Origin of the sequence: Undibacterium sp. Ji42W, from assembly GCF_049340405.1 — a bacterium.
Classification (GTDB): Bacteria; Pseudomonadota; Gammaproteobacteria; order Burkholderiales; family Burkholderiaceae_D; genus Undibacterium.
This window is the reverse complement of record NZ_JBMPOV010000008.1, coordinates 1-115,343: the sequence shown is the minus strand read 5'-3', so window position 1 is coordinate 115,343 and position 115,343 is coordinate 1. Positions and strand designations below refer to the sequence as shown.

98 protein-coding genes and 1 pseudogene (1 of these 99 running past the window's edge) are annotated in these 115,343 nt (G+C 50.5%); 52 read left to right on the top strand and 47 right to left on the bottom strand.

Annotation, left to right across the window (positions count from 1 at the left end; all coding sequences use genetic code 11):
* The 6 genes from ACO0LG_RS18305 to ACO0LG_RS18280 all read left to right on the top strand — a co-directional run.
* Positions 1-218, top strand: partial view of a TlpA family protein disulfide reductase gene (locus ACO0LG_RS18305; protein WP_423028942.1) — the 3' end only. 295 nt of this gene lie to the left of the window's left edge; 218 of the gene's 513 nt are visible here — the last part of the coding sequence; the start codon falls outside the window, past its left edge; it ends in the stop codon at positions 216-218.
* Positions 215-454 carry a DUF4266 domain-containing protein gene (locus ACO0LG_RS18300; RefSeq protein WP_423028940.1) on the top strand — a complete coding sequence of 80 codons (240 nt, stop codon included), beginning with the start codon at positions 215-217 and terminating at the stop codon, positions 452-454. Before ACO0LG_RS18305 ends, ACO0LG_RS18300 begins: the two co-directional genes overlap by 4 nt.
* 15 nt (positions 455-469) lie before the next feature.
* Positions 470-1,666 (top strand): DUF3570 domain-containing protein, encoded by a 1,197-nt coding sequence (locus tag ACO0LG_RS18295; RefSeq protein ID WP_423028938.1) that lies wholly within the window; start codon positions 470-472, stop codon positions 1,664-1,666.
* 37 nt (positions 1,667-1,703) lie between these two features.
* Positions 1,704-3,608: a protein-disulfide reductase DsbD gene (gene dsbD, locus ACO0LG_RS18290; RefSeq protein ID WP_423028936.1), complete on the top strand. Its 1,905-nt coding sequence runs from the start codon at positions 1,704-1,706 to the stop codon at positions 3,606-3,608.
* A gap of 45 nt (positions 3,609-3,653) precedes the next feature.
* Complete coding sequence (trxB, locus tag ACO0LG_RS18285) at positions 3,654-4,598, top strand: thioredoxin-disulfide reductase (RefSeq protein WP_423028934.1); 945 nt, start codon at positions 3,654-3,656, stop codon at positions 4,596-4,598.
* A 161-nt stretch (positions 4,599-4,759) separates the two neighbouring features.
* Positions 4,760-5,158: a nucleotide pyrophosphohydrolase gene (locus ACO0LG_RS18280; protein ID WP_423028932.1), complete on the top strand. Its 399-nt coding sequence runs from the start codon at positions 4,760-4,762 to the stop codon at positions 5,156-5,158.
* Here ACO0LG_RS18280 and ACO0LG_RS18275 read toward each other — a convergent pair.
* The 7 genes from ACO0LG_RS18275 to ACO0LG_RS18245 form a co-directional block, all read right to left on the bottom strand.
* Entirely contained in the window at positions 5,155-6,345 is a 1,191-nt protein-coding gene (locus ACO0LG_RS18275) for an MFS transporter (protein WP_423028930.1), read from the bottom strand. The genes ACO0LG_RS18280 and ACO0LG_RS18275 overlap by 4 nt on opposite strands.
* 73 nt (positions 6,346-6,418) lie before the next feature.
* The gene (locus ACO0LG_RS18270; RefSeq protein ID WP_423028928.1) at positions 6,419-6,970 is read right to left on the bottom strand and encodes a hypothetical protein; all 552 of its coding nucleotides are present in this window, start codon (positions 6,968-6,970) and stop codon (positions 6,419-6,421) included.
* 55 nt (positions 6,971-7,025) lie between these two features.
* Positions 7,026-7,937, bottom strand: a complete 912-nt coding sequence (locus ACO0LG_RS18265; protein ID WP_423028926.1) for a hypothetical protein — start codon at positions 7,935-7,937, stop codon at positions 7,026-7,028.
* A 66-nt stretch (positions 7,938-8,003) separates the two neighbouring features.
* Entirely contained in the window at positions 8,004-8,537 is a 534-nt protein-coding gene (locus tag ACO0LG_RS18260; protein ID WP_423028924.1) for an EVE domain-containing protein, read from the bottom strand.
* A 2-nt stretch (positions 8,538-8,539) separates the two neighbouring features.
* A complete protein-coding gene (locus ACO0LG_RS18255) occupies positions 8,540-8,902 on the bottom strand; it encodes a VOC family protein (RefSeq protein ID WP_423028922.1) in 363 nt (120 codons plus the stop codon).
* Between the two features lie 146 nt (positions 8,903-9,048).
* Positions 9,049-10,302, bottom strand: coding sequence for an MFS transporter (locus tag ACO0LG_RS18250; RefSeq protein WP_423028920.1), 1,254 nt, complete (start codon positions 10,300-10,302; stop codon positions 9,049-9,051).
* A gap of 248 nt (positions 10,303-10,550) precedes the next feature.
* Complete coding sequence (locus tag ACO0LG_RS18245; protein ID WP_423028918.1) at positions 10,551-11,258, bottom strand: hypothetical protein; 708 nt, start codon at positions 11,256-11,258, stop codon at positions 10,551-10,553.
* A gap of 416 nt (positions 11,259-11,674) precedes the next feature.
* On the opposite strand from ACO0LG_RS18245, the gene ACO0LG_RS18240 reads away from it, so the two are divergent.
* Complete coding sequence (locus ACO0LG_RS18240) at positions 11,675-12,247, top strand: outer membrane beta-barrel protein (protein ID WP_423028916.1); 573 nt, start codon at positions 11,675-11,677, stop codon at positions 12,245-12,247.
* An 87-nt stretch (positions 12,248-12,334) separates the two neighbouring features.
* Here ACO0LG_RS18240 and ACO0LG_RS18235 read toward each other — a convergent pair whose 3' ends face one another.
* The 5 genes from ACO0LG_RS18235 to ACO0LG_RS18215 form a co-directional block, all read right to left on the bottom strand.
* Positions 12,335-12,682 carry a TfoX/Sxy family protein gene (locus tag ACO0LG_RS18235; RefSeq protein ID WP_423028914.1) on the bottom strand — a complete coding sequence of 116 codons (348 nt, stop codon included), beginning with the start codon at positions 12,680-12,682 and terminating at the stop codon, positions 12,335-12,337.
* Between the two features lie 23 nt (positions 12,683-12,705).
* Positions 12,706-13,218: a hypothetical protein gene (locus tag ACO0LG_RS18230; RefSeq protein WP_423028912.1), complete on the bottom strand. Its 513-nt coding sequence runs from the start codon at positions 13,216-13,218 to the stop codon at positions 12,706-12,708.
* Positions 13,219-13,259: 41 nt separating this feature from the next.
* Positions 13,260-13,619, bottom strand: a complete 360-nt coding sequence (locus ACO0LG_RS18225) for a YkgJ family cysteine cluster protein (protein WP_423029205.1) — start codon at positions 13,617-13,619, stop codon at positions 13,260-13,262.
* Positions 13,620-13,718: 99 nt separating this feature from the next.
* Positions 13,719-14,594: a DMT family transporter gene (locus ACO0LG_RS18220; RefSeq protein WP_423028910.1), complete on the bottom strand. Its 876-nt coding sequence runs from the start codon at positions 14,592-14,594 to the stop codon at positions 13,719-13,721.
* A gap of 28 nt (positions 14,595-14,622) precedes the next feature.
* Positions 14,623-15,420, bottom strand: a complete 798-nt coding sequence (locus ACO0LG_RS18215) for a putative hydro-lyase (protein ID WP_423028908.1) — start codon at positions 15,418-15,420, stop codon at positions 14,623-14,625.
* Between the two features lie 169 nt (positions 15,421-15,589).
* Here ACO0LG_RS18215 and ACO0LG_RS18210 point away from each other — a divergent pair, with 169 nt between their 5' ends.
* From ACO0LG_RS18210 to ACO0LG_RS18200, 3 genes are all read left to right on the top strand, one after another.
* On the top strand, positions 15,590-16,513 hold the full coding sequence (locus tag ACO0LG_RS18210; RefSeq protein ID WP_423028906.1) for a LysR family transcriptional regulator: 924 nt from the start codon (positions 15,590-15,592) through the stop codon (positions 16,511-16,513).
* A 280-nt stretch (positions 16,514-16,793) separates the two neighbouring features.
* The gene (locus tag ACO0LG_RS18205) at positions 16,794-17,891 is read left to right on the top strand and encodes a serine hydrolase domain-containing protein (protein WP_423028904.1); all 1,098 of its coding nucleotides are present in this window, start codon (positions 16,794-16,796) and stop codon (positions 17,889-17,891) included.
* 62 nt (positions 17,892-17,953) lie between these two features.
* On the top strand, positions 17,954-18,763 hold the full coding sequence (locus ACO0LG_RS18200; RefSeq protein ID WP_423028902.1) for a hypothetical protein: 810 nt from the start codon (positions 17,954-17,956) through the stop codon (positions 18,761-18,763).
* A 286-nt stretch (positions 18,764-19,049) separates the two neighbouring features.
* Here ACO0LG_RS18200 and ACO0LG_RS18195 read toward each other — a convergent pair whose 3' ends face one another.
* From ACO0LG_RS18195 to ACO0LG_RS18175, 5 genes are all read right to left on the bottom strand, one after another.
* Positions 19,050-21,356 carry a tetratricopeptide repeat protein gene (locus tag ACO0LG_RS18195; protein ID WP_423028900.1) on the bottom strand — a complete coding sequence of 769 codons (2,307 nt, stop codon included), beginning with the start codon at positions 21,354-21,356 and terminating at the stop codon, positions 19,050-19,052.
* Between the two features lie 388 nt (positions 21,357-21,744).
* Entirely contained in the window at positions 21,745-23,484 is a 1,740-nt protein-coding gene (locus ACO0LG_RS18190) for a glutamine--tRNA ligase/YqeY domain fusion protein (RefSeq protein ID WP_423028898.1), read from the bottom strand.
* 179 nt (positions 23,485-23,663) lie between these two features.
* On the bottom strand, positions 23,664-24,992 hold the full coding sequence (locus tag ACO0LG_RS18185) for a diguanylate cyclase (protein WP_423028896.1): 1,329 nt from the start codon (positions 24,990-24,992) through the stop codon (positions 23,664-23,666).
* Entirely contained in the window at positions 24,989-25,960 is a 972-nt protein-coding gene (locus ACO0LG_RS18180; RefSeq protein WP_423028894.1) for an ABC transporter substrate-binding protein, read from the bottom strand. Before ACO0LG_RS18180 ends, ACO0LG_RS18185 begins: the two co-directional genes overlap by 4 nt.
* A 2-nt stretch (positions 25,961-25,962) precedes the next feature.
* Positions 25,963-27,990, bottom strand: coding sequence for a TonB-dependent receptor plug domain-containing protein (locus ACO0LG_RS18175; RefSeq protein WP_423028892.1), 2,028 nt, complete (start codon positions 27,988-27,990; stop codon positions 25,963-25,965).
* Between the two features lie 320 nt (positions 27,991-28,310).
* Here ACO0LG_RS18175 and dnaE point away from each other — a divergent pair, with 320 nt between their 5' ends.
* From dnaE to waaF, 5 genes are all read left to right on the top strand, one after another.
* A complete protein-coding gene (gene dnaE, locus ACO0LG_RS18170) occupies positions 28,311-31,829 on the top strand; it encodes a DNA polymerase III subunit alpha (RefSeq protein ID WP_423028890.1) in 3,519 nt (1,172 codons plus the stop codon).
* Positions 31,830-31,833: 4 nt separating this feature from the next.
* Positions 31,834-33,183: an O-antigen ligase family protein gene (locus ACO0LG_RS18165; protein WP_423028888.1), complete on the top strand. Its 1,350-nt coding sequence runs from the start codon at positions 31,834-31,836 to the stop codon at positions 33,181-33,183.
* Between the two features lie 117 nt (positions 33,184-33,300).
* Positions 33,301-35,046: a lipid A export permease/ATP-binding protein MsbA gene (gene msbA / locus ACO0LG_RS18160; protein WP_423028886.1), complete on the top strand. Its 1,746-nt coding sequence runs from the start codon at positions 33,301-33,303 to the stop codon at positions 35,044-35,046.
* Positions 35,047-35,082: 36 nt separating this feature from the next.
* Positions 35,083-35,661, top strand: coding sequence for a peroxidase-related enzyme (locus ACO0LG_RS18155; protein WP_423028884.1), 579 nt, complete (start codon positions 35,083-35,085; stop codon positions 35,659-35,661).
* An 8-nt stretch (positions 35,662-35,669) separates the two neighbouring features.
* Positions 35,670-36,710 (top strand): lipopolysaccharide heptosyltransferase II, encoded by a 1,041-nt coding sequence (gene waaF / locus ACO0LG_RS18150; protein WP_423028882.1) that lies wholly within the window; start codon positions 35,670-35,672, stop codon positions 36,708-36,710.
* Position 36,711: 1 nt separating this feature from the next.
* On the opposite strand, the gene ACO0LG_RS18145 is transcribed toward waaF, so the two are convergent.
* The gene (locus ACO0LG_RS18145) at positions 36,712-37,455 is read right to left on the bottom strand and encodes a substrate-binding periplasmic protein (RefSeq protein WP_423028880.1); all 744 of its coding nucleotides are present in this window, start codon (positions 37,453-37,455) and stop codon (positions 36,712-36,714) included.
* A gap of 155 nt (positions 37,456-37,610) precedes the next feature.
* Positions 37,611-39,455, bottom strand: coding sequence for a PHA/PHB synthase family protein (locus ACO0LG_RS18140; protein ID WP_423028878.1), 1,845 nt, complete (start codon positions 39,453-39,455; stop codon positions 37,611-37,613).
* Positions 39,456-39,736: 281 nt separating this feature from the next.
* Here ACO0LG_RS18140 and fabI point away from each other — a divergent pair, with 281 nt between their 5' ends.
* Genes fabI through ACO0LG_RS18125 form a run of 3 tightly spaced genes read left to right on the top strand, consistent with a single transcriptional unit; the run spans position 39,737 to position 43,178 of the window.
* Positions 39,737-40,516, top strand: a complete 780-nt coding sequence (gene fabI, locus ACO0LG_RS18135) for an enoyl-ACP reductase FabI (protein WP_423028876.1) — start codon at positions 39,737-39,739, stop codon at positions 40,514-40,516.
* A gap of 17 nt (positions 40,517-40,533) precedes the next feature.
* Positions 40,534-41,955: a bifunctional enoyl-CoA hydratase/phosphate acetyltransferase gene (locus ACO0LG_RS18130; RefSeq protein ID WP_423028874.1), complete on the top strand. Its 1,422-nt coding sequence runs from the start codon at positions 40,534-40,536 to the stop codon at positions 41,953-41,955.
* Entirely contained in the window at positions 41,952-43,178 is a 1,227-nt protein-coding gene (locus ACO0LG_RS18125) for an acetate/propionate family kinase (RefSeq protein ID WP_423028872.1), read from the top strand. The genes ACO0LG_RS18130 and ACO0LG_RS18125 overlap by 4 nt, the downstream gene beginning before the upstream one ends.
* Positions 43,179-43,724: 546 nt before the next feature.
* Here ACO0LG_RS18125 and ACO0LG_RS18120 read toward each other — a convergent pair.
* The 15 genes from ACO0LG_RS18120 to ACO0LG_RS18050 all read right to left on the bottom strand — a co-directional run bounded on the left by ACO0LG_RS18120 (position 43,725) and on the right by ACO0LG_RS18050 (position 57,182).
* On the bottom strand, positions 43,725-44,030 hold the full coding sequence (locus tag ACO0LG_RS18120; protein ID WP_423028870.1) for a hypothetical protein: 306 nt from the start codon (positions 44,028-44,030) through the stop codon (positions 43,725-43,727).
* 61 nt (positions 44,031-44,091) lie between these two features.
* On the bottom strand, positions 44,092-44,784 hold the full coding sequence (locus tag ACO0LG_RS18115; RefSeq protein WP_423028868.1) for a TylF/MycF/NovP-related O-methyltransferase: 693 nt from the start codon (positions 44,782-44,784) through the stop codon (positions 44,092-44,094).
* Positions 44,785-45,798: 1,014 nt separating this feature from the next.
* A complete protein-coding gene (locus ACO0LG_RS18110) occupies positions 45,799-46,434 on the bottom strand; it encodes a hypothetical protein (RefSeq protein ID WP_423028866.1) in 636 nt (211 codons plus the stop codon).
* Positions 46,435-47,385: 951 nt separating this feature from the next.
* A complete protein-coding gene (locus tag ACO0LG_RS18105) occupies positions 47,386-47,745 on the bottom strand; it encodes a hypothetical protein (RefSeq protein WP_422950630.1) in 360 nt (119 codons plus the stop codon).
* A gap of 179 nt (positions 47,746-47,924) precedes the next feature.
* Positions 47,925-48,308 carry a hypothetical protein gene (locus tag ACO0LG_RS18100; protein ID WP_423028864.1) on the bottom strand — a complete coding sequence of 128 codons (384 nt, stop codon included), beginning with the start codon at positions 48,306-48,308 and terminating at the stop codon, positions 47,925-47,927.
* A complete protein-coding gene (locus ACO0LG_RS18095) occupies positions 48,298-48,843 on the bottom strand; it encodes a GTP-binding protein (RefSeq protein WP_423028862.1) in 546 nt (181 codons plus the stop codon). The genes ACO0LG_RS18100 and ACO0LG_RS18095 overlap by 11 nt, the downstream gene beginning before the upstream one ends.
* A 2-nt stretch (positions 48,844-48,845) precedes the next feature.
* A complete protein-coding gene (locus ACO0LG_RS18090; protein ID WP_423028860.1) occupies positions 48,846-49,505 on the bottom strand; it encodes a hypothetical protein in 660 nt (219 codons plus the stop codon).
* A gap of 540 nt (positions 49,506-50,045) precedes the next feature.
* Positions 50,046-51,518, bottom strand: a complete 1,473-nt coding sequence (gene rng, locus ACO0LG_RS18085) for a ribonuclease G (protein ID WP_423028858.1) — start codon at positions 51,516-51,518, stop codon at positions 50,046-50,048.
* A 21-nt stretch (positions 51,519-51,539) separates the two neighbouring features.
* Positions 51,540-52,157: a Maf family protein gene (locus tag ACO0LG_RS18080; RefSeq protein WP_423028856.1), complete on the bottom strand. Its 618-nt coding sequence runs from the start codon at positions 52,155-52,157 to the stop codon at positions 51,540-51,542.
* 20 nt (positions 52,158-52,177) lie between these two features.
* On the bottom strand, positions 52,178-52,648 hold the full coding sequence (gene rlmH / locus ACO0LG_RS18075) for a 23S rRNA (pseudouridine(1915)-N(3))-methyltransferase RlmH (protein ID WP_423028854.1): 471 nt from the start codon (positions 52,646-52,648) through the stop codon (positions 52,178-52,180).
* A gap of 97 nt (positions 52,649-52,745) precedes the next feature.
* The gene (gene rsfS, locus ACO0LG_RS18070) at positions 52,746-53,495 is read right to left on the bottom strand and encodes a ribosome silencing factor (RefSeq protein WP_423028852.1); all 750 of its coding nucleotides are present in this window, start codon (positions 53,493-53,495) and stop codon (positions 52,746-52,748) included.
* 4 nt (positions 53,496-53,499) lie between these two features.
* Entirely contained in the window at positions 53,500-54,174 is a 675-nt protein-coding gene (gene nadD, locus ACO0LG_RS18065) for a nicotinate (nicotinamide) nucleotide adenylyltransferase (protein WP_423028850.1), read from the bottom strand.
* A complete protein-coding gene (gene hemF, locus ACO0LG_RS18060; protein WP_423028848.1) occupies positions 54,165-55,064 on the bottom strand; it encodes an oxygen-dependent coproporphyrinogen oxidase in 900 nt (299 codons plus the stop codon). Before hemF ends, nadD begins: the two co-directional genes overlap by 10 nt.
* Before the next feature lie 116 nt (positions 55,065-55,180).
* Positions 55,181-56,455, bottom strand: coding sequence for a phosphoribosylamine--glycine ligase (gene purD / locus ACO0LG_RS18055; protein ID WP_423028846.1), 1,275 nt, complete (start codon positions 56,453-56,455; stop codon positions 55,181-55,183).
* A 1-nt stretch (position 56,456) separates the two neighbouring features.
* The gene (locus ACO0LG_RS18050; RefSeq protein WP_423028844.1) at positions 56,457-57,182 is read right to left on the bottom strand and encodes a YebC/PmpR family DNA-binding transcriptional regulator; all 726 of its coding nucleotides are present in this window, start codon (positions 57,180-57,182) and stop codon (positions 56,457-56,459) included.
* A 130-nt stretch (positions 57,183-57,312) separates the two neighbouring features.
* Between ACO0LG_RS18050 and ACO0LG_RS18045 the strand changes: the two genes are divergently transcribed.
* From ACO0LG_RS18045 to ACO0LG_RS18025, 5 genes are all read left to right on the top strand, one after another.
* On the top strand, positions 57,313-58,956 hold the full coding sequence (locus ACO0LG_RS18045; RefSeq protein ID WP_423028842.1) for a helicase HerA-like C-terminal domain-containing protein: 1,644 nt from the start codon (positions 57,313-57,315) through the stop codon (positions 58,954-58,956).
* 507 nt (positions 58,957-59,463) lie between these two features.
* Positions 59,464-60,375 carry a DMT family transporter gene (locus ACO0LG_RS18040; RefSeq protein ID WP_423028840.1) on the top strand — a complete coding sequence of 304 codons (912 nt, stop codon included), beginning with the start codon at positions 59,464-59,466 and terminating at the stop codon, positions 60,373-60,375.
* 28 nt (positions 60,376-60,403) lie between these two features.
* Complete coding sequence (locus ACO0LG_RS18035; RefSeq protein ID WP_423028838.1) at positions 60,404-61,378, top strand: quinone oxidoreductase family protein; 975 nt, start codon at positions 60,404-60,406, stop codon at positions 61,376-61,378.
* Between the two features lie 11 nt (positions 61,379-61,389).
* Positions 61,390-61,536: a hypothetical protein gene (locus tag ACO0LG_RS18030; protein ID WP_423028836.1), complete on the top strand. Its 147-nt coding sequence runs from the start codon at positions 61,390-61,392 to the stop codon at positions 61,534-61,536.
* 168 nt (positions 61,537-61,704) lie between these two features.
* Positions 61,705-63,948, top strand: a complete 2,244-nt coding sequence (locus ACO0LG_RS18025) for a DUF1631 family protein (protein ID WP_423028834.1) — start codon at positions 61,705-61,707, stop codon at positions 63,946-63,948.
* Positions 63,949-64,125: 177 nt separating this feature from the next.
* On the opposite strand, the gene ACO0LG_RS18020 is transcribed toward ACO0LG_RS18025, so the two are convergent.
* On the bottom strand, positions 64,126-64,761 hold the full coding sequence (locus ACO0LG_RS18020) for a DUF4136 domain-containing protein (protein ID WP_423028832.1): 636 nt from the start codon (positions 64,759-64,761) through the stop codon (positions 64,126-64,128).
* Positions 64,762-65,120: 359 nt separating this feature from the next.
* Here ACO0LG_RS18020 and pepN point away from each other — a divergent pair, with 359 nt between their 5' ends.
* From pepN to ribA, 5 genes are all read left to right on the top strand, one after another.
* Positions 65,121-67,799, top strand: a complete 2,679-nt coding sequence (pepN, locus tag ACO0LG_RS18015; RefSeq protein WP_423028830.1) for an aminopeptidase N — start codon at positions 65,121-65,123, stop codon at positions 67,797-67,799.
* A gap of 43 nt (positions 67,800-67,842) precedes the next feature.
* Complete coding sequence (locus ACO0LG_RS18010) at positions 67,843-68,844, top strand: class 1 fructose-bisphosphatase (RefSeq protein ID WP_423028827.1); 1,002 nt, start codon at positions 67,843-67,845, stop codon at positions 68,842-68,844.
* Between the two features lie 18 nt (positions 68,845-68,862).
* Complete coding sequence (locus ACO0LG_RS18005) at positions 68,863-69,174, top strand: hypothetical protein (protein WP_423028825.1); 312 nt, start codon at positions 68,863-68,865, stop codon at positions 69,172-69,174.
* Between the two features lie 404 nt (positions 69,175-69,578).
* Entirely contained in the window at positions 69,579-71,456 is a 1,878-nt protein-coding gene (gene ilvD / locus ACO0LG_RS18000; RefSeq protein ID WP_423028823.1) for a dihydroxy-acid dehydratase, read from the top strand.
* A gap of 299 nt (positions 71,457-71,755) precedes the next feature.
* Positions 71,756-72,388, top strand: coding sequence for a GTP cyclohydrolase II (gene ribA, locus ACO0LG_RS17995; RefSeq protein WP_423028821.1), 633 nt, complete (start codon positions 71,756-71,758; stop codon positions 72,386-72,388).
* Positions 72,389-72,428: 40 nt separating this feature from the next.
* Here the strand turns inward: ribA and ACO0LG_RS17990 are convergent, their stop codons facing one another.
* On the bottom strand, positions 72,429-73,271 hold the full coding sequence (locus tag ACO0LG_RS17990; protein ID WP_423028819.1) for an HDOD domain-containing protein: 843 nt from the start codon (positions 73,269-73,271) through the stop codon (positions 72,429-72,431).
* 351 nt (positions 73,272-73,622) lie between these two features.
* Here ACO0LG_RS17990 and ACO0LG_RS17985 point away from each other — a divergent pair, with 351 nt between their 5' ends.
* Together ACO0LG_RS17985 and ACO0LG_RS17980 are read left to right on the top strand one after the other, a co-directional pair.
* Positions 73,623-75,806 (top strand): TonB-dependent siderophore receptor, encoded by a 2,184-nt coding sequence (locus ACO0LG_RS17985; RefSeq protein WP_423028817.1) that lies wholly within the window; start codon positions 73,623-73,625, stop codon positions 75,804-75,806.
* A gap of 15 nt (positions 75,807-75,821) precedes the next feature.
* Entirely contained in the window at positions 75,822-77,042 is a 1,221-nt protein-coding gene (locus tag ACO0LG_RS17980) for a PepSY-associated TM helix domain-containing protein (protein ID WP_423029204.1), read from the top strand.
* Positions 77,043-77,059: 17 nt separating this feature from the next.
* Here the strand turns inward: ACO0LG_RS17980 and ACO0LG_RS17975 are convergent, their stop codons facing one another.
* The 3 genes from ACO0LG_RS17975 to zwf are packed head-to-tail and all read right to left on the bottom strand — an operon-like array spanning position 77,060 to position 80,111.
* On the bottom strand, positions 77,060-77,977 hold the full coding sequence (locus ACO0LG_RS17975) for a MurR/RpiR family transcriptional regulator (protein WP_423028815.1): 918 nt from the start codon (positions 77,975-77,977) through the stop codon (positions 77,060-77,062).
* Positions 77,968-78,636, bottom strand: a complete 669-nt coding sequence (locus tag ACO0LG_RS17970; RefSeq protein ID WP_423028813.1) for a 6-phosphogluconolactonase — start codon at positions 78,634-78,636, stop codon at positions 77,968-77,970. Before ACO0LG_RS17970 ends, ACO0LG_RS17975 begins: the two co-directional genes overlap by 10 nt.
* Before the next feature lie 14 nt (positions 78,637-78,650).
* Complete coding sequence (gene zwf / locus ACO0LG_RS17965) at positions 78,651-80,111, bottom strand: glucose-6-phosphate dehydrogenase (RefSeq protein WP_423028811.1); 1,461 nt, start codon at positions 80,109-80,111, stop codon at positions 78,651-78,653.
* 404 nt (positions 80,112-80,515) lie between these two features.
* Here zwf and edd point away from each other — a divergent pair, with 404 nt between their 5' ends.
* The 4 genes from edd to ppc all read left to right on the top strand — a co-directional run bounded on the left by edd (position 80,516) and on the right by ppc (position 87,753).
* Complete coding sequence (gene edd, locus ACO0LG_RS17960; RefSeq protein WP_423028809.1) at positions 80,516-82,357, top strand: phosphogluconate dehydratase; 1,842 nt, start codon at positions 80,516-80,518, stop codon at positions 82,355-82,357.
* 22 nt (positions 82,358-82,379) lie between these two features.
* Positions 82,380-83,033 carry a bifunctional 4-hydroxy-2-oxoglutarate aldolase/2-dehydro-3-deoxy-phosphogluconate aldolase gene (gene eda, locus ACO0LG_RS17955; protein WP_423028807.1) on the top strand — a complete coding sequence of 218 codons (654 nt, stop codon included), beginning with the start codon at positions 82,380-82,382 and terminating at the stop codon, positions 83,031-83,033.
* A gap of 76 nt (positions 83,034-83,109) precedes the next feature.
* Complete coding sequence (gene pgi / locus ACO0LG_RS17950) at positions 83,110-84,744, top strand: glucose-6-phosphate isomerase (protein ID WP_423028805.1); 1,635 nt, start codon at positions 83,110-83,112, stop codon at positions 84,742-84,744.
* A 252-nt stretch (positions 84,745-84,996) separates the two neighbouring features.
* Complete coding sequence (ppc, locus tag ACO0LG_RS17945; protein ID WP_423028803.1) at positions 84,997-87,753, top strand: phosphoenolpyruvate carboxylase; 2,757 nt, start codon at positions 84,997-84,999, stop codon at positions 87,751-87,753.
* A gap of 137 nt (positions 87,754-87,890) precedes the next feature.
* Here ppc and ACO0LG_RS17940 read toward each other — a convergent pair whose 3' ends face one another.
* Together ACO0LG_RS17940 and ACO0LG_RS17935 are read right to left on the bottom strand one after the other, a co-directional pair.
* Positions 87,891-88,451: a porin family protein gene (locus ACO0LG_RS17940; protein ID WP_423028801.1), complete on the bottom strand. Its 561-nt coding sequence runs from the start codon at positions 88,449-88,451 to the stop codon at positions 87,891-87,893.
* A 195-nt stretch (positions 88,452-88,646) separates the two neighbouring features.
* Positions 88,647-89,771, bottom strand: a complete 1,125-nt coding sequence (locus ACO0LG_RS17935) for an ABC transporter substrate-binding protein (RefSeq protein WP_423028799.1) — start codon at positions 89,769-89,771, stop codon at positions 88,647-88,649.
* A gap of 131 nt (positions 89,772-89,902) precedes the next feature.
* Here ACO0LG_RS17935 and mobB point away from each other — a divergent pair, with 131 nt between their 5' ends.
* The 3 genes from mobB to ACO0LG_RS17920 all read left to right on the top strand — a co-directional run bounded on the left by mobB (position 89,903) and on the right by ACO0LG_RS17920 (position 91,358).
* On the top strand, positions 89,903-90,460 hold the full coding sequence (gene mobB, locus ACO0LG_RS17930) for a molybdopterin-guanine dinucleotide biosynthesis protein B (protein ID WP_423028797.1): 558 nt from the start codon (positions 89,903-89,905) through the stop codon (positions 90,458-90,460).
* A 63-nt stretch (positions 90,461-90,523) separates the two neighbouring features.
* Positions 90,524-90,724 carry a YjfB family protein gene (locus ACO0LG_RS17925; RefSeq protein WP_423028795.1) on the top strand — a complete coding sequence of 67 codons (201 nt, stop codon included), beginning with the start codon at positions 90,524-90,526 and terminating at the stop codon, positions 90,722-90,724.
* Between the two features lie 190 nt (positions 90,725-90,914).
* The gene (locus tag ACO0LG_RS17920; RefSeq protein WP_423028793.1) at positions 90,915-91,358 is read left to right on the top strand and encodes a hemerythrin domain-containing protein; all 444 of its coding nucleotides are present in this window, start codon (positions 90,915-90,917) and stop codon (positions 91,356-91,358) included.
* Here ACO0LG_RS17920 and ACO0LG_RS17915 read toward each other — a convergent pair.
* Together ACO0LG_RS17915 and ACO0LG_RS17910 are read right to left on the bottom strand one after the other, a co-directional pair.
* Positions 91,346-91,564, bottom strand: coding sequence for an RNA-binding S4 domain-containing protein (locus tag ACO0LG_RS17915; protein WP_422950582.1), 219 nt, complete (start codon positions 91,562-91,564; stop codon positions 91,346-91,348). The genes ACO0LG_RS17920 and ACO0LG_RS17915 overlap by 13 nt on opposite strands.
* A gap of 36 nt (positions 91,565-91,600) precedes the next feature.
* Positions 91,601-91,912 carry a hypothetical protein gene (locus tag ACO0LG_RS17910; protein WP_423028791.1) on the bottom strand — a complete coding sequence of 104 codons (312 nt, stop codon included), beginning with the start codon at positions 91,910-91,912 and terminating at the stop codon, positions 91,601-91,603.
* Between the two features lie 204 nt (positions 91,913-92,116).
* Here ACO0LG_RS17910 and ACO0LG_RS17905 point away from each other — a divergent pair, with 204 nt between their 5' ends.
* From ACO0LG_RS17905 to ACO0LG_RS17855, 11 genes are all read left to right on the top strand, one after another.
* Entirely contained in the window at positions 92,117-92,371 is a 255-nt protein-coding gene (locus tag ACO0LG_RS17905) for a DUF2282 domain-containing protein (RefSeq protein WP_423028789.1), read from the top strand.
* A 56-nt stretch (positions 92,372-92,427) separates the two neighbouring features.
* Positions 92,428-93,351, top strand: a complete 924-nt coding sequence (locus ACO0LG_RS17900; RefSeq protein WP_423028787.1) for a DUF692 domain-containing protein — start codon at positions 92,428-92,430, stop codon at positions 93,349-93,351.
* On the top strand, positions 93,351-94,172 hold the full coding sequence (locus tag ACO0LG_RS17895; RefSeq protein WP_423028785.1) for a putative DNA-binding domain-containing protein: 822 nt from the start codon (positions 93,351-93,353) through the stop codon (positions 94,170-94,172). Before ACO0LG_RS17900 ends, ACO0LG_RS17895 begins: the two co-directional genes overlap by 1 nt.
* Before the next feature lie 52 nt (positions 94,173-94,224).
* A complete protein-coding gene (locus ACO0LG_RS17890) occupies positions 94,225-94,704 on the top strand; it encodes a DoxX family protein (protein ID WP_423028783.1) in 480 nt (159 codons plus the stop codon).
* 189 nt (positions 94,705-94,893) lie between these two features.
* Positions 94,894-96,075: an efflux RND transporter periplasmic adaptor subunit gene (locus ACO0LG_RS17885; RefSeq protein ID WP_423028781.1), complete on the top strand. Its 1,182-nt coding sequence runs from the start codon at positions 94,894-94,896 to the stop codon at positions 96,073-96,075.
* 3 nt (positions 96,076-96,078) lie between these two features.
* A complete protein-coding gene (locus ACO0LG_RS17880; protein ID WP_423028779.1) occupies positions 96,079-99,207 on the top strand; it encodes an efflux RND transporter permease subunit in 3,129 nt (1,042 codons plus the stop codon).
* Positions 99,208-99,530: 323 nt separating this feature from the next.
* Positions 99,531-101,057, top strand: a complete 1,527-nt coding sequence (locus ACO0LG_RS17875; RefSeq protein ID WP_423028777.1) for an alpha/beta hydrolase — start codon at positions 99,531-99,533, stop codon at positions 101,055-101,057.
* 14 nt (positions 101,058-101,071) lie between these two features.
* Positions 101,072-101,746 carry an OmpW/AlkL family protein gene (locus tag ACO0LG_RS17870; RefSeq protein WP_423028775.1) on the top strand — a complete coding sequence of 225 codons (675 nt, stop codon included), beginning with the start codon at positions 101,072-101,074 and terminating at the stop codon, positions 101,744-101,746.
* 243 nt (positions 101,747-101,989) lie between these two features.
* Complete coding sequence (locus ACO0LG_RS17865; protein ID WP_423028773.1) at positions 101,990-102,598, top strand: TetR/AcrR family transcriptional regulator; 609 nt, start codon at positions 101,990-101,992, stop codon at positions 102,596-102,598.
* Positions 102,599-102,717: 119 nt separating this feature from the next.
* Positions 102,718-103,521, top strand: a complete 804-nt coding sequence (locus ACO0LG_RS17860; protein ID WP_423028771.1) for an oxidoreductase — start codon at positions 102,718-102,720, stop codon at positions 103,519-103,521.
* A 126-nt stretch (positions 103,522-103,647) separates the two neighbouring features.
* Entirely contained in the window at positions 103,648-104,649 is a 1,002-nt protein-coding gene (locus ACO0LG_RS17855) for an NADP-dependent oxidoreductase (RefSeq protein WP_423029203.1), read from the top strand.
* Positions 104,650-104,841: 192 nt separating this feature from the next.
* Here ACO0LG_RS17855 and ACO0LG_RS17850 read toward each other — a convergent pair whose 3' ends face one another.
* A complete protein-coding gene (locus tag ACO0LG_RS17850) occupies positions 104,842-106,398 on the bottom strand; it encodes a transglycosylase SLT domain-containing protein (protein ID WP_423028769.1) in 1,557 nt (518 codons plus the stop codon).
* 355 nt (positions 106,399-106,753) lie between these two features.
* On the opposite strand from ACO0LG_RS17850, the gene ACO0LG_RS17845 reads away from it, so the two are divergent.
* Positions 106,754-108,415 (top strand): amidohydrolase, encoded by a 1,662-nt coding sequence (locus ACO0LG_RS17845; protein ID WP_423028767.1) that lies wholly within the window; start codon positions 106,754-106,756, stop codon positions 108,413-108,415.
* Between the two features lie 30 nt (positions 108,416-108,445).
* Here ACO0LG_RS17845 and ACO0LG_RS17840 read toward each other — a convergent pair whose 3' ends face one another.
* Entirely contained in the window at positions 108,446-109,678 is a 1,233-nt protein-coding gene (locus ACO0LG_RS17840) for an MFS transporter (RefSeq protein WP_423028765.1), read from the bottom strand.
* Between the two features lie 99 nt (positions 109,679-109,777).
* Here ACO0LG_RS17840 and ACO0LG_RS17835 point away from each other — a divergent pair, with 99 nt between their 5' ends.
* Positions 109,778-110,353 carry a TetR/AcrR family transcriptional regulator gene (locus ACO0LG_RS17835; protein WP_423028763.1) on the top strand — a complete coding sequence of 192 codons (576 nt, stop codon included), beginning with the start codon at positions 109,778-109,780 and terminating at the stop codon, positions 110,351-110,353.
* Positions 110,354-110,406: 53 nt separating this feature from the next.
* Here ACO0LG_RS17835 and ACO0LG_RS17830 read toward each other — a convergent pair whose 3' ends face one another.
* Positions 110,407-112,242: an ABC transporter transmembrane domain-containing protein gene (locus ACO0LG_RS17830; RefSeq protein ID WP_423028761.1), complete on the bottom strand. Its 1,836-nt coding sequence runs from the start codon at positions 112,240-112,242 to the stop codon at positions 110,407-110,409.
* Between the two features lie 201 nt (positions 112,243-112,443).
* Here ACO0LG_RS17830 and ACO0LG_RS17825 point away from each other — a divergent pair.
* Positions 112,444-114,849, top strand: a pseudogene (locus ACO0LG_RS17825) (penicillin acylase family protein).
* A gap of 78 nt (positions 114,850-114,927) precedes the next feature.
* Here ACO0LG_RS17825 and ACO0LG_RS17820 read toward each other — a convergent pair.
* On the bottom strand, positions 114,928-115,146 hold the full coding sequence (locus ACO0LG_RS17820; RefSeq protein ID WP_423028759.1) for a hypothetical protein: 219 nt from the start codon (positions 115,144-115,146) through the stop codon (positions 114,928-114,930).
* Between the two features lie 95 nt (positions 115,147-115,241).
* On the opposite strand from ACO0LG_RS17820, the gene ACO0LG_RS17815 reads away from it, so the two are divergent.
* Positions 115,242-115,343, top strand: a 102-nt coding sequence (locus ACO0LG_RS17815; RefSeq protein WP_423029202.1) for a transposase DNA-binding-containing protein, incomplete at its 3' end; no start/stop codon positions are given.

The following is a 115,343-nucleotide window of genomic DNA, read 5'->3' as shown; positions in this document are numbered from 1 at the left end:
AAGATGCCCGTCAGTTCCTGGTAACCACGCCAGCCCGCTTTGTTGTGGCTTTTGACCCCGCTGGCGCTACTCCTCGCAACTATGGCGTGAAAGGTATGCCCAGCAGCGTACTGATAGGTCCAGATGGAAAAATCATCTTTGAGCATGCTGGTTTCAAGGAAGCGGACAGGGCTGCGCTGGAAGAGAAAATAAAATCCGCATTGGGAGCAATCAAATGAAGGTCATCGTAAAGAACACCTCACCCCTGTTACTGATAGCCAGTGCTGCATTTGCGCTATCTGGTTGCAGCACGATCAAAACCGTGCAGCCCTGGGAAAAAGGCAATCTGGCGAAAACCGCCATGACTTTTGAAAACGACAGGCTCGAATCCCGCTATGGCGAACACATTTACACCAGCCGCGAATCAGCTTCTGGCGGTGCAGGTGTAGGCGGTGGCGGTTGTGGTTGCAACTAATCTGAGAATTTCGACATGACTAAAATTATTGCTCCCCATACTGCTCCTCTTATTGCTTCGACGGTATCCGAAACCTTGCCAGCTTCACCTGACATGCAAACCATAGGTGCAGCATTGCTGACTGCTGCCTTACTATTACCCGGTGTGGTCAAGGCCGAAACACCGCCTGAACATGCCAGCCTCAGTCTCAAATATTTGAACTATGAAGAAAAACAGGCAGGCCTGAAACGCATTACTGCAAACTCACCTTCGCTCTCACTGATTACTCCCCTGGGTGCAGACTGGTCGCTGGATGCTACCCTGACTTCAGATGACGTATCCGGTGCTTCGCCACGTTACCATACTGCCATTTCAGGCGCATCACGCATGAATGACCAGCGTACTGCCGGTGATGTCGCGTTTACCCGCTACTTCCCCCGTGCCAGCCTGACAGTCGGCACTGCATATTCAACCGAGCATGATTACGAGTCACGCGCCTTGTCAGCAACCGGGAATTTTTCTTCAGAAGATAAAAACACCACCTGGACTGTTGGCCTGGGTGGTAGCCATGACCGCATCAATCCTACCAACCTGATCGTCAAGAACGAGACCAAAAAAACTATCAGCATCATGGCAGGTGTCACGCAGATACTCACTGCTGAAGACATCGCTCAATTGACGCTCAGTCATAGCAGGGGAGAAGGATATTTCTCTGATCCTTACAAGGCGCTTGACCGCAGACCAAGGGAACGCAACCAGACTACCCTGTTAGCCCGCTGGAATCACCACTTCCTGGGCACGGATGGTACAGGCCGCTTCAGCTATCGCTATTATAGCGACAGCTACGATGTCAAGGCGCATACCGTGACGGCAGAATATGTACAGCCGCTGGCACAAGGCTGGACAGTCACACCTTCATTGCGTGTATATACCCAAAGTGCGGCGAGTTTCTATTTTGATCCAGTCTATGATGCGCAACTCAGTGCACCATTCCCGCCAGGTTATCAGTTTGCGTCTACCCAGCCCACCTCTGCTGACCAGCGTCTGTCAGGTTTTGGCGCATTGACCTTTGGCTTCAAAGTGAGCAAGCAATTGACCAGTGACTGGACCGTAGATATCAAGCTGGAAAACTATGAGCAGCGCGGAAACTGGAGACTATTCCACAAGGGTAGCCCAGGCCTGGCAGCACTGAAGGCGCAGAGCATACAGTTGGGTATCAGCAAACAGTGGTAGGAACATTGATTTGCCGCTCAAAAATTCAGGAGTTAAAATGAAGCATCATATTTTTTATAAGTGGTTCTCTGCATGGCGGCTGCTGTCGCTATTGCCGGTATTGTTGATAGCGAGCTTATTGCATCCGCTTGCCCAGGCAGATGATTTTTTGGAGCCGGAACGCGCATTCCAGCTGCAGGCAGAGTTGCGCGATGTCAGTGGAACCAAAACCCTGGTGCTCTCGTGGACCATCGCCAAGGATTATCATCTCTACAAAGAGCGCCTAAGTTTCAATGCAGTGGAGCAGGGTATCGTTCTTGCCGAGCCTCGCTTGCCGGACGGCATACGCAAATTTGATACTACCTTCAATAAGGAAGTTGAAACCTATAACGATAAACTGGTGGTGGAGTTACCTGTCACCAAAGCGGACAAGGCCTTCACTTTGAAGGTAGGTTATCAGGGCTGTGCCGATGCAGGGCTGTGTTATCCGCCCGCAGAGCAACACTACAAGGTGGATACTTCTGTACCCGGCAAGTTGAGTATCGTGTCCGCAGATCAAGTCTCGCAAGTCCTGGCCGCCACGGCAACCATGGCAACTACTGCCGCTGCGCCTGTCGCTGCCAAAGATGCTGCACATACTGAAGATGACAGTTCGCTAGCACAGCGCACCTTACAAAGTGGTAGCTTATGGCGGATAGGCCTGGCCTTCGTGGTATTTGGTTTATTGTTGTCTTTTACTCCTTGCGTATTGCCGATGGTGCCTATCCTGTCATCCATCATCGTGGGTGAGGGCAATGTATCGCGTGGCCGTGGCTTCATGCTGGCGTTGTCATATTGCCTGGGCATGGCAATGGTGTATACCTTGCTGGGTGTGGCCGCAGGCCTGGCCGGTGAAGGCTTGGCCGGAGCCTTGCAAAAGCCCTGGGTATTACTGACTTTTGGTGCCCTGCTGGTTGGTTTGGCTTTGTCCATGTTTGATGTCTATCAATTGCAATTGCCTGGTGGTTTGCAAAGCCGCCTGAGTCAAACCAGTGGCAGTTTCAGTGGTGGCAAATTCCTGGGTGTGTTTGTCATGGGGGCTTTGTCTGCATTGATCGTTGGTCCCTGTGTGGCCGGGCCACTGGCGGGTGCCTTGCTCTACATCAGCCAGACACGTAATGTCATGATCGGTGCCTGGGCGCTGTTTTCCATGGCAGCAGGCATGAGTGTACCTTTGCTGTTGACGGGTATTTCTGCTGGCAGCCTGTTGCCGCGTGCCGGAGCATGGATGAATCATGTCAAGAAATTGTTTGGCCTGCTGCTGATTGCGGTTGCCATTTGGATGGTATCGCCCGTGTTTCCGGTCAAGGTCATAATGGCTGTCTGGGGTGCGTTTGCCATACTGTGTGCTGTGTTTTTACATGTGTTTGATCAAATGCCGACGGGAGCCAAATTGCGCCTTTACTTTGCCAGGGCACTAGGCATTACCTTCCTGCTGGTGGGTATGTTCGAGTTGATCGGTGCTGCCAGTAATGGCAAGGATGCCTTGCAACCTTTGGCGCATCTGCGTGCGACAGAAAATGCTGCGCAATTTGCGGGTAGCAGCGATACAGAAAAACATGGTGAGAGTAAATTCACACGCATACAAAGCGTGGAAGAGCTTGAAGCCGCTCTGGCCAAGGCAGATGCTCCGGTGTTGCTTGATTTTTATGCAGACTGGTGCGTATCCTGCAAGGAGATGGAGAGGTTTACTTTCTCTGAACCCAAGGTCAGCGCACAACTCAAGCAACTGCGCTTGTTGCAAGTGGATGTGACCGCCAACAGCGATATGCAAAAAGCCCTGATGAAGCGCTTCTCTCTGTTCGGGCCACCGAGCATCATCCTGTTTGATCGTAACGGCAAGGAAGTGCCAAACAGCCGCATCATTGGTTATCTTGAACCTGAACGTTTTATCCAGCATCTGTCGCGTCATTTTGCGCTCTAATTTTGCGTTCTGATCCAGTATAGTCATAATATTCTATTCATTACTATGTCCACATCCAAACATGCCCGCGTATTAATTCTTGGCTCTGGCCCCGCAGGTTATTCTGCGGCGGTGTACGCTGCCCGCGCCAATCTGAACCCTGTATTGATCACTGGTGTAGAACAAGGCGGCCAGTTGATGACCACCACCGATGTAGAGAACTGGCCTGCCGACCCTATGGGGGTGCAAGGCCCGGAACTGATGCAGCGCTTTTTGCAGCATGCAGAACGCTTTAATACTGAAATCATTTTTGATTACATCCACACCGCCAAGCTTGATGAAAAACCGATACGCCTGATCGGCGACCAGGCACAATATACCTGTGATTCATTGATCATTGCCACTGGCGCATCTGCCCAATACCTGGGGCTACCATCTGAACAGGCCTTTATGGGCAAAGGCGTGTCTGCATGTGCGACTTGCGATGGTTTCTTTTATCGCGGCAGGGAAGTGGCCGTCGTTGGTGGTGGCAATACGGCAGTGGAAGAAGCCCTGTATTTGTCGAATATCGCCAGCAAGGTCACGGTTATTCACCGTCGCGACAAGTTCCGTGCAGAGGCGATTTTGATTGACCGCCTGATGGCCAAGGTGGCTGAAGGCAAGATCGAAGTCAAATGGAATCATACGCTCGATGAAGTCATTGGGGACGAATCCGGTGTGACCGGCATCAATGTCAAAGATGCGGATGGCACAGTTACCCCTATCACTGTACACGGCGTCTTTATTGCAATTGGCCATAAACCAAATACCAGTATTTTTGATGGCCAGCTCGACATGAAGAATGGCTACATCAAGACCCGTACCGGTACTGAAGGTATGGCAACAGCCACCAATGTACCTGGTGTGTTTGCTGCTGGTGACGTGCAGGATCATATTTATCGTCAGGCCATTACCAGTGCTGGCACAGGTTGTATGGCTGCGCTGGATGCGCAGCGGTTTTTGGAAAACTGATCTTAAGAAGAAATGGCTTGAGGATGCGTCGAAGACAATCATCAAGCAAGCGTTTGCCTGTAGTTACCTGCAGTTTGCCTATGCGTGGCCATATAGCCATGTACAATACCGTCCGCGGCCAAGGACCGGTCATTTTTTGCAGATTCTTTTTCTTATTTATCATGTCCCAGACAATTACTGCACCTGAAGTGCAATACGCAGATATTCGTGATCGTTTGCGCCAGTTTGTTGCTGAGCGCGATTGGGCGCAATTTCATACACCCAAAAACCTGGCCAGTGCGCTGACCGTCGAAGCAGCAGAATTGCTGGAGATTTTTCAATGGCTGCCAACTGGTAAGGCAGATGAACTGGATGAGCAGGCTAAAACAGCCATCCGTCATGAAATGGCCGATGTCTTGAATTACCTGGTCATGCTGGCCGATGCATTGCACGTCGATTTGTTTGCCGCCAGCATGGAAAAAATCGTCCTGAACGCCATCAAATATCCCGTGGAACAAGTGAAGGGTGATGCCAGAAAATACACTGCCTACGGCACTGATTCCAAAATAGATACGCCTTAATGTTGCGCACTACGCAGGGCTGCAAAATAAAACGTCAGCGACGCCATTGAGAATAGTAATAAGCACGCCAGGATAGGGTAGGGCGATGTGGTGTGATGGACCAGGCTGGCGATCAGCAAAGGCCCGGCTGCTTTTGAAAACAGCGCGGGGCCGGACATGGCACCAGAGATCGCGCCATAGTTTTCTGTGCCAAACAGGATTTGCGGTATCGTGCCGCGTACGATGGTCAATATGCCATTGCTGAGGCCGTAGAGTACGCAAAACAGCGCAACTGCCCAGGCATGTGTGCCAATGAAGATGAGGACCAGCAGGGCGGCGGGCAAAGCAGCAAAGGTGAATTTACCCACGGTTTGCGGCATGGCATTTCTGGCAACCGTCATTTCACCTACCCGGCCCAGCACTTGCATGGGGCCGATCATGGCGGCCATCAACACTGCTAATGTGGCTGGATGATGCATTTCTTTGAGAACGGGGATCAAGTGTACTGACAAGGCAGAAAAAACAAAACTGTTTGCTGCAAAAGCAAATGCCAGCTTCCAGAACGTAGGGTGGCGCACTGCCTCTTGCAGGCTGAAACTTTTCTTTTGTGTTACTGCTGATGTAACGCTGTTTTGTGTTTTGATTGTTTTTTGCAGTAGCAAATGCAAAGGCAGGCATAAAAAGATTTGCGCCAGACCATAGGCCAGATAAGTATGCCGCCAACCCATGACCGTATTCAATTGCTGGGTCAGCGGCCAGAATACCGTGCTGGCAAAACCGCCAAACAGGGTGAGAGTAGAAATAGCCTGACGGCTGTGTTCCTTGAATTGTCGGGTCAGGGTAGCAAAAGCGGCTTCATATAAAGTCATCGCCATGGCCATGCCCAGGATGCTCCAGGCAAAATAATACATGGCCAGATTTTGCGCCTGACTGAGAGTGATCAGACCCGTTCCGCAAATCAGTGAACCCATACCCATCACGACCTTGCCACCGTGACGGTCGAGCAAAATACCAATGTAGGTAGCGATCATGCCAGCCACCAGCAGGCTCCATGAAAAAGCCGCGATGACCAGTTCGGCACGCCAGTTCATCTCACGCTGGATTTCCGGGGCCAGGATGGCGATGGCGTAATACAAGGAACCCCAGGACAGGATTTGCGTGACAGCCAGTATGGCAATAGTCTGGTAAGCGTGCTGCGTATTCTTCATTTGCTTTTACTGCATTGCCTGAACCGGCGCATGGAGCCAATATTTTTTGATGGTGGAAATTGTAAGTTGTTGATCAGTCTGATTGAATGTCAGATAATGTATCTGATGCTTTAACAGCATCTTCCCCCGGCTTTTTACCGCTGCCTTCCAGCTTGTAAAACAGCAGACACATCAGCGGTGCAAAAATCAGCCACAAGAATACCGTCCACATCTGTGACTGTTGTTCACCAGAGGTGGGCAAGGCCAGGTAGGCTTTATTTGGATCAGTTGAAGATACATAGACCTTGAGCTGTACACCGGGGACCAGTTCTGCCGGTTTCAAGCCTGTCATTCTCAGCACATGCTTGGCTTCGCAGCGGGTGCAGATAGGGGAGATGGTATCGGTAGTTTTTTCTACACCATTCAGGTTGTAGCTGTAGGTGAGTTGCAATAACTGTTTGTTGAAACTGCCATTGACGACATAGCCGGGATTATTATCGACATCATGCACCATCAGCACAAGATTGCCATCGACCTGTTCAAACTCACTGACAGGAACCCGCATGGTCTGGAGCTTTTGCAGATTGTCTATGCCAAAATAAATCGAGATGATGGCGCAAATGACGACTAGGGTTCTGACTATCATAGGCTGCAAACATGGATGCGTGTAAGGAAACGACAGGAGTAGTTTAACATCAAGCTTATCTGGCTGGCGGCGTGGACGGTTTCTTTTCGCTGGCATCCTGGATAGGGGGCTTGGCTGGCAGCCAGCCAGGGTAGGATGTCTCCAGTTTTTTCCAGATGGCAGCATGCTTGCCCAGTTCACCAAAGCGCAGTGACTTGCTTAATTTTTTGCGGGTGATGGTTGCCCAGGTTGGCAAGTCGTCGCACTTGCTTTTTGTATCCATGAGATTCAAGGTAAAGCTCAGGCTTTTTTCTTTGCCTGGTGCGATAAGGCGGCAATAGGTATTGTCTTTGCCTATTTCCAACACATAGGCTTGCTGCTGCTCATCGTAATACGCCACGTTCTTTTGGGTGATCAGGTCATCCCATTCATTGGCCGCCATGCTGGTGGTTTGCAGCAGTTTGCCGTGAAAATCGACACGCTTGACGATCAATTTGTTGGTCTTGCTGATTTCCACGCAATCTGCAAAATCACTGTTCGCTGGCGCGTTGATCAATTCTGCTGATGGGCAGAGAGAGATTTCAGCACCACCATGGACGTTCAGGAGCCTGACCTGTGTGTCGGCAGACTTGCCGTCTTTTGCTGCCTGGGTCTTCGCATACTTGCTGCTCCTGGCGACGAGGATATTCTTGTCATCGATGACGTTGACCATATCGTAGTCCAGATATGGCCAGTCATCGTAGGCAATGAACCAGAATCGTTGAGGCTTGCGTATCGCATATTGCAGCGATGGCGCAAGCGATGTACCCGCAGCCTGGGTTTCAACCACTGTCTTGCTTACCCGGAGCCAGTCTGTCAGTGGCAGGGCTCTACTGCCCTCCTTGCTGTCACAGCCTGGCATGCAGGCAACTGTGAGCAAGAGCAGCATGGCTGCTGCCCACGGGCGCATCGGGTGATCAAGGGGAGTGGACTGTAATTGTGCTGGCACACTGTTTCTCTATGTTATGGTCAGGCGCCATTGTAACGCCTGACTCATGCAGCTTCATAGACAGTATCAGCTTAAGCCCAGCTTGAGTTGTAAATTTGTTTCTACATTTGTTTCCACATCCGTTCCTGCATATGATCCGGCACCATCATTACCAGTATCAAACAAGTCTCTGCTTACTCCCATTGCTGCAGCAATCACCTGCATGTCATGGTCGCTGACGGCAAACAGGCCGAAGCGGAATTGATAACCCCAATTCTTCATTCCCGCAGAAAATTCCAGTGTCTGCAACAAGGGCAGGATGCTGGCGTGCCGTGCTGGTGTCCACACTACATCACGCCGGTAGGGGTGAAAATCATCTCCCATGTCGGCCTGATAGGCATCCCTTGGCTTGACCCTGCCTATGGCAGTGAAATCCTGCAATCTGATCTTGCTGCCAAAGACCTGGCTGGGTGAGTAATACGCGACCCTGTCACCCGCTTGAAGGCGTCGCAAAGGTGCTGCCTTGCCATGGCAGACTTGCATGTAGCCATCTGCCTGACCACGCAGCACATGGTCGGCAGAGGCAACAGCGATCCAGTTACGGCACTGTTGGGCAGCCATGATCAGGCTGGCGCAAATACGCGCAGGCGGTGACCATCAAGGTCTTGTGCGACGAAGGTATAACCAAAATCCATGCTGCAAGGGTTTTGAACTATCGTCGTGCCACGCGTGGCCCAGTTGTCATGGGTGCTATCTACTGTGGCATTGTCAGCTACTGCAAAAGCCAGCTCACTGCCGCCAGCCAGGGTAGCGACCGGTTCTACCGTGTGTTTTGACCACAAACCCAGCTTGTGGCCAGAGTCCAGTATGAATAAATAAAAAGTAGGGGATGCTTCTACTGGTGTCAGGCCCAGTATCTTGCTATAAAAGCCTGCGCTGGCTTCTGGACTGTCGACATATAAAAGGACATAGCTTGGGGTCATCATGGTATCTGCTCCTAAAGGTGATGTTGTTTGCATTGATATGTTGTTCAAGGCAAAGACATCTTAGGATGTGCTAGTGTCAGTTTCTGTCAGCAGTGATGGCATGATGAAAAAAGCCTGCACTTGCAGGCTTTCGGTAAAGGACAGACTTAGCTGGTACCGGGAACCCTTTGACCAGCGTCGTAATAAAGCGCTGGGATTTTTTTCTGGCTGAGCATCATCATGGCAAGGCTGGCCAATGCCAGCATGAACCAGTTGACCCCTGGCATTTTCACGAACTGGGCAAAATCAAACAAGGCGCCACCCGCCAGGCTGCCGACCATGGTGCCCATGCTTTGGTAAAACATTTGCTGCGACATCAGCCTGCCGGTATCCGCTGCCGATTTGTTGGCAAAGCGTGCAACCAGCACATCCAGCGAAGGCCCATAAAACACCTGGCCAAAAGACAGCAGGATCGCAGACACAATGACGGCAGCAGCACTATGGGTAAACACCACCATGATGGCAAAGCTGACAAACAGGCAGGCATAACCTATTTTCAGGAAGCGGAAATGATCCAGCGTGCGCACTGCGCGTTTGGAAATCGGTATCTGGAAAAAGATGATCACCAGCGCCGCCAGCCAGAAAGGCGTGGATACTGGTATCTCAGGTGTAAACTTGGGAATATGCAAGCTGAAACCTATCATGGGCTGCACCGCAAAACACCAAAATACTGAATTCGACAGGTAAAACATCAGCGGCAATTCTACCGGTTTGTCTGAGTCAGTACCTGCTATTACAGTTGTACTGGATGCTTCATCTGCCAATGCTTTTTGTTCCAGCGCCAAGCTTTCTTGTTCATGCGCACTAATGGCACGCATGGCAATCAACATGAACAAACCATAGACAATAAAGGTGATCAGCACGATCAGGAATACCAGTTTCAACTGATCATGTGGCACAAAACTGGCAGTCAGGTAACCACCAACCAGGCCCATACGGATGGCGAAAGCCAGTTTGCTGAAGATGGCAGTCTGGTCCAGACCCTTGAGCTTCAATAAATAATTTTTCAAACCTGGGAAAGACAGGCCACTACCCAGGCCAGCCAGCAAGGCAAACAGTGCCAGCGCCCAGGCCTGATTCAGGTAAGCCATGAAATACAGGGCAATGCCTTCGAGCAGGATATTGCCTGAGATCGCCAGCGGGTGGTTCGCCATGCGGGAAAACCTGGCGCCCATATACGAGCCCAACACACGGCCCAGGTTCAAGCCGAACAAAATCGATGCTGCCCAGAATCCCGAGAAAGCCTTGCCCGTTTCAGAGACGATGATAGGTGTGTATAAGGCAACACCGCCAGATGCGATGGCGACACCAATATAAATCAGATAGGAATTGAAGACAGGATTGAATTTCTTGGTTTGCATAGGTCAGGGCGTCAGCGCCTGGGCAGCGCTAAAAATACTTAAAGCGAGAATGGTAAGAAGTGCAGATCGTCAAGGCCGAACTTCATGTTGTGATGCTGCACAACAGAAAAAGTTCATCGATATAAGCAAATCAAATAAGCTTTAAATTGTACGCCTAATTTTAACAACCTGTTGCCGGGTCGCAAGTTTCGACGAACCCGGCCTGAATCGGGATTAAATCGGGCCAGTGAGGTGATCCCTGACAAACCCTAGAACCAGATTTTTCCCAGATACAACCAGCTCCAACCCGCCATCAGACAGACGCTGAGCACTAGCAAACCAGTCGCCCCATTTGGCCGCAAGATACCGAGATAGCCTATGGCTACCGTTGCCACACCTTTCTTGACGCGCTTCATGCTGCGCCAGCGTTGTATGAATTTCAGCATGGACAGGACAAAAGTAAACGTCGCACAAGACAGCAAGGTCACCCTGAATACATTCAAGAGATTGAGCTCACCCATTGATATTTTTTTATACGCCAGACCAACCAGCGCCATCAAAACGGCTGCGCCTATGGAGATGGCCACATTCGCATACATGGTCTTGCGGCTATTAACGGCAGCGTCTTCGAGCTCGCACTTGAGCAAATCCACTTTTTCATTGATCAGTGTGGAGGTTTCATGTTTGATAGCCAGTATGCGCTGGTCTATGGCCGCGCCTATCTGCGCCGTGGAATAATCAATCAGCTCCCTGATGTCATCCTTGGTCATGTTGCGCTGACTATGGATTTCATCAGACAGCAGGGCGATATTCCTGTCCACTTGCTCACCGGCCTGGCGTATGACTTCAGATAATTCATTACTGACCTGGTAAATGGACCTGTCCACCAATGGTGCTACCCGTTCATCAATGACACGGTTCAGACTCTGTTCAAAGGCAGACGACGCCTGTTTCAGATTCAATGGGTCAAACGCCATCTTTTCTCCGGTGAATAGCTTCGTATTTAAGTATTTGATGTTGCTGCTGGAAATTTCAAGACCAGCACCCTGATTGAGGCTAAAACTCTTTGTTCAATGCGCATAGTCAGAGTCTAGTCAGGTGATACCAGTAAGTCATTAAAGCGGTACTTAGGCATTTTTGATTTAAATTTTGCAAGCTTTCGTCTAAGCTTAAATTGCATCTAGGGCAACGAAAATGCGAAATAGAACTTAGGCAAAATTGTTCCAGAAAGGCGTAGCGACGAAGATAGCACTTTAGTACGGCTAGGAGCTGGAACATAGTTGGTGCGGTTTTGTATAAGTCCTACTCAATACCTGTTTAGCGATGTGCTTAAATGCTTCAGCCAGCTATCTAAGCCAGCTCAGATACACAATCAAGTGAACAAAGGATACATATGTTGATCAAAAAAATTACTCTCATCGCGTGTGCGGCGGTGGGCATGTTTGCCAGTTCTTTCGCTACTGCCCAGACTTATCTGGGTGCCTCTGTAGGCCAGAGCGATAACAGCAACTACTGCAACTACAGCACGACTTGCGACTCCAAGGCCACCAGCTACAAGCTGTTTGGCGGCTATAACTTCAGCAAGAATTTTGCAGTGGAAAGCAGTTATTTTTCTGGTGGCAAGACCTCAATCAATTCGGGCGTGGCGCTAGGCCATAGCGAACAAAAGAAAACCGGCTTCAGTCTGGCTGGCGTGTATAACTATGAGTTCAATGAGGCTTTCGCCGGGTTTGCCAAACTCGGGATTGCGCGTGTAAAAGCAGAAACGACTTACGACACTTCAGGCCTGCCATCCTACTCAGCTTCGAATACGGGCAATCAGGCTCTGCTTGGTGTGGGCGTATCTTACAAGATCAATCCTAATCTCGCTGTCCGGGCAGAATTCGAGAAATTCAATGCTCACACTTTCTCCAATAGTGGTACATCAGGCAGCAATCTGTCGGCTGGTTTGCAATACAATTTTTAATTGACTGTCGCTGGTGGTGTTGATGGAGATATTCCATCAACACCATCGGTATTTGATGATGAGCCTTGCCTGTGGGGCAGTTCAGTCTCAGGCAAGGCTTTTCTTAGCGACTTTGCTGGTCTTTTTGGCTGGTACAGGCAAAGCATTGGCAGTGGCACGCGCCAGTTTGCTCAAACCATCCCGGTCTTCCAGTAAGTCACTATCGATGAGGTACCATGGTTTGGCCTGTGGGTAAGGCAGTGCTTCAGTAACCCTGGCTAACAATTGCCGCCCCGCTGCTGTTGGCTTGATGAAGAGCTGATCATCGCAGATCAGCGCAAACATCTTCCCCGACATATACAGTGCATATTCGCCAAACATTTTTTTCGCAACCACGTCTTCGCAACTACTTAGCTGGTCGAGAATAAATTCTACAAAGCTGGCTTGTGATCCCATGATTTTATTCTGAAAATTTAAGCTCAGTCGGGACGGCGAAAATCATCGGCAATCCATGCCCTGGCATTTTGCTGATTCAGTTTATAGTTGGGTGCGACCCTGACTCTCGCCAGCTCGGTATTACCTGCATCCTGTGCGCTGAGCCATGCATACGGGTCATCTTCATCAGGTACGATGTCGAGCATGATCTTGAAGTCCGCCTCATCTGTCGCCACCATCAGGCTCTTGTGCAATGTCGCATGCAGTTGCTGTTCATGGCGGCGTATTACCTCGGATGCAGTTTTCACCAGTGTGCCAAAGGCATTCGCATCCAGCGGTTTGGGATTTTTTTTATCGCGTCCCATGGTCCATGGGCCAACCAATGCCGGTTCAGGCTCACCATCCTTGATCATGGCAACGGCCCAGCCTTCATCGTCGTCATTCTTAATGACCTGGGCTGTCCAGCCCTTGTCGCGCCACAGGCGTGGCTCGCGGATTTTGTTGTCCTCTTCCTGAGGTGCGTTATCTGCTGGTGTGTATTCGTTATCGTTAGTCAAAGCTTTTCCTGGTTTATTTCTTCAGGCTGTACATGCTACACTCAAGCGACCAGTTTGTCTGAATCCTTCTTGATTGGCACTGTCCCCAGAACCTGCAGGGAGACTAAACCGTGTTTTGCGCGGGCATTCTGGCATTTGTCATCACCAGGCTGCACTTCCTGGCAGGGAGACGGCCTTTGCTCATACATGCTGCACTTCACGACTTTACCCACTTCACCTAGCAGAGCCTGGCAATGCGGTTTGGATTGATTGGTGCCGCTTAAGCAAGAATATACGGGTGTCAATGCCTGAACCATGGTATCGGCAATGCCATATATATCTGCCTCGGCGGAATAAAATGAAACCCGGTAACTGGCGCAGCAGGCGCCGCAATCAAGACAGGGCTCATTTTTGTTAGTAATTTGTCGGTCAGCGATTTGCCTTTCTATAAAAACAGTATGAATGTCGATTCGACTACCTCTAAGGATGCTGCGTTATGCAGGGATTTAAAATCCTGGTTTTCACTTGCCAACTGGCGTCAGTGACAAAAACAATCCTCCCGATATTAACACTGCGCCAAGTAACACGGATGAAGTCAGCGTCTCACCCAGTAAGACGATGGCCATTGACACCCCCACGATAGGCATCAGGGCTGTGAACATCGATGCCTTGGCTCCCAGTTGTTTTACCGCGAGGTTGAACAGCAGGACAGATATCACACTGACCAGGAGGCCCTGATAAACCGCCTGTACCGCAATTGCGTTGGCGTCAAGCTGGAACAGGCTGGTGCCGGCAAAATAAAAATACACAGGCACATAGAGCAAGCCACCTACCTGTATCACGCTGACTACCGACAGCGGATTGGTATTCCAGCGCCGCATCAGCACCGTATAAAACGACCACATCAGGGCAGCCAGCATGAACAGCAAGTCACCGCGCCAGGCTCCGGCATAAGCGGCTGACTGCGGTTGCAGGATACTGCCAGCTTTGACGACAATGACACCAAGCAGCAGCAGACTCAGACCTAGCATCGGGATACCGTCACGCTTATCCAGCATCAGCTTTGCCAATAAAGACGTAAACAGCGGCGTAAATGCCGGATAGATCAACGAGCTATGCGAAGCCGGTGCCCAGTGCAGGCCGCCGACCAATACCATGTTGTATAAGGGACCAGCCAGTAACAACAGGATTAACGCTTTTGACCAACCTATGCCAGCAGCATTCCGTACGCCTGCTTTGATAAAGAAAGGCAGCATCACCAGACCGCTGACAGCAAAACGCAATACGGTCAGGTCAAAGATATCCAGAGATGCGCGGTAACCAAAGCTGGCTACCACAGGCTGAGCACCCCAGATCAATGCCACCAGAAAACCGTAAGTTAAACCCATTAGGCCCATTGCGCTTATCCTTTATTGGCGGAAATTTTCAAAGCACCGAGTAATCGTTATTACGCAAATCCGTCAACAGCATGTGACCAGGCGCATGAGTAATGCAGAGTTCCGGTTTTGCGTGCATCAGTGCTGCTTGCGGCGTGACACCACAAGCCCAGAACACGGGCAGCTCTCCGTCATTAATGCTCACTGCGTCACCATAATCTGGCTGCGCAAGATCCTTGATGCCTATCAGCGCCGGGTCACCTATATGTACTGGCGCACCATGCACGCCAGGGAAGCGTGAAGTGATCTGTATCGCCCGTATCGCATCTGCTGCTTTCATCGGGCGCATGGTGACCACCAAAGGACCCTGAAAGGCGCCAGCAGGCGAGGTCGTTATGCTAGTGCGGTACATGGGCACATTGCGCCCCTGTTCTATGTGTCGTATGCCTATGCCATTTTCTATCAGCGAATGCTCAAAGGTGAAAGAGCAACCGAGGGCGAAGCTCACCAGGTCATCACGCCAGACATCGCTGATGTCATCAGGTTCAGTCACAAGCTCGCCATTGAGGAACACGCGGTAACGCGGTACATCGCTGCGGATATCAAGATCAGCTCCAAGGAAAGACACAAACGGGTCACCCACCTCTGAGACTGCAATCAAGGGACAGGGCTTGGGGTTCTTTTGACAAAAGCGATGAAAGTCGGTTGCATCTTTGGCTGGCAGTATCACCAGATTAACCTGTACATAACCCGGAGCCAGACCCGAAGTTTCTTTACGCCACAAACCCTGGCGTATGGCCAGGCGTAATTCTGAAGGGGACTGGGAGATTACGGATGAGGGCGACATGGGGCGGCTCCATAGCATGGGAATAGTGATTACTTGTCAATGAATTATGAAAAATCAGCACAATTCAGGACAACAAAGGACAACTCAGGACTGATAGAGCCAGTATAAAATGTAGCCTTGATAGAAGATAATTGAAGTTATTGCTAATAGTTGATAAAGTTTATCTATCATGCGACCTTCACTCCAACAGCTTGAAACCTTTTACTGGATAGCCCGTCTGGGCGGTTTTCATGCGGCGGCCAAACATCTGCACCTGACCCAGCCGACGATCAGCGCCAGAATCCAGGAGCTCGAAGAGATACTTGGCCTCAAGCTGTTTGAACGTGGTGGTCACCGTGCCATCATTACGCCGGTAGGGCGTGACGTACTGGTGCAGGCAGAAAAAATGCTGCGCCTTTCTGATGACCTAGAACAAATCAGCAAGCGACGCAATCCCATGCGTGGCCTGTTGCGCCTGGGGGCGAATGAATCGACCGCCATGTCTGGGCTGATCGAATTGCTGGGGCGGCTAAAAGCCCAGTACCCCGATGTACGCATAGAGCTCACCATCGATGTGGGGGCCAACCTCAGCCGCAAACTCAATGCCCGTGAGCTAGACATCGCCATTCTCAGTGACCCCGTCTCTGCACCGCACGTCGTTGATGTAGCGATAGGCCAGGTCGATCTGGCGTGGGTGGCATCTACCCAAACTGTACTCCATGAGCAAGCTTTGCACCCGGCAGGCATGGCGGCCTTGCCTGTCGTTGCCATGCCTTCACCAACAACGATTTGCAATGTCGTCATGGAATGGTTCAGGCTGGCAGGCCATGAGCCAGAAAACCTCAGCATCTGCAATTCCATGGCGATGATGATCAAGCTAGTCGCAGCAGGTCACGCCATTGCCGTGCTGCCACGTTCCGTGGTTGATGCAGAAATCAAGAGTGGAATCATCCGCACACTGACAGTCAAACCACCACTCAATCCACTGATGTATTACGTTTCCTATTTACGGCAAGAGCAGGGGCTGGCGGATGGCAACCTCGTCACCATGGCCCGCGAAGTATTGCAGCAAAGCGGATTGTTGTTACCTCTGACATTGCCCCTGCCACGTTAAAACCACCAGCCCGCTGCGGCATCAATTGCGCACAGATGCGCGCAGTATCCACGAACGCTTCGTGCATTTGGTTCCTCAAAATTCCACATTCAATCCCTTAATTTGCGCTTCTGTCTCAATCTGCCAACTTGCAAATCAGGTATTGCCTATATTGCGCCATGTGCTTGCAATCAAGCGGCACCGGCGAGGCAATACACCTGCCTTGCACAGTTTACCAGTTTGCAGATCTCTCCATGAGTGGGTCTGGGTTTCTTAATCCTGAATCAGAAAGCACAACGACATGAAAAAAACTTACCACCTTCTCCCTGCGAAATTACTGATGGCAACGCTGGCACTCGTTGCAATTCAGGCGCATGCAGCAACATCCATGTCAGATGCAGATATTCTGAACCTTCTCAAACAACGTGTTGAGACAGAAAAAAAAGGTGTAGGCCTCGTGGTCGGCATCGTCGATGAAAAAGGCAGCCGCGTGATCAGCTATGGCTATGCCAACCTTGCTGAGCGCCGTCCTGTCGATGCGGATACCATGTTTGAAATTGGTTCTATCACCAGCGCATTCACCGGCGTGGCCATGATGGACATGGCAGAGAAAAATGAAATCAGATTAAAAGAACCTATCGAGACTTATCTGCCTGACGGTATCAAGATACCCTACTATGAAGACAGAAAAATCACGCTCTCTGACCTGTCCTCACATCGCTCCGGCTTGCCTGCTGTGCCTGGCACCCCAGGCATAGGTACCGACAATCCCTATGCAGGTTTTACCACCAGTAAAGCCTATGAATTTCTGGCCAGTTACCAGATGAGATACGATGTCGGCAGCCGTTATCTCTATTCCAGTTTTGGTAATGGCCTGCTGGGTCAGGTATTAAGCCAGCGCGCAGGTACCGACTATGACACTCTGATCAAAAACCGCGTGACCATACCACTGGGCATGACCGCGACCAGTGTTAACCTCAATGCAGACCTGCAAAAACGCATGGCAACAGGTTATAGCAGCAAGGCACAATTTGCCGTAGCACCTGCCTGGAGCTTCAGCGCTTTTGAAGGCGCGGGTGGATTGCACTCATCTGCCAATGACATGCTCAAGTTCCTCGCTGCCAATATGGATCAGGCCAAGACACCCTTGAACGGCACCATGCGCAAGTTGCAGATGCCCTTTGAAATAGGCAACCGCCTCTTGCTGGTCTGGGGGGGCTACAACAATAAATTTGATAGCGCCATCCTCGGCCTCGAAGGCAAGACAGGTGGCTATAGTAGCTATATCGCCTTTGATAAAAAAGCAGGTAAGGGCGTCGTGATATTGTCGAATGCCGATATCAGCGTGGCAGATATCGGCAACAAGATTATCAATACAGATTTTCCGCTAGCGCAGTAAACTCAAGGCTGCAGGCAGAAGTGTCTGCAGCCTTGAGAAAAAAAGTGGCGATGAAAAGTTGAATGACCTCACTACCTCAAACACGACAATTCAGTAGTCATATCCGCATGCGACCTTTGGTCGTCATCCTGGTAATGCACGTCCTGTTCTTTCTGGCTTTATCACGCAGTTACTCTCCCCAGTCAGACAAAGCTGAATTTGCAACAGCAGTGACTTTCCTGATGCCTGTTACGCCGAAAACAGATCCATTGCTACCAAAAAATGCGTATCTAAAAGAAGAACATCAAAACGTAGAGCATCAAAAAGCAGCTTACCAAAAGCTGCCACCTGCAACCAAAAAAGAATCTGTGCAAGCACCAAGGACGGCAGTGATTCCAGCACCCAACGAGAAATTGCCTACGCCTCCGGCAGCAGCAAAATCATTTGCCGATATAACAGCAGGTACCGAAGCAGAAGTGCACGACAAAACCGGTTTTCTTCTTGGCCAGCTTCGTTCTCAGGCAACATCGCTAGCCAGGGAGTCTGCACGAAGTGAGGGCAGTGAATCTGGCGATATGAGTACTCTTGGTGATTACTACGGCAGCTATAACGGTGCCGATGCAGGTACGTTTTATATTCATGTCGATCACACTGGCAATATCTTTGGCTCTGCCGATTCAGGTACAGTCCATAGCAGCTTCACAATCACCGGTAAAGTATCGACAGATGGTGTGGTACAAATGACAGGAAAAGGCTTGGCAGGTTCAGCCAGTTTCGATGGCAAAATCAATCTCAAGACAGGTGGCGTGTCTGGTCACTGGAATTTGACCGGTTTTGGAAGAGGGCAGTTCACAGGGCAACGCGCTAAAGCTGTCAGTGGCAGAGCTAATTGAAAAATAATCGGGATATTTAAGCGATATAAACCCGCGAGAGTAGGGGGGGGATGCACTTGAAGTCGGACTATTTTCTCCTCAAATCTGTCAAAGTCATCATTTGGTTAAACACCGGTTTTCCAGCCACTGAATCCGCGGGGTCAGCCACAAAATAACCATGACTGCACCACACTTGCGGGCGCACATCGTTACGCGGCCGGACAGCGTGCCACCAGCAGTTGCAGGTACTCCACATTGGCAGGATGCGACATGGGGGGCTTTACTTTAAAAAATAGGCTGCCACGTCCTAGCGTTTATCATGATGAGCAGACTGTAATTGAAGCAATGCAGACTCCAGCCCACGGGCAAAGAGAGGGCCATCGAATAGTGAGCTGGCAGCTACTTGTTCGCGCAAGTTGCCACGCAGGGTTGCCAGTTCATCAGGTTTGCTTGCATAGGCAACAGCGAGATCAACAAATTCATCGCTATCTTTAGCGATCCAGTCTGGCAGTCCGGCATAGGTCAGCAGGCTTAGGCCCTGGCGCGAAGCCATGGTTTGTCCGGCCAGACTCAATGTAGGTACACCCATCCATAAGGCTTCACAGGTCGTGGTGCCGCCAGAGTAAGGGAAACTGTCGAGTATCATGTCGACTTCTGCATGCGCAGCCAAATAGGCTTCGCGACTCGACGGCCCATGGAGCTTAAGCTGTTGTTCTGTAATACCCAGCTCAGCGAAACGTTTCAACAGATGCTGGCGAAAACTGGCGGACTGCAATTGTCTGTTCTGTAGCCTTAGCTTTGCTTGTGGCAGGCGCTTCAGTACATCAGCCCATAGTGCGAGTGTGAAATCATTGAACTTACCTGCTGACTGAAAACTACCAAAAGTCAGATGGCCCCTATTTAGTGCAGGTAATGGCGATACCTGCACATGACCACCAACTGGTGGGGCGAAACACAGGCGAGTGTGTGGAAGGTGACAGATTTTTTCAGTAAAGTATTCTGTCGTATTTTCTGGAACTGAAATCCTGTCAGCCAATACATAGTCCATGCCTGGTACTCCGGTACTGCCAAAATAACCAAGCCAGCTCGCCTGTATTGGAGCTGGCTTGCAGGCAAATAACGGCAGGCGATTGTCAGCCGTATGTCCCGACAGGTCCAGCAGGACATCAATTGCATCAGCATGGATCATTTCAGCAGCTACCTGGTCGTCCATACCTGCAATGGACTTCCATTGAGAAAAATAAGGCTTGAGTCTGTCTGTCAATGCATCCTGGTGCGCGCTGCTGGCATAGGCAAACAACTCTATGGTTTGCTGGCTGATATGCGGGATAACATTTTCGAGAAAATAACCAACCGGGTGCAAGCGTAAATCGCCCGATACCAGACCAACCCGCAGACGTGACCCACTCGCGGTTGGTCGTGGTAGCCAGCTTGTATAGGATTTGCGGCGGGCAGCCAGTTTATCGCGATAGAAATTGATTTCGGCACGGTATTCGTCCGGGCTACAATAAGTGCCAAAACCAAGATTAAAAAGCAAACTGCAATGGGCATCCAGATAATCGGCATCGGTAGCAAATGCTGTCCGGTATGCATCAAGAGCCTGCTCCATATATCCCTTGTCGCGCAAGACATCGCCTAACCCAGAATAGGCCCAGCCCTGCGCGCCAGATTTGATGGTGGTGGCCTTGCGAAAACTAGCTTCGGCCTCGTCTGGCCGGGCTGCATCACGATAGGCATTGCCAAGATTGTGATAAATCTCCCCTGCATCAGGTTTGATGGCAAGTGCTTGCAAGTAACTGGCTGCGGCTTCGTCAAACCTGCCCAGGGCTAGTAATACGATGCCCAGGTTAAAGTGTGCTTCATAACGGTCAGGTTCAAGTTCAATCAGTTTTTTATACCTGGTTTCTGCCATCTTATAATTGCCTTGGCGCTGCAAGATCATGGCAATATTGCCTTGCGCCTCGGCCAGTTTTGGATTGATCGCTGCAGCCTTGTCATAAGCAGACAGGGCAAGTGCATCATTACCATTCTGCCTGTCGATATTGCCGACAAAAATATGCAGAGCGGCCTCTTGTGGATGATGCACCAGAGCCTTTACCGCAACATTACGTGCTGCAGTAGCATCGCCAAGTGTGAGATAGATATGGGAAAGATCATAACTCGCATCAAGCTGGGCAGCGTCAAGTTCCAGAACTTTCTGGAACTGCGCAATCGCCAGATCTTTCATGCCCTGTTCCCGTCTAGTGACACCAAGATTGTAAAGCACATAAACATCTGCCGGACTGATCTGCCTTGCCTGCTCAAGACTATCGACCGCATCATCAAACCTGCTTTGCAGACGCAAAGAAATACTCAGATTGATATAGGCATCACCAAATTGTGGGTTGCTGGCAATAGCAGCCCGGTAGCATTGCTCTGCGTGTGCGAAATTACCTGATCTGAGCAATTTATCTCCCTCATCTTTTACCATTGCTGCAACGTTGTTCCTGTGATTGGATGGCGTTGCCGTCTGGTTTGAAGTAGGCGGTGCTGTTTCAGGTTGAGCGGACGTACTTTCTTGTTGCGGGGTGCTTATCTCTTTACCGCCAAAAAGTTTTTTTAGTTTGTTAAGCATGCTAGGTAGGAAGAAGAAAAATCATATTTTATACGGTTGCCTGATGAGTCTTTCCGATCGAAGTGTCAAGCACTCTCCAGTTGCGCTTGAAATTGAGGCGAGTAAGGCGAGAGGGGAATACGACAACGGCACATTCAACCTGACCCCGCCCAGAAACGCTTAGGAAATAGCATGCAGGAAATAAAAATAGACTGAATCAGCCACGCCATGTCGACAAAATTGTAGTAACCGCGTACAGCATGGCATGCCATGCTGTACTTGGATGTGCTTATCACATCGTTACCATTTTTTCTTTTTAACGGTATGCTATGTTCTCATGCAATGACAACCCCTATTTTTGATATTCCTCAACATAAGGGATACATGTCATCTGCCTCAAAATAGATACTTATTTTCCCCAGGAGTCCTTCAAAGTCGTCACCCGGTTAAACACCGGCTTCCCAACAACTGAATCCACGCGATCAGCCACAAAATAACCATGGCGTTCAAACTGCAAACGTGTATCTGGTGTGATCGTTGCCAGGCCCGGTTCTACATAAGCACGTACTACTTCAAGCGCATGCGGGTTCAGCAAGGCCATGAAGTCTTTGCCGCCGGCATCGGGGTTGGCGTCCGTGAACAGACGGTCGTAAAGACGGACTTCGGCTTCCAGCGCATCAGCAGCGTTAACCCAGTGCAGGTTGCCTTTGACTTTATAGTTGGCGCTGCCTTCGGTGCCGGATTTGCTGTCGGCGAAGTAGTTGCAATGAACGGCGATGATAGTGCCGTTTTCATCCTTGTCGCAGCCTGTGCATTCAACGACATAGCCATAACGCAGGCGTACCTTGTTGCCGGGGAAGAGGCGGAAGTAACCTTTGACGGGCTCTTCCATGAAGTCTTCCCGTTCTATCCATAGCTCTTTGCCTATCGTGAATTCGCGGTTGCCCAGTTCAGGGTGGTGCGGATGGATAGGTGCGGTGCAGGCGATGTTTTCGCCTTCAGGGAAGTTGTCGATGATGAGTTTTAACGGGCGCAGCACTGCTGTGGCGCGTGGTGCTTTAGGGTCGAGATCTTCGCGCAGGCAGCCTTCCAGCGTGCTGTAATCGATCCAGCCGTCAGAGCGGGTGACGCCTATGCGTTCGCAGAACAATTGCAGGGATTCTGGCGTATAACCGCGGCGGCGTATGCCAACGATGGTAGGCATGCGCGGGTCGTCCCAGCCGTTGACGATGTTTTGTTCTACCAACTGACGCAGCTTGCGTTTGCTGGTGACGACATAGGTCAAGTTCAGGCGGGCGAATTCATATTGTTGCGGCACTGGTTTTTTGAAGAAACCACCTTCTGCCGCCTTTTCTATGATCCAGTCATAGAAGGGGCGGTGGTCCTGGAATTCCAGTGTGCAAATCGAATGAGTGATGTTTTCTATCGCATCAGACAGCGGATGCGTGTAGTCATACATGGGGTAAATGCACCAGTTGTCACCCGTGCGGTGATGGTGGGCATGGCGTATGCGGTAGATGGCCGGGTCGCGCAAATTCATGTTGGGTGACGCCATGTCTATCTTGGCGCGCAGGATGTGTTCACCATCCTTGAATTCACCTGCCTTCATGCGACGCAACAGGTCCAGTGACTCTGCTGGCGCACGGTCGCGGAAAGGTGAGTTCACACCGGGTCTGGAAAAATCACCGCGGTTGGTCGCCATGTCATTTGCGCTTTGACTGTCGACATAGGCCAGCCCTGCACCGATCAGGTATTCGGCGATTTCATACAGGCGTTCGAAATAGTCGCTGGCATAGTGCAGGTGTTCTTCGCCCTTATTGTTCCAGTCAAAGCCCAGCCATTTGACACTGTCCATGATGGTATCGACATATTCCTGGTCTTCTTTCTCAGGATTGGTGTCATCAAAGCGCAGATGGCAACGGCCAGCATAATCGCGCGCGAGGCCAAAGTTCAGGCAGATGGATTTGGCGTGACCGATGTGCAGGTAACCATTCGGTTCAGGCGGAAAGCGGGTGATGACTGTCGGCAGGCCATCACGCGCATATTTGCCAGCAGCCTGGTCATTGTCAATGATGGCGCGCAGGAAGTTGGAAATTGGTGCTGGCGCTGCAGATGCTGCATTGCTGTTATTTTTAATATCTTTGCTCATGGTGAATAAACTTTGTGGGCCTGGTAAGGCCCTCTAAATAGGGAGATGACAAGTATTTTACCGTAGCGCAGCATGGATGGCGCGAAGTTTGGCAAGTCTATTGTCTGGAATGCCAGTTCACTAGAGGGTATCAGAGGGAGCCTGTTCTGAAAAGTGATTAATAAAGCAATAATGAAATATTACATTTCGCTCGATTCAACACGGTTGCGCCCGCAGTTTTTAGCATGATACAGCGCATTGTCAGCCCGTTTCATCATTTCATTGATATTGTCAGGGTGGTAATAGCTGGTGACGCCAAAGCTGGCGGTTTTTTTGCCTGCCACTTCAAATTCGTGATTGGCAATGGCACAACGCAGTTTTTCAGCGGTGGCGATGGCGGCGTGGATGGTGGTCTCGCGGAAAATGACCAGGAATTCTTCACCGCCCCAGCGGCCAACTGCATCCATGCTGCGTACGTGGTCTTGCAAGAGGCGCGCGATATTGATGAGGACCTGGTCACCAGTCTGATGACCGTGCGTGTCATTGACTTGCTTGAACAAGTCGATATCGACGATGGCGATGGAAAAACTGGTGCCATAGCGCTGGCTGCGCTGGTGTTCCTCATCCAGTATCTGTTCCAGTTTGAGGCGGTTATACAGGCCGGTGAGCCTGTCGGTGCTGGACAAGAGTTCGAGGTCATGGTTGCGCAATTCCAGTTCGCGGGTGCGGGCCACGACCAGGTTTTCCAGGTTGGCGTTGACTTCCATCATGGAGTTATGGCTGCCTTCGAGCTTTTCTGCCATCTGGTTAAAGCCTGCTTCCAGTTCCTGTAATTCGCCACCAGAATTTGCGGTGATACGAGTATCGAGCTCACCTTTTTCCATGCGGTGCACGCCATCGAGCAAGCGTGATAATGGCCGTGTCAGGTCCCGGCTCATGCGCATGGCGAGTATGGATGCGCACACCGTACCCACCAGGCCTATCAGCACGCTGAGGGCGACAAAGACATTCTTGGATTGGTGGCTGGCATGGGTACTGAGTTCCAGATACACCCGCCCCAGCAGCTTTTGCTTGGCGGTCTTGTCATTCGCGATACGGTCAAACAGGTCGAAGCCATCGGCTTCCGATTTGCCCTGGTAAATCGGGGCGGCAAAGATCAGTGACTCGTGGTCGCCGCGTAATATCTTGCCATTGTCGGCAGCTTTTGCATGTTCCGGCCCCAGCTTGCTGGGTTTGCCACTGACGGCCAGTACTTTGTTGTCGGCATCGGTGATCACCACGGCTTTGGCGTCATCTTCTTTCATGACTGACTGTGTCAGTGCCTGCAAGACTTCGCGGTTACCGGAGAACGCGCCATATTCACTGGCTGGTGCCAACTGGCGGGTGATGACGGTGCCGCGTGCCTTGATAGCACCATCAATTTCAGTAATGCCAACGATGACAACCAGCAGTACCAGCAGGGCAGAGATGATCCAGACTGGGGCCAGTGCCAGGAACAAGATACGATGGGCTAGTGGCCAGTTCTTCATGGTGCACGCTCCGCGAGTGATTTCAATTTGCGGGTCAGGCTGACTTCATCCTCCATCTCCAGGCTCAGCGAACGGCTGACCTGGGCATTCACATTCACGCTGAAGTAGCGCGGATATTGGGGCAGCGGCAAGTAGCCATTATTCGGCAATGACGCAATGATCTCTGCTACCTGCTGGGCAATCTGGGTGGCAGAGCTATATACGCCAGCCAGCGCACCGGCCTTGACGTAGGCCGCAGAAAATCCAAACAGCGGCACTTTCTGCCGGTAACTGGTCAGCAAGATACTGGGGATATTATTGCGGTTGTAAATGGCGGCATCCGGCAGGGCCAGCAGGCTGTCGCTATTGCTCAGCAAGCGACGCAGGGCGGGTAGCAAGTCAGAATCATCCGTGACGGTTTCAACGTTGATTTGCATCTCCATTTCTTTGGCAATGGCTGGCAAACCGATCAGCATGTCGTTTGAATCTTTGCTGAGCAATAATCCTATGCGGTTGCGTCCTGGCATGCTGGTACGGATCAGGCCCAGTTGCCGGTACCATGGCTGATCAAAAAAAATCGCCGAAAAGTGATGTGGGTCTTGATGGCGGCCATATTGCCTGGTTATTTTCTGAAAGGTATAGCGTGGCACCATCACATTCAGCACCGCCATTGCGGGTGTCTTTTGTGCCATGGCGGTCATGGCGGGTGTGCCTACCGCAATCAGCAGGTGGTTATTGGTATTACGCGGCACATCTTCTGCCTTGTAGGTGCTCAGGTTCAAGACCTTGATGGTATTTTTTGCGTTGCCTTGTGCCTGCGCCAACAGATTGCTTAACTGGCTGGAAAATTCAGTATAAGCAGAGCCTTCTTCACTCAACAAAATGGTGATGGTATCCAACGCTAGCACGGCTTGCGCATACAGCAAGCCCAGGATCAGCCCTGTCAGATTTACTATGTGCCGCAGATGCCGGGTTGACTGCCAATGCATGTTCAAAGGTCCAGTCTGAGATGCAGCCTCAGCGCTCGGCCTGGCAATTCATTGTCGTGCCGGTATTCAAAATACCGCGCATCGGTCAGGTTTTGGGCAATCAGCGAGCACTCGGCAGACTTGCCACCCAGCTTGAACTGATAATTTAGCCTGGCATCTACACGCTTGTTGCCATCAATGAAATAACCACGGTTTTCGCGTGGGTTATAGTCGGTGGCATTGAATTTGGTTTGTGCCATCTGGTAAGCCACCAGGCTGCCACTCCATTGCTCATTGACTTTATGGCTGAGCATGATGTTATGGTTGTATTTAGGTAGCGAATCGCTATACACCACGCCATTCACATTATCACTTTTTACACCACCACCAGAGAGGCCATAAATCAGCCGTGTTTTGTCTGTCAGTTGCGCCTTCAATTGCAATTCATAACCGCGCATGATGGCAGTGCCCTCATTCAGATTGCCACTCGCAGCAGAGCGCTTGTTCCTGACATCAATCAACTGGCTGTAGTCATCATAGAACAGGCGAAAATCCACATCAAGATTGCCGTATTTGCCGATGTAACCTATCTCGCTTGATTTGACCCGCTCTGTCTGCATCTCCGGTAAAGTCGGGTACAAATCTGCACTGCGCCAGTAATTGTCATAGGTTTTTTCATAGACAGAAGGCGAGCGCGTTGCGCGTGAATGACTCAGGCGCAGAGTATGGCCAGGTTGCACATGCCAGTTGACAGCAACCCTGGGCGTAGTGTCAGTGCCGGTATAGGTATTGTTTTCTATCATGCCGCCGACATTGAAGACCAGGTCAGGGCGGGCGCGCCATTCAAGATTGCCAAAAAAACGGCGCAGGTGATAGGGGAAATCGCCATACAGATACTGGTTGTCACCTACCCCAAGATAGTATGGCGCATAAGTCTGGTCATAGCGTATGCTGCCACCCCAGACCAGGCGGGCGTTTGTGAATGGTGAAAAAGTATGCTGCACTTCCAGGTCATAGCGCCGTAATATGGCGTCGCCATCACTGATGCCGTCGGAATCCTTGAGGCGGGCATACACTCTTTCTACCGTGTGAAAGGCTTGCACAGACAATTCGCCACCACCTTCAAGGGCGCGGCGCCAGTGCAGCATTTCAAAATGGTTTTCTGCCCGCCGGCTGATGGCGGATACATTATTGTATTCGCCGACTTCACGCGGCCCGCCGTTATAACCGAACTGGAATTCCAGGGTGTCGTCAGAGGTGAGCTGGTAATCTGCACGCAGGTTCAGATTCTGGATAGTTTTGTTGTCGTATTTGTTCAGGTTCCAGAAAGTGAACGCCGATGTTGGCCGCTGTATGCGGTCATCTTCACCCTTATCTTCCCGCAGACTTGCTGTCAGCCGGTAACTCAGCGCACCACTCTTGTCGCCATAGCGGAAGGTGCCTTCCTTGCGGCCATTGCCAAACGCCATGGAAACAGTTGTACCCTGGGTCTCTGCCGGGTGGCGCGTGATGATATTGATGATGCCGGAATATGAATTGGCACCGTAACTGGCAGAGTCTGGCCCGCGTATGACTTCTATGCGCTCTATGTCATCAAGTACGATGGGCAGGTCGCTCCAGTTGACACCACCAAACAGGCTGGCATACACAGAGCGGCCATCGATCAGGACCTGCATGCGGTCAGATGTGGTGGTGGTGACCATGCCATGATAAGCAACGGTGCTGTCCGCAGAATAATAAGGGTCGGCATGGTAAGCCACATACATGCCTGGCACCAGACGAAAAATCTCGGACAAGTCCCAGGCACCAGAGTCCTTGATCATCTGCCTGTCTATGATGGTGACGGCGACTGGTGCTTCATTGATGGGTTGTGACAGGCGTGAGGCGGACAGCACCACAGGCATATCATCCAGAAAAATCGATTCTTCACCGCCACCGGCGATTGCCACCTGATGCAGCAAGGAAAAAAGCAGGGCAGCGCAACCGGCACGCCTGTATAGGCGCTTGCCAGAATAGTTGCTATGGATGCGAAGTTTTTTTTCTGCTAACAAGTTATGCCCCAGAGCCAGAAAATGCATTGATTTAGAGTAACACAGCACAAGCTGGCGAATGTAGCTTAAATGCAAAGACGAGAGTCACAAGACCTCTTTACGTCGCTGAATTTGTTGTTTTTAGAGCTCAGATATTTGAACATGGGGCATTATTTGGAATTTGCATAATAGGCAAATTAAACGCTGATTTATTGACGCCCTGATGAATTAGCTGGCGCAACTGCCCGCAAAATTAAAATTAAATTAATATAAATTGCATATTTGAAAACTTCAACAAGGCAAAGCTTCTGAACAGCTTGGGCAACAGGTAGAATAGCGGTATGACTACAGAATTAATTACCTCCCCTGAAGCGACCACCGAAGTTGTCGTCAGCAAGCCCTACGAGCCTGCCTTTGTCCACCTGCGCATCCATTCTGAATATTCGATCGTTGATGGCCTGGTGCGTATTGATGATGTCATCAAGGCAGCAGTAAAAGACAAACAGCCAGCAATGGCCATTACTGACCTGGCGAACTTGTTCGCCATGGTGAAGTTTTATAAAGCCGCGCGCAGCAAAGGCATGAAGCCCATCGCTGGTTGTGATGTCTGGGTCAGCAATGATGTCGATCGCGACAAGCCATCCAGGTTGCTGTTGCTGGTTAAAAACAGGCTCGGCTATTTGCAGTTATGCGAATTGCTGGCACAGGCATGGCTGACGAACCAGCATAAGGGCCGGGCAGAAATCCGTTATGAGTGGTTGCAGAGTATTTTTGAAGAAGGCAAGGGCGGTGGCCTGATCGCTATCTCTGGCGCGCACTTTGGTGATGTCGGCGTTGCTATTGATAATGGCAATCTTGAGCTGGCAGAGCAGAACGCCAGGCGCTGGGCCAGCATTTTCCCTGACCATTTTTACATAGAAATACAAAGGGCAGGCCAGGCGAACATGGACAACCATGTGCGCGCTGCCGTGGCCCTGGCAGGCAGGCTCAAATTGCCAGTCGTCGCAACACATCCTGTGCAATTCATTAGCAAGGATGACTATACCGCCCATGAAGCGCGCGTCTGTATTGCAGAAGGCGATATGCTGGCCAATGGCCGCCGTGTGCGTCGTTTTAATGAACAACAATGCTTCAAGACCCAGGCAGAGATGGCAGAATTGTTTGCCGACCTGCCAGCGGCTTTGCGCAACTCTGTCGAAATAGCCAAGCGCTGCAACCTGATGCTGGAACTGGGCAAGCCCAAGTTGCCAGATTTTCCTACGCCTGAAGGCATGACCATCAATGACTTCCTGGTGCATGAATCCCAGCGTGGTCTTGAGTTCCGTTTGAACCATCTGTTCCCGAATGTAGAGAAACGCGAGAAAGAGCGCGCCCGTTATGAGGCGCGCCTGAAGTTTGAAACCGACACCATTATCAAGATGGGTTTTCCGGGCTATTTCCTCATCGTTGCTGACTTTATCCAATGGGCAAAAAATAATGGCGTGCCGGTAGGGCCTGGTCGTGGTTCTGGTGCTGGTTCTCTGGTTGCGTATTCTCTGCTGATTACCGATCTTGATCCCTTGCAGTACAACCTCCTGTTCGAGCGCTTCCTGAACCCAGAGCGGGTATCCATGCCCGACTTTGATATTGACTTTTGCCAGGAAGGCCGTGATCGCGTAATTCAATACGTGAAAGATCGTTACGGCAAAGAAGCGGTGTCCCAGATCGCCACCTTCGGTACCATGGCTGCCAAGGGCGCGATACGCGACGTCGGTCGCGTGCTGGATTTCGGTTATATGTTTTGCGATGGCGTCTCCAAACTGATTCCGTTCAAACCAGGCAAGCAAGTCACGATTGCCGAGGCGATTGTTGAAGAACCCTTGCTGGCTGAGCGCCAGGAAAACGAAGAGGAAGTCAAGACCCTGCTCGACCTGGCGCAACAGGTCGAAGGTATTACCCGCAATATCGGTATGCATGCCGGTGGTGTATTGATTGCACCAGGCAAGCTGACGGATTTTTGCCCGCTGTATACTCAAGGCGGTGATTCTGGCGTGGTCTCGCAATACGATAAGGACGACGTCGAGGCCGTGGGCCTGGTCAAGTTCGACTTTTTGGGTTTGACCACCTTGACCATCCTAGACAGGGCAGTGCGCTATATCAAGATGATGGACCCGGCCATGGCAGATTTTGATCTGGCCAAATTGCCGCTGGATGACAGGCCATCTTATGAATTGCTGACCAAGGCCAAGACCGTGGCCGTGTTCCAGCTGGAAAGCCGCGGCATGCAAGGCATGCTGAAAGATGCGCGTCCTGATCGTTTTGAAGACATTATCGCGCTGGTGGCTTTGTACCGTCCGGGTCCTATGGACCTGATCCCGGATTTCTGCAAACGTAAACATGGTGAGCGTTTCGATTATCCTGATCCCCGTACCGAAGGCATTTTGTCTGAAACCTACGGCATCATGGTGTATCAGGAACAGGTGATGCAGATGGCCCAGGTGGTCGGTGGCTACTCACTCGGCGGTGCGGATTTGTTGCGTCGTGCCATGGGTAAGAAAAAAGCAGAAGAGATGGCAGAGCATCGCCAGATTTTCCGCGATGGTGCAGCCAAGGATGGCTTGCCGCAAGAAAAAGCCGACGAGATTTTCGATTTGATGGAAAAATTCGCGGGCTATGGTTTTAATAAATCCCATGCTGCTGCGTATGCCTTGCTGTCCTACCACACAGCCTATCTGAAAGCACATCATGCTGCCGCCTTCATGGCCGCCAATATGTCGCTGGCCATGGATGATACTGACAAGGTCAAGATTCTGGTCGAAGATGCGATTGATATCTGTAAGCTCAACATGCTGCCGCCAGATATCAATCAATCTGAATACCGCTTCATGCCAGTTGCCGAGCCAGGAAAAAAATCCAGCCAGATACGTTATGGCATGGGCGCCGTCAAAGGCTCTGGACAGAATGCGATAGAAAGCATCATCACCGCCAGAAAGGAAGGCGGCCCATTTAAGGATTTGTTCGATTTCTGCAAACGTGTTGATAAACGCCAGGTTAATCGCCGCACGGTTGAGTCTCTGATACGTGCTGGTGCCATGGATTGCCTGGGCAAAGACCGTGGCGTTTTGCTCGCGACGGTTGATTTTGCACTGGAAGCGGCGTTGCAGGCAGAAGCCGCTGCAAACCAGGTCAGCCTGTTTGGCGATGATGATGATTTAATCGCTCCACCAGATTATCTGGATGTAGCCGTCTGGACAGACAAGAAACGCCTGACCGAAGAAAAACTGGCACTGGGCTTTTACCTGTCCGGCCATCTGTTTGATTCTTATGCGCCGGAAGTACGCCAGTTCATCAAGACTACCCTGGCCAAGCTGGAACCTTCTCGCGACTTGCGCCTGATTTGCGGCATCATTACCGGTGTGCGCACACAGATGACACAGCGCGGCAAGCTGCTGATTGTCAGTCTTGATGATGGCACTGCCGTGGTTGAAGTAACGGTGTATAGCGAACTCATGGAAGAATTCAAATCCCTGTTCAAGGAAGATGAATTCCTCGCTGTACTGGGCAAGGTGTCTGAAGACAGGTTCTCTGGCGGCTTGCGTATCTCGGCTGAAAAAGTCATGGACATAGGCCGCGCCCGTGTGCAGTTTTCTCAGGGTTTGCGCCTTACTCTGACATCCACGACAGACACTACAAAGCTACAAGAGTTGCTGAAGCCACATTTGAATGCTGATGGTTGCCCGGTATTGATACGCTACCAAAATGCCAATGCCAGTGCAGAAATGTATCTGTCAGACCAGTGGCGGGTGAACCCGGACGATGTCTTGCGGCAGAACCTGGGTGAATGGCTATCCATGAAAAACGTCAAAATTGAATACGCTTGATTCCATGGATACCAGCAGTGTATTGCCAGCGGGTGGCGGTTCATCTCAAATGAAGCTGCAAGTGGAGATGCAGACGGAGTCACAAGCAGGCTGGCGCCAGTCCTTGCCGCATCAGATACTGACAGGCTTGCCGCTGACCCTGTTTTTCCCGGTTGGTGTCATGTATGCCGGTGTGCTGCTGTTTTATATCAGTTTGCTGGTATCGGGTGGCTACCTGAAGAAGATGCACAGGATCAGGCAAAGCGCCATGTTGCTGCCGATACTTGGCCTTAGCCTGGTCAGTATCGTGCTGGCGGCGATGCAGGATATACCGCCAGAAATCAGTAAAGAATTCTGGCCAGGGCTTGTGCATTACCAGACGTATTTGTTTCTACTGCCTTTCCTGACCGTGACTGCGGGCGTGTGGCAAAGGCGGGCGATGTATGTTTTCTTTGCTGGTGCAGTGCTGGCGGCAACGCTGTTTGTGGCCAATTTTTTCCATCTCTTGCCTGTCAATACAGTATTTCGCAGCTATGTGATTTATGAGGGTAACAAATCCATCTTGCTAGGCATACTCATGGCGATTGCCGCAGCCTGGATGTTGCATGATTTGCGCAGTCACCGTGACCATCTGGTCTGGCGTGTGCTGGCAATCGTATATGTGGCAGCAGCGCTGGTCTTGCTGGCAAAAACCAGAACTGCAAGTCTACTGTTTTTCATCCTGTGTGGTGTGCTGATCTTGCGCCAGATAGGCTGGTCATGGCGGGTAGTGGCTTTGCCTCTGATCTTGCTGGCAGTACTTGGCTGCGGCTGGAAATATGCCTTGAGTCTGCCGCCACCGGCAACCTGTGAAGTGCGTCTGGTGCAGGCCGGGCCGTGGGAGATTTTTAAATTGCGCAGCCTGTGTACTGTGCATCAACTGCATGATTTTTCCCAGGGACGTAAAGTCAATGACGATGGCATGCGTCTGGAACTTTACAAGATCACCAGCGAGATCATTGCTGAAAACCCCATGGCAGGTCATGGCATTGCTACCTGGATGTATCTCTACCAGAAAAAAGCCAAGGGCCTCATCAGTTCTACCATGACGACGCCACACAATGATTATTTGTTGTACCTGACAGAAGTAGGTGTCATCGGCTTATTGGCCCTACTGGCGATCTGGGCGACCCAATACTGGGTGGCCTATCGTATGGCATGTATGGCTGTGCATGAAAACCCCAACACCAGGGAAATGGCCATGCCCCTGCTGATGCTGACCATCGCCATGATGTTGGGTGGCATGTTCAATGCGATCTTGCGCGATGGCGTGTTTGGCATGGCTTTCATGATCCTGCTGGCGATACCGCTGGCTGGCATGCGGAATAAAAACTAGTCACGCCGCAGATAGATTATTTATGTGCAAGCCTGATTGATTAATTGATTGATTAATTGATTGATTAATTGATTGATTAAGCAGCTTGTGCCAAAGACAGGATATGAATTTCATACTATGAGTTTGATCAATAAAGAAACCATCGATGTGTTCCGCCGTTTGTGGCTGGCCATCACACCTTACCGCTCCCGCGTGTGGTGGGCATTGCTGGCCATGCTGGGTACGGCTTCAACAGAAGTCATGTTCCCCAAAGTGTTGCGCTATATCCTTGACCATGGCTTTCATGGCAATGCAAAAAATCTGGCCTTATGGATGGTGCCAACGGCCATCATCGGGATTTTTTTGTTACGGGGTATTTGCACCTTTACTACCAGCTACCTTATGACCTGGATATCTACCAGGCTACTGAATCAACTGCGTGCCAGGGTATTTGACCGCATCCTGAATGTGCCTATCAGTTTTTATCACAGTGAATCCAGTGGCCGCATCATCAACACTATCATGTTTGAGGCGCAACAAATCGTGGAGATGCTCAAGGTTTCTATGACGACGCTGTTCCGTGATTCACTTACCGTGGTGGTTTTGCTGGCCGCCTTATTATGGAGTAACTGGAAGTTGACCATCATTGCCCTCGTGATGATGCCGGTCATGGCTTATCTGGTACGGGGTGTCAGCAAGCGCTTGCGCAAACTTAATCAAAGCCAGCTGGATGTCAGCAATGAACTGACCCAGGTCATAGAAGAAGCAACCCGCGCCAGCCAGGTAATACGTATTTTTGGTGGCCAGAAATATGAGCAGGACAGGTTCGAAGCCAAGAACGAAAAATTGCGCGGCTATGCCATGCGCACAACCGTCGCCGTGGCATCCACCACACCGTTAACACAATTGGCGGCAGCGATTGCCGTGGCTGTCGTCATCATGTTTGCGGTGTCGCAGGCAGCACAGGATTCAACCACAGCAGGGAGCTTTATAGAATTTGTTGCTCTCATGATGTTATTGCTGACACCTCTGAAACGCCTGGCAGATTTGAACGGCCCCATGCAACGTGGCATGGCTGCGGCAGAATCAGTGTTTTCCCTGATTGATACTGCGCCAGAAACTGATAGCGGCACAGCCTTGCCAGCCCGCGCACAAGGCAAGCTGGAATTTGTACACACCAGCTTTTCTTATCCTGGTCAGGAACAGGAAGCTTTGAAAGACATCAACCTCAGCATAGCGCCAGGTGAAACCATCGCCCTGGTCGGTATGTCTGGCGGCGGTAAGACCTCTCTTGTGAATCTGGTGCCACGCTTTTACACGCCAGATTCTGGCGACATCCTGCTTGATGGCATTTCCTTGCAAGATATTTCCCTGTCCAGCCTGCGCGAACAAATCGCCATGGTCAGCCAGAATGTGGTGTTGTTTGATGACACCCTGGTGTCAAATATTGCCTATGGCGACGCCAATCCTGACCCCGCACGCGTGGCCGCGGCAGTGCAGGCAGCACATTTGAGCGATGTCGTGCGTGATTTGTCCGATGGCTTGAATACGGTAATAGGCGACAACGGCATGCGCCTTTCTGGTGGTCAAAGACAGCGCCTGGCGATTGCCCGCGCCATCTATAAAAATGCACCGATACTGATACTCGATGAAGCCACATCGGCGCTCGACAGCGAATCTGAACGCGCCGTGCAGTCTGCACTCGATGAATTGATGCTGGGCCGCACGACGCTGGTGATTGCCCATCGCCTGTCCACCATAGAACGTGCCAGCCGCATTGCCGTGCTGGTCGATGGCAAGATAATCGAGATGGGTACGCATGCAGAATTGCTCGATAATGGTGGTACTTATGCCAACCTGCATCGCCTGCAATTTGCCGCTTGATGCAGTTCGCTTGATTGTGATTGAAAAGGACGACTCATGACTACCGCGATTTCCCGTTTTCCTGTTCCTGAAATAAAAGACCTGCCTGATGATATACGCGAGAAGGTATTGGCCGTGCAGGAAAAAGCTGGTTTTGTACCGAATGTTTTCCTGACGCTGGCGCACAGGCCAGATGAGTTCCGTGCTTTCTTTGCCTATCATGATGCCCTGATGCTGAAGACCACAGGCAACTTGAACAAGGCAGAGCGCGAGATGATCGTCACTGCCACCAGCGCCAAGAACAATTGCCTGTATTGCGTGGTCGCCCATGGTGCGATATTGCGCATCTATACCAAGAATACCCTGGTGGCTGACCAGGTCGCCGTCAATCATTTGAAAGCAGATATCACGCCGCGCCAAAGCGCCATGCTGGATTTTGCCATCAAGGTTTGCCTGGATTCGCAAAGCGTCAATGATGCAGACTACGCCTTGTTGCGCACACATGGTTTTGATGATGAAGATATCTGGGACATCGCTGCCATCACCGCATTCTTTGGCTTGTCGAACCGCATGGCGAACGTGATTTCCATGCGTCCAAATGATGAGTTCTTCCTGATGGGGCGCACGCCAAGATGAGTGTCGCCGTGCAAAGCCCTGCAAACCGCATACTCGTCATTGCACCTAACTGGATAGGCGATGCCGTCATGGCGCAGCCCTTGCTCCAGTTGCTTAAACGTGACCATCCTGATACTGCGATCGATGTGTTGGCACCCGCTTGGGTAGCGCCAGTCGTGCGCGCGATGGTAGAAGTGGATACGGTACTGGAAACACCATTCAAGCACGGCTCACTGCAATTACGTGAACGCTGGCGCTATGCGCAGATATTGCGTCAGCGTGGCTATGCTGCCGCTTATGTTTTGCCTAACACCCTGAAATTTGCATTGCTGCCCTGGATGGCAGGCATCAAAAAACGGGTAGGCTACAAAGGTGAAAGCCGTTACGGTCTCATCAATGTCATGCATCATGACAGCAAGCTGGTACCGCGTGCCATGGTGGCATTTTACGCTGCTCTGGCAGGCGCGCCTGTAACTGAACTTGTACAGAACTTCCCCAAGCCACGCTTGCAAATGACACCTCCACAGATAGACACAGTCTTGCAGGACATGGGCTTGTCGGCACAGCAGCCTTTGATCTGCTTTGCTCCCGGTGCAGAATTTGGCAATGCCAAGCGCTGGCCTGTCAGCCATTTTGCAGAACTGGCAAAGATCATTCTGCAAACACATCCTGATCCGCAAATTGTTTTGCTGGGCTCACCCAAGGATGTTGAAGTTTGTCAGCAGATTGAGGCAGTTTGTCCTGCCGTTCACCAGTTCGCTGGCAAGACCAGACTGGATCAGGCCCTGGCGCTGATCGCTGCTAGCGACGCGATGGTGTCAAATGATTCTGGATTGTTGCATATTGCCTCGGCATTCAACAGACCTGTCATTGCCATCTATGGTCCGACTGATCCTGATCATGCTCCGCCATTTTCTGATATCGCGCACTCGCTGTCATTGCAGCTGGCCTGTGCGCCGTGCAAGCAAAGGGAGTGTCCTCTGGGTCATCATGACTGTATGAATAAACTCGATAGCCAGATGGTGTGGCAGCCTTTGCAGCCTATCCTTGCAGCATCAGTCGCAGCCTGATTTATTTCCTGGATAAATTTACTGCAGGCAGTGAGCCATCTTGTTGCCCTTTCCTGATGGCTTTATTGATTTGCTCGATAATGCCTTTGTCCTCGGACGCCAGGATTGCAAAGTGGATATAATCCACGAACAGATAATGGTCAAGCACCTTGAATGTCACGCCAGGTGGCATTGGCGTGTCAGGTGCAATGTCAGGCATGGTCTTGTTCAGCATCACCTCGACTTTGCGCGGGTCGGGATCATAGTGGCTGAACAGCATGACATCCGTGCGCTTGCTGAGTAGTTTTTTCAGACGTGAAGACATGGAATAGACGTCATCTTCTATGAGCAACAAGCTGGCCTTGGCCTTGTCAAATTCATCGCCATAGGTAGAGCCACGTATCATGCTGACAGTTTTTCCTTGCAAGTCAGCAATGCGGGAAAATGGAAAGATCTGATCACTCCTGACCACCAGCCAGATGAAGGTACCAAAAGCCGGGATGGAAAAATGCAGGGTTTGCGCACGTTCTTTGGTCTTGGACAAACCAAAAGCCAGGCCTTCGCCTTCATTCAGGTTTTGCAACAAGCGTGTCCATGGATAACGTCGGTACTCAAACTGCATTTGCAATTCTTTTTCGACATAAGCTACACACTGTTGAAAGACAGGGTTAAAGGGGATTTGTGGTGTGTTGGTGGTATTCGATTCCACGATCAAAAAAACTTGCTTGCGCAATTCTGCTACCCAGGCAGAGGGAGAAAACAGCAAGGGAAGACTACTCAGGAAATACCTTCGATGTCGGTGTAGCTTTTTTAATATCATCGTTATGATCTTCCCCACAGATTGGCTGCCTGTTTCCCTTTATCAGAAAATATTCTACTCCTTAAGATTTGCTGGCATATTTCAAACGATGCGAATTAAGTTTATTTTGCAAATACATAACCGCCTGGAGCAACACCTAGCCCCTTATCGGTGACAACCATCGCCTTGATGCGTGTAGAACCAGAATGCTTGGCCAGCCAGACTTGCCAATGTAACCACCATGAGCCTGTTTCAGTCGTTGCCGCAGCCAGCCAGTCATCCGCTTGTTGGAATGAAGCTGCTCGCTGATCCCTAGGCAAATGTTGAAAAGTGCGGTGGGTGTGGCCTGGTTCTGAGACGATACCTGCATTGTGGCCGCCAGACGCCAATACAAAATCAATCGGTGCATCTGTCAGTACATGGATTTTATAGACCGAGCGCCATGGTGAAACATGGTCGCGTGCGGTACCAACAACGTACATGGGCGTGCGGATATTATTCAATGCCACGGCATGCCCATGTACTTCATAACGGCCTTCTGCCAGGTCATTGTGCAGGAACAGATGCTTCAGATATTCGCTATGCATGCGGTAGGGCATACGTGTGGTATCGGCATTCCATGACATCAAGTCGTTTGGTGAATTGCGCGTACCCAACTGATATTCACGCATGATCTTTGACCAGATCAGGTCGCGTGAATTAAGCAATTGAAATGAACCCGTCATTTGCTCGCCAGTGAGATAACCTTGCTCCCACATTTGCGCATCCAGCATGGCTATCTGGCTTTCATCTATGAACAGGCCAAGTTCGCCAGGTTCAGTGAAGTCAGTTTGTGATGCCAGCAAGGTCACGGTCTGCACTGCTGGCAAATGGTGGGTATATTCTTTGGCATTTTCACTTGCCAGCGCTGCCGCAGCAATCGCCAGTAAAGTACCACCCAGACAGTAACCAACTGCATGCACCGGTTTTTTGAGGCTTAATTTCCCCACTTCTTCGAGTGCAGCAAACAGGCCACTATCGAGGTAGTCCTGCATGCCAAGATGACGGTCTTCCTTGCCTGGATTTTTCCAGGAAATCATGAAAACCGTATGCCCCTGACTCACCAGAAAACGCACGAGAGAATTATGTGGCGACAAGTCGAGAATATAGTATTTCATGATCCATGAAGGCACGATCATGACAGGTTCTGCATACACTTTCGCAGTTTGCGGCGCATATTGTATGAGTTCTATCAGGTGATTGCGAAACACCACCTTGCCCTCTGTCACGGCGACATCCCGGCCTGGCTGGTAAGACAGTTGTTCAGTCTTGCGCTTACCCACAACTATGCCCGCAGCCGCGCCAGGAATATTATATTCCAGACCATGGTCCTGCATCCAGTGTGCTGCACCTGTCATCAGGTTCTTGCCACCAGTTTCCTGCGTGCTTGCAATCACTTCCGGATTGAGCATGGGGAAGTTCGACGGCGACACTATATCCAGCAACTGCCTGGACATGAAGTTGACGACATTTTCATGATGAGCACTGACGCCACGCACACCTGTAGTTGCCGTTTGTAATAATTCCTGTCCTTGCAGGAAAGACTGACTCATGGCATTAAAAGGCCAGTTAACCCAGCCAGCATAAGCAAAGCGGCTATCTGATGGCGCACTAGATATCCTCTTTTCTTCAGCCTTATCATTCGTTAATGCAGGTGCCATCAATTGTGGCCAGCTACTCATCTGCTTTTGCAGCAAGTTAGCCAGTTCTATCTGCTTGCCAGGTGACATCGCGATATGCAAGCTCCAATCCATCCAGGCCAGCGCCATGCTGGCAGGTGAGAGGCCGCCGGTCAGTTTGGCGATATTGTTTTGCAAGAGCATGTCCAGAGGATGTACTACTGCTTTGCCGTCACTCAGATAGCATACTTGTTCACTTTTTTCTTGAGGTTTTTGGTAAGGCGGAGTAGCGCTGTAATTAGTTTTCATCGGCATATCCTTGTAGTATTCCTATACATTCTGGCAGCCACGTCACTCAATTGAATTGACACGCATCAATTGCATTGTGCAAATGCAGCAATACAAACAGAGTACACTTCTTTGTGAGCCATCATGAGTTTGTCCGGCCATGTCTTTGCGATGGATATGTATAAAGTTTGATCTGCATCAATGTTTCGATTGCTGGCATGCCAGATTCAGGTGTGCGCAAGCAAGATGGCGCTCGCAAGCCTCTTAAGCGAATTTCTTACATCACCATGATTGGTTGAAAAATGACCGAAGCAAGTTCTTCTTTTTCATTGCAAGGCAAGCGTGGCATCATCATCGGCCTCGCTAATGAACACAGCATTGCCTACGGATGTGCTGCCATGTTACGGCAACTGGGTGCAAAAATGGTTCTATCCTGCGTGAATGACAAAGCCCGGCAATTCGTGGCACCACTGGCTGCCGCGCTTGAATCAAGGCTGGTGGTGTGCGATGTCGAGCAGCAAGGTTCTATGGACGTACTGGTCGATGTAGCAGTGAAGGAACTGGGTGAATTGGATTTCGTCATTCATTCCATTGCCTGGGCACCGCTGGATGACCTGCATGGCCGGGTCATCGACAGTTCCAGTGCCGGCTTCTCGCGTGCCATGAATGTGTCCTGCCATTCATTTGCCCACCTCGCCAAATTATGCGAACCGCATTTGAGTAAGAATGCCAGTATCATGACCATGACCTACTTGGGCGCAGACGAAGCGGTGGCCCACTATGGCATCATGGGGCCGGTCAAGGCTGCACTGGAGTCAACCGTGCGCTACCTGGCAACTGAGCTTGGCGCCAAGGGCACGCGGGTACACGCCATTTCTCCTGGCCCTGTGCCTACCCGCGCTGCATCGGGTTTGCAGGATTTTGATGTGCTGATGCAAAAAGCCATAGACCGCTCACCTTTGGGCAGGCTGGTGACCCTGGATGAAATCGGCAGGTTGTCCGCCTTTTTGGTCAGCGATGCATCTTCTGGCATGACAGGCCAAACCCTGTATGTCGATGGTGGTTATCATATTGTGAATTGATGAAAGTCCAGTACCCTATGACTACAATAAACACTAATTTAAACGAGCCAGACATCATTTCCAACGTGGTGTACGAAGATATACAAATAGGGCAGAGCGCGAGCCAGGTACGTACGTTGACCAATGCCGATATCCAGGCTTTTGCCACGGTCTCTGGCGATGTCAATCCGGCTCATCTGGATGCCGACTATGCAGCACATACCTTGTTCCATGGTGTGATCGCCCATGGCATGTGGGGTGGGGCGCTGATTTCCACCATCCTGGGCACGCGCCTGCCTGGGCCAGGTACGATTTATCTGGAACAAAACCTGCACTTTGCCAAGCCTGTGCGCATAGGCGACACCCTGACTGTGTCAGCGACCGTCGTGGCAAAAGATGATGAAAAAAAGCGCGTTACCCTGGACTGCGAAATCATCAACCAGAAAGGTGACAGGGTCGTCTATGGCAATGCCCTGGTCATTGCCCCGACAGAAAAAGTCAGCCGCCCGCGTACACGTTTGCCCACAATGACCATGTTTGACCTGGGTGAGCGACAGCGTCATCTGCTGGATAGCGTTAAGGATTTGCCTGCGATACGCTGCGCGGTTGTCCATCCCTGCGATGCCGATTCTTTACAAGGCGCAGTGGATGCTGCCCGGCAAAGCCTGATTATTCCAGTGCTGGTCGCCCCGCTGGAAAAGCTGCTCGCAGTTGCTGCAGCAGCAAATATTGATATCACAGGATTTGAAAAAATCGACGCACCGCATAGCCATGGTGCCGCCGACATAGCTGCCGACATGGCCGCCAAAGGCCAGGTAGAAGCCTTGATGAAAGGCAGCCTGCATACTGATGAACTTATGCATGCCGTGGTTGAATGCACTGCCCTGCGCACCGGTAGACGACTGTCACACGTTTATCATCTGGATGTACCGATGTACCACAAGCTCTTGTTGCTGACCGACGCTGCCTTGAATATCTATCCTGGCTTGCCAGAAAAAGCCGACATACTGCAAAATGCCATCAACTTGGCGCACGCGCTGAACATCCCCCTACCCAAGGTCGCGCTGTTGTCGGCGGTAGAAACGGTGAACCCTAAAATCATGTCCACCATCGATGCTGCTGCATTGTGCAAAATGGCAGAACGCAAGCAAATCACAGGCGCAATTGTTGATGGCCCGCTGGCATTCGACAATGCCATCTCTGCCCGTGCAGCACAGATCAAGGGCATAGTTTCTGCCGTCTCTGGAGATGTTGATATCCTCATGGTGCCAGATCTGGAATCGGGCAATATGCTGGGCAAACAATTTGAATATCTGGCAGGTGCTGCGATTTGTGGCGTTGTCCTGGGTGCCAAAGTGCCTATCGCATTGACCAGCCGTGCCGATGGGCCATCTTCCAGAGTTGCTTCTGCCGCACTGGTCAAATTGCTGGCACATGCGTACCGGAAGAATGCGCCATGAAAACCCCGGTTATTCTCTCCGTGAATTCAGGTTCATCCAGCATCAAGTTTGCCTTGTACCCATACACTAAGGCGGGAGTCACACGCAGCAATCTGACTGGCGTGATTGAGGGCCTGCAACCCGGTGGCAAGCCCGTCATAGAATTCCACGCAGGTACTGAAGTGCAGCAATGGACTCTGGACGAAGCTGCAATCAAGGCGGCAGATGGTGACCAGTTTTCTGCTGCATTAGCAGCCCTGCACGGCTTATTGATGAGCCATAGTGCAGACATACAGATTGCCGCCGTTGCCCACCGCATAGTCCACGGTGGTGAACGCTTTTCATCCTCCATTATTATCGATGATGAAGCCCTTACTTACCTGCATACCCTCGATATGCTGGCACCTCTGCACCAGCCGCATAATCTCGAAGGCGTAGCCGCTTTCCGCCGTGCTTATTCCGGTATACCGCAGATAGGCTGTTTTGATACCGGCTTCCATGCCGATATGCCGGCATGCGAAACCACGCTGGCTTTACCGCAATCTTTGCGCGCCACTGGCATACGCCGGTACGGTTTTCATGGCCTGTCTTACCGCTATGTCGCCAGCCACCTGGCCCGGCAATCAGCACGCGCATTTGATCCCGCAGCCGGGCGCGTCATCATGCTGCACCTCGGTAATGGTGCCAGTGCCTGCGCCATGAAAAATGGTAAAAGCTTCGCCACCTCCATGGGCTTTTCTGCACTCGACGGCCTGATGATGGGCACCCGCTGCGGCGCCCTAGACCCCGGCGTCTTGCTACACCTGATGCATCAGGGCTGGGACGCAAAACACATAGAAACCACCCTCTACAAAGAATCCGGCCTGCTTGGCATCTCAGGCATCTCCGCCGACATGCGCACCTTGCGCGCGAGCAGCGACCCACAAGCCAGCTTCGCCATCGATTTATTCACCTACCGCGTCATACGGGAATGTGGCGCACTGAGTGCCTGTTTAAACGGCCTGGATGTGCTGGTATTTACCGGTGGTATAGGTGAGCATGATGCCGTATTGAGGCAGCAAGTGGCAGAAGGGTTGAACTATCTTGGCATCCAAGTAGATGCCGGAAAAAACGCAGCGGCATGTGGTGACGACATCATGGCGATACATACACTAGTCAGCAGTGCAGAAGTCTGGGTCGTGCCTACCGATGAGGGGCGGGTAGCAGCGATGGATGCGCAGCAACTACTTCATCTCAAGCAATGAATTGTATTTTCTAAGCGCACTTTAATTGCACTCAATAGCAGTCTTGAAACCGACACCAGAACCAGAACCAGAACCAGAACCAGAACCAGAACCAGAACCAGAACCAGAACCAGAACGTATATTGCTATATGATTCGGTCATTTGATTTTAGTCTTGTTTGCTGCGGCGATCTTTTTTTGATCACTTCGATCTTGCTCTTCAGATTATGCAATTCTTTCAAGGACTCAGCCGCTTTTGGGGACAGATTTTCTGTCTCTTTTACGATCTCCGGCAATACGTCAGTGATCAAACCCAATTGAGTGCCATACGAAGCGAGCTGAAATACCTGGGCTTCTATTTCTGCATTGCCAGAAACAGGTGGAATCATGTTGTAGAACCAGGTCGTATTCGGCTCTATGCTTTGGGCGACACTACCACTCCAGGGAAAGTGAACCTGTGGTGATCAAACCCATAACCATGGATACATGATAGCTCCTTGTTTGATGAAAATTTCAATAAACGGTCACTGGCGACTTGAGACAAGAATTATTTTTTGATCAGATTGAATTATCTCTTTTTATTTAGCACCTTAATCACCAAAGCCAGCATGTTAAGAGTCGCTTCTTTTTGAAAGCCACTTTCAATCAGTTGTGATTTGAAACTCCTGGCAAATTGTGCCTTTTTATAGATATTCATGTCTTGCTTGCGGTTAAATTGATAAACCTTCATCGTAATTAACTGCAACGTTTCTTGCTTTTTCCAGAAAAATTTATCCTTGTTCATTGCCATTTCTTGCGGCAAGTCTTCTGCGACAAATTTTGCCAATTCTTTTCCAAAATTTATCGCAGCTTTTGCATTAAACCAGTTGATCATCAGGCACTTTCAAGAAATCTATATTAAAGAGGCTGTATGGCCAGCATGTTGCATATATCAATTATTGCTTGATGACCATGCCCTGGCCTGTGGGCAGCTCTAGAACCTGATATCCCCGTTTTTCAAACCAAGGGTCTTCGGCCAGTTTCTGTTCTCTGTAATATACCCAGCCATAGTCATCCAATATCAACACTGCGCCAGGAACCATTCTCTCGAACAGGACATCAAGTGCGCCTATTTCAGCTTGTGCATTATTAATATCCAGGTGCATGAACGCTATTTTCTCAGGCGCGGCAATTGTCAGACTGTCGGGAATATTTCCTTGGGTGATGCAGACATTAGGAAAGTCGGAAAATTTTTCCTGAACCTGTTGATATAAAGTCCTGCCATGTTCAGGCATGGCGTGATGCGGCATCTTGTCGTCATGTTCAAACAAATCATATAGAAAATATTTTCTGTCCGAGTTTTTCATATCCATGTAGTCACAGATGATTCTTGCCGTCGTTCCTTTGTAACAGGCAATTTCGACAAAATCGCCGTCCAGTTTTGCACCATTCTTTGCTGCCCAGCATACGGTTGCGTAACGCCATATCAGCGATTGCTCCACCAGATCACTGGTGTGCGCATAGAATGCTGCCATGAACTTTTCGTCTTCAAGAAAGCTGAGGTTACGGTTGTATGTAAAAATATGATCACCGGCGAAAATACCGACTTTGTGCTCCATTTGATCAACAGCATCCTGGAGGTGTTTCATGAATAAGCTGTGATCCTTGAGACCATAAAACTGGCTTGTTGTAAAATTTTGCATAAAATTATTTCCTGGTCAGCAAGTTGATATTATTTATTTTTTCGAATTTATACATAAGTCAAAGCATTATTTTTCTTGATAGAGCGAGTCGCAAAGCGTGATTCACTGATGCAGGTATGCCTGGAACCATATGAAAATGAGCGAAATATAGCATAGCTTAAATAGATGATCATGAGATAATTAAAAACAATGCTCTGCATCTTCAGTACCTAAATGCACTTGAATTACAGTTGAATTTTCAAATTTCCGGATGGCTGTCTTCAATTGTTGAATCGTACTGACATTTTACCCACGTTGTGCATGTTTTCTTTTTATCTTGTTGAACAACAGGCAGAGATGATTGGTAAGGAATTGCCAGTTAGCGGCATTCGCCAGAAGTGCAATCTCGTCGATCGAAAGTAGATAAGGGGTGTTTTGCCAATTTGCCTTCCAGCCACTGGACTTGCTGCATATAGCTTATTTTGTCTCCAGCGACTTCTTTCAGCCTTTCATTCGCGCATGTAGTTTCAAACAAGAGGCACAGTGATTCTCTTGCCGGCCTTAGCTTCTTTCACCGGACATGACCTTGCGAAGAGCGTTGCTGGCCGTTTTGACTATCCTTTGTTATGCCGTATCTTCGTCAATCAAACCAGAATGATGCAATACGATTCTTTTTAAGAAACCCGCATGTCCTGCCACGATATAAAAGGCCAGCGGCAATTCATACAGCTCGTCTTTTTGGAGTTTGTGCGCAAGGCTCGACTCTATACGTACACCGGCCAAACTGCACGGTTGCTTCTTTTTCCTCCAAGATACTGGCCACTAGCGATGCCTGGCCAAACATAGGGAGAAGAGTCGTACATAGTACAAGTAGCCCAGGAACAAAACGACTGCATGTAGTACGAAACAATTTTGGGCGCAATTCCATCAGTTGTACAAGTTAAGGTTTTTATAGACTTGTCGTCCATTGCTGATTGAAGTTTACTCCGTCAATGGTCGTTTAGCCCATTCTGGCGCTTCGCACGGATCAGGTTTGTTACCGTTGAAGTCGGCTAAGACCTGTACAGTCTGATCATCGCGCTGCCAGTGCAATTTTCCATTGGCAGTAAATACCAAGCGATTATTTTGGTCGCGGCCTGACCATTCTGCACCTGCCACTTCATTACTGGATGATTGTCGTTCTCCACCACCGTTGTAAACCTCCAGTCCGTGCGGAATATGGTCAGGGTGAGCTTGGCCCATAGAACACGAAGATAGAGAGATTATGCGGTTCGCTATAAAATAGCCTCCGCCACCCCAAGTGCCACCCTCGGGCCATAGCCCTAGCGCATGTAACCAGGGCAGGCGACTGACCGCCGTCCAGGATGATTTATAGTCTCTGCGCCAGGGTCGCGCCTGAAGCACGAAATAGAGTAACAGTTCCCCATCTGGCGACAGGTTACAGCGTTGAGGGTATAAACGGCCACGCATCCATGCGCCAGATTGAAAGAAGTCATTGCGGGTATCCCAGCGAATGACGTGAAACCAATTGCTTGGTCCCCGCGCGAAGATTGCCGCCACATGGGCTTCTTTGGCAAAAATGACGAATAGTCTTGGGCTGGGTGCTGGTGTACTCATGGATATGATATGGATAGACTGTTTGGCTTATTTAAACAAGCAATAAGCGACATTTCGCGCATTGCTGATGAGCCTCTCCGCGCTTAGATAGGGGCAAGCTTCGCATGAAGAGCTTCACTCATCTTATTCTGAATATTTTTCTATTGCATATCACATCAAAATTAAATCGTACTATTTTTTGATCTATTTACGTTTGTTGTCGTGCATTCGAAATTTTAAGTATTTGATTTTAAAGTGGAATTTTTTTAACCCCCACATTTTTGGATAATCTGCATCTATTGTGACCTACGTTTAGCACACTATTCTACTTATTTTGATGGGTAAGAGGCAGGAGTGATTGACGTGGCATTATCAGCTATTATCCGACGCTGGCATATTCGTGATCAGATTCCAGTACGTCAGATCGCCGCACGACTGGGTACTTCTCGCAATAATGTCCGGCACAACCTGCACAGCGCTACCCACGCAGCGCCATCTATTTTTTGAAGTCACTGAGTCTGCCTATGCAGAGAGGCAAACAAGCAATGCATCGATAAATATGCATTGCGCTTTCAAGCTGACTTAAGAACGAAGCAGCAAAAAAATCGTAAGCAACGACGCAGATCAAAACAGTTTCACGAGGATTTGAAAGAATTGAGATTTGAAGGGGAGATATGACAGGTGGCAGCCTTCGCCAGGAAGTAGAAGCTGGATCAAACTGACTGACAGGCCAATTCAGCAAGCAATCGAATAATATGTATCCCCATTGACGTTTCCTTCGCTACTTTTAAAATGGTAGAGGAGTTTGGGAAGGCTTGGCTGACTCCAGAAAAGAGTCAACCATTGAAGCCTCAGGAAAATTACATGAAAAATGCATTATTCGCTTGAGGCAATGCAAATGGCATGGAACCCGGCGACAGCTTCCGACTTTACACAGTTGCTGAGCAAAGATCACGCCATTTGCCAGAGAAATTACATTTCCAGACCAGCTTCAATATCGGATACTTTGCGGCGTGCAAGAGCCAGGTTGGATTTGGATTTATCAAGCACGACATACAAAAACAAGCCTTCGTGTTTGGCCAAAGGGCGCAAGATGTGGTATTGCTTGCCTAGGGTAATCAGGATGTCTTCAATCACATCATCGATTGCCAGGGATTGCATGGTTTTCAGTTTTGCACGAACTACTTCGGTATTGCCAGCTGCTGCAATTTCCAAATCCAGTCCGCTTCCTGCTTGTCCCAAGATCATGCCGCTGCCTGAATCTACCAAAGCTGCACATTGCGCACCATCCAGGCTCAGTAAACTTTGTACTGATTGATTAATACTAGCCATTCAAAACTCCAAAATGAGGACGTCAATGAAAAAACAAACGACGTGACGCCTAAACGACATTTGTTTGAAATAATCTATGCACGATAATGTGCGGGCTTCTTTAATTCAGCGGATGGTCAGTTTCTCCAACGGCCTGTTTCCTGCCTGTTGGAGGCTTTTGCTCCAGGATTTTGTAGTCCTTAGGCATTCTGCAAATTACGCGCCGCCTGCTTCGCAAAATATAATATTTGCCCGACTATCGCATCCCGGCCTGCGACCACACTCATGATCAGCGAACCTTGTTCTCTCTGAATCTGGAATATCAGTAATAATCCAAATTTTGCTTCTATGATCAGGTTTTCACAAGCGCCAAGATTGCTTTCTTCACCAGCCAATGCACCGAGAGACGCCAGCGAGCTCGACATCGCAGACAAGCGGGTAACCAGTGCATTACTTTCAACGCGCGCGGCGACTTCAAATCCATCTTCCGTAGAAATCACAACCGCCTTTATTCCCTTCACTTGCGAATGGACAAAATCAACTGCTTTTTTTGCGTTCTCTGTCAAACTTTGATCAATCTGCATAACTATCCATATCTTGCTTCGCTTCTAGCTGAAGCATCAGTAACTCTAACAATTCAGCAACATGCCTGGCTTCACGAACATCTGCTTCCAAAACCGGGCACAAGATGCCCCGTTGATTAAGGTGTTCACAAAAATATTCAATATTTGGTTCAGGATGTGTATCCATGTGACTGATGGCGACGACGCAACTTGTCGTCTCAATCAAATTCTTAAAGCCGTCCAGATAAAGGTTCAAATCAGCTACAGGATCAGGCTTGCGGTTATCAATTAAAATGATCAGGCCCAATGCACCACGCGATAATATCTCCCACATAAAATCGAAACGTTGCTGGCCGGGAGTGCCGTACAGTCTTAATTTGTCTCCATTACTCAGAGACATTTCTCCATAGTCCAGCCCAACCGTCGTGGTCAATTTATCGATATCCACGTCATTATTTTTGACATCTGTATTCAGCGTCGTTACTTCACTTACTGCAGTGATAGCGGTTGTTTTTCCTGCGCCTGCAGGACCGGTAAACAATACTTTGTAATCCATGATCAATCTGTTCCCATGATGCGAGACAGCTTGCTACGTATCCGCGACAGGACGCCAGGTTGGATATATGCAGGCATAGATGGTAGATTTGGATTTTCCAGTTTCATTTCCATAGATTCTTTTGATAACAGTCCTGACGAGTGCAGGTCCGATATAAAGGACCTACATATTTCGATATCCAGACCAGATTTCTTATTCAGCGTTTCTGCTGAAATCGCTTGCTTCGTCATGACTGTCGCCAGGCGAATGCGGTCACGGGTATTGACCAGGTTCGGTGGTGGCCATCGCTTCAGGCGATAATGTTGCGCAAGATCAGAAGCTGGCAATTGTGTCGCTGCAGGCGCAGTAGAATTTCCACCGATTGCCATGCCTATGCGATTTAAAGCAGTCGCAATTTCAATGGAATTCAATGGCAGGGACAAGTATTTTTCGTCCCCTGTGTTTGATGCAGAGAGAGTCAGTGCATGCAATGCACCAGTATCTTTTTGTGAATTGGACGGGGCCACTCCTTCACCATAAATGATGAGATCAGGTGACGTTTCACGGTACAACCATTGATGCTGCAAGTTGAAGTTCAGCACACGAACATACGACTTGAAAAGCTCAGCATCCCTGAAAGCAACACCATGTAAGCTGAAATAAAATTTTTTTCGATTAGGCATGAGATTGGTTTATTGCGGACCTTTTAACAGCAAAACACATATCACTGTTGAAGACATTTTTAATGCAATTGATTGAGCTGCATGCGTCATACCAAGGACCAGTAAATATTTCTTGACCAGCATACTATCACCGTAAAGTGAAAAAACGACTGTTTACCGGTTTGCTAAACAAGCGCATTTTTTAAGTGTCGTTTAGTGCTAATCAACGCTATGCATTTTATTATTGCCGTCGTTATTTTTACTAAAGACTATGATTCTATATATTCACTTTTTCGTTGAGTCTGATTGCCGAAACTTTACACAATAATTCCATGCCACACTGCAATCAATTGTCAAAATAGGCAATTGAAAAAATGAAGTAATTATCTTTAACATTCACGCCAGTTCAGGACGGATTACATGACAATGTTTGAAATATAAAGAGCGCGGCTGCAATGCGATGCTGTTCATTTTTGTACATCAGTTTCATTACTTAAAAAAATTGCCAGCATATCGCTGGCAATTTTTTTTGAGAAATTCGTCGAATTGTTCAGGTAGTCATTACATCAAAATAATATCGTACTGCTCCTGATGAAACACACTTTCGACTTGCAGTGAAATCGGCTTGCCGATGAAGTCGCCGAGCATGGCCAGGTGCTGGGATTCTTCTTCGAGGAACATGTCGACCACGACTTGTGAGGCCATGATGCGGAATTCTCTCGGGTTGAATTGCTTGGCTTCGCGCAGCAGTTCGCGCAGGATTTCGTAGCAGATGGTGCGGGCGGTTTTGACCTGGCCTTTACCGCTGCAGGCAGGGCAGGGTTCGCATAGCACATGGGCCAGTGATTCGCGTGTACGCTTACGGGTGACTTCGACCAGGCCGAGGGCAGAGAAATTGGATACCGATAGCTTGGTGCGGTCGCGTGACAGCGCCTTGTTTAGTTCTGACAAGACGGCGGTCTTGTGTTCTTCATTCTCCATATCGATGATGTCGAGAATGATGATGCCACCGAGATTACGCAGGCGTAGCTGGCGGGCAATGGCGTGGGCGGCTTCGAGGTTGGTCTTGAAAATGGTGTCGTCGAAGTTGCGGCCGGCAACAAAGCTGCCGGTGTTGACGTCGATGGTGGTCATGGCCTCGGTCTGGTCGACGATGAGGTAACCACCAGATTTCAAGTCAACGCGGCGGCCCAATGCGCGCTCAATTTCTTCTTCCACACCATGCAAGTCAAACAGCGGGCGCTCGCCTATATAGTGTTGCAGCTTGCCGAGTACTGATGGCATGTAGTGCGTGGCAAACTCTTGCAGCATGATGTAATTTTCACGCGAGTCTACTTGTATGCTATCGGTTTCTTCATTGACGAAATCGCGCAAGACGCGTTGGGCCAAATTAAGGTCCTGATATAGCAAAGTAGTCGGCGGCTGAGTCTTGGCTAATTGCAGTATGGTGGACCAGGTGCGGCGCAGGTAATCAACGTCGGCTTTCAAATCTTCATCGGAGGCATCTTCTGCCATGGTGCGGACGATAAAGCCGCCTTTTTCTTCTGGCTGCTGCAGGCTTAGTACTTTGGCGCGCAGGGCTTCGCGTTCTGCTTCGTTTTCTATTTTTTGCGAGATACCAATATGGGAATCTTGCGGCAGGTAGACCAGCATGCGGCCAGCGATGGAAATCTGGGTAGATAAGCGGGCGCCTTTGGTGCCTATCGGGTCTTTGACGACTTGCACCGTGACGGACTGACCGTCGAAGAGCAGTTTTTCTATCGGTGTCAGTGGCGCATTGGTATTGCCATTGGCGTCTTGCGAGCGGGCGTCCCAGATGTCGGCAACGTGCAAAAAGGCAGCGCGTTCCAAACCTATGTCGATAAAGGCAGACTGCATGCCAGGCAAGACGCGCACGACTTTGCCCAGGTAGATATTACCGACCAGGCCGCGCGACAATGTACGTTCTATATGGAGTTCTTGTACCGCACCCTGAAATATCAGGGCGACGCGGGTTTCTTGAGGGGTGATATTGATGAGGAGGTTTTCGCTCATAAGCTTCTCTGATACTTCAATTTAGGGAATAAAGATACCTGCCTGACGCAGTAGCTGGCAGGTTTCAAATAAAGGTAATCCCATGATGCCAGAATAACTCCCTTTGATGTGTGAAATAAAACGGGCAGCCGCGCCCTGTATGCCATAGCCCCCGGCTTTGTCATAGGGTTCATTGCTATTGCAGTAGGCCAGTATCTGCTGTTCATCAAGCTTAGCAAAACTGACTTCAGAACATTGGGTGACAGCGGCACTGCCCTGTGCAGAATGCACGGCAATGCTGGTCAGTACCATATGTGTCTGGCCTGCCAGCATGCTCAACATTTGTATGGCTTCTTGCTTGTCGGCAGGCTTGCCCAGTATTTGCTTGCCGAGTACCACAGTGGTGTCGGCGGCGAGCACGGGGCGTGGCAGCATTTTGCGCAGATGCATGATTTTCCATGCCTTGTCTGCTTTTTCCTGGGTGACACGGCTGACATAGGCTTCTGGTGCTTCGCCGGGCAAGACGATTTCGGTCACATCTGGCCCGCGCGGTGCGGCATCGCGCAGCAGTAGTAAGTCAAATTCTATGCCCGCCTGGTGCAGCAATTCGCGGCGTCTTGGGCTTTTTGATGCCAGGTAGATTTTATTTTCTTTTAGCATGGCGGTCTCCTTGGTATGACTTATACCCGGTGATAAGGGTGGTTCTGGGTAATTGACCAGGCGCGGTATAGCTGTTCAGCCAGCAGTACCCTGACCATGCCATGCGGCAGGGTCAGGCTGGAGATGCGTATCAGGGTATCGGCTTTGGCCTTGAATTCTGCGTCCAGGCCATCGGCACCACCGATGATGAAGACGACATCGCGGCCATCCTGCTGCCATTGTGTGAGGTTTTGCGACAGGGCGACGCTGGTCCAGTCTTTGCCACGTTCATCGAGGGCGACGATACGGGCATTCTTGGGTATCACGGCTTCTATCCTGGTGCGCTCTAGTGCCATGACAGTCTCAGCAGTTTTGCTGCCCGAGCGCTCTACCGGTTTGATTTCCTTGAGGATGACGCGGCATTCTAGCGGCATGCGTTTGGCATACTCCTGAAAACCGGTTTCTATCCAGGAAGGCATTTTGTGCCCGACGGCGGCGATGATCAATTGCATGTTTTTGTCTGTTTGCTGCGAATAGTAGATAGAAACCTGGTGACCTTAAACAAATGGCTGCACCAGGCAGCCATTTGGATTAAAACTAAACAGAGAATTATTCCTCTGTTGCTTTCTTACGAGCCGGAGCGCGTTTTGTTGGAGCTGCTGCGGCGTTGGCGGTACGCTTTTCTGCGGCTTGCTTGGCAGAGGCAGTGGCAGTTTTAGTCGCTGCAACTTTAACGCGGCCACCAGTTGGTATCTTGGCTGGTTTTACCGGTTTGGCAGCGCTGCCATCAGCGGCTTTGCGGGCTGCGGGTTTGCGTGCTGGCTTGCCATCAGCATCACCAGTAGTTTTGGTGACGCGTGGTTTTCGAGCTGGTTTCTTTTCATCTTCCAGCGTGGTCTGGATAGCCATCATGTCATGCGTAACTTCCAGCGGAGCAGCTTTGCCAGCCACTTTGCGGACGCGTTTAGGCTTGTCGCTTTCTTCTTCAGCCTCGACCTTTTTAGCGGACGTACGCTTTGCTGCGCCAAATTTGACAGGTGTGTCGCCCCACAGTTCTTCCAGGCGGTAGTAGGCGCGGATGGCTGGTTGCATGATATGGACGACGATATCACCCAAATCGACCAGTACCCATTCGCCAGTCGCTTCACCTTCCATGCTGATGATCGTGCCGCCGTTTTCCTTGACTTTGTCGCGTACGGACGCGGCCAAAGCCTTGGTTTGACGGTTGGATGTACCAGAGGCGATACAAACGCGGTCAAACAGGCTGGTCAGGTGACTTGTTTCAAATAATTGTATGTCTTGCGCCTTGACGTCTTCCAGAGCGTCAATGACCAAGGCTTGCAGTTTTTTAATATCCATATTTTTATTGGTAAATAGTTTGTTGTTGTAGGTAGTCTAGCACCTTGTGCGGGACTAGCAATCTTGTTGTCGGGTTATGCTGTTTTAATTCAGTACGTAGTTGGGTCGCAGATACATCCTGCGCCAGATTTCTCTCCAGATAAGTGCCACCGGCTGGCCGTGTGCGCATTTCCAGGGCGCTGATGGCATTTTTCTTCCAGATATCAGCAATGTCGGGGCTGCTGATATCAAGGCTGAAACCCGGGCGTGATGCAGCACACAAATGCGCTACTTCGAGCAAAGCCTGCCAATTGCGCCAGGTATGCAAATTTTGCAACTGATCTGCCCCCATGGCAAACACCAGTGATGCCTCATCGCCAACTTCTCTGCGTAGCTGGTGCAAGGTATCGATGGTGTAATTACTTTTACCCTGTTCTGCGCGGACGATTTCTTGCTCATCTATCCTGACAGGGCAGAGTTGCCAGTTTTCAAAAGCTAGCTTCAACATGGTCAGTCTTTGTGTCGCTGTGGCTTGCAACTCATTCTTTTGCCATTGCTGGCCTACGGGAATGATGCGCAACTCATCCGGTTGCAATGCCGTTGCCAGGCTATGGGCAAGGGCAATGTGCCCCAGATGAACAGGGTCAAAGCTGCCACCCAGCACCAGAACACAAGGTTTTGTTGCAGTGTCTATACCCATTCCCTGTGTACCAGAAAGTCTGTTGCCAGTGCGGCTTCCGGGCTGCCTGCTTCCGGTTTCCAGTCATAGCGCCATTTGACGATGGGGGGCATGGACATCAGTATGGACTCTGTCCTGCCGCCAGATTGCAGGCCAAAATGCGTGCCACGGTCAAATACAAGATTGAATTCTACATAGCGGCCACGGCGGTAAGCCTGAAAATCACGTTCACGTTCGCCATATTCCTGGTCTTTGCGTCGTTCCAGGATAGGGCGATAAGCCGGAATAAAGGCATTGCCGACGCTACGCATCATGGCAAAACTGCTGGCAAAATCCTGTTCATTAAAATCATCGAAGAAGATACCGCCTACACCACGGGCTTCTTTACGGTGTTTCAGGTAAAAATACTCGTCGCACCATTTCTTGAAACGGGCATGCAAGTCTGCGCCGAATGGCTGTACTGCCATTTTACAGGTTTGGTGAAAATGCACTGCATCTTCAGTAAAACCATAGTAAGGTGTCAAGTCCATGCCACCGCCAAACCACCAGACATCTTCCTGCCCTTCGGCACGGGTGGTGAAAAAGCGAACATTCATGTGTACCGTAGGGGCATAAGGGTTGCGTGGATGCAGGACCAGCGAGACACCCATGGCTTCCCACTGACGGCCAGCCAGCTCAGGGCGGGCGGCAGCGGCAGATGGTGGCAGGTTTTTACCCATGACATGCGAGAAATTCACGCCACCACGTTCAAATACCTTGCCTTCTTCTATCACACGCGAGATACCGCCGCCGCCTTCCGGGCGCTCCCAGCTATCTGTAATAAAAGTATGGCCATCAACTTCTTCAAGAGCCGCGACTATACCAGCCTGCAAGCCCAAGAAGTAATTTTTAACCGCGAGTGTATCCGTCATTCTGCTATCTACTCTAAAAAACGTAAGGGGCTGGACTAGTCCTCGGACTATTCTCAACCCACTTTAAAACATCGGTTGCGCATATCGAAATGCATCCCTGACCAGGACCTGAGGACTTAGTGTTTGCGGTTCAACGCACGCCAGCCTATGTCACGGCGATATTGCATGCCGTCGAAATGGATTTTTTCCACCACGTCATAAGCATGTTTTTGCGCCAGCTTGACGGTGTCGCCCAGGCCAACCACGCATAACACACGGCCACCGGTCACATTCAAGGTCTTTTCATTGAGTGATGTGCCAGCATGGAAGGTCACTGTGTCCACTGTTTCTGCAGGGATACCGGTGATTTTGTCACCTTTGCGAGGTGTATCAGGGTAACCAGAGGCGGCCATGACGATGCCCATGGCGGTACGCCTGTCCCATTCCAGTTCCACAGTATCAAGCGTGCCATTGACTGCGTGTTCAACGACATGCAGCAAATCTGTCTTCAGGCGTGCCATGATGGGCTGGGTTTCAGGGTCGCCCATGCGGCAATTGAATTCTAGCGTTTTTGGGTTGCCCTGGTCATCAATCATCAGGCCGGCATACAAAAAGCCGGTAAATACGATGCCATCCTTGGCCATGCCCTGTACGGTAGGCACGATGATTTCGCGCATGACGCGTGCATGCAATTGTGGCGTGACGATAGGGGCAGGGGAGTAGGCACCCATGCCGCCGGTATTAGGACCTTCGTCATTGTCGAGCAAACGCTTATGGTCCTGGCTGGTCGCCAGCGGCAATATATTCTTGCCATCGACCATGACGATAAAACTGGCTTCTTCACCTGCCAAAAACTCTTCAATCACCACGCGGGCGCCAGCATCACCCAGCTTATTGTCTGACAACATCATATCGACTGCTGCATGTGCTTCTTCAACGGTCATGGCAACGACCACGCCTTTGCCAGCCGCCAGGCCATCGGCCTTGATGACGATAGGTGCTCCCTTGGCATTGATGTACTCATGCGCAGGGACCAGCTCAGAAAATGTCTGGTACTCAGCCGTAGGAATAGCATGCCTGTGCATGAATGCCTTGGCAAAATCCTTGGAGCTTTCCAGTTGTGCGGCTTCTTTGCTCGGGCCAAAGATTTTCAAACCACGGTCGCGGAAAATATTGACGATGCCTGCAGCCAGCGGCACTTCAGGGCCGACCACGGTAATGCCTATGTTTTCTTGCTCGGCAAAGTCTGCCAGTGCTGCCGGGTCTGTGATGCTGATGTTTTTCAGACGACTATCTGCAGCCGTACCACCGTTGCCGGGGGCGACAAAAATGGTTTGTACACGTTCAGATTGTGCCAGTTTCCAGGCGAGGGCATGTTCACGGCCACCAGAGCCGACTACGAGTAATTTCATCTTAATCTTCTATGATGGCGTTGGTGAATACTTCTTGTACATCGTCAAGGTTTTCGAGTGCATCCAGCAGCTTCTGCATCTTGATGCCTTCATCACCGGCAAATACGGTCTCAGTATTTGGTTTCATGACGACTTCAGCGACCTCTGCCTTGAAGCCGGCTTTTTCCAGACTGGCGCGCAGGTCAGACAGACTGAAGGGCGCGCACAATACTTCTATGCCGCCTTCTTCATCAGTGACTACATCATCAGCGCCAGCTTCCAAGGCCGCTTCCATCAGGGCATCTTCATTCGTGCCTGGTGCAAAAAACATCTGGCCGCAATGCTGGAACAAAAAGGCGACCGAGCCTTCAGTGCCCATATTGCCACCGAATTTACTGAATGCGTGGCGAACTTCAGCCACGGTGCGTACGCGGTTGTCGGTCATGCAGTCAACCACGATGGCAGCGCCACCTATGCCATAGCCTTCATAACGCACTTCTTCGTAATCAGCGCCTTCCAGCGTGCCAGCGCCGCGTTGTATCGCGCGCGTGACGTTTTCTTTTGGCATATTAGCGTCAGCTGCCTTGTCCACTGCCAGACGCAGGCGGGGGTTGGAATCGACATCTTCACCGCCCATGCGTGCTGCAACCGTGATCTCCTTGATCAGACGCGTCCATATCTTGCCGCGTTTGGCATCGGTTGCTGCTTTTTTATGCTTGATATTGGCCCATTTACTATGTCCTGCCATGATCGCTCTTTCCTGAATTGACAATAGCTCACCCCGGGGGCGGCAATTTTGCCTGGCTTGGTTTTATAATGAAGACCAGTATTTTACCATAGTGGCACCGACCGACTTCCCCAAATCACCCTCCAAAACTATGTCAAAACCTTTGTTGATCGCTAAAAACACCGAATTCGACTTGAATTTATTGTCTGATTGGGCCAATCGCCATGGTTGTATCACTGGTGCTACGGGTACCGGCAAGACCGTTACCCTGCAAACCCTGGCACAGGCATTTTCTGGAATTGGCGTACCAGTCTTCATGGCAGACGTCAAAGGTGATCTGTCCGGCATGGCCAAAGCAGGTAGCGCCACCAGCAAGATGCAGCAAAGGCTGCAAGCCTTGCAAATCGATGAGCCCAAGTGGCAGGCTTGCCCGGTAACATTCTGGGATGTGTTTGGCAAGCAAGGCCACCCGGTACGTGCCACAGTATCTGATCTTGGCCCCTTGCTGTTGGGGCGCATGCTGAATTTGAATGAAACCCAGGGAGGCGTCTTGCAACTGGCTTTCAAAATCGCTGACGACCATGGGCTACTGCTGCTTGATACCAAGGATTTGCGCGCCATGTTGCAATACCTGGCCGAGAACGCCTCTGCATTCCAGACCGAATACGGCAATATCTCTGCCGCCAGTGTAGGTGCGATCCAGCGTTCATTGTTGACGATCTCGGAACAGGGCGGTGAGCAATTCTTTGGCGAGCCTATGCTGAACCTGGACGACATGATGCAGACCGACGGCGATGGCCGTGGTTTTGTGAACATCCTGGCCGCAGATCAATTACTGCAGTCGCCACGCCTGTATTCCACCTTTTTGCTATGGATGCTGTCCGAGTTGTATGAGCATTTGCCAGAGGTAGGAGATGTCGATCAGCCCAAAATGGTGTTCTTTTTTGATGAAGCCCATTTACTGTTTGATGAGGCCCCTAAAGTCTTGCTACAAAAAATCGAGCAGGTGGTGCGCCTGATCCGCTCCAAAGGTGTAGGCGTGTATTTTGTTACGCAAAATCCACTGGACATCCCAGATACCGTGCTGGGCCAATTGGGTAACCGTGTTCAGCATGCATTGCGTGCCTATACGCCCCGGGATCAAAAAGCAGTGCAGGCTGCGGCAGAAACCTTCCGTCCCAATCCCAAGCTCGATACTGCGGCGGTCATTGCCGAGCTGGGTGTTGGTGAGGCCCTGATTTCCTTCCTGGATGATAAAGGCCGGCCAAACATCGTGCAACGCGCCCTGATCGTTCCACCATCGTCGCAGATTGGGGCGATAACGGCAGATGAGCGCGAGCAAGTCATGCAAACTTCCATCGTTGCTGGCGTCTATGAAAAGCACATAGATCGTGAATCTGCGTATGAAAAATTGACTGGCCGGGTGGCAGCCCGTGCTGCTACAGCGAATAAAGAAGATAGTTTGCAACCCGACGGCAAGGCAGCGTCAGCAACAACAGATAACAATGGCTGGGGGAATGCGCCGTCTGCGCCATCCACAGCATCGGCACCGTCAGTACAATCCAGGCCAACGTTCAGTGCAGGTCGCACAGCGCAGGCTGCACAGCAGCAAGAGAGTAGTGGTGGAGTTGGTGATACATTGAAAAGCGTATTCGGCAACTTGCTCGGGGGCGGAGGTTTGCGTCGCAAGGATAATGTGGTTGAGACCATGATCAAGTCTACCGTCAGGACCATGGGTTCTCAGGTGGGGCGCGAGATTATTCGCGGGGTATTAGGTTCTATTATGAAGAAATGAGCTAAGTTTGCGCAATTGATGTGACCTGGGGCAGTTGAGTCAATTGATGCAACTGCCTTCATTCACGCGCAACACTACAACACTGCAATTGTCAGTAATGAGGCTGCAAGCACTTTAGACAGCTTTATTGACTATTTGCCAGACGCCTGAAGATGCTGTTCAGGTCAGATTCACTATGCTTGGGCGATACTTTTGCAGCCTGTTTTTGTGGCGACTCTGATTGTGCGCGTTTAGGGCGGAGTACTGGTTGATCTGCATATTGTAAGCGTGGCGTGTACATTTGGTTTTCTCCTGCAACGTGGTTCATGCTTCTCAGTGTAGGGAAAGATGATTGATTTAATAGTTACACAAAGTCACTTTTGGCAACTAAATGTAAAATCTCATGTGAAACATTGTTAGTTCTTTGCTACGCGGAAATTAATTGCTTTCTGAAGCGCAATTTATGTGTGAAATTACGATGTAACGCAGTAAAACACTTCAGACCTTTACGGTTCTTTTTAAAGATTTATGCATACTGAACAATCGAATCTCCTCGCCAGACGCCATTATCTGAGCGGACTCGCCATCGCACTGGTTGGCGCTATCCTGTTTTCGACCAAAGCCATTGTTGCCAAGCTGATCTATCGGTACCACGTTGATGCAGTTACTTTGATTTGTTTTCGCATGGCATTCTCCCTACCTATCTTTGCCGGGATTGCAGTCTGGCAAATGCATAAATCAGGTAGTCTCAGCAAGGCTGACCGTTGGCGGTTGGTTGCTCTGGGGCTGGTTGGTTATTACCTGTCGTCGTTCCTTGATTTTCTCGGCTTGCAATATATCAGTGCCGGCCTTGAGCGTCTGATCCTGTTTCTGACACCTTCCTTTGTCTTGCTGATATCCGCCTTCTTTTTGAAACGCGCCGTTAGCAAGCTGGAATGGGCGGCTTTGCTGGTGTCTTACATGGGAATAGTCCTGGTGTTTTTCCATGACCTTAAATTGGGTGGCGAGTATGTGTTTTTGGGCTCTGCCCTCGTATTGGGAGCAGCGATTTCTTACGCCATCTACCTGATACAGTCAGGTCAACTGGTGCAAAGGCTGGGTTCTTTGCGGCTGGTGTCCTATGCGATGTGTGTTTCCAGTGCTGCGTGCATAGGCCAGTTTTTTATTTTGCGCCCGGCCAGCATGCTGGAGCAGCCGCTTGCTGTATATTCGTTGTCTATAGTGAATGCCATCATGTGTACGGTATTGCCAGTATTCATGACCATGATTGCGGTCAAGCGCATAGGTGCAGCCACTGCTTCGCAGGCTGGCATGATAGGCCCCGTATCGACCTTGTTCCTGGGTGCTTACTTCATTGGAGAACCCATCACTGGCTGGCAGTTGGCCGGGACAGTATTGGTCATGAGCGGCATGTATTTGCTGTCCAGGAAAAAAACCTAAACGCAGAAAACTTATTCAGGAGGGGTAAATGGTCAAGGCAATCCGTATACAACAGACCGGCGGTCCGGAAGTCATGGAATATGTTGACGTCGAACTGGGCGCACCGGGCCCAGGTGAAGTGCTGGTGCGCCAAAAAGCCTGCGGTCTGAATTTTATCGACGTGTATTTCCGCACTGGCCTGTATCCACAAGCCTTGCCCGGTGGTCTTGGCATGGAAGGAGCAGGCATCGTTGAGGCAGTTGGCGCAGATGTCAAATACGTGCAGGTTGGTGACAGGGTAGCCTATGCTGGCCGTCCAACGGGCGCTTATGCTGAAGCCCGCATCATGCCTGCGGATAATCTGGTACGTTTACCCGACAGCATCAGTGTTGAGACTGCCGCAGCAATGATGTTGCAGGGGTTGACTGTGCAATACCTGTTTCACCGTACTTTCCCTTTGCAGGGTGGCGAAACCATTCTGTTCCATGCGGCGGCAGGCGGCGTAGGGCTGATTGCCTGTCAGTGGGCACGCGCCATCGGTGTCACCATGATAGGTACGGTGGGTTCTGATGAAAAAGGCGAACTGGCCAAAGCGCATGGCTGCGCCCATGTCATCAACTACAACAAGGAAAATTTTGTTCAGCGAGTTCGTGAAATTACGGATGGAAAAGGGGTGCCTGTCGTTTATGACTCCATCGGCAAGGATACCTTTATTCCATCACTGGATTGCCTTGCTCCTTTGGGCATGATGGTCAGCTTTGGCAATGCATCTGGCCCAGTGCCCGCATTTGGCCTGAGCGAGCTGGCTTCACGCGGCTCATTGTTCATCACCCGACCAAGTTTAATGAGCTATGCGGCCAAACGTGATGATCTGGAACAGATGGCAGCCCACTTATTTTCCATGGTGGAGAGCGGCAAAGTTAAAATAGACATACGCCAGCGCTATCCTTTAAGTAAAGTGGCGCAAGCCCACCGTGAGCTGGAAGCCCGTAAAACAACGGGTTCCAGTATATTGATCCCCTAGAGCAAGAAAATATGACAGAAGTAACACCACCATCAAAAACCACGGCAGATAAAGAAAGCGGCAGCCCTAAATTTGGGCGACTACTGCTGGTTCTTATTTTTGCCGTCATGCTCATAGTAGTTATTACGCTTGGTTCAGAGGCTTACTATACTAATTAAACAGGTTTGACAACCAGGCTGCAATTTTGCAGCTTTGTTGTTTTACTGCACTGTTTAGTAAAATTCTGGCATTGCGCAAGCCTGTCTGGCTTGGCAGAATGCAAGTTTTTGGGCGCGTACGCTGGCGTCTGAGTTTGATTGATAACCTGACTATAATAAAAAAGAGCGATGGATACCATTCCACTAAATACTGCTGCCAAGACGAGCGAGTTTTCCAGCTCTAGCCGTTTGCTGATATTGCAAAGTCTGGTGCCTATCGCCACCAATCTGGTTTCTTCGCAAATTGAGGCATTTACCGGACGCCTGACTGAAGCTTTGTTCAAGTTGTCTGACCAGACCATCAGGCCGGAAGAGGTTGCCACCAGTTTTGCTGCTTACCAGCAATTGAAGCGTAATGGCACGACCTTTTATCGCCTGGTAGCAGGGCAGGTCAATGCTGCGCTTGCCAAAGAAGTCAGCGTCGTCAACACTCGCAAACGCGCCAGGACCGATGAAGGCAAGCAGGATTTTTCTCTCGTCAGTTTTGAAGAGATGGAAAGCAAGGTGCTCAGCCGTAATCTAAGTCAGTCGCTGGAAGTCACTAATGCAGAACAACTCGTCTCGTTGAATGTGCGCATAGGCCATGTATTGCGCCGTACCCCTATCAGCGTTTCGCAAAATCCATTCCGTCCTGAATTATTTGTCAAAGCCGTCCATCAGGCATGGATGGAGCTGGAACCCAATCCGGATACCCATCACTTGATGTTGCGCTTGTTGCGGCCAGAATTGTTTCTTCAACTGGGTACGATTTACCGCGAGCTGAATCTGGCACTGGTTGAACGCGGTATCTTGCCCGACCTGAACGATGGCTATCGTAATAAACAAAAAAAGAACATGATGTCTGGATCTGACGATATCAATAACCGCGACCCTTATCTGGAAAATAAGCTGCGTAATATTTTTTCTGGTAATGCGCCAGCAGGCACGTTTGGCAATACCGTTACCGGAGGCAGTGGAGGAGGCGGCACTACCATGGACGGTGGTGGCATGCCTTACACAGGTGGACAGGATGCAGGTGGCGGTGGCTTTGCTGGCGGTCACCCAGGTGGTGGAGGTAATGGTGGAGGCGTCGGTAATGGCAACGCGCCAGACATGGTCACCATAGACAGGCAATTTTTTGATTACCTGACCAGTGTGCAGAGAGATTTCTCTGCCAACCCCATGCCGACAGATACGGCTCATTTGCGGCAATTGTCGCAACAGCCCAATGCCGGTGGCCTGACGCATATAGATCAAAGCACGATAGAGTTGCTGGCACGTATCTTTGATTATGTCTTTAACGACAATAGCATACCTGCCGATATCAAAAATCTCATCAGCCAGCTTCAAATACCTACCTTGAAGGTGGCTTTGCTCGACAAGGATTTCTTTTTCAAGGAAAACCATCCAGCGCGGGTGTTGATAGACACGCTGGCTAAATCCAGTGTCTTGTTGAATAGTGATACCTCGGCAGACGACCCTCTCTATCAAATGATAGAAGGTATAGTCGAGCGGGTCCAACAGGATTTTGACCAACAGATAGAACTGTTCTCTGACGTTGTTGCTGACCTGGAAGCCTTCCTCAAGGACGAAGAGCAACAAACCGAAGTGGCTATCAGCGAGCCGGTAGCCGTCGCACTGAAGCAAGAAAAAATGCGCCTGGCGCGCGAATTTGCCGAAAACGATGTCGCTATCCGGGTAGAAACGGGGGAAGTTGCAGGTTTCCTGGAAACTTTCCTCAAGGAGCAATGGATCAGGATCTTGACGATCTCCCATAACGTCAAGGAAGAGAAGCCCAATGCCCTGGAAAATGCCCTGCGGACGATGGATGACCTGATCTGGAGCCTCAAGCCCAAGAACAGTGCTGAAGAACGCAAGGAGCTGGTCAGCAAACTGCCGGCCATGCTGTCTTTGCTGAATGCTTGGTTGAATGCCATCAAATGGGATGAGCCGGAACGCGTTATCTTCTTTTCCAAACTGGCTGAACGCCATGCCGGCATTGCCCGCGCACCGCTGGAATTTTCACCGCGACGACAGCTGGAAATTGCCGTCAATATCGCCCAGCGCGCCAGCGAAAAACGCTTGAACCGCCATGTGCAGGATCAGATAGAGCAGCCTGTGGATGAATGGGCACGCGTCATCGAAACCATGGAGCGCGGTATCTGGGTTGATTTCACCAGGCCAAATGGTGTCACTACCCGCTTCAAACTGGCCTGGGTCAGCCCCAAACGTACCCGCTATATTTTCACCAATCGTCAGGGTCATGATGCCTTCTCTGTGTCGAGCGAGGAGTTGATTAGCCAGTTCCGTGAGGGCAGGGCGATACAGATTGTTGCTGAATCTGTGGTGGACCGGGCGCTGGTTGAGGCGCTACGCGACCCTCCTGCAACATAAATGACAGGATTACGCAAGACCGCCCCAGCTGCGTTGTAGCTTAACGTACTGACTTCGTCGCTACTCCTTGCTGGGACAATTTTGCGTAAGTCCTCATGAAATGATATGAATGCTAAAGCGGCAGGCAGTTTTCCTGCCACTTTTTAAGGCCAACTGCCCGTTGGGCACTTCAGGCAACTAATTTTCTACTTTGAACTGAACCTTGCTGGTGCTACCGTTTTTGCCAGGAAAGTCCTTCAGCGCACTCTCCATCAGATAAGGCATGTAGAGCGAAATTTCTTCATTGTCTTGCTCAGAACTGGCTTTGATATCAGCAAGAACCTTATTTTTCCCCATTTCAGAAATACGTATCTGTAACTGATGCAGATAGGTGCTGCGTATATACATATCGACAGCACCTCTTGGATAGTACGGCCAGGTCGAAAAAGTTGGGTAATACAGATAATTACGGCGATAAATGCCTCGGCTGAAATGCAGGCCCCAATATGGATCGTAGATAGCCGGTTGCCAGAACAGGCTGGGTTTGACTTCCCTGATGGTGGTGGCATAACGCAATTCCACCTTCAACGCAGGCGTAGCCCCTGCGCTGATTTCCTTGAAGCCCAAGGTTTGCAGGCGGCTTCTCAGCAAGTCTTCATATAACTTATGTTCGGGATTGTTTTCCTGTCCCGGCGCACGTTCAAAGATATAAGATTTGTCTTGCGTTGTCTCCGGCCACTCATGGAAGACGCTGACCTGGCTTGTGAATGTCGTCGCACATCCCCCCAGAAACAAGCTGCAGACCAGGGTAAATAAGAGACTTAACTTTTTCATTTTACTGCTCCTTCCAACATTTATCTCTATAGTTCTATGATATGCCTGATTAAGAAAACTTGTTGCTCTTACTGTAACGGGTTGTATCGACTTTGTTACCATATCCATAGGTAATGGTGGGGGTGACATTAAAGCGTGACTATTGTTCGCACTTGCAGCAAGCGCTGATTTTTCTGCCTGCAAGGGACGAGCCAGTTAAAAATTGAAGGATTTAGCAAACTTTCTGCCTTAATTTGACTCTAATGTAGCGCCATTCAAGCGACTTTTATCCCCGTACTGACACAGCTTGGTAAAATGGTGGTCTTTGCAGGGTTCATAAGACTTTGTCATTCAACTTATTTTCGCGAGATATTCCATCCATGCGTAACGATACTGCCAGCAAGCCCGAGACAATTTTCCGTAAAGACTATATAGCCCCAGGATTTTGGGTAGATACGGTAGAGATGGGTTTCGACCTTGATCTGCAAGCCACCCATGTAGCCACCCGCATGACCATGCGCCGTAATCATGACAGCAGCGAGAAAGACCTGGTCTTGTTTGGCGAGTCCCTGAAATTGGTGCAACTGCGCATGAATGGCGTGAACTTGAAAAAGTCTGCCTACAAGATAGAAGGCGAGACCCTGCGCATCGCCAATGCACCGGACGAAGTTACGCTGGAAATCGAAACCCTGATCAATCCGCTCAAGAACACGTCCTTGTCCGGTCTGTATGCGTCCAACGGTAACTTCATTACCCAGTGCGAGGCAGAAGGTTTTCGCAAGATCACCTGGTTCCCTGACCGCCCTGATGTCATGGCGAAATACACCGTCATGCTGCGTGCTGACAAGAAAAAATTCCCTGTATTACTCAGCAATGGCAATCTGATCGAAGAAGGTGATCTCGGCGATGGCCGCCATTTTGCCAAGTGGGAAGACCCGTTCAAAAAGCCTTCTTACCTGTTCGCCCTGGTGGCGGGTAAGCTGGTTTGCCAGGAAGAAGACTACAAGCTCAAATCTGGCCGAAAAGCCTTGCTACAAGTCTGGGTAGAAGACGGCAATCTGGATAAAACCCAGCACGCCATGGACTCCCTCAAGAACAGCATACGCTGGGATGAAGAACGCTTTGGCCTTGAGCTGGATCTTGACCGCTTCATGATCGTTGCCACTGGCGACTTCAATATGGGTGCGATGGAAAACAAGGGCTTGAATATTTTCAATACCAAGTTTGTGCTGGCTAATCCAAGCATCGCCACTGACGTCGATTACGCAGGCATAGAATCTGTGGTTGGTCATGAATACTTCCATAACTGGACCGGTAACCGCGTCACTTGCCGCGACTGGTTCCAGTTATCCTTGAAAGAGGGGCTGACTGTTTTCCGTGACCAGGAATTTTCTGCCGACCTGGTAGGCACTGCCACTGGCCGTGCAGTCAAGCGTATAGAAGATGTACGTCTGCTGCGCCAGGTACAGTTTTCTGAAGATGCAGGCCCTATGGCCCATCCTGTACGTCCTGATTCTTTTGTGGAAATCAATAATTTCTACACCGTCACGATTTATGAAAAAGGTTCAGAAGTCGTGCGCATGTATTACACCTTGCTGGGCCACGATGGCTTCCGCAAAGGCATGGATATGTATTTCGAACGTCATGATGGCCAGGCTGTTGAATGTGATGACTTCCGCGCTGCGATGGCAGATTCTAGTGGCCGTGACCTGACCCAGTTTGAACGCTGGTATAGCCAGGCTGGTACGCCACGCGTGAAGGTCGAGGCGACTTACGATGCAGATGCACAGACGTATTCCATCACCCTGAGCCAGTCTTGCCCGGCTACACCTGGCCAGGCAGAAAAACTGCCTTTCCACATCCCGGTTGCCATGGGTTTGCTGGGTGCTGATGGCAAAGATATTCCTTTGCATAGCGCAGCGTACGGAGCACAGGTTGGCGCGACCAGTCTGGTGCTGGAACTGACAGAAGCCAGCCAGACCTTTGTATTTACTGGTGTTGCCAGCAAACCTGTGCCATCCCTGTTGCGCAATTTCTCTGCACCAGTCGTGCTGGAAATCGACTACAGCGATGAAGAACTTGGCCTCTTGCTGGCCAACGACAGCGACCCGTTCAACCGCTGGGAAGCAGGCCAGCGTCTGGCCACACGTCGCCTCGTCAAACTGACGACTGCAGTACAGCAAGGCGAAGAGCTAAGCCTGGACAGCATGTTCATCGAAGCCCTGCGAGCTACCCTGAATGATGCCAGCCTTGACCCGGCTTTCCGTGAACTGGTGTTGACACTGCCATCCGAAGCCATGATTGCTGAAGAATTCAAGGTCGTTGATCCACAAGCTATCCACACTGCACGCCAGTTTGCCCGCGCCACCATCACAGAACATCTGCGCGCTGATTTGCTGAGTGCCTATGAAGGCCATCTGACCCCAGGCAAATACAGCCCGGATGCAGAATCCATGGCTAAACGTGGTTTGAAAAATCTGGCCCTGTCTTACCTGCTCGAATGGTCGGATGAATCTACTTTTGATCTGGCAAAAACCCAGTTTGATGAAGCAGAAAACATGACAGACCGTCTGGCAGCTTTGACTGCCCTGACTAACTTCAGTGGCAATGACAAGCAAGCCAAATTGGCAGCCAAGTCCTTGAAAGCCTTTTATAAAGACTTCAAGAAAGAAGCCTTGGTCATCGACAAATGGTTCATGTTGCAGGCAACTGCACGCACCACTGATGTTGCCAAGGTACGTGAGTTGATGACGCACCCAGCCTTCACGCTGAACAATCCTAATCGTGCGCGCAGTTTGACCTTTGCTTTCTGCAATGCCAACCCATCCCGCTTCCATGCCGCTGATGGCAGTGGTTATGCCTTGTGGGCAGAACTGGTGATTGCACTCAACAAGCTCAATCCACAAGTTGCAGCACGTCTGGCACGCAGCATGGACCGCTGGAAAAAATATCCAGAAAGCCTGCAAGCGCATATGAAGGCAGCACTGCAAAAAGTAGCAGATACCAAGAAGCTGTCGAAAGACGTGCTGGAAGTCGTTAGCAAGGCACTTGCGTCTTAAGCAAACAATTTACAAGAATTACTGAAAAAATCGAGAGATCAACATGAAACGTGTAAGCCTGACCCAGTACCTGGTCGAAGAGCAGCGCCTGAATAATTCGATACCGGCAGAATTGCGCTTGCTGATCGAAGTCGTCGCACGCGCCTGTAAGACCATCAGCCATGCAGTAGGCAAGGGCGCATTAGGTGAAGTGCTGGGTACAGCCGGTAGCGAAAACATCCAGGGCGAAGTGCAAAAGAAACTCGACATCCTGTCAAATGAAATCCTGCTCGAAGCCAATGAATGGGGCGGGCATCTGGCAGCCATGGCATCGGAAGAAATGGAAAGCATCCACCCGATACCTAACCGCTACCCGCAGGGCGAATACATGCTTTTGTTTGATCCACTTGATGGGTCCAGCAATATCGACGTGAATGTCTCCATCGGTACCATCTTCTCGGTATTGAAAGCCCCAGATGGCATGGGCAAACCAACCGAGCAAGACTTCCTGCAACCCGGCAGTAAACAGGTCGCCGCTGGCTATGCCGTGTATGGCCCGCAAACAGTATTGGTGCTGACAACAGGCAATGGCGTCAATTGTTTCACCCTTGACCGTGAAATGGGTTCCTGGGTACTGACACAGCGCAATATGCAAATCCCGGAAGACACCAAAGAATTCGCCATCAACGCTTCCAACACCCGTCACTGGTACCCGCCAGTCACGCGTTATGTGGATGAAATGCTGGCAGGCGGCACTGGCCCGCGTGGCAAGGAATTCAATATGCGCTGGATCGCCTCCATGGTCGCCGACGTCCACCGCATCCTTAACCGTGGTGGTATCTTCATGTACCCGGCCGACAAGCGCGAACCCGACAAGGCAGGCAAGCTGCGCCTGATGTACGAAGCCAACCCCATGTCCTTCATCGTAGAACAGGCTGGCGGCGCATCGACTGACGGCAAGCAACGCATGCTGGATATCCAGCCAGAAAAACTGCACCAGCGTGTGGCGGTTTTCCTGGGTTCGAAAAACGAAGTGGAAAGAGTGACGCAATACCATCAGGAATGATAAGAATGGATGTGAAATATGTCGCGGCAAGTAGGTGACCTGGAAGGTGAAATCATCTTGCGCAAAGCAGAGCGCAGGCTGAATGCCAAGGCGACTTTGTCCGAAAATTATCGACGAGGCCCAAATGCAATTTACAGCGGCTTGGCGGCAGTTGCTGCATACTTTTTCCTGAAGCCGCTGCCTATTCCAGATTTGCTAGTAATTTTGTTGGTTTGTCTGGTCAGTGTTGTGGTTGAGGTATGCCTTGAGCTTTATATGGCTCACAAAAAATTGAATGCTGCCATCGAATTGTTGCAATTGCAGGAAACCACAGATAGCGACAGCTCCTGATATTTGAATTCGGTTTTACGGTATTGTAAAAAACGCGGAGTGTGAGCTTCGCGTTTTTTGATGGTTGTTCGTGATTTGAGTAAAGACCTCTCGACATAGAGACACCGAGTAAGGAAAGAGCTCTTCCAAGAAGTCTTCGTTACGCAGGTGAGTGGCGTGCCAGACTGCGCGCCCCGCTCGAATTCCCTGCTACACCACAGCGGGGCACAGAGAACACCAAACCCCTTTTTATAAAGTATTTAGATTTTCTCCTGCTTTTCTCTGTGTCTCCGTGCCTCTGTGGTGCGTTTTTTGGTTTAATACTTAATTCGACCTAATTCTCAATAAATTCCATATTTGACATATGATTTTACGAAGCGCATGCTGACATAACATTTTCATTTATCGCCAGCCTGGAGTCAGTCATGCCTGTATACCGTTCCCGTACCACCACCCATGGCCGCAATATGGCCGGTGCCCGCGCCCTGTGGCGTGCGACTGGCATGAAAGATGGTGATTTCGATAAGCCTATCGTTGCCGTTGTCAATTCCTTTACCCAGTTCGTGCCAGGTCATGTGCATTTGAAAGACCTGGGCCAGATGGTGGCGCGTGAGATTGAAGCTGCTGGCGGCGTGGCCAAAGAATTTAATACGATAGCCGTGGATGATGGCATTGCCATGGGCCACGGCGGCATGTTGTATTCGCTGCCTTCACGCGAACTGATTGCTGATTCTGTCGAGTACATGGTCAATGCCCATTGTGCTGATGCCATGGTCTGTATCTCCAACTGCGACAAGATCACGCCCGGCATGCTGATGGCTGCCATGCGTTTGAATATCCCTGTGGTATTTGTGTCCGGCGGTCCGATGGAAGCAGGTAAGGTGCTGGAGACTTTGCATCCTAAGCAGACTGGCGAGCAAAGGATCATGAAGATCGACCTGGTCGATGCCATGATCAAGGCCGGTGACAGCAATGTGTCTGATGAAGAGATAGGCCGTATAGAACGTTCCGCTTGTCCTACCTGTGGCTCCTGTTCCGGCATGTTTACCGCAAATTCGATGAATTGTCTGACTGAGGCTTTGGGCCTGTCCTTGCCAGGCAATGGCACAATTTTGGCAACGCATGCCGACCGTAAGGAGTTGTTCCTGCGGGCAGGGCGTCTGGTTGTTGAGTTGGCCAAGCGACATTATGAGCAGGATGATTATTCCGTCCTGCCACGTTCTATCGCCAACAAGGCGACTTTTGAAAATGCCATGGCGCTGGACGTATCCATGGGTGGTTCTACCAATACAGTTTTGCATCTGCTGGCGGCAGCACATGAGGCTGGTGTTGATTTCAAGATGGCAGATATTGACCGCATCTCGCGCAAGGTACCCTGTCTGTGCAAGGTCGCACCGATGACCGATAAATACCATATTGAAGATGTGCATCGTGCTGGCGGCATTATCTCCATCCTTGGTGAACTGGCACGCGCTGGCCTGCTCGATACTACACGCCCGACCGTACATAGCCCGTCCATGGCAGATGCGATTGCACAAAACGATATTGCCGTGACTGACAATGCTGCGGTACACAAGTTATTCAGTGCTGCCCCTGGTGGTGTGCCTACCCAGACTGCCTTCTCACAAGACAAGCGTTTTGACAGCCTTGATATTGATCGTCAAGCTGGCTGTATACGCGACAGGGCGCATGCTTATTCGCAGGATGGTGGCCTGGCGGTCTTGTACGGTAACCTGGCAGAAAAAGGCTGTATCGTTAAAACCGCAGGTGTTGATGAAAGTATTTTGAAGTTCACTGGCAAAGCCCGTGTGTTTGAAAGCCAGGATTCTGCTGTCGAAGCCATCCTCGGCGATACCGTGCATGAAGGCGATGTCGTCATCATTCGTTATGAAGGCCCTAAAGGTGGCCCTGGCATGCAGGAAATGCTGTACCCTACTTCTTACATCAAATCCAAGGGCCTGGGCAAAGCCTGCGCGCTGTTCACTGATGGTCGTTTCTCTGGCGGCTCTTCTGGCCTGGTGATAGGTCATGCTTCGCCAGAGGCTGCTGAAGGTGGAAATATTGGCTTGGTGGAAGAGGGCGACATCATAGAAATCGATATACCAGCCCGCAGGATCAATTTGAAAGTCAGCGACAGCGATTTGGCACAGCGACGGGCGGCAATGGAAGCCCGTGGCCCGCAAGCGTGGCAACCAGTTGACCGTGAGCGTTATGTGTCGCAAGCCTTGCAGGCCTATGCTGCTTTGGCAACATCAGCTGATCGTGGCGCTGTCAGGGATATCACGCAGTTGCAGCGTAGATAAGAATAGGTGAGCATAATTTAAACAGCAAATCTGCTGGTCTGCTCGTCTGATTGCAAGGGTATCCTGTTGTCAATGGATACCCTTCTTGCATTGTGGAACTCCTCTACCTGCCTGGCTACTTGCTTTCTGGCATGCAGACCATACATATTGACTAGTGCTGGAAAATATGACGATCGTTCACCGCAGCAAGTACGAAATGCGCGTCTCGTTTATACTCTAGTCTGGGCTAGGCATGTTTTACATGCCAACCAGGGTATCAAGCCCGGCAATAATCCATAAAAAGAATCCGCGAGAATTGTATGTTAAGCAATGACCAGTCTGTCAAATTAAGTGAACAGGCTTTGGAATATGTTGATTCCTGTAATCTGCCCACGACCTGGGCAACTTTCCGCATGCATGCTTTTGTCGAAACGGCAACGGGCAAAGAGCATATTGCCCTGACTCTTGGCGATGTGGCTGATGGCCAGCCCGTGCTTGCGCGCATACATTCAGAATGCCTGACAGGTGATGCCTTGTTCAGCAAGCGTTGTGATTGTGGTCCGCAACTGGAACTGGCACTGCAAAAAATTGCCCAGGAAGGACGTGGAGCTTTACTCTATTTGCGTCAGGAAGGACGTGGCATAGGTTTGCTTAACAAAGTACGCGCCTACCATCTGCAAGACCTCGGAGCTGACACGGTAGAAGCCAATCAGAAATTGGGTTTTGCTGCCGACCTGCGCGACTATAGCTTGTGCGACCCTATGCTCAAACATCTGGGCATAGAGTCTGTCCGTCTGATGACCAATAACCCGCGCAAGATTTCTGCGATGGAAGGCATGAATATCAGGGTGCAGGAGCATGTCCCCCTGATCGTCAAGCGCAATCCTTACAATGAGCGCTACCTCAGTACCAAGGCTACCAAACTCGGGCATTTGATACAGCCTGATTTGTAGAAATTTGCAAGCGGCAGGATGGGCCTATGGTCTTACAGTCTTACACTTCGACTTCTTCCTGCAACTTCTCAAATTCTACCGCGGCTTCGGCCAGAACTTCATCGAGCAAGGCCTGGTCCAAGCCCAGGCTTTCCCATGATTGCCCGGTGATTTCTGGTGGTGCCAGGTCGGGGGTGGTGGTCACGCCCAGCGCGTGGGCTATGCCATCTGCGACATGGACGATGGTTGCCAGGAAACCCAGGCCAGGCTTTTCCGGATGATGATGGCCAGAGATAGCCTTGATCATCACCTCTGAAAAATTCCACTGTACGGCCAGGGTTTCACCGACCAGAGTGTGATCAATGCCCAATAACTGTTTTTCAGTGTCATATTGTGTAGTCTGCAATTCCTGGCGCTGTGCCAGCACATTCTCGTAAGCCCCGGTGTAACAGGTCGCTAATACCAGCGCGCCTATATCATGCAATAAACCAGCAGTGAAAGCGACATCTGCGTTAAGCTTGAGCCTGCGGGCTAGTATGCGGGCAGCAATTGCTACCGCATTTGAATGCCGCCAGAAATCCTTATGACTGAATCCACGGCAATTATTGTCAGGAAAACAGCCTGTCAGTGCTGCGGTGATCACGATCTGCCGCACGGTACTCAAACCCAGCAACGAAATCGCCTGTTGTACTGTCGTCACCTTGACCATGGTGGAGTAATAGGGCGAATTTGCATAACGCAAGGTCTTGGCCGTCAGGGCCATGTCATGGCTGACCTTTTGTGCCAGCTCGTGCATATTCAACTCTTCATCATCAATGTTATTCAGCAATTCCATCACGATGGCAGGCAAGGTCGGTAAGTCCTTGACGCTGTCTATAATCTGGGCAAGAGAGATGGGATTCATAAGTCTGGCTCCTATGAGGAATATTTCTTGTAGCTTGCCAGAAAACCGGAGAATGAACTTGTATTTTTCTTATGTGTGTCAATTTGCCACATGCCTGCAGGAGCGGTCTTCAGGAATAGGGTGATGTGGCGGGCGAACCAACAATGAGGGCGCCTTTGCTTCAGGTGTATTAAAGTCAACGGCAAAAAGGAAACATTTCTCTAGGTATAGTAATGCGAAATATTGTAAATGATAATGAGAATGATTTGCAATAAATATGTTACTTCAGTACAATAAGCCCAAGATTTTTTCAATTACGGCCTGCCATCAGAGACCAATTTCTGTATACGCAGTCATATTCAAGGGCACTTCATGATTCAGCGCACTTCTGCTTTTCTTCCACCCACTCCTCAATTCTGTCAAGAAAATCAGCCTCGCTTAAGTCGCATGGTATTGGCCTTGTCGCTTGCATTGAGCGCACCACTCATGGCTTTTGCGGACGAATTAACTCAAGCCACAGCAAACAAGGGCGAACTCCCTGAAGTGGTGGTGACCGGTGTTTCTGGTAATGAGCCTAGCACTGAAAAGACAGGTGCATATACAGCGAGAAAAAGTAATTCTGCTACCAAGCTTGATTTATCCTTACGTCAAACACCGCAATCAGTGTCAGTTGTGACCCGCGCCAAGATGGACGATTTTAAGCAAGTCAATGTGAATGATGTGCTGGCTAATACCACGGGTGTATCGGTAGAAAAAGTAGAAACCGACCGTACTTATTACATGGCGCGCGGTTTTGATATTACCAATTTCCAGTACGACAGCGTAGGCTTGCCATTCACCTCCGGCAATGTGGCCGGGGATATTGACACAGCGATCTACGACAGGGTAGATATCGTGCGCGGCGCGAATGGCCTGATGTCGGCAACTGGTAACCCGTCTGCGACGGTCAACTTTATACGCAAGCGCCCGGTCTACCAGTTGCAGGCTTTTGCCGGACTGACTCTGGGTTCGTGGAACACGCGCAGGCTGGATGCTGATGTGTCTGGTGCCCTGAATGCAGCTGGCACCGTTGCTGGGCGTATCGTGGTAGCGAAACAGGCTGGTGATTCTTATCTCGACCGTTATTCGCCTGAAAAAACCGTGGTGTATGGTGTGATTGAAGCCAATCTGGGAGAGGCCACTGTATTAAGCGTGGGTCATTCGCATCAGAAAAGTGATGCCAAGGGCGGCATGTGGGGTGCCTTGCCCTTGTATTACACCGATGGCAGCCCAACCAATTACAGAACTTCTACCAGCACCGCCGCAGACTGGTCACGCTGGCTCACGCAAGACGACCGCAGCTTTGTTGAGCTCAGCCATCAGCTCAACAATGACTGGCAAATCAAGACGACGCTGAGCCGCAACAGATCAACAGGCGACTCCAAACTGTTTTATGTCTACGGCACGCCAGACAGCAAGACCGGCCTGGGCTTGTATAGCTATCCTTCGCTGTACAACGATGTTAATACCCAGACTTTGTTTGACTTGTCTGCCACAGGTAAATTCACTTTGGCAGGGCGTAAGCACGACCTCAGTTTTGGTATCAACTGGTCGAAGTCGAAGATGGATGATATTTCCCATTATGGCGTGGGCATAGGCACCGCGTTGCCTGATATCAGCAACTGGACTGGCAATTATCCGCAACCTGCATTTGATGCTTATACCGAAGGTAGTGCATATGAAGACACACGCAAGACAGCATTTATTGCATCCCGTTTCAACCTGGCGGATCAATTCAAACTGATCCTTGGTGCCAACCATACCAAGGCAGACAGCAGCGGTTATGCCTATGGTGTCAGCAGCCAGAAGAATGCCAGCAAGACCACGCCGTATCTTGGTGTGATCTATGATCTGACACCATATGCTTCTGTGTATGCCAGCCACACAGAAATCTTCAATCCACAAAGCGAAGTGGATGTATCTGGCAATACCCTGGACCCGGTCAAAGGCAAGGGTGATGAAGTGGGTGTCAAGGTAGAGCTATTTGACCGCAAACTCAATTTGTCTGCGGCTGTTTTTAAAATACAGCAAAATAACGCGGCGGAGCAGGCTGGCTATATCGGCACCAAGAGCTATTACCGTGGCATCGATGCGCAATCGCAAGGCTTTGAACTGGATGCCAGTGGAGAATTGGCAAAAGGCTGGAACCTCAGCGCAGGCTATACGCAACTGAGCCTCAAGGGCAGCAATGACCAGGATGTCAAAACCTATGTGCCGCGAAAATTGTTCCGCCTGTCGACTACTTATCAATTGCCTTTCATGCCACAGGCAAAAGTTGGCGGCAGCCTGAACTGGCAGAGCGATACTTTCCGCGATGAAGGCTCAGGCAACATCATACGCCAGGGTAGTTATGCAACCCTGAACCTGATGGCGCGTTATGACGTGAACCAAAACCTCAGCATATCGGCAAACCTAAATAATGTCAGCGATCAAAAATACCTGACCAGTCTGTACTGGAGCCAGGGATATTATGCTGCGCCAAGAAACGGCAGCGTTACGGTCAACTGGAAATATTGACAGGCTAGTATGTTGATGCGTCCTGCCTTTGTTTTGCTGCACCGCTGGTTTGGGCTGGCAGTGGCTGTGTTTTTGTTCATCTCCGGCTTGACTGGGGCGTTCATCTCCTGGGATCATGAGCTGGATGCCTTGCTCAATCCGCATTTGTTCGAGGCGCACAGCCAGTCGCAAGGCAAGTCTGGCAAACTCGATAAACCCATGTCCGGGCTGGAGCTGGCCAACAAGGTAGAGGCGCGTGATCCACGCATCTGGGTGACCTATGTACTGAACGAGGCAGAGCCAGGACATACCAGCCAGATGTCGGTAGAGGGCAGAATCGACCCCGCTACTGGCAAGGCTTATCTGCTGGGTTTTAATCAGATTGCAGTCGATCCTGTCACTGGCGATGTACAAGGCAAGCGGCAATGGGGTGAGATATCCCTGAGCCGTGAAAACCTGCTGCCGTTTTTATACAAGCTGCATTACACCATGCATATACCCGAGGCGTCGGGTATAGAGTTGGGTATTCTGTTCATGGGCATCATAGGGATAGTGTGGGTGCTGGATTGTTTTATCGCACTATGGCTGTCTTTCCCCAACTGGCGCAGCTGGCGCAAGTCATTTGCTTTTCGCTGGCGTCAGGGCGGGCATAAACTCAATTTTGACTTGCACCGTTCCAGCGGTGTCTGGCTGTGGTTGTTCATGTTGTTGCTGGCGGTTACTTCGGTATCAATGAACCTGAATGCGCAAGTGGTACGCCCAGTTGTTTCCTTGTTTTCACCCTTGAGCGCTGACGTATTTGCCAGCCGTGTACCGCAAACACCCGACAAGCCTCTCATACCCGCCATCAGTCGTGAGCACGTCATTGAGTTGGCGAAACAGGAAGCGCAAAAACGCGGCTGGATTTTACCCGCAGGTGGTATATTTTATTCGCCAGCTTTTGGTGTGTATGGTGTGGGATTTTTTGAGACCGGCAATGACCATGGTGATGTTGGCCTGGGCAATGCCTGGCTGTATTTTGATGGCAAGGATGGCAGTGCGCTGGGAGGGAAAATACCAGGTGCCGGCTCTGCTGGAGATATTTTCCTGCAGGCGCAATTTCCCTTGCATTCAGGCCGCATCCTGGGCCTGACCGGGCGCATCCTGATTTCATTGCTGGGTCTGGTGGTCTCGATGCTGAGCATCACCGGTGTGATTATCTGGATGAGAAAGCGGCGTGCCAGGGTAGTAGCCAACGCCACTAGGCAAACTGTTTGACATTGGCCTAATTGACCTTAACCTATCTTGGGTACAAGTCGTTTTTCACTGATACTGGCCTTGGCTCTTTCCAGCATATCGATGGCGGCAGGTCCACGCAATAGCGTGACAGCCACTGCCAGTGCATCAATATAAGTCAGATGCGCGAGGCGTGAAGTCATCGGTGTGTAGATGTCCGGATCTTCTTCCACATCTACGCCGATATGCACGTCGGCCAATTCTGCCAGCGGGCCGCCACTGGCGCACAATACCAGTATCTTGGCACCAGCCTGTTTCGCCAGTTGCACGCTGTCGATCAGGTCACGCGTGCGACCTGTGCGTGAAAATGCCACGACAACGCAATCACTGTTCAATAAAGTGGCAGACTGTGCCTGCAGGTGCGCATCACAAAATACCGTAGTCGGTATGCCAAAGCGGAAGAATTTCAATTGTGCATCAATAGCCAGCGCACCGGAATAACCCAGGCCATAACATTCTATGCGGCGGGCGCGTGCCAGCAGGTTGACTGCTGCTTCAAAGGTGGCGGTATTGGCATTATTGCGTGCTTCCATCAATGCAGCGATGGTGCGGTCAAATACTTTGGGCAAGACATCGCGTACATGGTCAGCCTGGTTCACATCCAGATGCAAAAACGGGATGCCGGTGGCCAGGCTTTTGGCAAATGCCAGCTTGAAAGTCTTGAAGCCGTCAAAGCCCAGACTCTGGGCAAAGCGGGCAACCGTGGGTTCACTGACATCACAAGCCTGGGCCAAAACCCGTATCGACATCTCCAGTGCATCATGCGGCTTTTGCAGCAGGAAATCTGCCACCTGGCGCTCAGCGCGGCTCAAGGCTGTGCTGGCGGTGCGTATACGTGCCAGCAAACCTTTTTCAGGAGGGATGTTGGGTTTGTTGTCAGAGAACGGATTGGCCATATACATGAGTTTTACGGACACCAGAAAACATCTATGGTACAGCCTGCTTCGCGCAACAAGGACGCAACAGGCAGATTATTTTCTATTGCATGTTCCAGCACCTGACGTTTTTCTGCACCAGTGATGACCAGCCAGATGCGTTTGGTATTGAGCAGTCGCGGCAAGGACAGTGACATGCGGCTCTGGCGGGTTTGCGGGTGCACGGCCGCCAGGCAGGCCAGGTCATCATGCTGGGTAGGTGCACCAGGGAATAGGGAAGCGATATGCCCATCCGCACCCATGCCCAGCAAGACAGCACTGAAGGCTTGCGGCAATTGCTCATTCAAGCGCAGGTTGATGGCTTCTGTCGCCACTTCCGGTGTGCTGGAGGCATTCTTCAGTGATATCAACTGCCAGCGCTTGTCTGCGGCAGAACCGGACAGGCAACGGCGGAACAGACCCTCATTGCTCTGTATGTCCTGGTCAGGAACCCAGCGTTCATCAGTGGCCACCAGCTTGATGGGGTTATGTGCATCGATATTCGACAGCAACTGATCCAGGCGTTGATACACAGGCGCAGGCGTGGAGCCGCCCGCCAGGGCAAAGCTGCTGCCATCTGGCGTGGTCTGGATCACATCCAGCCATTGCTGGCTCAGGGCTTCGGTCAGTGCCGTGAAGTTGTCAAAGGTATGGTATTTCATGCTCATTTTATCGCTTAGCTTTCAACGAATTCTTCACCCCAGGCTGCCCCATGCTGTGCCAGTAAATAACTGGCGGCAGACGGGCCCCAACTGCCGGATATGTATGATTTGAGTCCTTCGCTATCGTTTTGCCAGGCGCTCATGATAGGGTCTATCCAGGCCCATGCTGCACTCAGTTCATCATCACGCACGAACAGGGTCAGGTCGCCATGCATGGCATCGAGCAAGAGGCGCTCATAGGATTCAACGCGGCGTGAATTCGATACTTCGGCAAAGTCCAGGTTCAGTGCAACGTCAGACAGACGTATGCCTTCGCCCGGCTCCTTGGCCTTCATATACAGTTGCACGCTTTCTTCTGGCTGCAGAGAAATCACCAGGCGGTTAGAGCGCAAAGGACCTTGCGATTTGCCAAAAATCGAATACGGAATAGGTTTGAAATTGATCGTGATCTCTGCACTGCGGCTGGCCATGCGCTTGCCAGTGCGCAGGTAGAAAGGCACGCCAGCCCAGCGCCAATTATCGATCTCTGCGCGGATGGCGACAAAGGTTTCCGTACGTGAAGAAGGCGGCACTCCAGGCTCGTTCTGGTAGGCGATAACCGGTTTGCCATCGACAGCACCGGCACGGTATTGGCCGCGTACAGTTTTTTTGCTGACTTCATCTGGCGTGAACTTGTGCAGGGCGCGCAAGACTTTTACTTTTTCATCACGGATGGCATCCGGGTTGGCATTCACCGGTGGTTCCATGGCGACGATAGAGACTAGTTGTAGCAAATGGTTTTGCACCATGTCACGCAGAGCACCAGTATGGTCATAGAAATCACCACGCGATTCCACACCCACTTGTTCGGAGATAGAGATTTGCACATCCTGTATCCATTTGCGGTTCCACAAAGGTTCGAGGAAGGAATTGGCAAAGCGCAGCGCCAGCAGATTTTGCACCATCTCTTTACCAAGATAGTGGTCAATACGGTAAATCTGGTTTTCGTTCAGGTAAGAGCGCAGGGATTGATTGATCTCTTTGGCAGACTGGGCATCACGACCCAACGGCTTTTCTACCACTACACGGGCATTGCCTTCGACCAGACCATGCTTGGACAATTGCTCGACCACTGGGATAAATATATCCGGGCCAGTGGCCAGGTAAAACAAGGTGGCGTTGCTTTCGCTGGTTTGCAGGCTGCCTTTGAGGGCAGCAAAATCTTCAGGGATACGTGCATCGATTTTTGAATAATGCGTGGTCGCCAAAAAAGCTGCACGCTTTTCTTCAGTCGCACCATCTACATCAGACGCATAGGATTCTATGGCGGTAGCGACACGCACACGGAATTCTTCATCCGTCAGTTTTTCACGGGCCGCGCCGATGAACTTGAAGTTCTGGTCCAGCCTGCCATTCACAAATGCGCTATACAAAGCAGGGATGATCTTGCGCTTTGCAAGATCGCCGGTGCCGCCAAATAAGACAAATGTGGTCATGCTGACTCCGTGTTGTGTTGGTTATGGTGTTCACTTATTTTCAAATCTGTACGGGCTATGTTCGATAGTGCGCAGACATGCTGCAATGTATGTCGTATCTTGCGATATCTTGCAACGGCCCGCTGCCAGTCATTTGTTGCCGGACATCGCGGGTTTTCCATCTTGCCAAGGATTGCGAAATATGTACTACATTGATGATAGTGATTTATCCTGATTATGCCAGAAAATATTCAAAAATGTAGTTTCATTACGATAAATTTGAAGTTTTTGCCAAATAAAACAGCTAAATATCAAAATACTGAAAGTTTGTTACAGAAATGTAGGGATTTATGCTATCTTTGCTGCATTGATTCAGTATTGCCACAGCTTTCTTATCTTTCGCCCAAACGGGCCACAGGTGTTATATGACGACATCCCCCTCTATTGCGCTGCATCCTGTTATCGCCAAGGTGACACAGCGTATTACCGAGCGCAGCAAAACCTTACGCAGTACTTATCTTTCGCAGTTGGAGCACATGCGTGGCCGTGGCCCACGTCGCGCTAGTCTGTCTTGTGCCAATCAGGCGCATGCCAATGCGGCCATGGATAGCAGTACCAAGATCTGGCTCAACCAGGCACAAAAACCGAATATTGGTATCGTCACTGCCTATAACGATATGTTATCGGCACATCAGCCTTATGAACACTATCCAGCTCAGATACGCCAGGCAGCCCTTCGCTTTGGCGGTACTGCGCAAGTCGCAGGCGCTGTGCCCGCCATGTGCGATGGTGTGACGCAGGGGCGCCCTGGCATGGAGCTCTCTCTGTTTTCACGCGATGTGATTGCCCAGGCGACTGCAGTGGCTCTGACTCATGACGCTTTTGATGCGACGTTGTGCCTGGGTATCTGCGACAAGATTGTGCCTGGTCTGTTGATAGGTGCACTGGCCTTTGGTCATCTGCCTACTATCTTTATACCAGCAGGCCCTATGGGTTCTGGCTTGTCGAACAAAGAAAAAGCTGCAGTGCGTGAGCGCTATGCGCAGGGCAAGGCAACCAAAGAAGAATTACTCGCCGCAGAAAGCGCCGCTTACCATAGCGCTGGCACCTGTACTTTCTATGGCACAGCCAACAGCAACCAGATGTTGCTGGAAGCCATGGGCCTGCATCTGCCAGGCGCAGCCTTTGTCCATCCGACAGATCCATTACGCAGCGTGCTGACCGATGCAGCAGTAGAGCGTGTCCTGCAATTGACTGAGCAAAGCGGTAACTACAAACCTATAGGCCAACTGGTCAATGAAAAAACCATCGTTAATGCCGTCATCGCCTTGTTGGCGACGGGTGGCTCCACTAACCACACTATCCACTGGATTGCCGTGGCCCGCGCGGCCGGCATCATCATCGACTGGCAAGACTTTGATGAATTGTCATCTGTCGTTCCTTTGCTGACACGCGTCTATCCAAATGGCACGGCAGACGTAAATGCCTTTGAAGATGCGGGTGGCCCGGTCTTCGTGATACGCGAATTGCTGTCTGCTGGCCTCATGCATGCAGATGTCATGACAGTGTATGGTAATGATGGTTTGAACTCACACACCACTCGCCCGGTATTGACTGAAGAGGGCAAGGTCAGATGGGAAGCTTTGCCAGCAGAATCGACTGACACCACGGTCGTTCGTAATGTGACTGATCCATTTGCACCTACCGGCGGCCTGCGTTTATTGAACGGCAATCTGGGCCGTGCCATCGTCAAGGCTTCTGCCGTACCTGAGGATGCCTGGATCATCAAGGCACCAGCAAAAGTATTTGAATCACAGGATGCGCTGGTCAAGGCGTATAAAGCGGGCGAATTGAATATGGACTTCGTCGCTGTCGTCATCTTCCAGGGCCCACAGGCGAATGGCATGCCTGAGTTGCATCAGTTCACGCCAGTGCTAGGCAGCCTGATGTCGGCTGGTTATAAGGTTGCACTTGTAACGGATGGCCGCATGTCAGGTGCATCCGGCAAAGTGCCAGCGGCTCTGCATGTCAGCCCGGAAGTGGCACAAGGCGGCCCACTCGGCAAAGTGCGTGACGGTGATGTGGTCGAGTTGAACGTGCATACCGGCGAATTGCGCGCCTGGGTTGATGCAGATGTCTGGGCACAACGCGCCGTGCGTGAACTTAGCAAGGAACCTACCTTTGGCTATGGCCGTGACCTGTTTGCTGCCCAGCGTCGTGTCGTGACTGCGCCGGAACATGGCGCGTCAACTCTTTTCATCGATTAATTTTCTAAAAGCGAAACCCATCATGAGCCTGAATATCAGCATGAGCAAACGAAACATCATCGCCCAACTGGAACAAATCCGTGTACTGCCTATCCTGGTTACGGATGACGTCGATCAGGCGATACGCTGCGTGACGACGCTGGCAGAAAATGGCTTGCCAGCTGTAGAAATCACTTTGCGCACCCCAAATGCCATGACAGTCTTGCGTGAAGTCGTCAAGGCTTGCCCGACCGTGACAGTAGGCGCAGGTACGATTTTGACGCAAGCGCAACTGGACGCGGTCAGGGAGACCGGTGCAGCCTTTGGGATCAGCCCCGGTATTACACCTGTGCTGGCAAAAGCTGCAGCTGATTCTGGCCTGCCATATTTCCCTGGTGTTGGTGGTGCCAGTGATTTGATGTTGGCGCTGGAGCATGGTTTCAATGTCGTCAAACTTTTCCCTTCCGATATCGTCGGCAGCACCAAGATGGCCAAGGCGCTTGGTGGCCCTTTCCCTGATGTGAAATTTTGCCTGACGGGTGGCGTTACGGTGGAAGCGACACCGGCCTTGTTGCAGCAATCAAATATCTTGTGCGTCGGTGGTTCGTGGATGTGTCCGGCCTCGCTCATCAATGCAGGTGATTGGGCAGCAATTGGTGTACTTGCTGCCGCTGCTGCAGCGGCAGGCAAGAGGTAAACGCAGATTTGAATAAAAATTTTAGCAGTTTTTGTTAAGCACTTTCACCAATCACTTTTCGCAAATAAGTAAGATTATGGTCACTTCCGTATCGCGTACTCCTATCTGGGGTTTGTTGCAGCAACGTGCCACCAACATGCCTAACCTGAAAGAATTGTTCCGTGCTGATCCGCAGCGTTTCACGCATTTTTCAGCTTCTGCCTGCGGCATCATGCTTGATTATTCCAAGCAACGCATAGACACGACAGCAAAGCTCAATTTGCTGGCATTGGCCAGGCAGCAGGATGTGGAGTCACGCCGTGATGCGATGCTGCGCGGTGAAGCGATCAACCAGACAGAAAACCGCGCAGTCCTGCATACGGTATTACGCTTGCCTAAAGGTGAGTCCTTTGATTTGAATGGTGAAAACATTGCTGCCGATGTGCACCAGGTGCTGGCGCAAATGCGTAGCTTTAGCGATGCGGTACGGGACGGGCGCTGGCAGGGCTATACCGGCAAGGCCATACGCACCATAGTCAATATCGGCATCGGTGGTTCAGACCTTGGCCCGCAAATGGCTTGTATCGCCTTGGCACCCTGGTCGCAAAAAAACCTGTCCCTGTATTTTGTCTCCAATGTCGATGGCCGCCATGTCGCCGATGCACTGGCTAATGCTGATCCAGAAACCACCTTGTTCGTAGTCGCATCCAAGACTTTTGCGACCATGGAAACCCTGACCAATGCCCGAACTGCGCGTGAATGGATGCTGTCGCATGGTTGCCCGGTCGATCAGATACGCCAGCATTTCGTGGCGCTGAGCACCAATGTCAAAGCTGCTGCTGAATTCGGCATTGCGCCTGAAAATGTTTTCCCGTTCTGGAACTGGGCTGGTGGCCGCTATTCCATGTGGAGCGCTATTGGCCTGTCTATTGCGCTATATGTAGGCGCAGACCGTTTTGAAGAAATGCTGGCGGGTGCGCATGAAATGGACCTGCATTTCGCCCAGGCACCGTTGGAGCAGAACCTGCCAGTATTGATGGCCTTGATCGGTGTGTGGAATATCAATTTCCTCGGCCTGCAAGCGCTGTCAATCGCACCATACCACCAGCGCATGACACGCTTGCCAGCCTATTTGCAGCAACTGGAAATGGAAAGCAATGGCAAGTCCGTCACGCGTGAAGGCCAGCGGGTTGATTACACCACTTCGCCTATCTTGTTTGGCGAAGCGGGCACCAATGGCCAGCATGCTTACTTCCAGTTATTGCATCAGGGGGCAACGATTATCCCTACCGACTTTATCGTAGTGGCTGATGATGATGCGGGTTTGCCCGGTCATAACCAGGCACTGCTGGCAAATTGTTTTGCTCAATCAAAGGCCATGGCCTGGGGCAAGAGCATGGCAGAAGTACGCACTGAGCTTGGTGACTTGCCTGACAAGGTATTGGCGCCGCGCGTCTTTGAAGGTAATCGCCCGACTTCAACTGTTTTGCTGGATTCTCTGACGCCACGCTCCTTGGGCGCATTGATTGCGTTGTATGAACACAAGGTATTCGTGCAATCGGTGATCTGGGATATCAATGCCTTTGATCAATGGGGTGTGGAGTTGGGAAAATCGCTGGCACAGCAATTGATCAGTCTTGATCCAAGTGCAGTCAAAGAAGATTACGACAGCTCGACCAAGGGTTTATTGATGGCGGTGGGGCGTAGCCATAAATTGAAGAAGGCCGCTTAGATCACTTGCTTAGTCTGGCTCAGCTGATTTTGTTGTAAGCAAGCCTCAGTTTGTTTGCTCAGTTTTTGATATATCAGGTTTTAGTTTGTGATGTAAGCGCGCTGTCAAACCGCATGTTCACTCTGTAGTACGGCGATGTTGACGTTGTAAATATATTGCCGCAGCGAGAGGCGCAAGAATTTTCATCACTACGGTTTCATCCCTATTTTAAAATTTGTCAGCATGAATACTCACTTACAACCACAGATAAAAATGAACGATATCAGCGATGACAAAGACCAGAGCCTGCGTGAAGACATACGCAGGCTGGGCCGCATATTAGGCGATACGGTAAGAAACCAGCATGGCGATGAAGTATTCGATCTCATTGAACAAGTGCGCCAGAATTCCATACGTTTTCGACGCGATGCGGATGAGGCTGCACGCGCTGAACTTGAAACCACGCTAGATACACTCACCAACGACCAGACCACGCAAGTGATACGTGCGTTCAGTTATTTTTCACATCTGGTGAACCTGGCAGAAGACCAGCATCACATACGCCGCACGCGTGCACATTTGATTGCAGGTTCCGCGCCTCGCCAGGGCAGCCTGGCGCATACGATAGCATCTTTGTACAACACTGGTCACAGCAGCCAGCAGTTACTGGATTTTTTTGAGACTGCGCAAGTGTTCCCCGTACTGACTGCGCATCCCACCGAAGTGCAGCGCAAGAGTATCTTGAATTGCCAGATGGTGATTACCCGCTTGCTGGACGAACGTGACCGTATGCAGTTGACGCCGGAAGAATCTGCCGCCAATGATGAAGCTTTGGGGCGTGCCATTTTGACCCTGTGGCAGACACGCATGTTGCGTACCTCCAAATTGTCAGTGCTGGATGAAGTCGAAAATGGCCTGAGTTTTTACGACTACACTTTCCTGCGCGAGTTGCCCCATCTGTATGCGGGTCTGGAAGATCTGCTGGCTAGCAAAGATGCAGCGCTGGCGCAGCACGAACTACCCAGCTTCATGAAAATGGGTAGCTGGATAGGTGGTGACCGCGACGGCAATCCCTTCGTTACCGCCACTGTGCTGGAAAAAACCCTGGCCATGCAGGCCACACGCGCCTTTAAATTTTATCTTGATGAATTGCATACCCTGGGTTCGCAATTGTCGATGGCGAACCTGCTGGTGAAAGTATCTGACGATTTGCTTGCTCTTGCGCAGCGTTCACCTGATCATTCTCCACACCGTTCCGATGAACCATACCGCCTGGCGATCAGCGGCATTTATGCGCGTCTTGCTGCGAGCTATAAACAATTGCTGGGGCTGGAGCCGACCATCCACGCCAGTGGTGATGCTGAACCCTATGCCACGGCAGAAGACCTGGCTGCTGATCTTGATATCGTCCATTATTCGCTGCATGCTAACGGTTCTGCCGCTATCACACGCGGCCGCCTGCGCCATTTGCGCCGTGCCGTCAAAGTCTTTGGTTTCTATCTTGCGCCACTAGACTTGCGCCAGAATTCTGATGTGCATGAGCGTGTGGTGCACGAGTTATTGCAAGCAGCAAATCCTGAATTGAAATACCTGGACTTGAATGAAGACCAGCGTATAGAAGTCTTGATTAAAGAGATTAGCTCAGCCCGCCCGCTGGCCTCACCTTATTTGACATATTCAGAAGAAACCCAGTCCGAGCTGGCAATTTATCGTGCTGCTTTCACAGCGCAACAACGCTATGGCAAAGGCGCGGTACCAAATTGCATCATCTCCAAGACCGACGGCGTGTCCGACATGCTGGAACTGGCCCTGCTCTTGAAAGAATCTGGTCTGCTGCATCCGGCAGAAGGCCGTGTGGATGTCAATATCATCCCGCTGTTTGAAACCATAGGCGATTTGCAAAACAGCGCGCCCGTGATGGACAGATTATTCAGCATCCCAGCCTATGCGCGCTTGCTCGCCAGCCGCAACAACGCGCAGGAGGTCATGCTTGGTTATTCAGACAGTAACAAGGACGGCGGCTTTTTGACTTCTGGCTGGGAGCTGTATAAGGCAGAGCTTGATCTCATCGACATTTTCTCCAAACATCAGATACGTTTGCGCCTGTTCCATGGTCGTGGTGGTTCTGTCGGTCGTGGAGGTGGCCCCAGCTATCAGGCTATCCTGGCGCAACCTGCTGGTGCAGTGCAGGGGCAAATCCGTCTGACTGAGCAGGGAGAAGTGATTACTGCCAAATATGGTAATCCTGAAGTAGGGCGGCGTAACCTGGAAGTGCTGGCCGCAGCCACGATGGAAGCGACCCTGCTGGCTGATGCAGAACCGGCACCAAGGCCCGAATTTTTGACCGTCATGGAGGAATTGTCTGACCACGCTTTCAAGGCTTACCGTAACCTCGTTTATGAGACTGAAGGCTTCGAAAAATATTTCTGGGAATCGACAGTCATTTCAGAGATTGCTGGTTTGAATATAGGTAGCCGGCCTGCATCGCGCAAAAAATCAACAGCGATAGAAGACTTGCGCGCCATACCCTGGGTATTTAGCTGGTCACAATGTCGTTTGATGTTGCCGGGCTGGTTTGGCTTTGGCTCGGCGGTGCAAGCCTACCTGAAGGCCCATCCTAAGAACGGCTTGCAGACCTTGCAGGCGATGTTCAGGGAATGGTCTTTCTTCAGCACTGTGTTATCGAATATGGAAATGGTGCTGGCCAAGAGCGATATTGGCATTGCCAGCCGCTATGCCCAACTGGTCAAGGATGAGTCCTTGCGTAACCGCATCTTCCCGCGCATACAGGCTGAACATGAGGCGACCATAGACATATTGAAAGCTATCTCTGGTCAGGATGAATTGCTGGCAGCGAACCCCTTGCTGGCACGCTCGATACGTAACCGTTTCCCTTATCTGTCGCCTTTGAATCACGTACAGGTGGAATTGCTGGAGCGCTATCGTAACGGCGATGATGATGAGCGCGTGCATCGCGGTATACATTTGTCGATCAATGGCATTGCTGCCGGTTTGCGCAATAGTGGTTGATATTGTGGATGACGAAGCTACCGTTTGATTTAGTGCCATTCAGATGCAAAAAAACCTCTGTGGCAATGCCAGAGAGGTTTTTTTTGAAATATAAGGATTCGAGCGAGACCACTTAGGTCAAACTCAATTTCGGTATATTAGAATGATGCTTGAACACCAATGTTGAAGTTGGCGATGTTGCCGTCGCCGCCAACAAAGTCAACTTTGCGGCTGGCGATTTCAGCGCGTGCAGCGAAGTTAGGCGTGAATGCATAGGTTGCACCAATGCCTACCATGACTTGTGTGGAATTTTTGCTGGTGGATCCGCGAACATTATTGAATGCAGCAGTTGCTTCGCCTTTGGAATAAGCCAGACCCAGTTTAGTGAACAGGCCCCAGTTATTGCCAACTTGTGCGCGGTATGTGCCAGCCAGATCAATGCCGGTTGCCTTCATTTCTGCAGCGATGCCGTAGACATTCGCTTTGACTGTGCCCAGATTGTAATAGCTGCCTTCTACACCCCAGTTAGGAGTGATGTTGTAACCACCCAGGATATTGAAAGAGGTGTCATTGGTTTTGCAACTGGATGTGCCAGCGCAATCCATGTTCCAGCGAGCTTGGCCTACAGTGGCACCAGCATAAAACTGCGCATTGGCAGTTGTACCGATAAACAAACCGGAAATTGCCAGAGCGGCAGCGATAATTTTTTTATTAAACATGATGTACCTGATTGATTTTTTTTGAATAGCGCAAACTTGATTCATGCATTTACTGGATAAGTAAATTTTAAATTCTCATGTTGCGGTGCAGCACTCTATTCTAAAATCATCGGAATGTCAAAAAACGTTATTTATTCTTATTCATACATGCGGTTTTCTATATGAATGCCTTATTGATAAGTTGTGTGGTCATGATCAGAACAGCAAGCCTCCGCCTTTTCTGAAAAGTGCCATATCGACATAATTGGACATCCGGTGTGTAGTCTCTGATGGTGACAGGGTTACGCCACCGAGATCGATGATGCTTTTTTGTGTTGCCAGCGCTTGCAGGCCATCACGCCCGCCTTTTCCTGCCTGTATTGCTTTGACCAGAGTCTTGGCAACCATGAAGCCTTCAAATGTCAGGGCAGACAGATCTTCATCCCGGAATTTTTTCATCATATTGCTATGATCTATCTGTATCAGTGACTTTTTGCTCAGTGGGTTAGGTACCACTTGGGAAAAAACCGTCCATTCCAGCGCCTTGGGGCCTGCCACTTCTGCCAGGGTATCGAGATTGATGAGTGACATGCCGGCAACAAAAGTGCGGGGAGCCTGTTTTCTGAATTCCTTCAGGAAGATGCCTGTCCCCAGCGTATCAGCAATGGCGATCACGATGCCAGGGTTGCTGCGTGCCAGTAGGGCAGATTCTCTTTCCAGGTCTGCCGCAGACACACCTATGCGTACCAGGCCACTCATGAGCATATTGCGTTTGCGCAACTCGGCAACCACATATTGGTACATGTCCTGGTTCAGGGCGTTTTCTTGATAGGCGATGCCTACGCTCTTGATACCCAGCTTATCGAAGTAAGAGAATATATATTGCATCTCTTGCTCAGGGCTGGGCCGCCAGAACAGGACGCGGGTACCGTAAGTCTTGACTGATGCCACCAGCGGGGCAAACAGGGTTTGCCCGCTTTGTGAAAACCTGGCGTTTGCCAACACTGCATCGGTGACGGCAGCGCCTATGCCGCCCAGCAAATAATCAGCCTTGTCTTTTTCCAGCAAGTCGCTGACAGCCTGTGCCGAAACAGCGGGATTGCCCTGATCGTCACGTACCAGGTACTTGATGCGTTTACCGCCTATGCCGCCATTCACATTGATGCTGTCAAAGTAAGTCGTGATACCTGCTACATAGTCGCGGCCAATGCTACCATTCGGTCCGGACAAGTCTATCGCCTGGCCAACGACAATGACATTAGCTTGCGCATGTACATTCAGGGTGAACAGCAGGCATAGCAGTGTGAAACAGAAGGACCATAGTCTGAAGCGGGAACGCATAGTGATAACCTGTGAAATATTGCAATGTAACAATTGTTACATTCAAATATGACTATGGAATGACGAGGCAGTGTCTGAGTCATACACCTAAGTCATATGCTTATAGTGAATATTAAAATTTGGAGAGTGCTGTGAAGGATGGTGTAGAGGCAGGTGTCACTGATTACGGGCAGATATTGAGCGTGATAGGATGGTCTGGCAGTGGTAAAACCAGTTTGCTGGAATACCTGGTCAGGGAGCTTACAGCGGCTGGATACAAGATCAATATCGTCAAACACAGTCATCATGACGTGACGATAGAGCCACCACAAAAAGACAGTGCACGACTGCGCCTTGCTGGTGCACAAGATGTCCTGCTGGCATCGCCTTATCGTTATGTGATCGCGCACGAGTTGCGGCAAAAGGCTGAACCGTCACTGGCTGAATTATTGACCCGCTTATCACCCGCAGACCTGACGCTGGTAGAAGGTTATAAATGGGAGGCCATTACCAAGATAGAAGTTTTTCGACCGTCTCTGGGCAAGCCCGCCATTTATACAGATGATACTCATGTCGTGGTGGTTGTATCCGACTCTCCAGCTCCGGCCAATTTGCGCGCTGGTTTGCAATGGCTGAATATAAATCAGCCCAAACTCTTGCTTGAGTGGATTGTTATTGCGATGCAGAACAAGAAATTTAAAAATATTTGAATTTCTATTAAAGACTTCTCTTTAGCCGCCGTTAATAGAAACAGACAGATAAGGAGAATTGTCATGGATGTGACCGGTATCGCTGGTTTGGCAACAACATTGGCTGACGTGGGTACGAGTCAGGCTGTAAGTATTGCTGTTTTGAAAAAAGCGCAAGATATTACTGCTGAAAGTGCAACTGCCCTGATAGAAGCCATACCAGATAATAAATCTGTTGCTAATCTGCCGCCTAATCTTGGCAGGAATATTAATACTACAGCTTGATTGCGTATACTGCTATCAGGTATTTGGTAAGAAGAGATGTAAGTAGAAATGTCAAGAAGCGCACTGATGGTGCGCTTTTTTGTTTCTTCATTTTGTTTTTGTAATGAATGACATTGATCTCACGCAAGCAAGTTGCCTGACTTTCAGCGATAATCTCGCCAATTCGCTCTCTCAATATCAGGATGTAAGCATGGAACAAAATTCTTGGGGTTGGTCTGACCGACTCAGCCTTAGCTATGAACCTATGGACGATACCCATAAAGAGTTTGTCGAGCTCTGCGCTGCTTTGTCTGAAAACAATCCTGACACCTTCGTGGCCAGGCTGGATGCCCTGATCGTACATTCCATTGCGCATTTTGAGCAAGAAAACCAGTGGATGGCCGAGACCGCATTCCCGCCTGCAGGTTGCCACAGGCAAGAACATGATGCCGTGTTGGAAGTCATGCAAGAAGTCAGGCGCAGGGTAGAGCTGGGTGAAACCGATCTGGCAACGCGCCTGGCAGAAGAATTGCCTTTATGGTTCGAGCATCATGTCGATACCATGGATAATATGCTGGCGCGTTTCATGGCGAGCGATCATGAAAAGATTGCCGATACTACCATCGATACTGCTGCCCAGGTTCAGCCAGCCTGAACCCGTATTTCTATATCGCCCAGGCTGACAAGCTGGCCTGCGCGGATTTTCGCTGTCTTGCGCAATTCCTGTTCACCGTCAACACTGACATCGCCGCTGGCGACGATAGCCTTGCCAGCGCCGCCGCTTTCGCACAGGCCAACCAGTTTTAATAACTGGTTCAGTTCTACATATTCGCCTTCCAGGCTAAAACTCAGGCTTTGCATATCAATTCCTCTATCCTGTAATAAAAGGGACGCAGCTTACACTATTTTGCCAGGCGCAAGGCGTGCATCTGCTTTCTCAAGCCACATTCCTAGCTGGGCAATCAGGTCTGTTTGGCTGAAGGAGCAGCTTTCTTCTGTGAACAGGCTGCCTGACTCCAGCCGGCTCAAGAGGTTTTCCATGACTTCTGCAAATTGTGGTGGCAGGGCGGCTAATAAATCTGTCTGATTGCGCCAGATTTTGCAAAAAACAGTGATATTGATCTCGTTGTGAGATAAATTTTCGATACTTTGTCGTAATTCTTGGATGAAGTTAAGCATATAGAAACTTTTAGCTTGAAAAAAAGTCATAAGCTAGTAGGATAATCTCATCGCCGCCTGAATCCAAATGAAAATGTGCTGCGTAGAAGATAGTGTAGATAGTGCGACTGAAAATATTTTACAAAATTTTGTAAGTTTGCTTTATCTGCGCCGACTATAAGCTGTAGTTTTAAATTTTCCCATGTGGGGTGTTGTGCTTAATGAAGTTCTTGAATCAATTTACAGGAGATGAACATGAGTAATAAAACAATGGTCGCAGTCGCACTGGCAGGTTTGTTGGGTTCTGGCTTGGCAATGGCTGCGGATCCAGTCAAGACAGAAAAATGCTTTGGTATTGCCAAGGCTGGTCAAAATGATTGTGCCACCAAATCAGGCTCCCATTCTTGCGCTGGTCAATCCAAAAAAGACAATGACGCATCTGAATGGAAAAAAGTACCAGCAGGTTCTTGCGAAAAAATGGGCGGCAAACTGGAAGCCCCTAAATCTTAAGTTTTCATTTTTAAATTTGTTATTTTGATGGGCCGTCTTATCGTGGCTGATTTCTTTTGACTGATACGGCTCGCAAAAACAATGAACCCACGCCTGTCCTGCAAGGGGTAGGTGTGGGTTTGCGTACTCAGCACTACCGTGATTTTCTGAATGCACCTGCGATGGCAGATGTGGTTTCACCAGCGTCTGCTGACTGGCTGGAGGTGCATTCAGAAAATTATTTTGGTGATGGAGGCTATGATTTGCATGTTTTGCAAACATTGCGCCAGGATTATCCCTTAAGCCTGCATGGCGTTGGCATGGGTCTGGGATCAGTCCTGGGCTATTCTGATCTGCATATTTCACGCTTGCAGCGTTTAATCGAACGCACTGAACCTACATTGGTTTCTGAGCATTTGTGTTGGGGTGCCATTGCTGGCAGACACCTGAATGACCTCTTGCCTTTGCCACTGATGCAAAGCGCTCTCGATTTGATATGCCAGCGTGTTGATGAATTACAGTCATGTTTGCAAAGACAGGTCTTGATAGAAAATGTCTCGACGTATTTACGCTTTGCCAAGGACGATATGTCGGAAGCCGAATTTCTTGCTGCATTGGTCAGGCGTACAGGTTGCGGCATTTTGCTCGACATTAATAATCTCTATGTGAACCAACACAATCATGGCGAAGACGCGCAGCAAGCCTTGCGCGTCATGGCTGGTTTGCCCATTGGTGCGATAGGTGAAATTCATCTGGCAGGCCATTTGCAAACCGATATTTGTCTGGTCGATGATCATGGCAGCCAGGTTGCTGATCCGGTGTGGGAATTGTTCAAGCAAGCAACTCAGATGCTACCTGCCGGGATACCCATATTAATAGAATGGGATACGGCAATCCCTGATTTGTCGGTGCTGTTGGGCGAGGCGCATAAAGCCAGGCAAATTCTGGCAACTGCGCCAATGCCAACGCCAGCACCATCGCAAGAGATAGCGGCAGTCTGATGAGTGCGCAGATTGATGCACCTATGGATGCGCTTGCGCTCGCCGACATTCAGGCGCAATTTGCCCAGGCATTATTGCAGCCATCTAGCGCTGCACAGGCCTCTACCCTATTTAATGCTCACCCTCACCAGGATGACAGGTTTGCCTTGTACCGCGGCAACCTGACTGCCATCTGGACGGCGGCATTGAAGAATGCTTTCCCTGTCCTGTATCAATTGGTAGGCGAGGACTATTTCGAGCAGCTGGTACGCGCTTTTGGCCGCGCCTGTCCTTCAGAGTCTGGTGACCTGAACCAGTTTGGCGCAAGGCTTGCAGCGTTCCTGAAAACCGTACCTGACGCCGCAGACTACCCTTATTTTTCTGATGTCGCCGCGCTGGAGTGGCAGGTACATAGCACCTATTATGCTGCCGATTCGGATGCGATCACCCTGGCAGGCCTGTTGCAGGCCGTGGCTGCATCAGGACAGGATGTGCAGGCGGTGCAACTGGAATTTCACCCTGCGTCCAGTTTATATATTTCTGAACTGGATAGTGTGGCGATCTGGCTTGCCCATCAGACAGATACTGATGCGGGATTCCCGGAAAATATCAAGCAGACTTGTCATGGGCTTATCAGCAGGCGTCATTGGTCGGTGGAGTTGCAAGCGATCAGCAAGCCGGGCTTCCTGGCTTTGACTGCTTTACAGCAGGGCAGCAGCTTGGGCGCCGCGCTTGAAATCGCGCTTGATGCAGACAGTGAATTTGATATCAATGCTGAGTTGCAAACCTGGTTTGCAGCTGGATTATTTGCCAATTTTAAATTCCCTGAAAGCCAGTTGTAAGGAATCCATCAGCAGACAGACTAAGTTGCAGGAGACTAATTGGAGAATTTCTATGTATAACACCCTGCAATACTTTCATCGCCTGAGCACCCGTTTTGATGACAGGCTCAATGTCTGGGGCGGCTCAGCCCTTAGTCTGGCACTCAGGCTATATGTGGGCTGGCAGTTTTTTAAGGCAGGCCAGTTGAAAATAGCTGACTGGCAATCTACCCTGTCCTTGTTCCGCGAAGAATACATGGTGCCCGTGATCCCCCCTGAACTGGCAGCCTGGATGGGGGCGGGCGGGGAGTTGATTTTGCCTGTCTTGCTGGCAATCGGTATTTTTTCCCGCCCGGCAGCGCTGGCTTTGTTTTTCGTTAATTTAATGGCCGTGATTTCTTACCCGCAGTTGTTTGAGCTTGAATGCCCGGCAGCGGTCAATTCTCACTTTTACTGGGGAATCCTGTTACTGGTACTGGTCAGTTTTGGGCCTGGTAAGCTATCTTTGGATGCCTGGCTGGATAAGGGAAAATCAAATAATCCAGCAAATTAAATTTGTAAATCACGCCACGAAATCAAAGCTAAATCAGAGCCCACCAAGCCGGGCTCTTTTTTTTGGGGGGCAATTTTGCCCTAATATTTGATGAACTTATCCTCTGTGTATTAGTCAAAACGCTAAACAAAGTCTGGCCTGCCTGGCGGCAGAGCGGATATAGCGCAAATACACTGGAATATCTTCATCATGCAAAACAAATTTCGCTTTCGTAATACCCAGGGCCACATTCAATGGCGAACACCCGTCATGACCGTTGTCGCTGTGGCAATTTGCAGTGCGCTTTGGATGGTCTATTCCAGCAAGATGACTGCACAAGCAAGTACCAGTGAAAAAAAACAGGCCGACAAGGAAGTGATCTATGAACTGGCAGTGGCTGATATTGCCAGGGCTGAACTCAAGGAGTTGACCGCGCATTTGCCCGTATCCGGTTCACTGGTGCCAGACAGCCAGGTGACAGTGCGCGCCAAGGTGATCGCCGAAGTGGCAGAAGCGCCTTTGCAGGAAGGTATGGCGGTACAAAAGGGGCAGATTATCGCCCGGTTCACCGCCGCCGATTTGCATGCGCGCCTGACTACGCAAGAAGCAGCCGTGGATGAAGCCCAGGCCAGACTGGCACTGGCACAAAAAAATCGCGTGTCGAATGAGACGCTATTAAAGCAAAACTATATCTCGCAAAATGCTTTTGACACAACGCACAATGGCCTGGAACTGGCGCAAGCCAGCCTGAAGTCTGCAATCTCACAAAAACAGGTCGCGCAACTCGCGCTGGCTGATACGCAAGTGCGTTCTCCGCTGGATGGCTTCATCAGCAAGCGCCATGTGCAGCCGGGTGAAAAGGTATCGCCTGATACAGCACTGTATAGCATCGTCAATCTCAGCCACATGACGCTGGAAGCACAAGTGCCAGCCAGCGAAATACCCAGAGTCAAGTCGGGACAAAAAGTGGTGTTTCAGGTTGATGGTTTTGGTAGCCGTGAATTTGTCGGCAAGGTGGCGCGCATCAACCCCGCAACTGAAGCAGGTTCTCGTTCGATGATGGTGTATGTGGCGGTCGATAATGCCGATGCAGCGTTGCGTGGTGGCATGTTCGCCAAAGGCAATCTGGTATTGGAAAAATCGATGCCAGCAACCACCGTGCCGCTGACTGCAGTGCGGCAAGTCAATGGTGCTGATGTCGTTTACCAAATCATTAATGACCAGGTCAAGATGCAAACTGTCAAGCTTGGTCTGCGCAGCGAAGACGAAGGCAAGGTGCAGATTGTGCACGGGCTGGAAGCTGGTGCGGTATTGATCTCTGCCCGCCTCGATGGCGTAAAAGCCGGCAGCAAGGTGAAAATGCCCAAGCCTGACACTGCATCGAAAGTCTAAGCCATGTGGATGACCAAAGTCAGTATACAAAACCCGGTGTTTGCCACCATGGTCATGGTCGGCCTGATGGTACTTGGTATTTTCTCATACAGGGGCCTGGGCCTGGAAAACATGCCCAATGTCGAGTCGCCTGGTGTCTGGATGGAAGTGCAGTATCCCGGCGCTTCGCCAGAGATCGTTGAGAACGACATTACCAAACCGGTAGAAAACGTCGTCAATACCATCAGCGGCGTCAAGCGCATCATGGCCAGTTCTTATGAGGGCAGGGCCGGTATCTGGATAGAATTTCAGTTGTCCGTCAATGGCGACAAGGTCTTGCAGGAAGTGCGTGACAAGGTTGCCCAGATACGTCCCGGCTTCCCGCGTGATGTGAAAGACCCTTTCATCGTCAAGGGTGGTGATGGTAACGGCCGCCCGGTTGTGCAAATGGCGATCAGTTCTGGTGAGCGCAGCCTGCGTGACCTGTCAAATATGACGGATCAGATCATCGTCAAGAAATTGCAAAGCGTGCCAGGCGTAGGCAGGGTGGATGTGCGTGGCGCCGTGGTGCGCCAAGTGCAAGTCAAGCTCTTGCCTGACCGCATGGCGGCCAATAATATCGGTGTTAATGAAGTATTGTCGGCAATACAAAGCACCAATCAAAACATGCCCGCAGGTTTGATTACGCGTGGCTCACAAGATCAACTGGTCAGGCTTGAAGCCAAGATAGCAGATACCCGCGGCTTCAATAAAATCATTGTGGCGCGGCGTGCCGGTGCACCTGTTTATCTGGAGCAGATCGCAGAAGTGCAGGATGGTGAAAAAGAAGAATATTCCATCTCACGGGTGAATGGACAAAGGTCGGTTGCCGTTGCCATCAGCAGGATACAGGATGCCAATATCGTTGAGGTCGGTGACGGCATCATGGAAGCGATTGCTGATCTGAAGACCCGTTTGCCCAAAGACGTGCAAATGACCATCAGTGAAAACAATGCTGACTTTGTCAGGCACTCTCTCGACGGCGTGAAAGAAACCATACTCGAAGGCGCAGGCCTGACGGTGTTGATCGTTTTCCTGTTCCTTCATTCCTGGCGCAGTACTATCATCACCGGCCTGACTTTGCCTATCTCCGTCATCGCCACTTTCATTGCACTCAAAGCTTTTGGGTTTACGCTGAATTTCCTGACCATGATGGCGCTGTCGCTATGTATAGGTTTGCTGATTGATGATGCCATTGTTGTGCGTGAAAACATCGTGCGGCATCTGGGTATGGGCAAAGGCCATAAGCAGGCAGCAGAAGATGGCACCAATGAAATTGGCCTGGCCGTGATGGCAACTACCTTTGCCATTGTTGCCGTGTTCGTTCCGGTGGCTTTTATGCAGGGCATGATAGGTAAATTCTTTTTCCAGTTCGGCATTACAGTGACCGTGGCTGTGCTGGTGTCGCTGTTCGTCAGTTTCACACTTGATCCCATGTTGTCTTCAGTATGGCGTGATCCAGAAGAAGGCCGTTTCAAGCGCTTGCCTTGGCTGGAAAAATTCATGGGCGGCATAGAACATATCATCGACAAGCTTCACCTTATCTACGGCAAATTATTGCAACTGGTTTTGCGCAAGCGTAAAACTACCTTGCTGCTGGCGACTTCACTTTTTGTCGGCAGTATTTTCCTCGTGCCGATGATAGGAACTGAATTTGTACCTGAGGCTGATGAAGGCCAGATCACCATCAACCTGAAAACCCCGGTCGGCTCCAGCCTGCAATATACCGATGATAAAACACGCCAGGTTGAAGCTATTCTCAAGGACATGAAGGACATACAGACTATCAATACTTCGGTCGGTATCGATAATGAGAGAAATACTTCACAGATCAATATGAAGCTCAGCGAAAAGCGCATCACTCACCGCAAGTCGCAAAAACAGATGGAGATGCAAATTCGTGAGCGTTTGAAAAGCATACCTGGCATAGAGATGGCCGTAGGTTTTGATAAGCCTATCTATGTGGCTATACTTGGGCCAGATGCCGACAAGCTGCAAGATGTCATCGATAGCGTCATGAAAAAAATGGCAGGCATCAAAGGCATTGCCGACCTTGAGAGCAGTCTGACAGGGGCTAATCCAACTGTCCTGGTCAAGGTCAATAATGAACTGGCGAATGACCTGGGCTTGTCAGTACAGCAGATAGGTTCAGCACTGCGCCCCTTTGTTGCAGGCGATACCCTGGGTCAATGGCTGGCACCGGATGGTCAGAATTATGAAATTAATGTGCAATTGCCCAAATCAGGCAGGCAAAAAATTTCTGACCTGGGTGACCTCTCACTCGCGAGTAGTAAGGTAGATGCAAATGGCAAACCCATGATGGTGCCTTTGCGCCAGGTCGTGCAATTTATTCCCAGCACCAGCCCACGCGTGATCAAACGCCAGGACTTGCAACGCAGGGCAGCCATTTATGCCAACGTCGAAGGGCGTCCTGCTGGTGACGTGGGTGCTGAAGTGCAAAAACTGGTGAAAACCATAGAGCTGCCACCAGGCTACCGCTTTGATATCGGCGGACAGACCAGGGAAATGCAAGAGTCCTTCAGTGCTGCCGTGGCTGCCTTGGGGATAGCTGTGATCTTTATTTACCTGATCCTGGCTTCACAATTTGGCAGCTTCCTGCAACCATTGGCGATCATGACGGCCTTGCCATTTTCGCTGATCGGCGTGTTGCTGGCTTTGCTGATTACTGGCAGTACCCTGAATATTTTCTCCATTATCGGCTTCATCATGTTGATGGGACTAGTGACCAAGAATGCGATCTTGCTGGTTGATTTTATCAATCAGGCGCAAAAACAGGGCATGAGCCAGTTTGATGCGGTGTTGGCCGCCGGCCAGGTACGCTTGCGTCCTATCATGATGACGACACTCGCCATGATCTTTGGCATGTTGCCCATGGCCATGGGTATCAGTGATGGTGCAGAAACCCAGGCACCGATGGGCCGGGCCGTGATAGGCGGCATCATTACTTCGACGCTGTTGACTTTGCTGGTCGTGCCGATTGCCTATACTTATCTGGATAATCTGGGTAAAAAGTCGAAAGCGTATTTTGCTTACCATGAGCCAGAAGTTAGACCGAACACCCCACATGCAGCAGCGACAGTGGTGCAGGATTAAAGTATAAAAATATCTAAAATATCTAAATCAAAGCACTCATTTTTGAGGCGGAAAAGGTATACTTGCCGCCCGGAAAAAGGGAATCGCGCAAGATCACTTTTTCACTAATTTTTTAAGAGTGTTGTATTTGCCCCGCATGGAAAATCCCTGGGGCAAGTTCAGGCTAATTTTTTAAGAGTGTTTACTCTAGATGTGAAATTTTCGCTATTCATCAAATTGCGTAAATGACATACTACTTGCTAAGTTTTAGAACGCTCGTTCCATTTTATATGGTGCTGGTTAAATCTACTGACTTGCAAAAAAATACTTAACAGGAGACAACAATGCGTCAAACTCACATAGCACTGGGTCTGCTTTCTGCTGCCGTTTTAACGGCTTGCGGCGGCGGTGGTAGTGCTGGTCCAGTCATCGATAACACACCTACCCGCGGCACGCTGGTTGCCAATCCACCTGTACTGGTGCCTATTCCCCAGGCAAGTGGTCCGGCATTGACCAAGCTTGATCCTGTCGTCTTCAAGGCTTCGCTGGATGCGGCTAAACCTGGTTTGACACAAATCACAGGTGCGCCGAAGTGCGAAATCAGCACTTATTACATGAAATACATCACAGTCGGCGGCGCTAACGAAGCGACTGACGCAACTGGTGCCATCATGGTTCCATCTGGCAGCGACCCTGCATGTACAGGCCCACGTCCGGTTATCCTGTATGCCCATGGCACGACAGTAGAAAAATCCTTCAACATGGCCAATCTGCGTGATAACTCAGAAGCTATCCTGATGGCAGCCATGTATGCAGCACAAGGTTTCATCGTGGTTGCACCTAACTATGCAGGCTATGATACTTCTGCACTGACTTACCATCCTTACCTGAACGCAGAGCAGCAAGCCAATGATATGGTCGATTCCCTGCGTGCCGCACGTAAGGCTTTCGCAACTATCGGCGCGCAAGATTCTGGCAAGCTGGTGATCAGTGGCTATTCACAAGGTGGTCACGTTGCCATGGCAACGCAACGCGCCATGCAAACAACCTATGCTTCCGAGTTCAAGGTAAGTGCTTTGGCTGGTATGTCCGGTCCATACGCCATCTCCTTGCTGGGTGACGCAACTTTTGCAGGCAGCCCTAATGCAGGCGGCACGGTGTTTATCCCGCTGATCACGACCAGTTGGCAAAAATCCTATGGTGGTTTGTACACCAGCCCGAACGAAGTCTACGAAGACAAATACGCAACCGGGATAGAAACATTGTTGCCAGGCCCATTGGCTTTCAATGACTTGTTCACGACTGGTAAATTGCCAGCGTACGCGATGTTTGCGAAAGACTCTTTGCCAGGTCCATCTTCTCCTGCATTTGCGGCCTTCTTTGGTGACGGTAACCTGGTGAAAACCAGCTATCGTAATACCTATCTGGCTGATGCACAGAAAAATCCTTGCAACGTCAATCCAGCAGATCCTTTGAACTGTACTCCTGCCAATGCTTTCCGTAAGGCTGGCGTGAGAAACGACTTGCGTAACTACGTACCTAACGTACCAGTCATGCTGTGTGGCGGTAATGGTGATCCTACTGTGTTTTTTGCCAGCACCCAGGCAACAGCAGGTTTCTTTCAGGCTAAAGGTTTGCCAGCAGCAGCGTTGACAGTATTGGACGTTGATTCTGCGCCAACCAGCGCAGCTGATCCATTTGCTGCCGCTAAAGTTGGTTTTGCCCAAAGCAAGCAAGCAACGATCAATGCTGCGATTGCTGCCAAAGTAGATCCGACCACAGCGGTTGCCAGCCAGTATCATGGTACGCTGGTTCCACCGTTCTGTAATGCCGCATCCCGCGCGTTCTTCCAGCAAGTTTTGGCTAAATAAGAGAGGACGCCATCATGAAAAAAATTCATTTCGCTGTTAGCGCCCTGTTTGGTCTGGCCTGCGTTTCTTCTGCTCATGCTTATGAAAATACCGTGCGTGCAGGTATTCTCAATGTTCAGGTGCATTCTGAATCTCCAGACTTTACCAGTAACGGCCCTGCATTCCTGACGCCACAGCCTGCAGGCCTGGTCGTTCAGAATGCAACTACGGTCGTATTTGGTTACACCCGTCGTATCAATGATCATCTGGATTTTGATTTCGTCGCAGGTATTCCACCTGAGCATGAAGTGACAGGCCGTGGCACGTTGGCACCTTATGGTGTGATTTCCAAAGTCAAACAACGCGCACCTACTTTCTTCCTCAATTACAATTTTGGCGCACCGACTGATGCATTCCGTCCGTTCGTTGGTCTTGGTTTGAATTACACGCAGTTCTTTGATGCCAAATCAACTGCTGTAGGTAATATCGCTACTGGCGGGCCAACAAAAATTGATTTGAAAGATTCCGTTGGTTTGGCGGGGCAGGTAGGTGTCAATTACCATTTCAATGACCGCTGGTTTGTCAGTGCTTCTATTGCAGCTGCCAAAGTCAAATCCGATCTGACAGCAACGACAGGCAGTATCGAGCGTAAAACGTCGATCGATTTCCGTCCGGTTGTATTCGGTGTAGCTCTGGGTTACAGTTTCTAATCAGGTACTGATCACTTAATCTGCTTGGTTTGACAGAGGGTTCCAGCGAAAGCTGGAGCCCTTTTTTGTATGTCATTGATAAGTAAGTTATCAGCAGTTCTTCAAGCGTGATGCATCTGGCCTCGTCAATCTGACTGTTGAAGGCTGCGCATCACCAGGCAAGTTGCGCAGGCTGCTCGCCTTGTGCGAGTTGATGCTCAGACCTTTTTAAGGGCAATTCAGCATTTTGTTCCAAAATGGTATATGATGACCATCATGAAAAATAATTCATTAAAGCTAAAAGGTGCAAGTCGCAAAGAAATTACGCACGACCGCATCGTTGAAGTTGCTGCACGTGCAATACGGCGTAGTGGTTATGCTGGCACTGGTGTCGCTGACCTCATGAAAGAAGCAGGTTTGACGCACGGCGGTTTTTATAGTCACTTTGCCTCACGCGAAGCATTGCTGGCAGAGGCTGCTGACAGGGCAGGAGCAGAAGCGGTGGCAGTTTCTGCCCAGATCGCTGCTGCCATGCCGCCTGAGCAGGCATTGCATGCGCTGGTGCAGGCTTATTTGTCGAAGGAGCATTTCGACAGCATAGAGACTGGCTGCCCTGTGAGTGCTCTGGGTTCCGAGATGCCCAGGCAGGCCCCGGAGGTGCGGCGTGCGGCTACCCGTCACATCAAGGAAATGATAGACGTAGTTGCACGCCAGTTGCCAGACTGGGGGCAACCAGGTGCACACGAGAAGGCGCTGATGATGGTTGCCACCATGGTCGGCACCATGCTGATGGCGCGGGCTGTTGATGACCCCAGGTTGTCTGAAAGCTTTCTTGCTGCCGCGCGTGAAAAACTCGCTCCTTCCGGAAATTGATTCCCATGGATGTCCACGGGTTTTTTGTTTTGTTAAAATATGATGATTGTCATATTTTAATGTGAGATATGAGTCTTACCACTCATTAAATGCATGGCCTATATAGATTGGAAAATATGATGAGTATCAAAATAGCACTCGTGACAGGCGCTTCGCAGGGTATAGGTGCAGCTACTGCCGAGAGACTGGCTAAAGCTGGTTACAAGGTTTACGGTACCAGCAGGCGAGGGGCAGCAAAAGGTGAGCGGTCCTTTGAGATGCTGTCACTGGATGTGACCAGCGATGAGTCTGTCACGGCAGCTGTCAATGAAGTCATGCGTTTGAGCGGTCGTATAGACTTGCTTGTCAATAATGCCGGAATAGGCATAGCTCCTGCCGGGGCAGAAGAGATCTCGATAGCGCAGGCCCAGGCGATTTTTGATACGAATTTTTTTGGACTGCTGCGGGTAACGCAGGCGGTCGCACCGCACATGCGACGCCAGGGAGCAGGTCGTATCATCAATATAGGCTCGGTACTGGGTTTTCTGCCCATGCCTTATGGGGCTTTGTACGCTGCGACCAAACATGCGGTCGAAGGTTTTTCTGAATCGTTGGACCATGAGCTACGCACCAGAGGTATTCGTGTCACAGTGATAGAGCCTGCATACACCAGGACCGCATTCGACGCGAATATGCTGGAACCTGACACCAAGATGGACGAGTATCGCGAAATTCGCGCTACAGTGAATAAGAGAATTAAAGAAGTAATGGAAATAGCAGAAGGACCCGAGGTGGTGGCGGAGGCTGTATTGCGGGCTGCCCGTGTGCAGCATCCCAAATTGCGTTACACCGCAGGCAATCTGGCGAAACGCTTGCGCTTGCTGCGCACATTTGCGCCGGCTGGCCTGATGGATGCAGGGATACGGAAAGACCTGCGACTCTAAGCATCGATGCGGTTCTTGTGCCTGGTTCTCGTTCGGCGATTGCATGAGGCTGGCCAGATCGCATCAACAGTTAACAAACAGATTTTTGCCGGAAATTATTGTAAACAAATTGGAGTCACAATCATGATGAAAGCTGTCATTGTCGATCGCTACCAAAAAAAGAGTGCGCTGCGAATGGGTCAAATGCCAGTCCCTGAGTTAGGTGACTATGAAGTCCTGGTGCAGGTTCATGCAGCAGCAGTCAACCTGCTGGATGCGAAGATACGAGACGGTGAATTTAAGCTCATTCTACCTTATCGCTTGCCACTCATCCTGGGCCATGATGCTGCCGGGATCGTGGTTAAAGTAGGCTCCAAAGTGCGGCAGTTCAAATTAGGTGATGAAGTTTATGCCCGCCCTGATGACTTCAGAATCGGTGCCTTTGCAGAATTTATCGCCATCAAGGAAGACTCGCTGGCGATGAAACCAGCATCACTGAGCATGGAAGAGGCTGCCTCTATCCCGTTGGTGGGTTTAACTGCATGGCAAGCGCTGGTTGAAAAAGCCAATTTGAAACCAGGGCAAAAGGTGTTCATCCAGGCTGGTTCCGGTGGCGTGGGGACATTTGCGATTCAATTAGCGAAGCATCTGGGTGCATTTGTCGCCACCACAACCAGTACTTCTAATATTGATCTGGTGAAGAGCCTGGGTGCAGATGTCGTGATCGATTACAAGAAAGATGATTTCGAGAAAGTATTACACGATTATGATGTGGTGTTGAATAGCCAGGACGCAAAGACCTTGGAAAAATCGCTGCAAATACTAAAACCTGGAGGAAAACTCATTTCAATTTCCGGGCCACCGGATACAGCGTTTGCAGAAGAAATTGGCGCGCCGTGGTTCGTTAAATTGATCATGCGCATGCTGAGTTTTGGCGTCAGGAGGAAATCCAGGAGTCGTCATATAAGCTACTCTTTCCTGTTCATGAGCGCTCACGGCAGGCAATTGCGCGAGATTACTTCTCTTATTGATGCCGGGGCAATACGTCCGGTGATAGACAAGGTCTTTCCATTTGAAGCCAGTAATGTAGCAATGGCTTATGTTGAAAGTGGCCGGGCAAAAGGCAAGGTCGTCATCAAGATTCTATAGGTTGTGCAAGACCTGATTGCAGGTGCTGAAAATAATGGTACTGACAGCCAGATCGACTTGCCTGCGATACTGTATAGAAGTCTGTAGAAATGAGCAGTCCCCACATTCACATTTGAGGGCTGCTCATTTTACGTTGGGGCGATCAGCTTGAACTGCTCACTCGATCCGGGCGACCCCGTCCGGGTGACCTGATTAACTATGTTTTTTCTTGCCCAGTTTCAGGTTGGCAAGCAGAGTCTTGCCATGACGTGCAGGTGCTGCTGTGTGATGGGTGACTTTAGGCGTTGGCGCAGTGCGGCGGCTACCTGCTGCTGCCAGCATATTGGTCTGGTTGACCTGGGTGACGATAGGGGTCTGTATATGCAGAGTCTGGCCGTGGGCGACATTTTCACGTTTCAGGTGGTTCCAGATCTTCAATTCTGCGACGCTAACACGGAAGCGTTTCGCTATTGCAGCCAGATTATCGTGCTTGCTAACCTTGTAACTGACCTGGCGGGTAGAAGTTTTTTCGATAACCAGCTGCGCTTTTTCGGCAATTTCCAGTGAGATGTCGTTGTCGGGTGCTTTGGTCGACTTGGGTACCAGCAAGGTTGACCCAGCCTTGACCATCATTTTTGCCGGAATGAAATTCACTTCGCGTACCACTTCAGGCTTGAGCCCCAGCTTGGTTGCCAGTGCTTCTATGCGTTCAGTTTTTTGTACAGTATGCGCAGACCAGCTAGATAAGGGGCCTTGCCACTTGTTCAGGTTTTCTTTGAACAGGGCTGCATTGTCCGTGGGCAGCAAAATTTTTGTGCCTGTACCACCGGTAATGACAGGTCGGCTGAATTGCGGATTTAGTGCCGTAAATTCATCCAGTGGCAGCTCTGCCAGTTGGGCAGCTACACGCACATCAATATCACGGGTTTTTTCGACCGAGACAAAGTAGGGTTGGTTGTCCAGTTTTGGCAGTGCCAGATTGAATTGTTCTGGATGACCAATGATGTTTTTAACTGCCTGCAATTTAGGCAGGTAATTTTTGGTCTCATTTGGCATGTGCACGGAAAGGCTCTGGAAGTCTATCGGCAAGCCCAGTGCCTGTTGTTTCTTGATGGCGCGTTGTACAGAGCCTTCACCCCAGTTATACGCTGCCAGCGCCAGTTGCCAGTCACCAAACATACCGTACAGTTTTTCCAGATAATTCAGGGCAGCGTCGGTAGAATCCACTACGCCACGTCTGTCATCCTTGAACATGGTCTGCTTCAGGTTGAAGTCACGGCCTGTCGCTGCCATGAACTGCCACATGCCGGTTGCCTTGGCAGTGGAAATGGCTTGTGGGTTGAAGGCGGATTCTATGAAGGGCAACAATGCCAGTTCAGTTGGCATGCCACGCTTTTCCAGCTCTTCGACCACATGATAGAGATAGCGTGAGCCACGCTGGACTGTACGCAAGATATATTCGGTACGCGTGCCATACCAGGCCAGTTGATTGGTGACCAACTGATTTTCAAGATCAGGAATGGCGTAACCGGCGCGCACTCGTTCCCATAAATCTGCGGCCTTGTCATCGATGGGAATGACGGCTGCTTCAGAAGGTAATTCCTGTGGAATGACTGTATTGGTGACGGCTTGTACTGAGTTGGTGGTTTCTGGTGCCGATACCAGTGAGAAAACCGGGGGAATTGCGTCTGCAAGACATATTTGTGGCGCCAGGCCAGCTAGGAGCGCGGCGGCCAATATGCTTGGAGAGTGTAGTCGGAATCGTTTCATAGGCAATGAATTGTCTAATCGACCATAGTCGACGTGGATTGCAGAATCGTGTGAGTGTACGCAAGTGCGGTTTGCAGCGTCAAGAAAAATGTCAGCTGAATGACATGTTTTACATCTGTTACATGGGAGTGGCCATATATTTCACCTTTGCTTTCGGTTAAAAGCTACCAAATTCTGCCAATTCCAAATAGATGCTTAAATTCTTTCAAATGTCGCTAAATTGATTTCTTCTTGATCTGCAGATTTTCTGATTGTTGTTGATGACAACGGTATGTAGCTTTTGTAGAGAGGACTTAAGATATTGACATACAATACACATCCCCTTCGACTTATCCATTCAATCTGGACGTGATTTATGCAAACCACAATCAAGACCCTGATGTTGGCAATTGCAACCATGAGTGCTGGTATGGCAAGCGCCGACACAATTATCGATAATGTCCGCGGCTATACCCTGGATCGAGATGGAAACCTGCAGCAGTTCCATGGCCTTTTTTTTAATGATGCCGGCAAGGTTATTGGAATTGCTAAAGAGGGGCAGCCAGTACCCAAAACGCCTAAGGCCAGATATATCGATGGGCAGGGTAAAACCTTATTACCCGGCATGATTGATGCGCATGGTCATGTATTGAGCCTGGGCGCAAGCCAGATGCAATTGAGCTTGCGCGCCACAGTCAATCTGGCAGACGCGCAAAAGGCAATTGCTGAGTATACACATCGCTACCCCTTGAATCAATGGATCATGGGTGGTGAATGGAATCAGGCCAACTGGAAGCTTGGCCGCTTCCCGACTGCGCAAGAAATTGATGCAGTAGTCCAAGACCGCCCCGTCTGGTTGTCGAGGGTGGATGGTCATGCGGGCTGGGCCAATAGCAAAGCCTTGCAATTGGCAGGTATTACAGAAAATACGCCTGATCCTGTAGGCGGAAAAATAGAAAAAGATGCGCAGGGAAAGCCGACCGGCATACTCGTCGATGCCGCCATGCGCCTGATTGATAAGGTGGTGCCACCCGCATCCAATGTCGAGCAAAGAGCAGCCCTGGACCTGGCCTTGCTGGAACTGGCGAAGCTTGGCGTCACCAGCGTGCATGATGCCGGTGTTTCAGAATCTGCCGACAAATTATTCCGTGAGTATGCAGACCAGGGTAAGTTGACGACGCGCGTCTATGGCATGGTGCGCGGTACCGACGGCTTTTTCGATAAAATCTCGCAACAAGGCCCTTTACTGACATATGGACGAGATTTTTATTCTCTGCGTGCGGTAAAGTTGTTTGCTGATGGCGCGCTTGGCAGCCGTGGTGCAGCCTTGATGGCGCCGTATTCAGATGCGCCACATACTCACGGCCTGCTATTCAAGACTACAGATGAAATGTACGCCATGATAGAAAAGGCCGCCAGCAAAGGTTATCAGGTGAATGTGCACGCGATCGGTGATGCTGGTAATCGCCAGATATTGGATGGCTTTGCCCGTTTGCCAGCATCATCCGCCAACTTGCGTCACCGCATAGAGCATGCGCAAGTTGTGGCGCTGGACGATATTCCGCGTTTCAAGCAACTGAGCATTTTGCCCTCCATGCAGCCTACCCATGCGACATCTGACATGAATATGGCTGAGGACAGGGTCGGGGCAGAGCGCATCAAGGGCGCGTATGCCTGGCGCAGTTTCTTGCAGCAAGGTTCACGCATTGCCTGTGGTTCTGACTTCCCGATAGAATCGCCCAATCCATTCTGGGGCGTACACGCAGCGGTCACACGCCAGGACATGACGGGCAAGCCTGCGCAAGGCTGGTACGCCAATCAAGCCATGACAGTGCAGGAAGCATTGCGTTGCTTTACTCTGGATGCTGCCTATGCAGCGCACCAGGAAAATGCCCTGGGCACGCTGGAGGCAGGCAAGTGGGCAGACTTTATCCTTATCGACCAGGACATGTTGAACATGCCTGCCACCGATATTTACAGGATCAAGGTCTTGCAAACCTGGGTAGCAGGCAAGCAGGTTTATCAGAGTGGCAAATAAACCCTGCTCGTCACAGTAGCTGCATTGCGGTTATGCCGCTTGCAGTTGCAATTGTTTTTCCTGTATCGGTAAATGTATCAAGGCTGCACCCACTGCCAGTGTGATGTCGATATACCAGAGCAAATTGAAGTTGCCATTTGCTTCCAGCACTTTGCCACCCAGCCAGACACCCAGGAAGCCACCGAGTTGATGCGTCAGCATCACGATGCCAAACAGACTGGCCATATTGGCAGGCCCAAAGAACTTGGCCACCAGGCCAGCAGTGGGTGGGACAGTAGACAAGAATGTCAGCCCCATAACAGCAGCAAATATCAATATGACAGCACCGGTTTTAGGTGCCAGCAAAAACAGGATGATGGCAATGGCGCGTGTCGCATACAGCAAGGATAGCAGTGATTTCATGCGCCATTTGCCCACTGCCCAGCCCATAGAGATGCTGCCTATGATATTGAACAAACCCAGCATGGCCAGTGCCCATCCACCAAATTCTGCAGGCAAGCCACAGAGGTTGACCACGCCAGGTAAGTGGGTCGCGAGAAAAGCCACATGGAATCCGCAGACAAAAAAGCCAGCCGCCAGCATCAGGTAACTGGGATTTTTCAGGGCAATGGAGATTGCTTTGGAAGTGCTGACAGGTGCTTGCCCTGCACTGATAGCTTGCACAGGTTTGCCACGTAACAGATAGGCAGCGGGCAGGGCCAACAAGACTATCGCGCCCATGATCTGCATGGCATTATTCCAGCCGTACACATTCATGAGCGTGATGGCGATCGGTGCCATCAAAAACTGACCAAATGAGCCGCCTGCATTTACCAGGCCAGTGGCAATGCCACGCTTTTCTGCCGGGATCATGCGGGTGGCTGTTGCCATCAGTACCGCAGGCCCTGCCATGCCCGCACCACCCGCCGCCAGCATGCCTATGGCAAAGATCAGGCCCGCCGTGGTTGTCATCAGTGGTGTGATGAAGGTGCCCAATGCCACCAGGACGATGCCGACGCACAAGACGCGGCCGGCCCCCATTTTGTCGGCAAAGGCACCAGCGAATGGCTGTGTCAGGCCCCACCATAACTGCCCAAACGCGAAAGCCAGACTAATATTGCCTACACCTAAGCCGGTGGCAGTATTCATGGGGCTCAAAAACAAGCCCATGCTTTGCCTTGCACCCATGGTCAGGGCAAAGGTGCCAGCGGTGCCCAACAACACCAGCCAGATGGCAGGGTATTTGTTCATCAGATTGTTCTTGGTATCCATATTATTTTCCATGAATGAAAGCGACTTTTATTTTAAATGATGATCATCATGATTGAATATATTACGATTATAATTTATAATGTCAAGAGAATTTAGTGATTGAGGATCGCCATGAAAGTCAGCAGAGAGCAGGCAAATGAAAATCGCCAGCGCATTCTGGAGGTAGCTTCACAGCTGTTCAGGGAGCGTGGTTATGATGGCGTCAGCGTGGTCGAGTTGATGAAAGGTGCGGGTCTGACCCATGGTGGCTTTTATGGAAATTTTTCTTCCAAGGAAGACCTGATTGCACAAACCTGTGCATTAAGTCTGGGGCGTTCGGCAGAACGCTGGAAACGCTGGCAGACAGAGTCTGCTGCTACAGCTTTATCGCGCATTGCCAGTGACTATCTGTCTCCTGCGCACAGAGACAAACCGGGCAGGGGCTGTGCCCTTGCTGCGTTGGGATCAGATATGGCAAGGCAAAATGAAACAGTGCGCAAAGTCGCCGATCAAGGCGCGCAGGACTTGATGGCCGTACTGGTAGATTTACTGCCTGGTGACACCAAAGAAAAAAGAGAAGACAAGGCTATGCTGGCTTTGGCGAGTATGGTGGGCGCAGTTGTGCTCGCGCGGGTGGCCGAAGATGAGGAGTTTTCCCAGCGCATTTTGCAGGCAGTTGCCACTAGTCTGGAAAAGTCTGCTACGTAATTTAAGGCTTAGGCTGTTGCAAAGTCAAATGCTTTGCAACAGCCCCAAGGTTTTTACTCTTCGCTTCTGTGTAAATCAAATTGTAGTGCCGCCAGTTTTGCATAAACCCCACCTTGCTCTACCAGCGAAGAATGAGTGCCGGTTTCCACAATGCGGCCATGTTCCATGACGATGATGCGGTTGGCACGCTGCACTGTTGCCAGCCTGTGCGCAATGATCAGGGTAGTGCGGCCCTGCATCGCTACTTCCAGCGCACCTTGTACCAGTCGTTCTGATTCTGCATCTAGTGCACTGGTGGCTTCATCCAGTAATAGCAGTGGCGGATTTTTTAGCAAGGCGCGGGCAATTGCTATCCTTTGTTTTTGCCCGCCAGATAAACGTACCCCACGTTCGCCGAGGAAGGATTGATAGCCTTCCGGCAGTCTTTCTATAAACTCATGCGCGGCTGCCATTTTTGCCGCTGCAATCACTTCTGCATCACTGGCGTCGGCACGGCCATAGCGAATGTTTTCCATGGCATTGGCTGAGAAAATAACGGTATCTTGCGGTACGACGCCTATCGCTCCACGCAATTCATGCAAATTCAGTTCACGGATATTGATGCCATCGAGAGTAATCCTGCCTTGCTGCGGATCATAAAAACGCAGCAGCATCTGGAACAGCGTCGTCTTGCCTGCACCGGAAGAACCGACAATGGCGACAGTTTCGCCAGGTTGTATATCCAGGTTCAGATTCAACAAGGCAGCAGTATTGGGGCGGGACGGATAATGAAATTCCAGCCCCTGCAATGACAGTGCCGCGCCTCTGGGATCATGCCCGGCGCGGGTAGGCAGGCTCAGTGCCTGTGCTGGATTTTGTATCGGTGATTTGACTTCGATCAATTCCAGCAGACGCTCGGTTGCACCGGCAGCACGCTGGGCATCGCCCATGACTTCAGACAGTGCACCAACAGCACCCGCGACGATGGATGCATATAAAATAAATTGACCCAGCTCACCGCCACTCATGCGGCCTTGCATCACCGCATGCGCACCCAGCCATAATACAAAAACAATCGCACCAAAGATCAGCAGGATCGCCATGACTGTCAATAGAGAGCGGGCGCGTATGCGGCGCATGGCAGTGCTGAACGCACCTTCTACCGTTCCAGAAAACCGCTGGGCTTCTATATGCTCATGGGTAAAGGCTTGCACAGTCGGCATGGCATTCAAGATTTCGCCTGCAATTGCCGATGCATCCGCAATGCGGTCTTGCGAATCACGCGACAGTGTGCGAACACGCCGCCCAAACAAAATGATGGGCAAGACCACCACGGCCAGCATGACGATGATGATGGACGACAATTTGGGGCTGGTAATGAACAACATCACCAGTCCACCAAGGAAGAGCAGGAAGTTCCGCAAAGCCATGGAGATGCTGGTACCCACCACAGTTTGTATCAGCGTAGTATCCGTCGTCAGGCGTGACAGTACTTCACCAGTTTGCGTGGTTTCAAAAAATTCCGGGCTTTGCGTGACGACATGTGAATACACTGCATTGCGTATGTCTGCCGTCACTCGTTCTCCCAGCCACGACACCATATAAAACCTTGCTGCAGTGGCGATACCGAGTACGCAAGCCACACCAAACAGGGCGAGGAAGGTCAGGTCCACATGCTTGATACTGCGGTCACCAGCACCAAAACCCAGGTCTATCATCTGGCGAAAGGCGTAGGGTATTGCCAATGTGGCACTGGCTGCGACCAGCAAAGCAATGCCAGCCAGTACAAACTGCATCTTGTAAGGTGTGAGAAAGGGTAGCAGGCCCTTAAGGGTCTGGAAACTGCTACGCTGGGAAATTTCAGCGGCGGGTTTTGGCTTGGGCGGGGACGTTGAGGCGGGAGTGGTCATGCGCAGTCCAGAATAGTGGGCAAGCGTGGGCTAAGCAAATAGCAAAGGGTATAGATGATGATAGGTGAGCCAAAATCAATAGTCACATTGCTCTTTTTCGTTTATTAAACTATTGATAATAGTTGAGCTCGCTCAGGTCTTGAGCGCGACGCTTGCTACTGCGTGTAGAATCTGAACACTATGCCACGCTGAGAGCTACGAATGAAACGCTTGTTGAAATGGAGTCTGCTTGTATTGACTGGTTTGCTGCTGATAGCGATCATTGCCGCCGCTGTTCATCTCTATGGCAAACGTGTACAACGTTCAGGTAATCAGATTTTGACGGGCTTGCAAGCGGAAGTGACCGTGCAATATGACGAGCGTGGCGTGCCGCATATAGAAGCAAAAAATGAAGCAGACCTGTATCGTGCGCTGGGTTATGTACATGCACAGGATAGGCTGTTTCAAATGGAAATGGTGCGTCGCCTGGCCAAGGGAGAACTGGCCGAAATTCTTGGTCCAAAACTGCTGGATACTGACCGCCTGTTCCGCACCCTGGGTTTGCGCAAACATGCGGCGGATTACGCTGCCAGACTCGATAAAAATTCTCCCGCAGTCAAAGCGCTGAATGCCTATCTCGATGGCATCAACCAATATCAGGCTGGCCATGCCTCTCCACTGGAATTTGAATTGCTGGGCATACCCAAGCGCCCGTTTACTGCAGAAGATACAGTCGCTGTATCAGGTTACATGGCCTACAGCTTTGCTGCAGCCTTCCGTTCTGAACCGGTATTGACACAAATACGAGACAAGCTTGGCGCAGATTATTTGCGCATTTTCGATCTGGCCTGGCATCCCGAAGGTGTCATCAAACCTTTGCAATTGAGCGCGACAGACTGGGAAAGGATGAACCACATCGCAACGACGAGCCAGCAAGTCGTGGAAGAGTTTGGCCTGCCACAGTTCGAGGGCAGCAATGCCTGGGTAGTGGCTGGCAAGAATACCGCCAGTGGTAAACCCTTGCTGGCAGGTGACCCCCACATCGCTTATTCAGCACCTTCAGTCTGGTATGAAGCCCATCTCAAAATGCCTGGCTTTGAATTATATGGTCACCATCAGGCACTCAATCCCTTTGCACTGCTGGGGCATAACCAAAATTTTGGCTGGACCCTGACCATGTTCCAGAATGACGATGTTGATTTTATTGCCGAGAAAGTCAATCCGCAAAATCCCAATCAAATCTGGATCAAAGCGCAATGGGTGGATATGCAAAGCCGTGAAGAGATCATCAAGGTCAAAGGGGGGGAGGCTGTTAAATTGCAATTGCGAACGTCCCCTCATGGCCCCATCATCAGCGATGCCTTCCGTCTAGCTTGGGGGGAAGATATGACTGCCAAGCCCATCGCCATGTGGTGGGCATTTCTGGAAACTGAAAACCCAGTACTCGACGCTTTTTACGAATTGAACCGCGCCAGTACAAAAGATATTGCAGCACATGCTGCCAGCAATATCCATGCGCCGGGCTTGAATGTGGTCTGGGCAAATACGCAAGGTGATATCGCCTAGTGGGCTGCGGCGAAACTGGTCAAGCGACCATCTGATGTGAACCCGGCGTTCATCCTTGATGGCAGTACGGCAGAAGCAGATAAGCCAGGCTTTACTGATTTTGCTGACAATCCGCATGAAGTCAATCCTGTGCGTGGTTATATCGTCTCAGCCAATCAGCAACCTTTGCCCTCAGCTGATTTTGCCATTCCAGGCTATTACAATCTGAATGAGCGCGCACGCAGGCTGGAAGCCTTATTGTCGCAACCTGGCATCAAGTGGGATACCAAAAACAGCCAGGCTATGCAGCTTGATAGCAAGACCGATTATGCCGCGCAGATTTTGCCATTCATATTGCCGACCTTGCGCAAACAAGTAAATGATGCGGACGGCAAGCGTCTGCTGGAACAACTGGAAAAATGGGATGGCAGTTACCAGGCGAACAGCATAGCGCCCACCATCTTCAGTCAACTGCTGTATCAGATCATCTACGCAGCGATGGCAGATGAAGTGGGGGACGTCCAGTTTAAAAACCTCTTGCGCACACGCGCACTCGATTATGCCTTGCCACGCCTGCTGGCTGATGCAAATTCACCCTGGTGGGATAATCGTACTACACCTGTAGTGGAAACCCGCGACGATATCTTGATGATGGCATGGCGTGACAGTATCGCGCACTTGCAAAAAACCTTTGGCGCAGACAGCAAGCAATGGACCTGGGGCAAGGCGCATACCCTGACACACAAGCATCCCTTATCTCAGCAAAAGCCGCTGGACAAGCTATTCAACATCGGCCCGTTTGAAGTTGCGGGTGGGCGTGAGGTGCCGAATAATCTGGCCGCGGCGATAGGGCCAGCACCATGGGATGTAGTGTATGGCCCATCCACACGACGCCTGATAGATTTTGCTGATGCGTCGAAGGCTTTGGGCATTAATCCTGTAGGGCAGAGCGGGGTTTTGTTTGATGCACACTACAATGATCAGGCGGCAGGGTTTGCGGCTGGGACTTATGTGCAGCAGTATTTGAGTGAGGGGGATGTTGTAGGGCATGCGAAGAGTGTGTTGGTGTTGAGGGGGAAATAGGAGGACCTGTTATCATCATCATCGAAGCATAATCCGGCAATGATGCAACGAACATATTGACGTCATTCCAGCATGCTTTTAGCTGGAATCCAGTGGCGTTCGTGACATATCTTTAAGTGTATTAACTTGTGAATCGTTGCTGTTTTGGACGATTTGATTTTCAAATGCCTGCAATCGTATTTTAAGATTACCGGCCGGTGGTAGACCGGCGACTCCCCACCTTTTTGCTTCGCCAAAAAGGTGGGCCAAAAAGGCGACCCAGGCGTCGTCGCCCCCTAAAGGCTGATCATTACCCACATCTTTCCTGACAAATTCACATTTGACAGAAATTTCTTGTAAACAGACGATAGTGATGTTAACTTTTGATTCGTGAAAATAATTAAAATCCCTGAATGGACATTGACGAAGACCAGGAGGATTGCGACTGGGCCGAAAATGAATTGGGCTTAGTGCAACTTGGCGACAAACGTCTGACATCACGCTTAGTATTGCTG

Bases quoted from the DNA above. Each gene is read 5' to 3' on its own strand.
- ACO0LG_RS18280 (WP_423028932.1), top strand. From the start codon at position 4,760: ATGTCCCAGACAATTACTGCACCTGAAGTGCAATACGCAGATATTCGT.
- rlmH (WP_423028854.1), bottom strand. From the start codon at position 52,648: ATGCAATTGATCATCGCCGCCGTCGGGCACAAAATGCCTTCCTGGATA.
- ACO0LG_RS18250 (WP_423028920.1), bottom strand. From the start codon at position 10,302: ATGCAAACCAAGAAATTCAATCCTGTCTTCAATTCCTATCTGATTTAT.
- ACO0LG_RS18140 (WP_423028878.1), bottom strand. From the start codon at position 39,455: ATGAAAACTAATTACAGCGCTACTCCGCCTTACCAAAAACCTCAAGAA.
- ACO0LG_RS17940 (WP_423028801.1), bottom strand. From the start codon at position 88,451: ATGTTTAATAAAAAAATTATCGCTGCCGCTCTGGCAATTTCCGGTTTG.
- ACO0LG_RS17990 (WP_423028819.1), bottom strand. From the start codon at position 73,271: ATGAATCCCATCTCTCTTGCCCAGATTATAGACAGCGTCAAGGACTTA.
- ACO0LG_RS18095 (WP_423028862.1), bottom strand. From the start codon at position 48,843: ATGGATTACAAAGTATTGTTTACCGGTCCTGCAGGCGCAGGAAAAACA.
- ACO0LG_RS18245 (WP_423028918.1), bottom strand. From the start codon at position 11,258: ATGGCGTTTGACCCATTGAATCTGAAACAGGCGTCGTCTGCCTTTGAA.
- ACO0LG_RS18020 (WP_423028832.1), bottom strand. From the start codon at position 64,761: ATGAAAAAGTTAAGTCTCTTATTTACCCTGGTCTGCAGCTTGTTTCTG.
- ACO0LG_RS18005 (WP_423028825.1), top strand. From the start codon at position 68,863: ATGTCGCGGCAAGTAGGTGACCTGGAAGGTGAAATCATCTTGCGCAAA.
- ACO0LG_RS18010 (WP_423028827.1), top strand. From the start codon at position 67,843: ATGAAACGTGTAAGCCTGACCCAGTACCTGGTCGAAGAGCAGCGCCTG.
- ACO0LG_RS18100 (WP_423028864.1), bottom strand. From the start codon at position 48,308: ATGCAGATTGATCAAAGTTTGACAGAGAACGCAAAAAAAGCAGTTGAT.
- rsfS (WP_423028852.1), bottom strand. From the start codon at position 53,495: ATGGATATTAAAAAACTGCAAGCCTTGGTCATTGACGCTCTGGAAGAC.
- ACO0LG_RS17905 (WP_423028789.1), top strand. From the start codon at position 92,117: ATGAGTAATAAAACAATGGTCGCAGTCGCACTGGCAGGTTTGTTGGGT.
- ACO0LG_RS17920 (WP_423028793.1), top strand. From the start codon at position 90,915: ATGGAACAAAATTCTTGGGGTTGGTCTGACCGACTCAGCCTTAGCTAT.
- ACO0LG_RS18125 (WP_423028872.1), top strand. From the start codon at position 41,952: ATGAAAACCCCGGTTATTCTCTCCGTGAATTCAGGTTCATCCAGCATC.
- ACO0LG_RS18080 (WP_423028856.1), bottom strand. From the start codon at position 52,157: ATGCTAAAAGAAAATAAAATCTACCTGGCATCAAAAAGCCCAAGACGC.
- ACO0LG_RS17895 (WP_423028785.1), top strand. From the start codon at position 93,351: ATGAGTGCGCAGATTGATGCACCTATGGATGCGCTTGCGCTCGCCGAC.
- purD (WP_423028846.1), bottom strand. From the start codon at position 56,455: ATGAAATTACTCGTAGTCGGCTCTGGTGGCCGTGAACATGCCCTCGCC.
- ACO0LG_RS18155 (WP_423028884.1), top strand. From the start codon at position 35,083: ATGACTACCGCGATTTCCCGTTTTCCTGTTCCTGAAATAAAAGACCTG.
- ACO0LG_RS18235 (WP_423028914.1), bottom strand. From the start codon at position 12,682: ATGGGATCACAAGCCAGCTTTGTAGAATTTATTCTCGACCAGCTAAGT.
- ACO0LG_RS18045 (WP_423028842.1), top strand. From the start codon at position 57,313: ATGTCAAAACCTTTGTTGATCGCTAAAAACACCGAATTCGACTTGAAT.
- ACO0LG_RS17830 (WP_423028761.1), bottom strand. From the start codon at position 112,242: ATGACCACTCCCGCCTCAACGTCCCCGCCCAAGCCAAAACCCGCCGCT.
- ACO0LG_RS18185 (WP_423028896.1), bottom strand. From the start codon at position 24,992: ATGAAGAACTGGCCACTAGCCCATCGTATCTTGTTCCTGGCACTGGCC.
- ACO0LG_RS18165 (WP_423028888.1), top strand. From the start codon at position 31,834: ATGGATACCAGCAGTGTATTGCCAGCGGGTGGCGGTTCATCTCAAATG.
- ACO0LG_RS17985 (WP_423028817.1), top strand. From the start codon at position 73,623: ATGATTCAGCGCACTTCTGCTTTTCTTCCACCCACTCCTCAATTCTGT.
- ACO0LG_RS18110 (WP_423028866.1), bottom strand. From the start codon at position 46,434: ATGAGTACACCAGCACCCAGCCCAAGACTATTCGTCATTTTTGCCAAA.
- ACO0LG_RS18105 (WP_422950630.1), bottom strand. From the start codon at position 47,745: ATGGCTAGTATTAATCAATCAGTACAAAGTTTACTGAGCCTGGATGGT.
- ACO0LG_RS17915 (WP_422950582.1), bottom strand. From the start codon at position 91,564: ATGCAAAGCCTGAGTTTTAGCCTGGAAGGCGAATATGTAGAACTGAAC.
- ACO0LG_RS18215 (WP_423028908.1), bottom strand. From the start codon at position 15,420: ATGTCGCCCTCATCCGTAATCTCCCAGTCCCCTTCAGAATTACGCCTG.
- ACO0LG_RS17925 (WP_423028795.1), top strand. From the start codon at position 90,524: ATGGATGTGACCGGTATCGCTGGTTTGGCAACAACATTGGCTGACGTG.
- ACO0LG_RS18195 (WP_423028900.1), bottom strand. From the start codon at position 21,356: ATGCTTAACAAACTAAAAAAACTTTTTGGCGGTAAAGAGATAAGCACC.
- ACO0LG_RS17865 (WP_423028773.1), top strand. From the start codon at position 101,990: ATGATGACCATCATGAAAAATAATTCATTAAAGCTAAAAGGTGCAAGT.
- ACO0LG_RS18040 (WP_423028840.1), top strand. From the start codon at position 59,464: ATGCATACTGAACAATCGAATCTCCTCGCCAGACGCCATTATCTGAGC.
- ACO0LG_RS18295 (WP_423028938.1), top strand. From the start codon at position 470: ATGACTAAAATTATTGCTCCCCATACTGCTCCTCTTATTGCTTCGACG.
- ACO0LG_RS17875 (WP_423028777.1), top strand. From the start codon at position 99,531: ATGCGTCAAACTCACATAGCACTGGGTCTGCTTTCTGCTGCCGTTTTA.
- pgi (WP_423028805.1), top strand. From the start codon at position 83,110: ATGGTCACTTCCGTATCGCGTACTCCTATCTGGGGTTTGTTGCAGCAA.
- ACO0LG_RS17835 (WP_423028763.1), top strand. From the start codon at position 109,778: ATGAAAGTCAGCAGAGAGCAGGCAAATGAAAATCGCCAGCGCATTCTG.
- ACO0LG_RS17870 (WP_423028775.1), top strand. From the start codon at position 101,072: ATGAAAAAAATTCATTTCGCTGTTAGCGCCCTGTTTGGTCTGGCCTGC.
- fabI (WP_423028876.1), top strand. From the start codon at position 39,737: ATGACCGAAGCAAGTTCTTCTTTTTCATTGCAAGGCAAGCGTGGCATC.
- ACO0LG_RS18270 (WP_423028928.1), bottom strand. From the start codon at position 6,970: ATGATAGTCAGAACCCTAGTCGTCATTTGCGCCATCATCTCGATTTAT.
- ACO0LG_RS17970 (WP_423028813.1), bottom strand. From the start codon at position 78,636: ATGAAATACCATACCTTTGACAACTTCACGGCACTGACCGAAGCCCTG.
- dsbD (WP_423028936.1), top strand. From the start codon at position 1,704: ATGAAGCATCATATTTTTTATAAGTGGTTCTCTGCATGGCGGCTGCTG.
- nadD (WP_423028850.1), bottom strand. From the start codon at position 54,174: ATGGGTATAGACACTGCAACAAAACCTTGTGTTCTGGTGCTGGGTGGC.
- ACO0LG_RS17935 (WP_423028799.1), bottom strand. From the start codon at position 89,771: ATGCGTTCCCGCTTCAGACTATGGTCCTTCTGTTTCACACTGCTATGC.
- ACO0LG_RS17845 (WP_423028767.1), top strand. From the start codon at position 106,754: ATGCAAACCACAATCAAGACCCTGATGTTGGCAATTGCAACCATGAGT.
- ACO0LG_RS18115 (WP_423028868.1), bottom strand. From the start codon at position 44,784: ATGAAACACCTCCAGGATGCTGTTGATCAAATGGAGCACAAAGTCGGT.
- ACO0LG_RS18120 (WP_423028870.1), bottom strand. From the start codon at position 44,030: ATGATCAACTGGTTTAATGCAAAAGCTGCGATAAATTTTGGAAAAGAA.
- ACO0LG_RS18130 (WP_423028874.1), top strand. From the start codon at position 40,534: ATGACTACAATAAACACTAATTTAAACGAGCCAGACATCATTTCCAAC.
- ribA (WP_423028821.1), top strand. From the start codon at position 71,756: ATGTTAAGCAATGACCAGTCTGTCAAATTAAGTGAACAGGCTTTGGAA.
- ACO0LG_RS17885 (WP_423028781.1), top strand. From the start codon at position 94,894: ATGCAAAACAAATTTCGCTTTCGTAATACCCAGGGCCACATTCAATGG.
- ACO0LG_RS18210 (WP_423028906.1), top strand. From the start codon at position 15,590: ATGCGACCTTCACTCCAACAGCTTGAAACCTTTTACTGGATAGCCCGT.
- dnaE (WP_423028890.1), top strand. From the start codon at position 28,311: ATGACTACAGAATTAATTACCTCCCCTGAAGCGACCACCGAAGTTGTC.
- ACO0LG_RS17910 (WP_423028791.1), bottom strand. From the start codon at position 91,912: ATGACTTTTTTTCAAGCTAAAAGTTTCTATATGCTTAACTTCATCCAA.
- pepN (WP_423028830.1), top strand. From the start codon at position 65,121: ATGCGTAACGATACTGCCAGCAAGCCCGAGACAATTTTCCGTAAAGAC.
- ACO0LG_RS18025 (WP_423028834.1), top strand. From the start codon at position 61,705: ATGGATACCATTCCACTAAATACTGCTGCCAAGACGAGCGAGTTTTCC.
- trxB (WP_423028934.1), top strand. From the start codon at position 3,654: ATGTCCACATCCAAACATGCCCGCGTATTAATTCTTGGCTCTGGCCCC.
- ACO0LG_RS18180 (WP_423028894.1), bottom strand. From the start codon at position 25,960: ATGCATTGGCAGTCAACCCGGCATCTGCGGCACATAGTAAATCTGACA.
- ACO0LG_RS17880 (WP_423028779.1), top strand. From the start codon at position 96,079: ATGTGGATGACCAAAGTCAGTATACAAAACCCGGTGTTTGCCACCATG.
- ACO0LG_RS18220 (WP_423028910.1), bottom strand. From the start codon at position 14,594: ATGGGCCTAATGGGTTTAACTTACGGTTTTCTGGTGGCATTGATCTGG.
- rng (WP_423028858.1), bottom strand. From the start codon at position 51,518: ATGAGCGAAAACCTCCTCATCAATATCACCCCTCAAGAAACCCGCGTC.
- ACO0LG_RS18255 (WP_423028922.1), bottom strand. From the start codon at position 8,902: ATGATGACCCCAAGCTATGTCCTTTTATATGTCGACAGTCCAGAAGCC.
- hemF (WP_423028848.1), bottom strand. From the start codon at position 55,064: ATGACGGATACACTCGCGGTTAAAAATTACTTCTTGGGCTTGCAGGCT.
- ACO0LG_RS17980 (WP_423029204.1), top strand. From the start codon at position 75,822: ATGCGTCCTGCCTTTGTTTTGCTGCACCGCTGGTTTGGGCTGGCAGTG.
- ppc (WP_423028803.1), top strand. From the start codon at position 84,997: ATGAACGATATCAGCGATGACAAAGACCAGAGCCTGCGTGAAGACATA.
- ACO0LG_RS17855 (WP_423029203.1), top strand. From the start codon at position 103,648: ATGAAAGCTGTCATTGTCGATCGCTACCAAAAAAAGAGTGCGCTGCGA.
- ACO0LG_RS17840 (WP_423028765.1), bottom strand. From the start codon at position 109,678: ATGGAAAATAATATGGATACCAAGAACAATCTGATGAACAAATACCCT.
- eda (WP_423028807.1), top strand. From the start codon at position 82,380: ATGAGCCTGAATATCAGCATGAGCAAACGAAACATCATCGCCCAACTG.
- ACO0LG_RS18190 (WP_423028898.1), bottom strand. From the start codon at position 23,484: ATGAGCAAAGATATTAAAAATAACAGCAATGCAGCATCTGCAGCGCCA.
- ACO0LG_RS18300 (WP_423028940.1), top strand. From the start codon at position 215: ATGAAGGTCATCGTAAAGAACACCTCACCCCTGTTACTGATAGCCAGT.
- ACO0LG_RS18035 (WP_423028838.1), top strand. From the start codon at position 60,404: ATGGTCAAGGCAATCCGTATACAACAGACCGGCGGTCCGGAAGTCATG.
- ACO0LG_RS18090 (WP_423028860.1), bottom strand. From the start codon at position 49,505: ATGCCTAATCGAAAAAAATTTTATTTCAGCTTACATGGTGTTGCTTTC.
- ACO0LG_RS18260 (WP_423028924.1), bottom strand. From the start codon at position 8,537: ATGGCTGCCCAACAGTGCCGTAACTGGATCGCTGTTGCCTCTGCCGAC.
- ACO0LG_RS18240 (WP_423028916.1), top strand. From the start codon at position 11,675: ATGTTGATCAAAAAAATTACTCTCATCGCGTGTGCGGCGGTGGGCATG.
- ACO0LG_RS18050 (WP_423028844.1), bottom strand. From the start codon at position 57,182: ATGGCAGGACATAGTAAATGGGCCAATATCAAGCATAAAAAAGCAGCA.
- ACO0LG_RS18275 (WP_423028930.1), bottom strand. From the start codon at position 6,345: ATGAAGAATACGCAGCACGCTTACCAGACTATTGCCATACTGGCTGTC.
- ACO0LG_RS17890 (WP_423028783.1), top strand. From the start codon at position 94,225: ATGTATAACACCCTGCAATACTTTCATCGCCTGAGCACCCGTTTTGAT.
- ilvD (WP_423028823.1), top strand. From the start codon at position 69,579: ATGCCTGTATACCGTTCCCGTACCACCACCCATGGCCGCAATATGGCC.
- ACO0LG_RS18205 (WP_423028904.1), top strand. From the start codon at position 16,794: ATGAAAAAAACTTACCACCTTCTCCCTGCGAAATTACTGATGGCAACG.
- edd (WP_423028809.1), top strand. From the start codon at position 80,516: ATGACGACATCCCCCTCTATTGCGCTGCATCCTGTTATCGCCAAGGTG.
- ACO0LG_RS17860 (WP_423028771.1), top strand. From the start codon at position 102,718: ATGAGTATCAAAATAGCACTCGTGACAGGCGCTTCGCAGGGTATAGGT.
- ACO0LG_RS17850 (WP_423028769.1), bottom strand. From the start codon at position 106,398: ATGAAACGATTCCGACTACACTCTCCAAGCATATTGGCCGCCGCGCTC.
- ACO0LG_RS18200 (WP_423028902.1), top strand. From the start codon at position 17,954: ATGACCTCACTACCTCAAACACGACAATTCAGTAGTCATATCCGCATG.
- ACO0LG_RS18030 (WP_423028836.1), top strand. From the start codon at position 61,390: ATGACAGAAGTAACACCACCATCAAAAACCACGGCAGATAAAGAAAGC.
- zwf (WP_423028811.1), bottom strand. From the start codon at position 80,111: ATGACCACATTTGTCTTATTTGGCGGCACCGGCGATCTTGCAAAGCGC.
- msbA (WP_423028886.1), top strand. From the start codon at position 33,301: ATGAGTTTGATCAATAAAGAAACCATCGATGTGTTCCGCCGTTTGTGG.